This is a genomic window from Bartonella sp. CL100XZDX (assembly GCF_042195375.1).
Classification (GTDB): domain Bacteria; phylum Pseudomonadota; class Alphaproteobacteria; order Rhizobiales; family Rhizobiaceae; genus Bartonella.
Window position 1 is genome coordinate 1 of sequence record NZ_JBHIOH010000026.1, and the last position, 101,422, is coordinate 101,422.

78 protein-coding genes, 6 tRNA genes and 2 pseudogenes are annotated in these 101,422 nt (G+C 36.7%); 46 read left to right on the top strand and 40 right to left on the bottom strand.

The genetic code is table 11. The annotated features are described in order from the left end of the window. Positions 1 to 261: 261 nt before the first annotated feature. Positions 262 to 336, bottom strand: a tRNA-Glu gene (locus ACFILU_RS02255). 1,346 nt (positions 337 to 1,682) lie between these two features. Here ACFILU_RS02255 and ACFILU_RS02260 point away from each other — a divergent pair. Both ACFILU_RS02260 and glpX read left to right on the top strand, forming a co-directional pair. Next, a complete protein-coding gene (locus ACFILU_RS02260; protein WP_375674560.1) occupies positions 1,683 to 2,999 on the top strand; it encodes a homoserine dehydrogenase in 1,317 nt (438 codons plus the stop codon). Between the two features lie 140 nt (positions 3,000 to 3,139). Beyond that, a complete protein-coding gene (glpX, locus tag ACFILU_RS02265) occupies positions 3,140 to 4,126 on the top strand; it encodes a class II fructose-bisphosphatase (protein WP_375664836.1) in 987 nt (328 codons plus the stop codon). 106 nt (positions 4,127 to 4,232) lie between these two features. Here glpX and ACFILU_RS02270 read toward each other — a convergent pair whose 3' ends face one another. Beyond that, the gene (locus ACFILU_RS02270; RefSeq protein ID WP_375674562.1) at positions 4,233 to 5,339 is read right to left on the bottom strand and encodes a branched-chain amino acid aminotransferase; all 1,107 of its coding nucleotides are present in this window, start codon (positions 5,337 to 5,339) and stop codon (positions 4,233 to 4,235) included. 310 nt (positions 5,340 to 5,649) lie between these two features. Here ACFILU_RS02270 and ACFILU_RS02275 point away from each other — a divergent pair, with 310 nt between their 5' ends. Next, positions 5,650 to 5,925: a hypothetical protein gene (locus ACFILU_RS02275; protein WP_375674564.1), complete on the top strand. Its 276-nt coding sequence runs from the start codon at positions 5,650 to 5,652 to the stop codon at positions 5,923 to 5,925. A gap of 176 nt (positions 5,926 to 6,101) precedes the next feature. On the opposite strand, the gene ACFILU_RS02280 is transcribed toward ACFILU_RS02275, so the two are convergent. From ACFILU_RS02280 to ACFILU_RS02290, 3 genes are all read right to left on the bottom strand, one after another. Beyond that, entirely contained in the window at positions 6,102 to 8,618 is a 2,517-nt protein-coding gene (locus tag ACFILU_RS02280; RefSeq protein WP_375674566.1) for an SPOR domain-containing protein, read from the bottom strand. A 151-nt stretch (positions 8,619 to 8,769) separates the two neighbouring features. Continuing rightward, entirely contained in the window at positions 8,770 to 10,527 is a 1,758-nt protein-coding gene (gene argS, locus ACFILU_RS02285; protein ID WP_375674568.1) for an arginine--tRNA ligase, read from the bottom strand. Between the two features lie 30 nt (positions 10,528 to 10,557). Continuing rightward, positions 10,558 to 11,760 carry a deoxyguanosinetriphosphate triphosphohydrolase gene (locus tag ACFILU_RS02290; RefSeq protein ID WP_375674570.1) on the bottom strand — a complete coding sequence of 401 codons (1,203 nt, stop codon included), beginning with the start codon at positions 11,758 to 11,760 and terminating at the stop codon, positions 10,558 to 10,560. 108 nt (positions 11,761 to 11,868) lie between these two features. On the opposite strand from ACFILU_RS02290, the gene ACFILU_RS02295 reads away from it, so the two are divergent. The 5 genes from ACFILU_RS02295 to glmS all read left to right on the top strand — a co-directional run bounded on the left by ACFILU_RS02295 (position 11,869) and on the right by glmS (position 17,413). Beyond that, positions 11,869 to 12,192: an iron-sulfur cluster assembly accessory protein gene (locus ACFILU_RS02295; RefSeq protein WP_273791197.1), complete on the top strand. Its 324-nt coding sequence runs from the start codon at positions 11,869 to 11,871 to the stop codon at positions 12,190 to 12,192. 39 nt (positions 12,193 to 12,231) lie between these two features. Next, a complete protein-coding gene (locus ACFILU_RS02300) occupies positions 12,232 to 13,221 on the top strand; it encodes a carboxypeptidase regulatory-like domain-containing protein (protein ID WP_273791209.1) in 990 nt (329 codons plus the stop codon). 42 nt (positions 13,222 to 13,263) lie between these two features. After that, a complete protein-coding gene (locus tag ACFILU_RS02305) occupies positions 13,264 to 14,052 on the top strand; it encodes a cytochrome c biogenesis CcdA family protein (protein WP_375674632.1) in 789 nt (262 codons plus the stop codon). A gap of 14 nt (positions 14,053 to 14,066) precedes the next feature. Continuing rightward, positions 14,067 to 15,416 (top strand): bifunctional UDP-N-acetylglucosamine diphosphorylase/glucosamine-1-phosphate N-acetyltransferase GlmU, encoded by a 1,350-nt coding sequence (glmU, locus tag ACFILU_RS02310; protein ID WP_375674571.1) that lies wholly within the window; start codon positions 14,067 to 14,069, stop codon positions 15,414 to 15,416. Between the two features lie 173 nt (positions 15,417 to 15,589). Beyond that, positions 15,590 to 17,413 (top strand): glutamine--fructose-6-phosphate transaminase (isomerizing), encoded by a 1,824-nt coding sequence (glmS, locus tag ACFILU_RS02315; protein ID WP_375674572.1) that lies wholly within the window; start codon positions 15,590 to 15,592, stop codon positions 17,411 to 17,413. Positions 17,414 to 17,803: 390 nt separating this feature from the next. On the opposite strand, the gene recG is transcribed toward glmS, so the two are convergent. Beyond that, positions 17,804 to 19,912: an ATP-dependent DNA helicase RecG gene (gene recG, locus ACFILU_RS02320; protein WP_375674574.1), complete on the bottom strand. Its 2,109-nt coding sequence runs from the start codon at positions 19,910 to 19,912 to the stop codon at positions 17,804 to 17,806. Positions 19,913 to 20,288: 376 nt separating this feature from the next. Between recG and dnaE the strand changes: the two genes are divergently transcribed. After that, complete coding sequence (gene dnaE / locus ACFILU_RS02325; RefSeq protein WP_375674634.1) at positions 20,289 to 23,756, top strand: DNA polymerase III subunit alpha; 3,468 nt, start codon at positions 20,289 to 20,291, stop codon at positions 23,754 to 23,756. Between the two features lie 193 nt (positions 23,757 to 23,949). On the opposite strand, the gene ACFILU_RS02330 is transcribed toward dnaE, so the two are convergent. Both ACFILU_RS02330 and ACFILU_RS02335 read right to left on the bottom strand, forming a co-directional pair. Next, positions 23,950 to 25,185, bottom strand: a complete 1,236-nt coding sequence (locus tag ACFILU_RS02330) for an FAD-binding protein (RefSeq protein ID WP_375674575.1) — start codon at positions 25,183 to 25,185, stop codon at positions 23,950 to 23,952. 64 nt (positions 25,186 to 25,249) lie between these two features. Beyond that, positions 25,250 to 25,498 (bottom strand): zinc-finger domain-containing protein, encoded by a 249-nt coding sequence (locus ACFILU_RS02335; RefSeq protein WP_273722745.1) that lies wholly within the window; start codon positions 25,496 to 25,498, stop codon positions 25,250 to 25,252. A gap of 326 nt (positions 25,499 to 25,824) precedes the next feature. Here ACFILU_RS02335 and ACFILU_RS02340 point away from each other — a divergent pair, with 326 nt between their 5' ends. After that, the gene (locus tag ACFILU_RS02340) at positions 25,825 to 28,005 is read left to right on the top strand and encodes an RNA degradosome polyphosphate kinase (protein WP_375674577.1); all 2,181 of its coding nucleotides are present in this window, start codon (positions 25,825 to 25,827) and stop codon (positions 28,003 to 28,005) included. A gap of 6 nt (positions 28,006 to 28,011) precedes the next feature. Further along, a complete protein-coding gene (gene ppx, locus ACFILU_RS02345; protein WP_273791189.1) occupies positions 28,012 to 29,529 on the top strand; it encodes an exopolyphosphatase in 1,518 nt (505 codons plus the stop codon). Between the two features lie 271 nt (positions 29,530 to 29,800). Here ppx and ACFILU_RS02350 read toward each other — a convergent pair whose 3' ends face one another. Beyond that, positions 29,801 to 29,986 (bottom strand): helix-turn-helix transcriptional regulator, encoded by a 186-nt coding sequence (locus ACFILU_RS02350; RefSeq protein ID WP_375643226.1) that lies wholly within the window; start codon positions 29,984 to 29,986, stop codon positions 29,801 to 29,803. 645 nt (positions 29,987 to 30,631) lie between these two features. Then, positions 30,632 to 31,786, bottom strand: coding sequence for a ribonuclease D (gene rnd, locus ACFILU_RS02355; RefSeq protein ID WP_375674579.1), 1,155 nt, complete (start codon positions 31,784 to 31,786; stop codon positions 30,632 to 30,634). 132 nt (positions 31,787 to 31,918) lie between these two features. On the opposite strand from rnd, the gene aspS reads away from it, so the two are divergent. Beyond that, entirely contained in the window at positions 31,919 to 33,712 is a 1,794-nt protein-coding gene (gene aspS / locus ACFILU_RS02360; protein ID WP_375674581.1) for an aspartate--tRNA ligase, read from the top strand. Positions 33,713 to 34,485: 773 nt separating this feature from the next. Further along, complete coding sequence (gene parC / locus ACFILU_RS02365; protein ID WP_375674583.1) at positions 34,486 to 36,735, top strand: DNA topoisomerase IV subunit A; 2,250 nt, start codon at positions 34,486 to 34,488, stop codon at positions 36,733 to 36,735. Between the two features lie 477 nt (positions 36,736 to 37,212). Here the strand turns inward: parC and ACFILU_RS02370 are convergent, their stop codons facing one another. The 10 genes from ACFILU_RS02370 to rpe form a co-directional block, all read right to left on the bottom strand. After that, positions 37,213 to 38,469, bottom strand: coding sequence for a multidrug effflux MFS transporter (locus ACFILU_RS02370; protein ID WP_273791185.1), 1,257 nt, complete (start codon positions 38,467 to 38,469; stop codon positions 37,213 to 37,215). Between the two features lie 71 nt (positions 38,470 to 38,540). Further along, the gene (gene grxD / locus ACFILU_RS02375; protein ID WP_375674585.1) at positions 38,541 to 38,873 is read right to left on the bottom strand and encodes a Grx4 family monothiol glutaredoxin; all 333 of its coding nucleotides are present in this window, start codon (positions 38,871 to 38,873) and stop codon (positions 38,541 to 38,543) included. A 98-nt stretch (positions 38,874 to 38,971) separates the two neighbouring features. Then, the gene (locus tag ACFILU_RS02380) at positions 38,972 to 39,205 is read right to left on the bottom strand and encodes a BolA family transcriptional regulator (RefSeq protein WP_273791183.1); all 234 of its coding nucleotides are present in this window, start codon (positions 39,203 to 39,205) and stop codon (positions 38,972 to 38,974) included. Between the two features lie 59 nt (positions 39,206 to 39,264). Continuing rightward, positions 39,265 to 41,475: a phosphoribosylformylglycinamidine synthase subunit PurL gene (purL, locus tag ACFILU_RS02385; RefSeq protein ID WP_375674587.1), complete on the bottom strand. Its 2,211-nt coding sequence runs from the start codon at positions 41,473 to 41,475 to the stop codon at positions 39,265 to 39,267. 293 nt (positions 41,476 to 41,768) lie between these two features. Beyond that, complete coding sequence (gene purQ / locus ACFILU_RS02390; RefSeq protein WP_375674589.1) at positions 41,769 to 42,440, bottom strand: phosphoribosylformylglycinamidine synthase subunit PurQ; 672 nt, start codon at positions 42,438 to 42,440, stop codon at positions 41,769 to 41,771. An 11-nt stretch (positions 42,441 to 42,451) separates the two neighbouring features. After that, positions 42,452 to 42,691, bottom strand: a complete 240-nt coding sequence (gene purS, locus ACFILU_RS02395) for a phosphoribosylformylglycinamidine synthase subunit PurS (protein ID WP_375674591.1) — start codon at positions 42,689 to 42,691, stop codon at positions 42,452 to 42,454. Between the two features lie 80 nt (positions 42,692 to 42,771). Beyond that, positions 42,772 to 43,536, bottom strand: coding sequence for a phosphoribosylaminoimidazolesuccinocarboxamide synthase (gene purC / locus ACFILU_RS02400; RefSeq protein ID WP_273791179.1), 765 nt, complete (start codon positions 43,534 to 43,536; stop codon positions 42,772 to 42,774). Positions 43,537 to 43,709: 173 nt separating this feature from the next. Further along, the gene (locus tag ACFILU_RS02405; protein WP_273791178.1) at positions 43,710 to 44,258 is read right to left on the bottom strand and encodes an alpha/beta hydrolase; all 549 of its coding nucleotides are present in this window, start codon (positions 44,256 to 44,258) and stop codon (positions 43,710 to 43,712) included. A 68-nt stretch (positions 44,259 to 44,326) separates the two neighbouring features. Beyond that, a complete protein-coding gene (gene purB, locus ACFILU_RS02410; RefSeq protein ID WP_375606722.1) occupies positions 44,327 to 45,634 on the bottom strand; it encodes an adenylosuccinate lyase in 1,308 nt (435 codons plus the stop codon). Beyond that, a complete protein-coding gene (gene rpe / locus ACFILU_RS02415) occupies positions 45,634 to 46,320 on the bottom strand; it encodes a ribulose-phosphate 3-epimerase (protein WP_375674593.1) in 687 nt (228 codons plus the stop codon). Before rpe ends, purB begins: the two co-directional genes overlap by 1 nt. A gap of 145 nt (positions 46,321 to 46,465) precedes the next feature. Here rpe and ACFILU_RS02420 point away from each other — a divergent pair, with 145 nt between their 5' ends. Beyond that, the gene (locus ACFILU_RS02420) at positions 46,466 to 47,005 is read left to right on the top strand and encodes a flavin reductase (RefSeq protein WP_273791175.1); all 540 of its coding nucleotides are present in this window, start codon (positions 46,466 to 46,468) and stop codon (positions 47,003 to 47,005) included. Positions 47,006 to 47,322: 317 nt separating this feature from the next. Next, entirely contained in the window at positions 47,323 to 47,739 is a 417-nt protein-coding gene (gene dksA, locus ACFILU_RS02425) for an RNA polymerase-binding protein DksA (RefSeq protein ID WP_015856486.1), read from the top strand. Positions 47,740 to 47,790: 51 nt separating this feature from the next. Here dksA and ACFILU_RS02430 read toward each other — a convergent pair whose 3' ends face one another. Beyond that, entirely contained in the window at positions 47,791 to 48,267 is a 477-nt protein-coding gene (locus tag ACFILU_RS02430) for a hypothetical protein (RefSeq protein ID WP_375674595.1), read from the bottom strand. A 212-nt stretch (positions 48,268 to 48,479) separates the two neighbouring features. Here ACFILU_RS02430 and ACFILU_RS02435 point away from each other — a divergent pair, with 212 nt between their 5' ends. Next, complete coding sequence (locus ACFILU_RS02435; protein ID WP_375674597.1) at positions 48,480 to 51,014, top strand: response regulator; 2,535 nt, start codon at positions 48,480 to 48,482, stop codon at positions 51,012 to 51,014. A 281-nt stretch (positions 51,015 to 51,295) separates the two neighbouring features. On the opposite strand, the gene purN is transcribed toward ACFILU_RS02435, so the two are convergent. Both purN and purM read right to left on the bottom strand, forming a co-directional pair. Continuing rightward, a complete protein-coding gene (gene purN, locus ACFILU_RS02440; protein ID WP_375674599.1) occupies positions 51,296 to 51,907 on the bottom strand; it encodes a phosphoribosylglycinamide formyltransferase in 612 nt (203 codons plus the stop codon). After that, positions 51,904 to 53,013, bottom strand: coding sequence for a phosphoribosylformylglycinamidine cyclo-ligase (purM, locus tag ACFILU_RS02445; RefSeq protein ID WP_375674601.1), 1,110 nt, complete (start codon positions 53,011 to 53,013; stop codon positions 51,904 to 51,906). Before purM ends, purN begins: the two co-directional genes overlap by 4 nt. Before the next feature lie 158 nt (positions 53,014 to 53,171). On the opposite strand from purM, the gene ACFILU_RS02450 reads away from it, so the two are divergent. The 5 genes from ACFILU_RS02450 (at position 53,172) to ACFILU_RS02470 (ending at position 56,367) form a co-directional block, all read left to right on the top strand. Continuing rightward, positions 53,172 to 54,383 (top strand): AI-2E family transporter, encoded by a 1,212-nt coding sequence (locus ACFILU_RS02450; protein WP_375674603.1) that lies wholly within the window; start codon positions 53,172 to 53,174, stop codon positions 54,381 to 54,383. Continuing rightward, the gene (gene hdaA / locus ACFILU_RS02455; RefSeq protein WP_273791169.1) at positions 54,380 to 55,069 is read left to right on the top strand and encodes a DnaA regulatory inactivator HdaA; all 690 of its coding nucleotides are present in this window, start codon (positions 54,380 to 54,382) and stop codon (positions 55,067 to 55,069) included. Before ACFILU_RS02450 ends, hdaA begins: the two co-directional genes overlap by 4 nt. Before the next feature lie 710 nt (positions 55,070 to 55,779). Beyond that, a tRNA-Pro gene (locus ACFILU_RS02460) sits at positions 55,780 to 55,856 on the top strand. Between the two features lie 89 nt (positions 55,857 to 55,945). Further along, the gene (locus ACFILU_RS02465) at positions 55,946 to 56,251 is read left to right on the top strand and encodes an ETC complex I subunit (RefSeq protein WP_273791168.1); all 306 of its coding nucleotides are present in this window, start codon (positions 55,946 to 55,948) and stop codon (positions 56,249 to 56,251) included. Positions 56,252 to 56,290: 39 nt separating this feature from the next. After that, positions 56,291 to 56,367: transfer RNA gene (locus tag ACFILU_RS02470), tRNA-Arg, on the top strand. A gap of 1,860 nt (positions 56,368 to 58,227) precedes the next feature. On the opposite strand, the gene ACFILU_RS02475 is transcribed toward ACFILU_RS02470, so the two are convergent. From ACFILU_RS02475 to ACFILU_RS02485, 3 genes are all read right to left on the bottom strand, one after another. After that, positions 58,228 to 58,302, bottom strand: a tRNA-Val gene (locus ACFILU_RS02475). Between the two features lie 97 nt (positions 58,303 to 58,399). After that, positions 58,400 to 58,762 (bottom strand): cell cycle two-component system response regulator CpdR, encoded by a 363-nt coding sequence (gene cpdR / locus ACFILU_RS02480; RefSeq protein WP_005773448.1) that lies wholly within the window; start codon positions 58,760 to 58,762, stop codon positions 58,400 to 58,402. Positions 58,763 to 59,609: 847 nt separating this feature from the next. Then, positions 59,610 to 60,527 carry an alpha/beta hydrolase gene (locus tag ACFILU_RS02485; protein ID WP_375674605.1) on the bottom strand — a complete coding sequence of 306 codons (918 nt, stop codon included), beginning with the start codon at positions 60,525 to 60,527 and terminating at the stop codon, positions 59,610 to 59,612. Between the two features lie 258 nt (positions 60,528 to 60,785). Here ACFILU_RS02485 and ACFILU_RS02490 point away from each other — a divergent pair, with 258 nt between their 5' ends. Next, positions 60,786 to 61,253 (top strand): Hsp20 family protein, encoded by a 468-nt coding sequence (locus tag ACFILU_RS02490; RefSeq protein WP_273791398.1) that lies wholly within the window; start codon positions 60,786 to 60,788, stop codon positions 61,251 to 61,253. Between the two features lie 252 nt (positions 61,254 to 61,505). Here ACFILU_RS02490 and ACFILU_RS02495 read toward each other — a convergent pair. After that, positions 61,506 to 61,582: transfer RNA gene (locus ACFILU_RS02495), tRNA-Pro, on the bottom strand. A 604-nt stretch (positions 61,583 to 62,186) separates the two neighbouring features. On the opposite strand from ACFILU_RS02495, the gene ACFILU_RS02500 reads away from it, so the two are divergent. Next, positions 62,187 to 62,552, top strand: coding sequence for an iron-sulfur cluster assembly accessory protein (locus ACFILU_RS02500; protein ID WP_273791397.1), 366 nt, complete (start codon positions 62,187 to 62,189; stop codon positions 62,550 to 62,552). A gap of 70 nt (positions 62,553 to 62,622) precedes the next feature. On the opposite strand, the gene mazG is transcribed toward ACFILU_RS02500, so the two are convergent. The 8 genes from mazG to ACFILU_RS02540 all read right to left on the bottom strand — a co-directional run bounded on the left by mazG (position 62,623) and on the right by ACFILU_RS02540 (position 76,428). Further along, positions 62,623 to 63,438 carry a nucleoside triphosphate pyrophosphohydrolase gene (gene mazG / locus ACFILU_RS02505; RefSeq protein ID WP_375674607.1) on the bottom strand — a complete coding sequence of 272 codons (816 nt, stop codon included), beginning with the start codon at positions 63,436 to 63,438 and terminating at the stop codon, positions 62,623 to 62,625. 33 nt (positions 63,439 to 63,471) lie between these two features. After that, positions 63,472 to 64,401, bottom strand: coding sequence for a lipid A biosynthesis lauroyl acyltransferase (locus ACFILU_RS02510; protein ID WP_273791402.1), 930 nt, complete (start codon positions 64,399 to 64,401; stop codon positions 63,472 to 63,474). A gap of 6 nt (positions 64,402 to 64,407) precedes the next feature. Further along, positions 64,408 to 65,436 (bottom strand): zinc-binding dehydrogenase, encoded by a 1,029-nt coding sequence (locus tag ACFILU_RS02515; RefSeq protein ID WP_375654570.1) that lies wholly within the window; start codon positions 65,434 to 65,436, stop codon positions 64,408 to 64,410. Between the two features lie 58 nt (positions 65,437 to 65,494). Beyond that, entirely contained in the window at positions 65,495 to 66,769 is a 1,275-nt protein-coding gene (locus tag ACFILU_RS02520) for a beta-ketoacyl-ACP synthase (RefSeq protein ID WP_375631263.1), read from the bottom strand. A 15-nt stretch (positions 66,770 to 66,784) separates the two neighbouring features. Beyond that, positions 66,785 to 67,960: a beta-ketoacyl-ACP synthase gene (locus tag ACFILU_RS02525; protein ID WP_375631264.1), complete on the bottom strand. Its 1,176-nt coding sequence runs from the start codon at positions 67,958 to 67,960 to the stop codon at positions 66,785 to 66,787. 10 nt (positions 67,961 to 67,970) lie between these two features. Next, a complete protein-coding gene (locus tag ACFILU_RS02530; RefSeq protein ID WP_375674609.1) occupies positions 67,971 to 68,255 on the bottom strand; it encodes an acyl carrier protein in 285 nt (94 codons plus the stop codon). Between the two features lie 189 nt (positions 68,256 to 68,444). Then, positions 68,445 to 70,763: an NADP-dependent malic enzyme gene (locus tag ACFILU_RS02535; RefSeq protein WP_375674611.1), complete on the bottom strand. Its 2,319-nt coding sequence runs from the start codon at positions 70,761 to 70,763 to the stop codon at positions 68,445 to 68,447. 1,105 nt (positions 70,764 to 71,868) lie between these two features. Then, the gene (locus tag ACFILU_RS02540) at positions 71,869 to 76,428 is read right to left on the bottom strand and encodes a hypothetical protein (protein WP_375674613.1); all 4,560 of its coding nucleotides are present in this window, start codon (positions 76,426 to 76,428) and stop codon (positions 71,869 to 71,871) included. A 654-nt stretch (positions 76,429 to 77,082) separates the two neighbouring features. Here ACFILU_RS02540 and hfq point away from each other — a divergent pair. From hfq to ACFILU_RS02560, 4 genes are all read left to right on the top strand, one after another. Continuing rightward, entirely contained in the window at positions 77,083 to 77,322 is a 240-nt protein-coding gene (gene hfq, locus ACFILU_RS02545) for an RNA chaperone Hfq (RefSeq protein ID WP_005773461.1), read from the top strand. 54 nt (positions 77,323 to 77,376) lie between these two features. Further along, positions 77,377 to 78,720 carry a GTPase HflX gene (hflX, locus tag ACFILU_RS02550; RefSeq protein WP_273791390.1) on the top strand — a complete coding sequence of 448 codons (1,344 nt, stop codon included), beginning with the start codon at positions 77,377 to 77,379 and terminating at the stop codon, positions 78,718 to 78,720. Between the two features lie 144 nt (positions 78,721 to 78,864). Further along, entirely contained in the window at positions 78,865 to 80,691 is a 1,827-nt protein-coding gene (locus tag ACFILU_RS02555; RefSeq protein WP_375657893.1) for a hypothetical protein, read from the top strand. 147 nt (positions 80,692 to 80,838) lie between these two features. Then, positions 80,839 to 81,915, top strand: coding sequence for a COX15/CtaA family protein (locus ACFILU_RS02560; RefSeq protein WP_375674636.1), 1,077 nt, complete (start codon positions 80,839 to 80,841; stop codon positions 81,913 to 81,915). Between the two features lie 20 nt (positions 81,916 to 81,935). Here the strand turns inward: ACFILU_RS02560 and argC are convergent, their stop codons facing one another. After that, positions 81,936 to 82,868 carry an N-acetyl-gamma-glutamyl-phosphate reductase gene (gene argC / locus ACFILU_RS02565; RefSeq protein WP_273791387.1) on the bottom strand — a complete coding sequence of 311 codons (933 nt, stop codon included), beginning with the start codon at positions 82,866 to 82,868 and terminating at the stop codon, positions 81,936 to 81,938. A gap of 323 nt (positions 82,869 to 83,191) precedes the next feature. On the opposite strand from argC, the gene glyA reads away from it, so the two are divergent. The 6 genes from glyA to nusB all read left to right on the top strand — a co-directional run bounded on the left by glyA (position 83,192) and on the right by nusB (position 87,728). Further along, positions 83,192 to 84,505 (top strand): serine hydroxymethyltransferase, encoded by a 1,314-nt coding sequence (glyA, locus tag ACFILU_RS02570; RefSeq protein ID WP_273791386.1) that lies wholly within the window; start codon positions 83,192 to 83,194, stop codon positions 84,503 to 84,505. 11 nt (positions 84,506 to 84,516) lie between these two features. Further along, complete coding sequence (gene nrdR / locus ACFILU_RS02575) at positions 84,517 to 84,999, top strand: transcriptional regulator NrdR (RefSeq protein ID WP_273791385.1); 483 nt, start codon at positions 84,517 to 84,519, stop codon at positions 84,997 to 84,999. After that, entirely contained in the window at positions 84,992 to 86,119 is a 1,128-nt protein-coding gene (gene ribD, locus ACFILU_RS02580) for a bifunctional diaminohydroxyphosphoribosylaminopyrimidine deaminase/5-amino-6-(5-phosphoribosylamino)uracil reductase RibD (RefSeq protein ID WP_375674615.1), read from the top strand. Before nrdR ends, ribD begins: the two co-directional genes overlap by 8 nt. Next, entirely contained in the window at positions 86,101 to 86,718 is a 618-nt protein-coding gene (locus tag ACFILU_RS02585) for a riboflavin synthase (RefSeq protein WP_375674617.1), read from the top strand. Before ribD ends, ACFILU_RS02585 begins: the two co-directional genes overlap by 19 nt. An 81-nt stretch (positions 86,719 to 86,799) precedes the next feature. After that, positions 86,800 to 87,255, top strand: a complete 456-nt coding sequence (locus ACFILU_RS02590; protein ID WP_375674619.1) for a 6,7-dimethyl-8-ribityllumazine synthase — start codon at positions 86,800 to 86,802, stop codon at positions 87,253 to 87,255. A gap of 2 nt (positions 87,256 to 87,257) precedes the next feature. Next, positions 87,258 to 87,728, top strand: coding sequence for a transcription antitermination factor NusB (gene nusB / locus ACFILU_RS02595; RefSeq protein WP_273791381.1), 471 nt, complete (start codon positions 87,258 to 87,260; stop codon positions 87,726 to 87,728). A gap of 75 nt (positions 87,729 to 87,803) precedes the next feature. On the opposite strand, the gene ACFILU_RS02600 is transcribed toward nusB, so the two are convergent. Next, positions 87,804 to 88,283 (bottom strand): outer membrane protein assembly factor BamE, encoded by a 480-nt coding sequence (locus ACFILU_RS02600; protein WP_273791401.1) that lies wholly within the window; start codon positions 88,281 to 88,283, stop codon positions 87,804 to 87,806. Between the two features lie 221 nt (positions 88,284 to 88,504). On the opposite strand from ACFILU_RS02600, the gene ACFILU_RS02605 reads away from it, so the two are divergent. The 5 genes from ACFILU_RS02605 to ACFILU_RS02625 all read left to right on the top strand — a co-directional run bounded on the left by ACFILU_RS02605 (position 88,505) and on the right by ACFILU_RS02625 (position 92,394). Continuing rightward, positions 88,505 to 89,062 carry a DUF177 domain-containing protein gene (locus ACFILU_RS02605; protein WP_375674620.1) on the top strand — a complete coding sequence of 186 codons (558 nt, stop codon included), beginning with the start codon at positions 88,505 to 88,507 and terminating at the stop codon, positions 89,060 to 89,062. A gap of 145 nt (positions 89,063 to 89,207) precedes the next feature. Continuing rightward, positions 89,208 to 90,278: a phosphate acyltransferase PlsX gene (gene plsX / locus ACFILU_RS02610; protein WP_375674622.1), complete on the top strand. Its 1,071-nt coding sequence runs from the start codon at positions 89,208 to 89,210 to the stop codon at positions 90,276 to 90,278. A gap of 49 nt (positions 90,279 to 90,327) precedes the next feature. After that, a complete protein-coding gene (locus ACFILU_RS02615; protein ID WP_375674624.1) occupies positions 90,328 to 91,302 on the top strand; it encodes a beta-ketoacyl-ACP synthase III in 975 nt (324 codons plus the stop codon). A 77-nt stretch (positions 91,303 to 91,379) separates the two neighbouring features. Then, positions 91,380 to 91,694, top strand: coding sequence for an integration host factor subunit alpha (locus ACFILU_RS02620; RefSeq protein ID WP_273791377.1), 315 nt, complete (start codon positions 91,380 to 91,382; stop codon positions 91,692 to 91,694). A gap of 196 nt (positions 91,695 to 91,890) precedes the next feature. Further along, entirely contained in the window at positions 91,891 to 92,394 is a 504-nt protein-coding gene (locus tag ACFILU_RS02625; protein ID WP_273791376.1) for a MerR family transcriptional regulator, read from the top strand. Between the two features lie 1,051 nt (positions 92,395 to 93,445). Here the strand turns inward: ACFILU_RS02625 and thrS are convergent. The 3 genes from thrS to ACFILU_RS02640 form a co-directional block, all read right to left on the bottom strand. Next, positions 93,446 to 95,422 carry a threonine--tRNA ligase gene (gene thrS / locus ACFILU_RS02630; protein WP_375674626.1) on the bottom strand — a complete coding sequence of 659 codons (1,977 nt, stop codon included), beginning with the start codon at positions 95,420 to 95,422 and terminating at the stop codon, positions 93,446 to 93,448. A gap of 111 nt (positions 95,423 to 95,533) precedes the next feature. Beyond that, a complete protein-coding gene (yidD, locus tag ACFILU_RS02635) occupies positions 95,534 to 95,884 on the bottom strand; it encodes a membrane protein insertion efficiency factor YidD (protein WP_273791374.1) in 351 nt (116 codons plus the stop codon). Next, positions 95,885 to 96,313 (bottom strand): iron-sulfur cluster assembly scaffold protein, encoded by a 429-nt coding sequence (locus ACFILU_RS02640; protein ID WP_273791373.1) that lies wholly within the window; start codon positions 96,311 to 96,313, stop codon positions 95,885 to 95,887. A gap of 125 nt (positions 96,314 to 96,438) precedes the next feature. Here ACFILU_RS02640 and folE point away from each other — a divergent pair, with 125 nt between their 5' ends. The 8 genes and pseudogenes from folE to ACFILU_RS02680 all read left to right on the top strand — a co-directional run. Next, positions 96,439 to 97,050 carry a GTP cyclohydrolase I FolE gene (gene folE, locus ACFILU_RS02645; protein ID WP_273791372.1) on the top strand — a complete coding sequence of 204 codons (612 nt, stop codon included), beginning with the start codon at positions 96,439 to 96,441 and terminating at the stop codon, positions 97,048 to 97,050. A gap of 137 nt (positions 97,051 to 97,187) precedes the next feature. Then, positions 97,188 to 97,272, top strand: a tRNA-Leu gene (locus tag ACFILU_RS02650). Between the two features lie 195 nt (positions 97,273 to 97,467). After that, complete coding sequence (locus ACFILU_RS02655) at positions 97,468 to 98,640, top strand: alpha/beta hydrolase (protein WP_375674628.1); 1,173 nt, start codon at positions 97,468 to 97,470, stop codon at positions 98,638 to 98,640. 137 nt (positions 98,641 to 98,777) lie between these two features. Further along, a complete protein-coding gene (locus ACFILU_RS02660; protein ID WP_273791370.1) occupies positions 98,778 to 99,284 on the top strand; it encodes a hypothetical protein in 507 nt (168 codons plus the stop codon). Between the two features lie 658 nt (positions 99,285 to 99,942). Then, positions 99,943 to 100,129: pseudogene (locus ACFILU_RS02665) on the top strand (Arm DNA-binding domain-containing protein); the annotation flags it as partial. After that, a pseudogene (locus ACFILU_RS02670) lies at positions 100,129 to 100,660 on the top strand (hypothetical protein); the annotation flags it as partial. The pseudogenes ACFILU_RS02665 and ACFILU_RS02670, both read left to right, overlap by 1 nt. A 45-nt stretch (positions 100,661 to 100,705) precedes the next feature. After that, positions 100,706 to 101,119, top strand: a complete 414-nt coding sequence (locus tag ACFILU_RS02675; RefSeq protein WP_375674630.1) for a hypothetical protein — start codon at positions 100,706 to 100,708, stop codon at positions 101,117 to 101,119. Between the two features lie 156 nt (positions 101,120 to 101,275). Next, positions 101,276 to 101,422, top strand: a 147-nt coding sequence (locus ACFILU_RS02680; RefSeq protein ID WP_375674638.1) for a phage tail protein, incomplete at its 3' end; no start/stop codon positions are given.

Below are 101,422 nucleotides of genomic sequence, written 5' to 3' on the forward strand. Positions count from 1 at the left end.
ATAGATTTTTCCCGTTTTGTGGACGCCGTAGAGAATAGCTTCTCACATCTTAAAAGATGGTTAACAAAAAGTTAGAACATCGTAGAATTAGAGACCCTTTGGACCTCTGGTTTTGCTAAAAAACCACTCCGAAAAGAACTCTTGATTCGTAATAATTAGAGAGACGTGTTGCAAAATCCTATTCCCTAACTTTTATTTACGCGTCCCTCACTGTAAAAAATATATGGAAAATCAATAGATTGTGTACAGTAAAAAGAAACATGGTACGCCCAAGGGGAATCGAACCCCTGTTTCCGCCGTGAAAGGGCGATGTCCTAACCGCTAGACGATGGGCGCAAACCAATGATGAGGCTTATAGAGAGGATCTTTTTACTTCGCAAGCCCTCTGTGTCATTTTTTTTGAAAAAAGTGTGTTTTATTGAATAATTTTTGAGAAACTCTTGTTTGAATCATCTTATTTTCTAAGATTTTTTGTAGAAAAAATGTAAAGTTATCATCATTGATAGAAAGTTTTGATGTGGGTATCATCTCAGCAAATGATATTTGCATTTATTTTCAGTTTGAAAAGTAGGCAAAAATGATCAAAACAGCATTTTAAATGTATTTATTTTTTACATATTTTATCGTTTGTTATCTTTGTTGTCACATGAGAATATTATTTAACTTGCTTGAAAGAGCCTTTATACGGAAGATTTCTCATTTGAGCTTATCATAAAGCAAAAACTGTATAATTTATAAAGTAGAAATACAATATTTATTACCAAATTAACAAATAATACCAATCATACAAAAGTTTTTTTATGAATAATACATAGATTACTTACAATTTAACAAAATATAAATAGATACCTGTATAATAAAAATGAAAATATTAAATCAATTTTTATAGAATATATTAAAAATATTTTTTTATATTTACTTTTACATGTCTGTAATAAATTTAAGATTAAAAACCCTTCATTTGCTCTTTTATATATTGAGAAGGTTCTTGATTTGAAAATGAATTAGCGTGGATAAAGGGTAGATTGAGTTTTTTCTCATTTCAATTCGCTAGTTTTTTAAAGAGGTGGCAATAAGTTGAGATAAAATATTCGAATTTTGAAAATTTATTCTCTATATTTATAATATTTCAGAATTATGGTGTGCGCATATTAAGTTTTGTTTTTTACTTTAATGTAAGGTTCTATTTTGATATATGAGTGCGTTAAGATTTTGCATTAAAGATTTATATTTAAAGCTATGGAATGGTAGGAAGAAATGTGTTATTATTTACTGATCTACTTTATTTTATCCATTCTCTTAATTTATCATATAAAAGAATGTTTTTTGTTCCATACTTGTTGATTTAGAAGAGATGTTTTATTCTTTCTTACTAAGTCTTCAATATTCTTTAACTTGTTATTGATTATTTTTTAGAACTTTTCTTTATGAAAACTTGCATTTATCAGTTTTACAGATTTTCATTCTGAATTAAATATTTTATAAAGATTCTGAAATCTTTGAAGACAATAAATATTATATTTTTAGGAATGTTGATTGAACAAGCGGGGATAATTCTATTGGAAAAATGAAGTGAATAGAGCGGGGTATTTCTTTTGTTCTTATGGATGTAAATATTCTTTGTGTTGATTGGCACATCATTTAAACGATTTTTCAATGAAGATAGGGATCAGTGGTTAATAATGGCAGAAGCTTTAAAAGTTGGTGTTGCGGGACTTGGTACGGTTGGTACTTCAGTTGTTCGAGCTCTATGTGAAAAAGCGAATAGTTTAGCTTGTCAATGTGGGCGATTCATCAAAGTTGTTGCTGTTAGTGCGCGCGATAAAGGCCGCAATCGTGGACTTGATCTCAGTGATATAAAATGGTTTGATTCACCTGTGGAGTTGGCTGCTTCTGATGAGATTGATGTTTTTGTAGAGTTAATTGGTGGTGAATTGGATGTGGTGTATACCGCTGTTAAGAGAGCGCTTGAGGCGAGACATCATGTTGTAACAGCCAATAAAGCTCTTCTTGCTCGACATGGAGTAGAGCTGGCTATAATTGCAGAAAAAAAAGGTGTTTTTCTTCATTTTGAAGCAGCTGTTGCAGGGGGGATTCCTGTCATCAAAGCGATGAGAGAATCACTTGTTAGTAATCGCATATCGCGAATTTATGGTATTCTCAATGGAACCTGTAATTATATATTAACACGCATGTTTACGGAAGGTCTTTCATTTAAAGATTGTTTAGCAGATGCACAGAGACTTGGGTATGCTGAAGCAGATCCAACTTTTGATATTGAGGGAAATGATACTGCTCATAAATTAGCTTTGTTGACAAGCTTGGCATTTGGAACAGCTATTTCGTTAGATGATGTTTATGTTGAAGGAATTCATAATATTTCGCAAATTGATATTCGAGCAGCTGATGAATTGGGGTATCGGATTAAGCTTTTAGGGGTTGCATTAAAAACGGATTCTGGAATAGAGCAACGCGTTCATCCAACAATGGTACCAGCATCCTCAATGATTGCACAGATAAATGGTGTAACCAATGCTCTTTCTATTCAAAGTGATTTATTAGGTGAATTACTGTTTTCTGGTCCTGGCGCTGGAGGAAAGGCAACAGCATCAGCCGTTATTGGTGATTTGGCTGATATAGCAAAAGCGCGTTCTGGTTTTCAGTATGCACCTGTTTTAAGACGCCCAGCATTAGAACTTGCTCCTCATAAAAAAGCACGTATTTCGCATCATGCAGGTGGTTATTTTATTCGTTTAAATGTTCATGATCGTACTGGTGTTTTTGCCGCGGTCGCAAGGCATATGGCTGATAATCACATCTCATTGGAGTCGATTGTTCAAAGATCTTTTGTAGAAGATCAAATTGAAAAAACAATTATTTTAATTACGCATGAAACAACAGAGGTGAATGTACGACAGGCACTTGCAGAAATTGAAAAAGATGGACATCTTGTTGCAAAATCTCAATTTATTCGTATTGAACCTATGGCAAAGAATTGATAACTTTCTTGATAATAAAAACGCACGCTTGAGTTCTTTTATCTCTTGTGGAAAATTTTCATCTTTGCCAAAAAACTTTATTCTTAGTATTTAATAAGGACTCATATTTTTCTGGTATTCATTCGGTAGGATTTTTTCATATGCCCACAACTCAGAAGATTTTAAATGGACTTGATCGTATTTTGACGCTTGAATTGGTACGTGTTACTGAACGTGCTGCTGTTGCTGCTGCACGCTGGCGCGGACGTGGCGATGAAAAGGCAGCGGATCAGGCTGCTGTAGATGCAATGCGGCAAGAACTTAATCGATTGCCTATTGATGGTACAGTGGTGATTGGTGAAGGTGAGCGGGATGAAGCGCCTATGCTTTATATTGGAGAAAAAGTAGGTCTTCAAAGTGGATTGGCGATCGATATTGCACTTGATCCACTAGAGGGAACAACACTTTGTGCTAAAAATATTGCCAATTCTTTGGCAGTAGTTGCAATTGCTGAAAAGGGTAATCTCCTTTACGCTCCTGATGTTTATATGAACAAAATTGCTATTGGTCCTGGTTATCCAAAGGGAATAGTCGATATAGATGCTTGTCCTACCGATAATATACATGCTCTTGCGAAGGCTAAAGGAGTGGCTGTTAATCAGATTGTTGTTTGTATTATGGATAGACCTCGTCATGAAAAATTGGTTGATGAAGTACGAGCGACAGGGGCGTCGATTCGCTTGATTGGGGATGGAGATGTGGCTGCTGTTATTGATACAACTGATCCAGAAGAAACAGGTATTGATATCTATATGGGGATTGGTGGAGCACCTGAAGGTGTTTTAGCTTCTGCTGCTTTGCGCTGCATTGGAGGACAGATGCAAGGTCGTTTGCTGCTTGATACAGAAGAGAAAATTGCTCGCGCAGCTAAAATGGGGATTAGTGATCCCAATAAGGTTTATACAATGGAAGAAATGGCAAAGGGTGATGTTTTGTTTTCAGCAACAGGGGTGACAGATGGTAATATGCTTTCTGGTGTTAAATTTACACCTCACTACATTCAAACGGAAACTCTCGTAATGCGCTCCCATACGGGTACAGTTCGTAATATTAAAGCACAGCATAGAGATCATTCAAAATTTGATTAATGTTTTCTTTTTTTGTCACTAAAAATAAAAGGAGTTTTTTTAGGAAATACGCTCCCATGAAGCTACTTTCATGGAAGCGTTTATAGATATGGGAATACCCTTAATATTATGAGAGTTGCACAGAATGCACCCAGCCATTTTTATCTTCTATGTTCCCTTTTTGAATGCTAACCAATTGTGTACGAAGCTGCTTTGTGACTTCTCCAACTGTTTCATTTCCAATAATAAATTCTCCTCCTTTATATCTAAAACGACCAATTGATGTGACAACGGCAGCTGTACCACAAGCAAAGGCTTCTTTAAGGTGTCCACTCTTTGCATCTTCTTGAAGCGCTGCAAAAGAATAAGGACGCTCTTCTATTTTTAATCCCATTTGTTTTGCCAACTCTAAGAGTGAATGACGTGTTATTCCTGGAAGGATAGTTCCATTAAGTGGGGGGGTTACAAGTGTATTATTGTCCATAATAAAGCAGACATTCATACCACCAAGTTCTTCAATCCATTTATGTTCAATCATATCAAGAAAGAGTACTTGGCTACAATTGTTTTCAGTTGCACTTTTTTGTGCAAGTAAGCTTGCTGCATAGTTTCCACCACATTTGGCAGCCCCTGTTCCTCTTGGACCGGCACGACTATAATCTGTTTCAATCCAGACGCTGACAGATTTTTCTTCTCCTTTGAAATAGGATTCAACTGGAGAGGCTATGATACAAAAAAGATATTCTTGAGAAGGGCGGACTCCCAAAAAGTTTTCATTGCCAAACATAAATGGACGGATATAGAGGCTAGCGTTGGGCTGATCAGAAACCCATTTTTGATCAATCTTTACTAATTGATGAACGGCATCCAGAAAAATATCTTTTGGCAATTCTGGCATAGCTAAACGCCTCGCTGATTCTATAAAGCGTTGTGCATTGGCATCAGGACGGAAGAGCAAGATGCGCCCATCTTTTGCACGATATGCTTTTAAACCCTCAAAAATTTCCTGTCCGTAATGTAAAACGGTACTTGCAGGGTTAATTTCTAAAGCTTTGTATTGAGAGATGATAGCATTGTGCCAGCCTTTGTCTTCAGTCCATTGAATAGTACACATGTGGTCTGTAAAAAATTGACCAAAACCGGGATTTTTTAAAATTTCTTCATATTTTTTTTCTGACAGAGGAGATGGGTGTTTTTCTATTTTAAAGGGAAGCGATGATATGGGAGATTTCATAAAAAACCTTTTGAGTATGTTTCATTTTTATTAATAAAAATAATGAAATATTTTGATTATAACTCTATTATTAACAAAACCTTTGTGTCAATGTTTTATTATAGAATACAAAGGGGTTTATTATAGAATTCAAAGGCTAGGGTAGGGTAGATATTTTAATTCTATCCTCGCCTCTTTTTCTCAACTTTATGAAGTAAGCTGGAACTTTTGTCTATAATTATCGTTTTCTCATAATAAGTATCTGAATAATTTCATATATGCATATTTTCTAGAAATTTAAAGGTAAGGGAATTGAGAAAAGGAATCCACTATGATTGATAAAAATTATCACACATATGAAGAACGTATGGCCGCAGAAAGAAAAGGTCGTGAACAACGTGTTTCAATCGCTAAGGGTATTTTTGCTATTCTTCTTGCGATGGTTATTATTTGGTTTATTTTTGGTTTTTTAGGATCTTTTTTTGCAAAATCTCCTGAACATAGTTCGCGTTATAATACTCCAGAAACAAGCCAAAGTGTAACAACGCCCAAAAAAGATTTAAATTCGCTTCCTCCTGTACCTTATACCTATAAGGGTAGGGAGTGATTTTTTCATAAATATAATCTTTTAGATAGGGCGAAAATCGACGTAGATTAAGGAATAAAGTCAGCACAAAGACATAAAAAGATTGGAACGACTTTAATTTCTGAAGTTTTTGATAAGTAATTAAATGGTATGAAAATAAATCATGCAACGGTTTTAACAACCGTTGCATGTTTGGTTTAGCGTGTGATGAAGCAGCTTCCACCAGAACTTTTAATGGATTCACAAAGGATTATGGCTTCATTACGGTCTTGCGCTTGAATCCGAACACGGTAATAAGTACCTTTTCCTGGTATAAAAGCGGATTGAATATTTAAAGAACGGGCGCCGATAAGGAATCCAAATTTAGATTTCATATTTTTTAAAGAATTTCTAGCGAGCTCATGCGTTGGTTGAGATGCAAGTTGTACGTAATAACTTTCTGAATTTTGTGCTGCGACTCTGTTTGGTGATGTGGAGCGAGACGCGGCTGGTGTTTCAACTTGTGTATTTCTTTCTGCATGAGAAGGAATAGGGATAAATTTTTCTTCAATATTTGAGCTAGAATTATTTTCTGCAATTATTTTATCAATATTATTTTTAAGATCATGATCTCTTTCTTGGTCGTTTATATCAGAATCATGCGACGAAACAAGGGACGAATCTTGAAGTTCATTAGAAGCTTGATCAATGCTTTCTTCAGATTGAGCAGCAGTTTTGCTGTTTGTTTGATGCGCGGGGGCTAGTGTAACTGTACCATCTTGATTGACAATAACAGTTTGTACTTCTCGCATTGGAATAGTATGGTTTATAGCTTCTGTGACTGCATCTTCAACATCAGATTCATTTAAAGACGATGAGGAAACGTTTGAAGATTCTTCAGGGTTTAATTCTTTTAAATTTTCAGGTTGTTCAGAGTTATCAATAAGAAATTGTTGTGTATTTTCTTGTTTCTCATTTTGTTCAGTTGTTTGTTTATAGATATCTAAATTATGTGCAACATCATTTTTCGTTTCAGTTGTTTCTGGTTTGAATTTAAAAGGCGTATTATCAGCGTGGATAATGACCGTTTCTTCATTTTTTTGTGATGGCATAAAAAAGTGAGAATAACCTGCAAATCCAATTCCTATTAAAATAAGTATAAAAAAACCTTTAATGAAAGTTTTACCAAAAATAAAACTTTTAAAGGGAGGAGGAGTTGATGGATGCGTGGGAACCTCATCTGAGCTTGTGTATGATGAATTCTCGCTAAAAGAGGGAAAATTATATTCCATATTGGCAGAAGAAGAATAGTCGGAATTTTGTTCTTTAGAGTTTATATAAACACCTTCTTTTGAATTTTGCATAGACTGATGAAAAACTTCACTAAAAACTTCATTCTTCTGTTGTTTTTGAGAAAAATTATCTGTTGGAACATTTCCTACATTGAGTACATCAGCAAATTCTTCTTCTAAACCACCATTAGTTGGCACATCATATTCTGGCGCTTCATACGGGACTTCTGGAACCATAATAGGACCAGTTTTTTCTATGATTTCCTCTGAAAATTTATAAGTATCAACATTGGGAGGGGGAGTATCTCTGTGCGTATAGTTATGGGCAAAAAAGCCATCCGTTTGTTTTGTATTTAAAGAGGGTGATGAGGAAAGAAACTCATCTAAATTATTTTCATTATATGAAATTTCTCTATTTGGGTTAGAGGCACCTTCGGCATTATTGATGTATTGGGCTCGAGCCTCATCATATATCGGAACTTTTTCGCTATAAGTTTCTTGTTGTGAGGGGGGGGCTTCAAAAAAATGGGGATAATTGGTTGTATGATCTTCTTGTGAAGCCCCCTTTAAATAAGATTGTCTATCAACTGGTGGAGAATCTAAAGGTGAGGAGAAGGTACTTGTTGTTTGATTTCTTGCAGTGTTTTGTTTTTCTGACACAAGATTAGAAGATGAGAAAAACTCATTTTCCTCTGTAGAAGAGGAGGCATCAGGATAATCTTTTTTAATCCAATTTTCTTGATCAGCTGAAATTTTATAGGGATGGTTTATAGAAGTGTCATAGAGGTTTGGATTGTCATCATAAGTTTTTTGTATATTCGTAGTCTCAGGTTGTTGTGAATTTATTTGTGAAAAACGATTGGTTTGTTCAACATCTTCTGGCATCTCTCTCTTATTTTCACGCCTTTCAGATTTATCAAAAAAGAAATTTTCTGATTCTGATTGTGACATAAGATTACTTTTTTCAAGAAAAGGATCAGCACTGGTTGCTGTTGTTTTCCGTTGATGTGATTGATTCTTTGGGATTGGTAATGGAGAAAGCTCATCTAAAATTTGTTCTTCATCATGACTGCTAGGTGAAGAATATTTCTCTTCAGATAAATTATTTTGTTTTGAATGGTTGAAAGAAGCAGAGTGTGCAATATTTGAGGCTGTTGCGTTGCTGGTTGCATACAAGTCCCATTGTTTTTTTTGATCATCAAACGGTAAGTCATGTGCTAAATTATTTTCAAGTTCCTCTTCTAGAAAGGACAAATCAAAATCATCATCATGGGATGATATTTCGGGGTGAGATGTTGATCGATCTGTTTTTAAAGAAGATTGCTCATTTTGGTTTCCGCTTTGTTTGTGCGGATTAAAAATGCGCGTAAGCCTTTCTAAAGGATCATGGTGTTCATGATCGTGTTTTGTTTCGTGTAGATTTTTGCGATCGTTATCGCTCATAGCTTTTCTCACATGGTGGTTTGCACTTACGTGCAATCAATGGTTGATTTTGATTTGTTATATTAAAATCATAAATTTTCCCCCTCTCATGCAATGATACATGAAAAAGTTTATCAATGGAGTACCTATTGTATGTATTTATAGAACTTTTTCAACGCATTTCTATGGGTGCTTCGACTCCTATGATGGTAAGCCCTGATGATAAAATATTGATAACAGCTTGTATCAATCCTAATCTTGCAAAGGATAACTCTTTATCATCAGGTTGAATAAAGCGTAAATTGAGATTTTCACTCCCTTTATTCCAATGGGTGTGAAAGCTGGAGGCAAGGTCATAAAGATAAAACGCTAATCGATGCGGTTCCTTATGAACTACGGCCTGTTCAATGATACGTGGATATTCAGAAAGTTTGCGTATTAACAATATTTCATGGTCATCTGTTAATCGATGAAGATGGGCAATCAATGTATCATTTGAAAAGCTTTTAATATGAAGCGCTTCTTGTGCTTGACGAAAGACTGAGTGACAACGTGCACTTGCATATTGTACGTAAAAGATGGGGTTATCTTTTGATTGTTCTGTTACTTTTGCAAAATCAAAATCAAGGGGTGCTTCACACTTACGGTATAGCATCATAAAACGCACAGGATCGCGCCCAACCTCTTCGACAACATCCCGTAGAGTGACAAAAGATCCTGCTCTTTTTGACATGCGTACAGGATGACCGTTGCGAAAAAGTTTTACCAATTGACACAAGAAGACACTTAATTTAGCCTTATCCCCAGAAATTGCTTTTGCCATTGCCTCCAGCCGCTTTACATAGCCAGCATGGTCTGCGCCTAGAATATAAATCATTTCATCAAAATGACGATTAAATTTATCCCGAAAATAAGCAACATCAGCAGCAAAATAAGTGTAAGAACCGTCAGATTTGACTAAAACACGGTCTTGATCATCACCGACATTTGTTGAACGGAACAAAGTTTGTTCGCTTGGTTCCCAGTCTTCTGTATTTTGTCCCTTGGGAGGGGGGAGTTTTCCTTTGTAGATATAACCATTTAAAGTGAGGTCGTTGATGGTGTTACGAATGGCGTGTGCATTATCAGCATAAAGCATTCGCTCAGAGAAAAAGATATCATGATAAATATTAAGAGCAGCCAAATCTTCGCGAATCATGGACATCATTGCATGAATTGCACGTTCTTTCACAAGAGATAAGGCTTCATCTTTATCCATCGTGAGGAGTTGGTCACCAAACTCTTGAGCAAGCGATTGACCCAATGGTATCAAGTATTCTCCAGGATAGAGTCCTTCTGGAATTTCATTAATTTTTTGCCCAAGAGCCTCACGATAGCGCAATAGTACAGAATGGGCGAGGACTTCGATTTGTTGACCAGCATCATTGATATAATATTCTTTTGTAATGTTATAGCCCGTAAATTGCAGCAAATTGGAGAGAACATCCCCAACAACCGCTCCGCGGCAGTGTCCTACATGCATTGGTCCTGTCGGATTTGCTGAGACATATTCAACATTGATGCGTTTTCCTTGTCCCATTGGAATACGACCATAAGAAGTGCCTAATTCAAGCATGGATTTTATAGCATCTTGCCAAAATAATTTTGTAAGCTTTATGTTTATAAAACCAGGACCGGCAACATCTATATTTTCGATAGAGGGATCATTTTTAAGAAGTTCTATGATTTTATCTGCAAGTGCACGTGGATTGATTCCAATAGATTTTGCAAGGACCATAGCAGCATTGGTTGATAAATGACCATGGGAGGAATCACGTGGAGGATCAACAGTGATTTTTGATAAATCTAGATCTTCTCCATTTTTTCCTTTTAGATCAGATAATTCAATTGATCTCTTAATTTTTTTTTCGAAGTTTTTAAAGATATTCATATTTAGCTTCCATGATGATGCCAAAAGCCATTAAACGAAATTATCTGTATGGTCAAATAAACGGTGATATTCACGTAGAGCGTAGTGATCTGTCATGCCTGAAAGAAAGTCAGCAATCAAACGTGCTAACTCTTGATTTTTTAAGTGCACTGTTTTGCTCTGCCAACTTTCAGGCATTGTATTTGGATTTTTATAATAACAATTGAATAATTTTTGTACAATGCATTTTGCTGCATTGCGACGACTAAGAACTTGTTCATGATAGTAAAGATTTTTAAATAAAAAGTTTTTTAGTTCTTTTTCATAAACGGTCATTGTTGGTGAAAAGGTGACAATAGTTTGTTTTGCTTGGTGAATATCGTTTATGCTTGTTGGTTTGATGCGTGCTAAATTTTTTTGTGACTGTTTGATAACATCTTCAACCATGGTTGTTATTTGTCTTCGTACAAGTGTGTAACCGCGACGCGTTTGGTCGAGATGGGGATGCTCATCTGTTATATCTTTTAATATTGCTGCTGTTAGTGAAACATGTTCAAATTGATCGAGTGTTAAAAATTGCGAACGTAGACCATCATCAATATCATGCGCATTGTATGCGATATCATCTGCAATAGCAGCACATTGCGCTTCTAGTCCTGCAAAACAATCGAGTGCAAGGTCTTGCTTTGCATTGTATTGTAAAATATCGATAGGAACCTCCTTATTCTTCGCGTGGGGACCTAAAAGGGGACCATTGTGCTTTACAAGTCCTTCGAGGGTTTCCCATGTAAGGTTAAGTCCATCAAAATTTGCATAGCGCTGTTCTAGTTTTGTTACAATGCGTAATGCTTGTGCATTATGATCAAAGCCGCCATAATGTACCATGGCTTCATTAAGAGCATCTTCTCCAGCATGGCCAAAGGGTGTGTGTCCAAAGTCGTGAACAAGGGCAATGGCTTCGGCAAGGTCTTCATCAAGATACAGGGCACGGGCTAATGTTCTTGCAATTTGAGAAACCTCTATGGAATGGGTTAGGCGAGTACGGTAATGATCGCTTTCATCAGCAATAAACACTTGCGTTTTATGTTTAAGACGTCGAAATGCATTAGAATGGATAATACGATCTCTATCTCGTTGAAAAGGTGAGCGTGTGGTGCTCATCGTTTCATGGTATAACCGACCACGGCTTGTTTGTGGATGAGCACTGTACACTGCTCGAGATTGGTAATTGAAGTTGATATTGCCTATATCCATTGCAAGCTGCCCATTATCATCTTAAAATTGAGAGTGGTTTATGACAAATAAACTGATCTTTGAGTGTGGGATACTCTTTCTTGATGGTTTAATGCAAGGATATATAAAATGAATGTGAAAATTTCAGATGTTGCTGCTAAAAAAATTGCACAGATACTTTTGCGTGAACCCGATAAAATAGCATTACGTATTTCTGTTGAAGGTGGTGGGTGTTCTGGTTTTTCTTATAAATATGACTTGGTTTCTGAAATGTGTGAAGATGACCTCGTTCTCAAAAAAGACGGGGCAGTTGTGTTTATTGATTTACTATCACTTCCTTTCATGGAAGGAGCTGAGATTGATTTTGTTGATGATCTTATGGGGCAGTCTTTTCAAATCCACAATCCCAATGCTGTTTCATCATGTGGTTGTGGTGTAAGTTTCTCAATTTAAAATGATGGCTGTGTGATATTGTTTCTTGAAAAAAAGATCATGTTGGTCAACAATGCAAAAATGGGTATTCTTATAAAAATAGTGCACCGATGTATATGGTTGTGCGTGGTGCTTGCTTTATTGACTTGGAGCCACTGTGCTTTTTCTGAAGCAGGAGAAGGGCAAGATCAGCAGCAGGGACAATCAAGGAGTTTTATTGTAAAGACTCAAGAGCAGGAAAACGAAAATTTAGCATCTCAAACACAACTCATTTTGAATGCTCGATTAACAAATAGTCATCCGGATATTGAAAAAGGGCTTGTCTGGCGGGTTTATGCCCCTATTCTAGGGATTGATAATAAATTACCATTAGTGGCAACCTATAAGGGGGGAAGTGCACGTTTTGATCTCGAACCAGGAAGTTATCTTGTTCATGTCTCATTTGGTCATATGAGTGCTGTGCGCCATATTCGTTTAGAAAATGGGCAGAGTCTTGTAAAAAACTTTAATCTTGAGGCTGGTGGTGTCATTTTAAATGCAACACTGCTCAATGGCGTAATGAATGAAAAGGAACTCCGTTTTACCATTTATGAGGATGAAAAAGAAAATGATGATACGGGAGTGATTATATCAAATGTTAAACCCCAATCAGTTGTGCGTTTAAAAGCTGGCCGCTACCATGTTGCTTCCCATTATGGTTCCATTAATGCGACGGCTCGTTCGGATATTCAAGTGGATGCTGGTAAAATAACAGAAGTTACTCTTGAACATCAGGCCGCTCAGATTGTCTTAAAACTGGTACGACAAGAAGGAGGGGAAGCGCTTGCAGATACAAGTTGGTCTCTTGCCAATGATTCTGGTGATATCGTTTATGAAACAGTTGGTGCGTATGTTTCACTCGTGTTAGCGGAGGGAGAGTATATTGCAATTGCTAAAAATAAAGATAAAATCTATCAAAAAGTTTTTTCAGTCGTTTCTGGTCATGATGAAGATATAAGTGTGGTGGCGAATGAACAAAATATGCAACGAATTGATGAAGATGTGGATTGATCGTTGTTCATGGGGTAAACTATGATGAAAGACGGGGTATGAATTTTGATTGAAATTTCAACAGTTGGTGTGTTTTTTGCTGGGGCACTCTCTTTTTTGTCACCATGCGTTTTGCCATTAGTTCCTCCTTATTTGTGCTATATGGCAGGGGTTGGTATTGATGATTTTCGTTCAGAAAAGCCTGATGAGAAAGTCTTTATACGGTGGGCTTTACTGTCTTCTGTTATTGCTTTTGTTCTTGGGTTTACGACTGTTTTTGTTGCTTTAGGTGCCAGTGCTAGCACAATTGGGAAATTCATCGGTTATTATCGTGATTGGTTTGCTCTTGCTGCTGGAATTGTCATTATTATTTTTGGTTTAAATTTTTTGGGGATTTTCAAAATCGCTTTTTTATTTCGTGAAGCGCGTTTTCAGACCAAAAAAACACCTGCTGGTCCTTTAGGCGCTTATATTATCGGTTTAGCTTTTGCTTTTGGTTGGACACCGTGTATTGGCCCTATTTTAGGTCCTATTATAACGCTTGCTGGAACAAAAGAAACTGTGGGAGAGGGAGCTGTTCTCTTAGCGGTTTATGCATTAGGTCTTGCTATTCCTTTTATATTAGCAGCTTTATTTTCGAGCAGTTTTATGCGATTTTTAGGAGCTTTTCGTATTCATTTAGGAAAAGTTGAAAAAATTATTGGTGTTTTTCTTATTCTTACAGGGATTTTGTTTTTAACAGGTTCTATACAGGATCTTTCATTTTGGCTTTTAGAACATTATCCTTCGTTGAGTTATATTGAAGATATTCGTTGGCACAATATTATGAATTTTTTTGGATTTTCTCGTTAGTCTTATGTGTTTTTATGGTTAGAAGTTGTCTTTCTATTGTTCTTGCCGCAGGTGAGGGGACGCGCATGAAATCGTCTCTGCCTAAGGTACTTCATAAAATTGCTGGATTGCCTCTTATATGCCATGTTCTAAAACAAATAGAATTGGCAGGCTCTTCACAATTAGCAGTTGTTGTGGGATTTGGTGCTAAGGAGGTTACGCACGTTGTTCAGTCATTTGTAAAAGATGTAATGATTTTTGAACAAAAAGAGCGTTTAGGAACAGCTCATGCTGTTTTGTCTGCTCGTTCAGCTTTGCAAAAGGAAGTGGATGATGTTCTCATTGTTTTTGGGGATACTCCTCTCATTCAGCAAGATTCATTGCACCAAATGCGTGCACAGCTTGCTGATGGAGCAGATGTTGTTTTTGCAGGTTTTCATACCAAAAATCCAACAGGTTATGGGCGTCTTCTCGAGAAAAATGGTCAATTGATTGCAATTGTAGAAGAAAAAGACGCTAGCGATGAAGAAAAAAAGATTTCTTTTTGTAACGGTGGAATACTCGCTATGCGTGGAAAACATGCACTTTCTCTTTTAGAGAAAGTTGGTAATAACAATGTGAAAAAAGAATATTACTTAACAAATATTGCTTCTCTTGCAACACGCAAAGGATTAGATGTGCGTGTTGTTGAAGTTCCTTTTGAAGATATTGTAGGAATTAACAATGGTCTTGAGCTTTCTGAGGCTGATTCTTTGTGGCAAAAACGTAAAGCGCGCGATTTAATGTTATCGGGTGTTACACTCTTAAAGCCAGAAACACTCTATTTTTCTTATGATACAGAAATTGAACCAGGAGTGGTGATAGAACCAAATGTTTATTTTGGGTTAAGCGTAAAAGTACAATCTGGTGCGGTTATTCATGCATTTAGTTATCTCGAAGGTGCTGTGGTTGGTAGAGATGCACAGATTGGTCCCTATGCACGTTTGCGTCCTGGAACAGAGTTGGCGAAGTCCGTAAAGATTGGAAATTTTTGTGAAGTCAAACAAGCTAAGGTAGGAGAATCTTCTAAAATCAATCATTTAAGTTATATTGGTGATGCTGAAATTGGTGCACATACCAATATTGGAGCCGGTACAATTACTTGCAATTATGATGGATTTAACAAATATAAAACCGTGATTGGTGATCATGCTTTTGTTGGGTCTAATACGGCACTTGTTTCCCCATTGATAATAGGGGATGGCTCTTATGTTGCTTCAGGAAGTGTTATTACTGAAAATATTCCTATGAACAGTATGGCTTTTGGGCGTGCACGACAGGTTATAAAAGAGGGCTATGCGACAAAATTTCGAGAGCGCTTGTTAGAAAATAAACAGAAAAAATGATTATTTTCAGCTTATTCTTTTGTTTCGTGTTAATCTAACGATGGATGGGAGGTTTATTCTTAAAGATTGCCGTACTCCATGTTTGAATTATTTTTATTATTTATAGTTTTAAATAAAGGCTGTTGGATTGTTTTATAAGATTTAAATCTTAAGATGTGGGTTGGAGCTTTTTAATGTGTGGAATTATTGGAATTCTTGGAAAGAGGTGTGTTTCGTCCTCTTTGGTTGAGGGGTTAAAACGTCTTGAATATAGAGGGTATGATTCATCTGGGGTGGCAACGGTCCATAATGGGCATCTTTATCGTGTACGTGCTGAGGGGAAGCTTGTTCATTTAGAAGAAAAATTAAAAAAAACACCTCTGGAGGGAAATTTAGGGATTGGTCATACCCGTTGGGCTACGCATGGAATTGCTGTTGAACGCAATGCGCATCCCCATGTGACTGAAAAGCTTGCGATTGTCCATAATGGTATTATTGAAAATTTTGTAGAACTGCAAAAGGAACTCATAGAAGATGGTTGTATCTTTGAAACAGAGACGGATACGGAAGTTATTGCACATTTAATAACGCGTGCATTAAAAGATGGTCTTTCTCCGCAAGAAGCCATACGTACCAGTTGGAAAAGGCTGCAGGGGGCTTTTGCTATTGCTCTTATTTTCGAAGGTGAAGATAACCTTATGATTGCGGCTTGTTCTGGTCCACCTCTGGCAATTGGTTATGGAAAAGATGAATTTTTTGTGGGGTCAGATGCGATTGCTTTGGCACCATTCGTTGATTATATTAGCTATATGGAAGATGGGGATTGGGCTGTTCTCACACGGGAGGGTGTTACAATTTATGATGCTAATAATCAACCGGTAAAACGTCCTGTGACGACATTACTTGAAGGGGCTTTATTGATTTCTAAGGGTAATCATCGTCATTTTATGCACAAGGAAATGTTTGAACAACCTGAAGTGATTTCTCATAATTTGGCACATTATCTTGATCTTGGAAATTATGTCGTTCGACCCCTTGAGAATTTGATTGATTGGAAAAATATTCATCGTCTCCTTTTTGCGAGTTGTGGAACGGCGTATTATTCAACCTTAGTTGCGCGCTATTGGTTTGAGAAATTTGCCGCTTTAAGTGTTGATAATGATGTTGCTTCGGAGTTTCGTTATCGTGAACCTCCTATAACGTCTGATGTGTTATCGCTGTTTGTTTCTCAATCTGGTGAGACAGCTGATACATTGGCTTCTTTGCGTTATTGTCGTGAGCGGGGTGTAAAAACAGCAACAATTGTGAATGTAGAGCAATCAACAATGGCAAGGGAGGCTGATTTTATTCTCCCAACACTTGCCGGACCGGAAATAGGTGTTGCTTCAACAAAAGCTTTTACCTGTCAATTGGCAACGCTTGCTTCACTAGCACTTAGTGCTGCTAAACAACGTGGCTATCTTTCGGCTCAAAGGGAAAAGAAACTGGTTCAACAGTTGGCAGAAGTTCCACGTATTTTAAATGAGGTCTTAAAACTAGAGAGAAAAATTGAATGTATTTGTCGTGATTTGGTAAATGCAAAAAGTGTTCTTTATCTAGGACGTGGAACTTCTTATCCGATTGCTTTGGAGGGAGCCCTTAAACTGAAAGAGCTTTCTTATATTCATGCTGAAGGTTATGCGGCAGGTGAATTAAAGCATGGACCAATTGCTCTGGTGGATGAGACAATACCCGTTATTGTTGTTGCACCGTATGATCGGTGGTTTGAAAAAACTTTTTCTAATATGCAAGAAGTGGTAGCGCGTAATGGTCGTATTATTTTAATAACCGATAAAAAAGGAGCAGAAGTAGCTTGTCTTAAGACTTTATCAACGATCACTTTGCCAGATGTTCCAGAATTTATTTCTCCTATTATTTATGCACTCCCTGTTCAGTTAATCGCTTATCATACGGCTGTTTTATTGGGAACAGATGTTGATCAACCCCGTAATTTAGCAAAATCAGTCACGGTTGAATAAAAGTATATTTCTGAATCTTTTGGAGAATAATCAAGTGTAAGAAATTGATTTATAATGAAACTTATTTTTTCATTTTTCTCTGTTGAACGAGAATACTGAAGAAAAGTTTTTTCTTTCTAAATCCTTTACGATAAAACGAAAAATATTTTCTTACCTGTCAAAAAATAGATCAGTTATGTGAATATAATGGTAAAAAAGACGCAATATTGCTTCTACTGTTTCAATGCAAGAATGATTCAGATTGAGAGAGAAGATAGTGCTGTTGATTTGTTATTCGTTCATGAAGCATAAAGATGCTAAGAGACTGCGTAGATCATTTATGGGTAATTCTAAGAGAGAAAACCATATTTGAACAGAGAGGTATTTAAGTTTTTTATTAGAGGGTCTTTGTTATCCTGCTCGTAAGAGGCGTGCAGCATCGTTGTGTCCGAAAAGATAAAGGAGCAACCGTAAAGCTTGTCCTTGCTCAGAAGAAAGATGAGGATCGCGTTGTAAAAATAAACGAGCATCTTTTCTTGCCATTGACAAAAGATCGCTATGAACTGCAAGGTTTGCTATATGAAATTCAGGGACTCCGGATTGTTTTGTACCTAAAAGTTCTCCTTCGCCTCGTAGGCGCCAATCTTCTTCAGCAATTTCAAAACCATCTTCTGTATTGCGGATAATATTAAGGCGTGTTGCTGCTGTTTTAGTCAGTGGATCTTTATAGAGCAAAATGCAGGAAGATTTTTTATCGCCTCGTCCTACACGTCCACGTAATTGGTGCAATTGTGAAAGGCCAAAATGTTCCGCATGTTCGATGATAATGATCGAAGCATCTGGAATATCTACTCCCACTTCAATGACGGTGGTTGCAACTAAAATACGTGTATTTCCACATTTAAAAGATGCCATAGCGGCTTCTTTTTCTGCTGTAGACATTTTTCCATGGATCATACCAACGTGTGCTCCAAAGCGCTCATGGAGAAATGCAAAGCGGTTTTCAATTGAAGTGAGATCAAGAGCTGTCGATTCTTCTACTAAAGGACAAATCCAATAGAGCTTTTCTCCTTTTTCTAATGCAATTGCGATTCTCTCTATAAGCTCATGAAGACGTTTCAAAGAAAGCGTTGCTGTTGTAATGGGTTGTCGTCCCATTGGTTTTTCGGTAATTTTAGAGACATCCATATCACCAAAAGCTGTTAAGACGAGTGTGCGCGGAATGGGTGTGGCGGTCATAACCAGCATATCAGCTTTATTGCCTTTTTCTGTAAGAGCGATACGTTGATGGACACCAAAACGGTGTTGTTCATCGATAATGGTTAAAGCGAGATTATTATAAGTAACGCTGTTTTGTATGAGAGCATGGGTTCCGATGACAATAGAAACTTGACCTGACAGAATATCATTCACGATATTTGTCCTCAACTTCCCTTTTTCTCGTCCTGTTAAAAGGGTTGTTTGTAATCCGACCTTTTCGGCAAGAGGAGCGATGGTGGCAAAATGTTGCCTGGCAAGCACTTCGGTTGGTGCCATTAAAGCTGATTGTCCTGAATTTTCAGCAATTTGTGCCATTGCCATCAATGCAACAACAGTTTTTCCTGCGCCTACATCACCTTGAAGTAGTCTTAGCATCGGTTCTGGTGAAGCAAGATCATTTGCGATATCTTCTACTGCTTTTTTTTGTCCGGTTGTGAGTTGAAAGGGGAGGAGATTGAGCAATTTTTTAGTATAAATTCCTGTTGATGGTCGAGAAGTGCCAACAAGAGATTTAGTTTTCAAACGCACGAGTCCTAGTGCCAATTGACAAGCGAGCAATTCATCATAGGCAAGACGTTTGCGTGCTGTACTTTCTAAGGATAGATCGTCGGGGTTAATGGGCGCATGGATACGGCGTAAAGCAACAGAAAAAGAAGGAAAATTTTGCTGCTTTTTCACATTTTCATCTATCCATTCTGGGAGGAGTGGAATAAAATCAAGAGCGTTTTGTATGGCGCGTCTTAGTGTCTTTGCAGTTAGTCCTGCAGTAGAGGGATAGACAGGTTCGATGAGAGGTATCTGATTTGATTGTTCGCTTGGGGCAATATAGTCTGGATGCGCCATTGAAAGCTGTCCATTAAACCATTCAACTTTTCCTGATATAATGACTTTTTTTCCTTCGGGGAGTTGTTTTTTTAGCCAAAGAGGTTGAGCATGAAAAAAGACTAAATTTATTTTTCCTGTGTGATCATGGGCAATAACTCGATAGGGAATTCGGTTGTGACCACGGGGTGGTGATTGATGTTGATCGATGATAATTTCGAGCGTAACAGTATCTCCTTCTGTTGCACAAGCAATGCTGGGACGCATTCTGCGGTCTATAACGGAATGGGGCATTAATTGAAGAAGGTCAATAAGGGTTGCTTCGCGTTGTGTAGGATTAACATCTAAGAGTTTGGTCAATAAACCATAGACTTTAGGTGTAATACCAGAAAGAGTTCGAATAGAATTAAAAAGAGGGGTAAGAAGACTTGGAGGCATGAGCAAACTTAACCTGCCCTTTTTGTTTTTTCTAGACCTTTAGAAGAGCTTTTTGGGGATAACGTCATAAAGAGGAGGTTGCTTTATTTACACATTGAACTTTAGGAAGAAAAATACAATTAAAGGGTCAAAAATTAAAGTGCTTAGATGAGGTATATTGTTTTTCTTTTTATTTTAGGTGTTTATTTACTGTGAATAGAAGCATTTTCTTGATAGAACTCTCTTATAAATATTAATAAAATTGGGATATTTCTCCTATGTATGATGATGAATTTATAGCTTTAAAGTTATGATAAACAGAAGTTTTTTCTTTTACAAGGGGTGCTGTTTAGCATTGATTTTGTAGTGGGAAATTGTGAGAGTGGTAAAAAATAAAATGCAAGAGAACAAAAATTCTCTTCCTCGCTTTATTCATTTGAGAGTGCATTCAGCTTATTCCTTGCTCGAGGGGGCTTTAAAAATCCCCCAAATTATTCAACAGGCGATTTCAGATCATGCACCAGCGGTTGCTATTACCGATACCAATAATTTATTTGGTGCTTTGGAATTTTCACAGCATTGTCTTTCTCATGGGGTCCAACCTATTATTGGTTGTCAGCTTACTGTTGACTTTCGTGATGAAAATGATCATTCACGTTTGGCTAAATGGCGTAATTCTTCTGATTTCTGCTCTATTGTTCTTTTGGCTGCTAGCAAAACCGGTTATGCTCATTTGGTTCGTCTTGTTAGCCGTGCTTATCTTGATAAATGTGATACTGATCCTCCTCATATTAAAGCTGATTGGTTGTCAGAACACAGTGAAGGAATAATCGCTTTAACGGGAGGAAAGGGAGGACCTATTAATCTTTCTTTGGCAGAAGAGAAAAAAGAACATGCTGTTGAGCGCTTAATTTATTTGAAAAAATCTTTTGCTGATCGTCTTTATGTGGAGTTACAACGGCATGGCTCTTATGATCAGAGAGTAGAAGCTGATCTTATTGAATTGGCTTATGCGCATGAAATTCCTCTTGTTGCAACAAATGAAGCTTTTTTTCTGAAAAGAGAAGGATATGAAGCCCATGATGCGCTGATGGCTGTTTCAGAAGGACAAATCGTCTCTAATCCAGATCGCAAACGTGTGACGCCAGATCATTATTTGAAGTCACAAGATGAAATGGTTACACTGTTTTCTGATCTTCCAGAAGCTTTGGAAAATAGTGTTGAAATTGCATTGCGTTGTCATATTGCCACGCCTCTTCGAAAACCGATATTGCCTCGTTTTATAGAACAATCTGCTAATTCAGAAACTACTTTAGAAATAGAAGATAGTGAGTTGTTAAATCAAGCTAAAGCTGGTTTGAAGATGCGGCTTGAAACAATAGGGTTGGCTGAAGGGTATACGATTGCAGATTATGAACAGCGGCTTGATTATGAAATTTCAGTTATTACGCGTATGCAATTTTCTGGATATTTTCTTATCGTTTCAGATTTCATAAAATGGGCAAAGGTTCATGATATTCCCGTTGGACCAGGACGGGGTTCTGGTGCTGGTTCACTTGTTGCTTATGCATTGACGATTACTGATGTTGATCCCTTACGGTTTTCTCTTCTCTTTGAACGTTTTCTCAACCCAGATCGTGTTTCGATGCCAGATTTTGATATCGACTTTTGTCAAGAGCGGCGCGAAGAAGTTATTCAATATGTTCAAAAAAAATATGGACGTGATCAAGTTGCTCAAATTATTACCTTTGGTAAGTTACAGGCGCGTGCAGTTTTGCGTGATGTGGGGCGTGTTTTAGAAGTTCCTTATCGTCAGGTGGATTATCTTACAAAATTAATTCCTGCCACGCCAGGAAGTCAGGTAGAATTGGCTGATGCTATTAAGGATGAACCTAAATTTGAAGAGGAAAAGAAAAAAGATCCCGTTGTTGGCCGCGCATTAGATATAGCACTTCAGTTGGAGGGACTTTATCGTCATGCTTCAACTCATGCTGCTGGGATTGTTATCGGAGATCGTCCACTTTGGGAGCTTGTCCCGATGTATCGTGATCCTCGTTCTGATATGCCTGTTACACAATTTAACATGAAATATGTGGAACAGGCGGGGCTGGTAAAATTTGATTTTCTTGGATTAAAAACGCTTACTGTTTTGAAAATGGCAGTCGATTTTGTTGCCAGAAAGGGGATTAAAATAGATTTATCAAATATTCCTCTGAATGATGAAGCAACCTACGCTATGATGGCACGTGGTGAAACGGTTGGTGTGTTTCAGGTGGAAAGTTCTGGTATGCGCAAGGCGTTGATTGGAATGAAGCCAGACCGTATTGAAGATATTATTGCGCTGGTCGCACTTTATCGTCCAGGTCCAATGGAGAATATTCCAACCTATAATGCACGCAAACATGGGGAAGAGGAAATTGCTTCTATTCATCCTAAAATAGATCATCTGATCAAAGAAACACAAGGTGTGATTGTTTATCAAGAACAGGTGATGCAGATTGCTCAGGTTCTTGCTGGTTATTCGCTTGGAGAAGCTGATTTATTACGTCGTGCTATGGGGAAAAAAATTCATGCTGAAATGCAAAAACAGCGTACGCGTTTTGTCAATGGAGCTGTTGCAGGTGGCGTGGATAAAGATCAAGCTGATATTATCTTTGATCTTTTAGCAAAATTTGCCGATTATGGTTTTAATAAATCGCATGCTGCTGCTTATGCAATTGTTTCTTACCAAACGGCTTATATGAAAGCAAACTATCCCGTTGAGTTTTTAGCTGCTTCAATGACATATGATATGACGAATACAGATAAGCTCAATGATTTTCGGCGTGAAGCATTAAGGTTGGGTATTGAAGTTATTGCACCTTCTATACAAACATCTCATCGTGTTTTTGAGGTTGGTGATAACTGTATTTATTATTCTCTTGCTGCCATTAAAGGTGTGGGAGAAACTGTTGTAGATCATATTGTTTCTTGTCGTGGGAATAAGATTTTTAAGGATTTGGAAGATTTTTGTGCGCGTGTTGATCCTCGTATTGTTAATAAGCGTGCGATGGAAAGTTTAGTTTGTGCTGGTGCTTTTGATTGTTTTAACATTGCACGTGAGGTTTTATTAGCCAATCTTGGAACCCTTCATGCGCGTGCACTTCGTATTCTCGATGACAATTCTAGCGGGCAGGTTGATATATTTGGAATGGCAGGCGGATTAAAAGAACCATTGATTTTATCGCAAATAACCCCTTGGTTGCCGGCTGAGAAACTTTATCGAGAATTTCAAGCTATAGGTTTTTACTTTTCTGCGCATCCTTTGGAGGAGTATCAAGCTATTCTGAACAAAAAACGCATTCAGACTTGGGGTAATTTTGCCAATGCCGTTAAAGGGGGAGCAACGGCTGCACGGCTTGCTGGAACTGTTGTGGCAAAAAACGTGCGCAAAACAAAATCTGGTAAAAAAATGGGAATTATTCATTTTTCTGATACAAGTGGACAATATGAAGCAGTTCTCTTTTCTGAGGCACTCTCGGATTATGAAGAGATGCTAGAACCCGGAAAATCTTTTATTATTACGGTGAGCGCAGAAAATCGTTCTGAAGGAGTTAGTTTGCGAATTGAAACAATTCAGTCTTTGGAAAATGAATCATTACAACAGCATAAAATGATGCGTCTCTTTATAAAAACAGTTGATATGCTTCCACAAATTGAACAAAACTTAAATCTTGGGGGGAATGGAGAGGTGGGGCTTATTTTAATTCAAGAGGATGGATTGCGAGAAGTCGAAATTGCGCTTCCTAAGCGATATAAGGTAAATTCACATGTCGCAAATGCTATGAAATTAATTCAGGGTGTTGTTGATGTAGAATTGAGTTAAAGAAAGATTAAAGATGGGAGCTGATTTTGAGTGGTGTTTTTGCTTTTAGGAGAGCTAAAAATGGAGCTTTTAAAATCGGATTGTAGGTTTCAAAAAATATTGCTTTTATTTGAGTAAATTATGATATTTTTTTAGTGTCATAAAATTAAAAAAAATCTCGTTCTTTCGTAATATTCAAAGTGTCGGAAGGATTTTATAAGTTTTTATCATTATTTTTTATAGAATTCATCGCATCATACATGTAAAGCCAATTGAGATCTGACATAATGCTCTCTGGTGTACGAATTTTCATCATGAGATTGCGTGCAATTGCTATGGGACCGGTTGCATGATAGGCTAATCTATTGAAATCTCCGCGTTTTTTTACTGCTGCAATACGGGGTGTGCGTGTTGTTTCGTAAAGCGAAAGTGCTTTCGTTAATGAAAAATCTTTCAATGAAAGTGCTTTTGCTAATGTGGCAGCATCTTCGATTGCCATAGCGGCACCCTGTGCTGCAAAAGGTAAGGTAGCATGTGCGCAATCGCCAACAAATACTTGTCTCTCTAAACCGATAAAACGATTTTGTTTCATTTGAAAGAGTGGCCAATAACTCCATTCATCAATATGATCGAAAATTTGTAAGATTTTTGAATTCCAATCTTTAAAAAGAGATTTGAGTTTTTCTTTATTTCCTTTATGGGCCCATCCTTCTTTTAAATTTTCTCCATGCGTAATGGCGACAAAATTAAAAATTTTTTCTGATGATTGAATGGGGTAGACAACAAGATGATTTTTTGGTCCCATCCAAGCCGTAATTGTCTTCATATTTTGCAATGAAGAACGAAAGTTTTGAGGAAGGTTATCAAATGTTGTTGTTGCACGCCAAGCAATAAAGCCACTAAAATTTGCTTTTTCATGAAAAGGAGATTGTTGCCGTAATGTTGACCAAACGCCATCACATCCGATCAGGAGGGGCGTTGAATGAAGCTGTTCTGTTGCCGTATCTGTTTTTATTGTCGTGATTTTAATGTTGGTTGCAGATTGGGTAGAATATACAATCGTTTCGCCTGCTTTGTATTTGATCAAAGGATTTTCAATCACTGCATTATATAAAATTTTTTGTAAAGCCGCGCGGTGAATCGTCATATAAGGGGCTTTCCAATATTTTTCTGTTAGATTAATAAGATGAGCCCGTAGATGTATTTTTAAAGATAATCCATCTTTTAACTCAAAAAAATGTGGGATTGTCGCGACTTCAGAGAGTTTGTTAAGAAGTTCCCAGCGAGCAAGAATAGATGTTGCATTTGGTGTCAGTTGAATACCAGCGCCTATCGTTTCAAGTTGCTTACACTTTTCGATAATGGTGCTTGCAATTCCTTTATGAGCGAGTGCTAAAGCGGTGCTTAAACCAGCAATTCCTCCCCCAACGATGATGGGTGATTGTTCCATAAATGATTTCATATTAAACAAGCAGAATTAAAAGAGTGGTTATTAAGAAAGCCAAAAAACGCAATTATAATAGCTTTTCTGGATGATATAAGCATCCTGTTGGGTTTGTTTGATCGTATGATAGCGAGGGAACATAACGATAAAGGGTTGAGCAGTAAGGGCAAATTTTCTCATCTGCTGTTCCCATGTCGATAAAGATATGAGGATGATCGAATGGTTGTGTAGCGCCTACACACATAAATTCTTTCACACCAATTTCGATTGTTTTATATCCAAGGTCATTTTGGAAATGAGGAATATTGTGATCAGCCATGGCATACAAACTCCAGAATAAATTTTCTCATCAGCTATGATTGGGCTCTTCTATTTTATAGGCGTGAGTTTGTAATAAAGCGTATAATAATGCAAGATGCTTTTTAAGACAAATTTCTCTTCTTTTATGCTATATTAGAATAGTTGTCTTAGCTTTTAGTGCTTTGCGTATAGCAATAATTCCAAGTATTTTTAACTATTAAATGGAAAAATGATGAGGGAAGTTAAGCATTGATATATTATTATGATGATAACATATTATCAAATGTTATGTGAGATATTTCGTCAAGGATTTTAAAAAATATAAAAGAAAATTATTTAGGATATATGGAACAGAGGGTGGTAAATAAAATTTCTATATCGAATATAACAATGAAAAATCCGGTACGGTTTATTAATCGAGAGTTTTCATGGCTACAATTTAATAATCGTGTTTTGATGGAAGCGGCTAATTCGAAACATCCTTTATTAGAACGTCTACAATTTCTTTCTATTTCAGCTGCAAATCTTGATGAGTTTTTTATGGTTCGTGTTGCAGGACTAGCAGCTCAAATTCGTGCTCGCGTTACAGCGTGCAGTGCAGATGGGCACACTCCACAGGAACAACTTGATATTGTATTAGCTGAGATTTTAAAGCTGCAGGCTCACCAACTACGAGAATTGAATGTTTTACGTGATGAATTAAAAAAGAATGATATTGAAATTATTTGTTCTGATGATCTTTCAGAAATTGAAAAATTATGGCTTGAAAAATATTTTCTTGAGACAATTTTTCCTGTTTTAAAACCTTTGCCTGTTGATTCTACTCATCCTTTTCCATTTATTCCTAATCTAGGGCTTTCTATTGCGCTTCAATTGTCTGGAGAAACTGATCAGAACTCACACACAGTGTTGTTGTCTATTTCAATGCTTTTAAGGCGTTTTATTCTTCTTCCTCAAGAAGGCAATCATTTTCGTTTTATTGCATCTGAAGATGTTATTTGCTTTTTTATTAAACATGTATTTCCTAACTATGAGGTTAAAGGAATTGGTACATTTAGAGTAATCCGAGATAGCGATATTGAAGTAGAAGAAGAAGCTGAGGATCTTGTTCACTTTTTTGAAATTGCTCTTAAAAGGCGGCGCCGTGGGCAGGTTATTCGAGTTGAGTTTGACGCAAAAATGCCAGAGAGTTTACGTCAATTTATAGCGAATAGTCTCGCTGTTCCTGATAACTGTATTAATGTTCTTGATGGATTTTTAGCGCTTAATACGGTATCAGAAATTGTTTCTATTCCTCGTGATGATCTCAAATTTATTCCTTATATTTCTCGTGTTCCAGAATGTATTCGTAAACATAAAGGGGATTGTTTTGCGGCTATTCGTGAAAATGATATTGTGATTCATCACCCCTATGAGACATTTGATGTTGTTGTCCAATTTTTACATCAAGCTGCTTGCGATCCTGATGTTGTGGAAATCAAACAAACACTTTATCGTACATCAAATGATAGTCCAATTGTTGGCGCTTTGATTGAAGCAGCTGAACAGGGAAAGTCTGTGACTGCTTTGGTAGAACTTAAAGCACGTTTTGATGAGGAAGCAAATATTCGTTGGGCTCGAGATCTTGAATGTGCTGGGGTTCAAGTTATTTTTGGTTTTATTGCATTAAAAACGCATGCTAAGATGTCATTGGTTGTGAGACGTGAGGGAAAACGTCTTTGCTCTTATGTTCATCTTGGAACAGGAAATTATCATCCCATTAACGCTAAAACTTATACCGATCTTTCTTTTTTTTCCACAGATGATGATATCGCTCATGATGTTGCGTTATTGTTCAATTATATTGCGCAATATGAGCGTCCAAATGAAACAATGAAGATTGCTTTTTCACCCTTAACATTGCGTGGTCGTGTCTTAGAGCATATTGAGGAAGAAATTGTTTACGCACAACAGGGAAGGTTTGCTGCTATTTGGATGAAAGTTAATGCATTGGTAGATCCTGAAATTATTGATGCTTTATATCGTGCTAGTCAAGCAGGGGTGCAAATTGATTTGGTTGTGCGGGGGATATGTTGTTTACGTCCTGGTATTCTAGGAATTTCGGATAATATTCGTGTAAAATCAATTGTCGGGCGTTTTCTTGAACATAGTCGCATTTTTTGTTTTGGGAATGGTCAAGATTTGCCTAATGAAAATGCAATCGTTTACTTAGGCTCTGCTGATATGATGCCTCGTAATCTGGACTATCGTATTGAAATATTGGTTCCAGTTTTTAATAAAATAGTCCGTCAAAAAATTCTTTTACAGATTATGTTAGCTAATATCATTGATAATCAACAAAGCTTTGATATACTTAAGGATGGAACATCAAAACGTATTACACCGCAGATAGGTGAAAGTCTATTTAATGCGCAGGAGTATTTTATGGCCAATACAAGTTTTGCGGGGGAAAATGAGTCTTTTGAGTCTTCTGTTTCGCGCTTGGTTGCGTTGCATCGGCAACAAGCCGAAATACATAAAGACTGAAATCCAATGACATATAGAGATGCTCAAGGTCGGTTAAAAGGGTGCAAGCCTGTTGCTGTTATTGACATTGGCTCAAATTCTGTTCGGTTGGTTATTTATGAGGGGCTTGTTCGATCACCAACAGTTTTGTTTAATGAAAAGATTCTTTGTGGTCTCGGTCATGGTGTGGCAAAAACGGGATTTTTAGAAGAAAAATCGATGAAAATGGCGTTGCAAACACTGAAACGGTTTCGTACGCTTTGTCGACAGATTGGGGCAGATGAGGTCTATACTTTAGCAACAGCAGCAGCACGAGATGCACAGAATGGCGTAGCATTTATTCAGCATGCTGAAGATATTTTGCAAAATAAAATATATCTTCTTTCAGGAAGTGAAGAAGCTATGTATTCAGCATATGGAGTTGTGTCTACTTTTTATCAACCAAAAGGTATTTCTGGGGATCTTGGTGGTGGAAGTCTTGAGCTGATTGATATTGATCATTCTGATGTTGGTGAAGGGATAACTCTTCCATTGGGTGGTTTAAGGCTACAGTATATGTCAAATAATGATAGTGCTGTAGCTACAAAAATTGTACATGAGCAATTTTATAAATCGTCTGTTGTTCGTACTCGTAAAGGTATAGCACGTTATTTTTATGCAGTAGGGGGGACATGGCGTAATTTGGCAAAACTCCATATGGCAATGAAACACTATCGGCTCCCTGTTATGCATGGCTATGAAGTTGATGCCGTTGAAATGGAGAACTTTTTACGTCTTGTAGCACGTGGCAATATTGATAATATGAGAGGGATTGCAGCGGTTTCTCAGAATCGTCGAAAACTTTTATCTTATGGGGCAATAGTTCTTATTGAACTCATTCAGTGTATGGAGTTTGAAAAGATAATCTTTTCTGGTGCTGGCGTTCGTGAAGGTTTTCTTTATTCACGTTTGCCGCAGGCGATTCGGCTTTCAGATCCTCTCATTGCAGCATGCACAGAAATGGCTATTTTACGGGCACGTTCACCAAAACAAGCAGAAGAACTCATTGATTTTACGACGAATGCTTTTGAAGTTTTTGGAATTTCAGAAACTGAAAATGAATGCCGTTATCGTCAAGCCGCTTGTCTTCTTGCAGATATTGGTTGGCGTATACATCCAGATTATCGAGGCAATGAAGCAGCAAATCAAATAGCTTTAGGATCTTATCCAGGAATTTCTCATGAAGGGCGCCTTTATGCAGCGCTTGCTGTTTTTTTTCGCAATACGAGTTTATTGGTTGATAAAGAATCTCTTCCCATTTTTCAATTAGCAACTCAAAATATAATTGAAAAAGCACGTATTCTTGGCGAAACTATGCGTATTGCTCATCTTTTTAGTGCTTCTGTTGCAGGAATTTTACCTCATTTATTGTGGCATAAAAAAGCAGATCATATTATCCTGCAGATCCCAAAGAATTACGCTGGGTTATTAGGAGAACGTCCTCTTGGACGATTACAGAAGTTATCAAAAATAATAAAACAACCTCTCGCTTTTGAAATTTTTTGATTTTTTTCTAATTTATTCGTGTTTTATGTCTTATAATAGGGCCATTGACAAGGGATAAACTAGGCAATCTATCATCACGAGCTGGACAATAGGACTTGTTCCATAACGCCCAAGCCAGACTCCATGCAAGGCATTTGTAATGCCCTGAGCATTCATAAAAGAAAACATAATTTTTTATTCTGTTATTTGCGTCACAGGATGGATTTTTCACTTCATAAGCTTCATGTGAAAATGAAAAGCCTTGTCCATTTTTACGTGAAAAGATTTTCTTTTATGCTGCGTCGTTATAACGTTTCTGTTTAGCTTGCTCGATTATCTTGATAAGATTCGATTGTAACCAACGCGATAAAAAACAAAACTTTAAAGGTTTTGGAAGAGATCCATTGGTTACATGACGGCGGAATGTTGAAATACTCATATGAAACAGTTTTGCACTTTCACGGTCTGGCAAAAGAATATCATTTCAGTCATTATAAAATCCTTCCACTATAAAAAATAAAAATAAATCATACTATTTATTAACCATGATTTTTGAATCCTTTGAAATGTGTTTAATCTATAAAAAACAGCGATTTATAATATAATTTCTTATGTAAAACTTTATGAGTCTTATTGAGATGGAGTGAGAGAAACTTACGATATTCGGGGGCTAATTTAATATAAATAACGCTAGATTATCTTTATAAATAAATATATTGCCTTTGTTAGGTATTTTAGTTGTTATGCTGGATCGTTTTTGATTGTTAGATTGCAATCTCGGTAGTTTTTTTTTAATACGATATGGTGACGTGAGGCATTATATCTTTGTTTGTTCTGATTGCTAGGCTACTATTTTTGTAATGAATACGCTTTTATTATCAGAGCTTTTTCTTTTTAAAACTTTTAAATGAGGAGCTGTCTGTTTTTTTAGATTTTCTTAATAAGATTGCTATTTGATTGATCTAATAAAGATTTATCTGTCATTTTTAATAAGAGTTTACTATTCAAGTTTTTAACTTTGTCAGAAGTAGGTTTTATTTATCCTATTTGCGTTGGCCTATAGGGCATACCAATTGATGTAGATTATAAGTATCATAATGGATTTTTAAAATAAAAATGCAAATTAAAGCTGTTTTGTGCTTACTTTTCCATCGTTAAAGTAAAATCCTATCTGGCCCTTTAGCAGTTGTTCGGCTTTTTGACCAAATATTTCATAGCGCCAGCCATTCATAGCGGGAATATTTTTCTTTATTCCTCCATTGGCAATTTTTTCTAAATCATTAGATGTTGCAATAATTTTAGGGGCAATGCTGTTTTCATTTGCAACAATTTTTAATAACACTTTGAGTAGATCGATAACAGCGGCCGTCGTATCATTGAGTGGATTATGTTTAGGAATGGGGGGTAAAGTAGAAAGATCCACCTCTAATCCTTCGTGGACAGCTTTGATTAATGATTGAGAAATTGAGAGTTTATCCCAGTTCTTATTAAGACTGCGCAACCGCTTTAATGCAGATTCATCTTTTGGTTGTTGGGTTGCTATTTCTATAAGACATTCATCTTTTATGATATGACGACGTGGCATATTGTATTTTCGTGCTTCACGTTCCCGCCAAGCTGCTATCTTTTGTAATACAGCAAGTTCACGTGGCTTTTTAATTTTTCCTTTCACTTTTTTCCATGCTTCATCTTCTGGCATATCATAGGTTTTAGGATTTAAAAGGATTGTTATTTCATCGTCCATCCAGTGAGCACGTTGATTTTTTTCTAATCTTTTTTTCAATAACAGGTAAACATCTCTTAAGTAAGTTACATCGGCAAGTGCATAGAGCAGTTGTTTTTCAGACAAAGGGCGGTAACTCCAGTCTGTAAAGCGGGAGGATTTATCAAGATGATGCCCCGTGCAGCGTTGTACAATTTGATCATAGGAGATAGAATCACCAAATCCACAAATTGATCCTGCTATTTGCGTATCAAAGAGAGGGGAGGGAATAACACCTCCAAGATGATAAATTGTTTCAATATCTTGGCGCGCAGCATGAAAAACTTTTACAACTTTTTTATCGATCATAAGGTCAAAAAAAGGTTGTAAATCAATATCTGGTGCTATGGGATCAATCAAAACTGTGACATCTGGTGATGCGAGCTGGATTAAACACAGTTGAGGCCAAAAAGTTGTTTCGCGGATAAACTCAGTATCGACTGTTACAAAATCAGAGGTACGTAGAGCGTTAAGTGCAATTTTAAGATCTGTTGTTTGTGTAATAAGATTCATCATTTTATTATAATTCGATAAATTAAATTTGTGCTTTATTGACTTTATTTTTGAGTTTTTATTCTCATATCTTGACAAATGGTTATTAAAAAGCGTTTGTAGCGCATGTGAATATTATAATCAAAGGCAAAAAACATGCACCGTTATCGCAGTCATCATTGTGCGGCTCTTCGTAGATGTGATGTAGGAACACAAGTTCGTCTTTCGGGGTGGGTTCATCGTGTTCGTGATCATGGAGGGATTCTTTTTGTGGATTTACGTGATCATTTTGGAATCACACAAATTGTTGCTGATCCTGCTTCACCAGCTTTTAAAGTTATTGAAAAAGTGCGTTCTGAATGGGTTATTCGTGTGGATGGGGAGGTGTGTGCACGTTCTGATGAGGTTATTAATGCAACGCTTCCAACAGGTGAGATTGAAATTTTTACACAAGAGGTAGAAATTCTTTCGAAATCTGATGAGCTTCCTTTACCGGTTTTTGGTGAGCCTGATTATCCAGAAGATATTCGATTAAAATATCGTTTTCTTGATTTGCGTCGGGAGACTATGCACAAAAATATCATGCGTCGGACTGAAATTATTGCGGCTATGAGACGGGCTATGCAAAATAATGGTTTTACGGAATTTACGACGCCACTTTTGACAGCTTCATCGCCGGAAGGAGCGCGTGATTTTTTGGTTCCAAGTCGTGTTCATCAGGGAAAATTTTATGCGTTACCGCAAGCGCCACAGCAATATAAACAATTGTTGATGATGTCAGGTTTTGATCGTTATTTTCAGATTGCTCCATGTTTTAGAGATGAAGATCCAAGGGCCGACCGTCTTCCTGGTGAATTTTATCAATTAGATGTTGAAATGAGTTTTGTTGAGCAAGAAGATGTTTTAGCAACTATGGAACCTATTATGCGTTCTATTTTTGAAGAATTTGCAGATGGAAAGACTGTGACACAAAGCTTTCCTCGCATTTCCTATGATGAAGCAATGCAAAAATATGGTTCTGATAAGCCTGATCTACGTAATCCGATCATTATGGAAGATGTTTCTCAGCATTTTTATAATTCTGGTTTCAAAGTCTTTGCTCAAATTTTAGCGAATGATGAGAATGCTCAAGTGTGGGCTATTCCAGCTAAAACGGGTGGAAGTCGTGCTTTTTGTGATCGTATGAATGTATGGGCACAAGGTGAGGGGCAACCAGGGCTCGGTTATATTTTTTGGCGTGAAGAAGAAGGAAAATTTGAAGGAGCAGGGCCTATCGCCAAAAATATTGGTGAACAGAGGACTGAAGCAATCCGTATACAGCTTGGGCTTGAAAGTGGGGATGCCTGTTTTTTTGTAGCTGGCGATCCAAAAAAGTTTTCATCTTTTGCCGGAGCCGCACGCACAAGGGTAGGAGAAGAATTAGATCTTCTTGATAGAGATAGTTTCTCTTTGGCGTGGATTGTTGATTTTCCATTTTTTGAATGGAATGAAGATGAAAAAAAGATTGATTTTGGACATAATCCTTTTTCTATGCCTCAAGGGGGAGAAAATGCCCTTGCCTGTCAAGATCCTCTTACTATTAAAGCTTTTCAATATGATCTTGTTTGCAATGGTTATGAAATTGCATCAGGTGGAATTCGTAATCACTTACCAGAAATGATGCTTAAAGTTTTTGAACTTGTAGGACTTTCTAAGGAAGTTGTGAAAGATCGTTTCGGTGGTCTTTATCGTGCATTCCATTATGGGGCTCCACCACATGGTGGTATGGCTGCAGGAATTGACCGCATCATTATGCTGTTGCAAGGTGTTAAAAATTTACGTGAAGTTGCTTTATTTCCTATGAATCAACAGGCGCTTGATCTTTTGATGAGTGCTCCGTCTGATGTTTCTCCTACACAATTACGTGATTTAGGAATCCGCATGGCTCCTACTCACAAAAATAGCTCATAAAGTTGATAATGGATTGTTTTCATCTTTTCTACGTAGAGTGAAGTTTTGATGCCTTTCAAGAGCCATCGGTGTGTGTGGCTGTTTGTGAAATTTAGATAGGTAAAAACGCTATTGTGTTGATTCTTTACGAGGCATTTTTATTCCTTGTTTCTATAGTGGCTTTTCCACTTGTGATAGGTGAGGAAATGATTATGATTGCTTGATCATGAATAAATTAGAAATGAAAGAACTCTATAATATTCGGGAGTCTCATTTTAGTTGAAAAAAATGAATTATCTTTATGTGTTAATATATTATTTATTTTTTATTGAAGTTTTTACAACGTTGTAGCAGAGAATTGTGTCTCTTCGTTTTTATGAAAATAATGTGATTTTCCATTCTATGGACTTACTCTAAAAAGTTTAAATTTCATAAGTTTTGAATATTTTTTAGTTTTTCATAGAAAAACTGAAGGGGATTGTTATACAATTTATCTTTATAATAAAAGATGATGTTTGAAAGGTGCTTTTGTCATTCCAGAAAGGATGAAATAACTCTTTGTGGGCAGTTAAATTATCGTCGGATTTGACAAAGCTTTCAATAAATTACTTAGGACAAGGGGGAAAGACATGTATAAATTTTTCAAATTGATATAATTTTCTGTTCATGTTCTAATTGCAGCGTTTGTTTTTATGTAATTGACTTTTAATAAAAAAGTCGACTCATAGAAGATTTCACTAAATAAATCCTATAAGATAATTTCTTATTATTGTGGGAATTGTTGTTTTAATACTATGTCTGATAAAATAAATTTACCTTTTGATAAAGAACATATTGAACCAATAGAATTACGTTCTGCTTTACAGGAACGTTATTTGGCTTATGCACTTTCTACGATTACACACCGTGCATTGCCTGATGTACGTGATGGATTGAAGCCGGTCCACCGGCGGATTGTTCATGCGATGCGTCTTCTCAAACTAAATCCTGGACAGTCTTATGCGAAATGTGCGCGGATTGTTGGTGATGTCATGGGAAAATTTCATCCTCATGGGGATGCGTCTATTTATGATGCCTTGGTGCGCTTGGCTCAAAGTTTTGCTGTTCGTTATCCGTTGGTTGATGGGCAAGGCAATTTTGGTAATATTGATGGTGATAATGCTGCTGCCATGCGTTATACGGAAGCACGTATGACTGAAGTGGCTGCATTGTTACTTGAAGGAATTAATGAGAATGCTATTGATTTTCGTTTAACCTATAATGAGGAAGATGAAGAGCCGGTTGTTTTACCAGGAGCTTTCCCTAATCTTTTAGCAAATGGTTCTTCTGGTATTGCTGTTGGTATGGCAACATCTATTCCACCCCATAATGTTGCTGAGCTTTGTGATGCAGCACTCCATTTGATTGCGCATCCCGATGTAAATGATGAGGCATTAAATCAATTCGTTCTTGGTCCTGATTTTCCGACGGGGGGAATTTTAGTTGAACCTAAAAAAAGTATTGAGGAATCCTATCGTGTTGGGCGTGGATTCTTTCGCTTGCGTTCACGTTGGCATCAGGAACCTGGTAGCCGTGGTTCTTATGTGATTGTTGTGACTGAAATTCCCTATCAGATTCAAAAGTCACGTCTTATTGAAAAAACAGCAGAGTTATTGCTTGCACGCCGATTGCCAATGCTTGAGGATATCCAAGATGAATCAGCAGAAGATATCAGAATCGTGCTGGTTCCTAAAAATCGGTCGGTTGATCCTGAGCTCCTTATGGAGTCTCTTTTTAAATTGACTGACTTTGAAGTAAGATTTCCCCTCAATCTGAATGTTTTGTCTTTGGGAAAAATACCCAATGTTCTTTCTTTACGAGAAAGTTTGCAGCAATGGCTTGAACATCGTCAAGAAGTGCTTATTCGTCGCTCTCATTATCGGCTTGATCAAATTGATAGCCGATTGGAAATTCTTCATGGATATCTTATTGCCTATTTAAATCTCGATGAGGTCATTCAGATTATTCGTGAAGAGGATGAACCGAAAAAGAAGCTGATTAATCGGTTTGAATTAACAGAAAATCAAGCTGAAGCTATTCTTAATATGCGCTTGCGTTCTTTGCGTAAACTTGAGGAATTTGAAATTCGTAAAGAATTTGAAAGTTTGAAAGCTGAAAAAGAAAAACTACAGAATTTGTTAGCTTCTCCTATAAAACAGTGGAAAATAATTTCAGAAGAAATCAAAAAAGTTCGAAACACTTTTGGTCCTGAAACACTCTTGGGGAAAAGACGTACGACGTTTGAAGAGGCACCAAGACATGATCTTGATGATATTCAACAAGCAATGATCGAAAAAGAACCGATTACTATTGTTATTTCTGAAAAGGGGTGGATGCGCGCTTTGAAGGGACATTTGACCGATTATAAAGCGCTTTCTTTTAAAGAAGGAGACAGTTTAAAGTTAGCATTTCCGGCATTTACAACCGACAAGATTGTGCTGATCAGTACGGGTGGAAAGTTTTTTGCTATTGGTGCAAATAGTTTACCTGGAGGGCGGGGACATGGTGAACCTATTCGTCTTTTAGTTGATATGGATGATGAGCACGATGTTCTCACAGCTTTTGTGCATCGCGCCGAGGAAAAATTGCTCTTGGTTTCATCTCACGGTAATGGTTTTATTGTTTCTTCTGCAGAAGTGATCGCCAATACACGAAAAGGAAAGCAAGTGATGAATGTGAAAGCTCCTGATAAGGTAAAGCTTTGTGTTCCGGTAAATGGTGATCATGTGGCTGTAGTTGGTGAAAACCGTAAAATGCTTATTTTTTCTATTGAACAAATACCAGAAATGAATCGCGGTAAAGGTGTTCGTTTACAGCGTTATAAAGAAGGTGGTGTTGTTGATGCCAAGACTTTTAATTTATCAGAAGGCTTAAGTTGGCAAGATACAGCTGAACGAATCTTTAACCGTCAGGCGGACGATCTCTTTGAATGGATGGGAACGCGTGCGGGAGTTGGGCGTTTGGTTCCAAAAGGATTTCCAAAATCAGGAAAATTTATTAATTAAATGTATTTTATAAATGGGGAAAATTCCCTATAGTTTTATGATTGTTTAAGATATTAATTTATAAGGATAATTTATTATTTTTTATATTGAAAGAAAGACCTAAAGCGTAAGTTTTTCTCTTATTTCGATCTTGTTCAGGTTAAATCAATCAAAACTGTTTGTTTGCCTATCATGAGATGAGAGACCAGCCCGTCTTCATAAAAACTATTGAAGAAAAGAATAAAAATATTTTTTAATAAACCGTTTCACATACAAGAGTTGTGGCAACAATAGGTATGTTTGTTTTGTTACATTATACCATTTATGGGTGCTGTCGTGAAATGATTTGATATTTCGAGAGCTGTACCTTTAAACAAACAATGTGAATGTTAACACAAGAGTGCTCTATTTGGAGATGTTTTATTTTGTCTGATAGGTTTATCTTCTTATTGTTTCTTATTGTTCAAGAGAGATGTTATTAATCTTTCATAGTAATATTTATTCGTTAGGATTACTATGATATTGTCTAAAAAGATGACCACGTTCAGCCCATAAGACGAGAAGTATGGCAGTGAGACTCAGAAAGAAAAATCCTGCTGAGTTTGGGATGGTTGTTTCATCAAATTGTTGGGCAATAAAAAAGCTAAGTCCTGCACCGATAGATGTTTGAAGAAAGCCGGATACAGAAGAAGCTGTTCCAGCTATTTCTCCTACAGGTTCAAGAGCGAGTGTATTGAAATTGGCCATAATACCACCGCAGGTAAACATTAATATACAATATAACGTCATATAAAAAGGAAAAGGGATAACACCACCTGCTAAGATGGACCCAATAAACCAAATGCATGAAGCGGCACAAAAGAGCAAAAGCATAGTATGAGCAATACGCCGCATTCCAAGGCGTCCAACGAGTTGAGAGTTAAAGAATGATGATAGAGCTTGAAATGCAGCACCAACTGCAAAAGCAATAGGGAACCAAAGTCCTAGATTATAGATCCCTTCGTATGTTTGTTGTGATGTATTAACGGCGGTAAAGATACAGCCTAAAATAATGGAAGTTGCAAGTGTATAGCAAAGTGTTGTGCGATTGGTTATTACAATCCATAAGTTGTGTTTAACTGAAAAAAAGGAAAGAGAGCGTTGCGTATAAAGAGTTTCAGGCAAGCGCAGTTGAATCCAAATCATCAGTCCTAAACCAATCATTGCCATGAAAATAAAAATATATTGCCAATGTCCGAGCAGTAAAATGATCTGTCCTGTTGCGGGACCAACCATTGGTGCAACAAGAAAAACCATCATAACAATAGACATAACTTCTGCCATTTTTCGACCACTGTAAAGATCACGTACGACGGAAACTGTAAGAACCCGCATAGCAGCCCCTCCAATACCTTGCAAGATACGTAAAATAAGCAAGAGAGAAAAATCAGTTACAAAGGCACAGCCAATCGCCGTAAATGAATAAAAAGCAAGCCCGAGAAGAATAAGTTTACGTCGTCCATACCTATCGCTTATTGGACCGAAAAATATTTGAGCAATGCCATAGCTAATAAGATAACTCGAAATGATATAATGTTGATCATTTTCATTGAGAACATTTAAGCCGTCTAAAATATTGGGCATAGCTGGCAGCATAATATCAACAGCTATAGCGTTAATAGCCATAAGCGAAGCAATAAGAATAACAAATTCTTTATAGCCAATTTTGTTTCTAATCGCATCTCTATGCGTTTGTTCATCGACTGAATATGACATATGGCATCCTTGAAATAAAAATTTCGTCTGAAAACAGCTCTTTTTAAGAGTCTGAATAAAATGAAAGATACCTATGATTGATTACAGGGAATATTTTTTTCGTTCAAAAGTTCCTGTAACTCATTGTTTTGAAACATCTCTTTAACAATATCACAGCCTCCGATAAATTCACCTTTGATATAAAGCTGTGGAATTGTTGGCCAATTTGAGTAATCTTTAATCCCTTGACGCAATTCGTTAGAAGTTAAGATATTAATCACTTTATAATTCAATCCTAAATAATCAAGGATCTGAACCACTTGTCCTGAAAACCCGCATTGCGGAGCGTCAGGTGTTCCTTTCATGAATAAAATGACGTCGTTTGTTTTAATTTCGTTGTCAATAAAATCATGAACAGTGGTCATTTTTATCCCTCGATATTTCAGATTTTTATCAGTGTGTAATTTATATCCATACTGCTTTTAATCGTATTAAATGTGTGAATGCAAGAAAAAATTTTAGATTATTTTGGGACATTTGTTTGCAACATTAAGGCGTGAAGGTCATTTCCCATATTGCCTTTAAGGGCATCATAGACCATTTTATGTTGTTGAACACGGGTTTTACCACGAAAACTTTCAGAAATAACTTCTGCAGCATAATGTTCCCCATCTCCAGCAAGATCACGAATTGTTACAGTAGCATCAGGAATGCCTTCACGAATAAGCGTTTCAATTGCATGGGCACTCATTGCCATCATTATTCTCCTATGTTGTTCATTTTTTTATAAAGGCTGTTTAAGAGAAAAAACAATTTTTATTCTTCACCCATAAATTGTGGAAACCAGTTTTCATAGGCTTTTGTGAGTTTGTCTACTGAAAGTGTTAATATCCCATCTATATTAAGGGAAGTACCCTCGACTTGACCTAGCTCTGTTAAAGAAACTGTATTGATTTGTGCACGCTCTTTAAGACTATTAAGAGAGTGAGGTTTGACGGCTAAAAGATAACGTCCTTGGTCTTCTCCAAAAAGTTCTGCATGATGGGGTGATTTATTGCTTAATTTTACTTTGATTCCTTTACCTGCTTTAATCACCATTTCAGCAAGTGCTATCGCTAATCCTCCGTCAGAAAGGTCATGGGCGGCGTGAATAAAACCACGATGTATGACATCTCGAACAAATTGACCATGCTTTTTTTCAAGTTGTAAATCTACAGGGGGGGGGGCGCCTGCATCAATATTTAAAATGTTACGTGCATAGATTGATTGTCCTAAATGGGAGCCGCAATTTCCTACTAAAACAAGAATATCTCCATTTTGCATACCACTTATTGTTACCATTTTAGACCAATCATTAAGAAGACCTACCCCAGCAATTGTGGGGGTTGGAAGAATGGCTTCCCCATTTGTTTCATTGTAAAGAGAAACATTGCCTGAAACGATAGGAAAATCGAGGATTCTACAAGCTTCTCCTATACCTTTAATAGCAAAAACCAGCTGTCCCATAATTTCAGGTTTTTCAGGGTTACCAAAATTGAGATTATCTGTAGCAGCCAGTGGTGTTGCACCTGTCGTACTAATGTTTCGCCAGCATTCTGCGACAGCTTGTTTCCCCCCTTCATAAGGGTCTGCTTCACAATAGCGAGGTGTTACATCAGAAGAAAAAGCAAGAGCACGTTTGCTGTTGTTTCCTACACGGATAACGCCTGCATCACCTCCTGGACAAACAAGGCTATTTCCTTGGATAAGGGTATCATATTGTTCATAAACCCATCGCCGTGAACTTTGATTAGCGGAATTCAATAAGGTCAGAAGCGCATCAACAAGATTTTCAACTTTTTTGACATCTTCTGCTTTCAAGGGTGTTTTTTTTGCCGGCTCACTCCAAGGACGATCATAAACAGGCGCTTCATCACCAAGCTCTTTGATGGGAAGATTGACAACTTCTTCCCCTTGATGAAATACACGAAAACGTAAATCATCGGTTGTTTTCCCAATGATAGAAAAATGTAGCCCCCACTTATGAAAAATTGCTTCTGCTTGCTTTTCTAGTTCTGGTTTAAGGACCATGAGCATACGCTCTTGACTTTCAGAAAGCATCATTTCATAGGCTGTCATGTTTTCTTCCCGAACAGGAACTGTATCGAGATTAAGCTGTATCCCTAAATTTCCTTTTGCACCCATTTCAACGGCAGAAGAAGTGAGTCCTGCTGCCCCCATATCTTGAATAGCAACCACGGCTCTCAGTTCCATGAGCTCTAAACATGCTTCAAGGAGACATTTTTCTGTAAAAGGATCACCTACTTGAACAGTTGGGCGTTTTTCACTGATTAAATCATCAAATTCAGCAGAAGCCATTGTTGCTCCACCGACACCATCACGTCCTGTTTTTGCACCAAGATAAACAACAGGGAGTCCAATACCTTGCGCTTTAGAATAAAAAAGGGCGTTTGTCTTTGCAATACCGGCGACAAAAGCGTTAACAAGGATATTGCCATTATAACGCTCATCAAAATTTACTTCTCCACCAACCGTTGGAACGCCAAAAGAATTGCTGTAACCACCTATTCCAGAAACAACACCAGAAACAAGATGGCGTGTTCGTGGGTGATCAGGAGCACCAAATCGCAATGCATTCATAGCAGCAACAGGACGGGCTCCCATTGTAAATACATCACGTAAAATACCACCAACACCTGTCGCTGCACCTTGATAAGGTTCAATATAAGAAGGGTGGTTATGGCTTTCCATTTTGAAAACAACACATTGTCCTTCGCCAATATCGACAACACCAGCATTTTCACCAGGTCCTTGGATGACACATTTTCCTTCTGTCGGAAGAGTTTTTAGCCATTTTTTAGATGATTTATAGGAACAATGTTCGTTCCACATTGCAGAAAAAATTCCTAGTTCAGTAAATGTTGGTTCTCTACCAATTAACGTTAGGATACGTTGATATTCATCTTCTTTTAGCCCGTGTTGTGCAATGAGTTCTGGTGTAATAGTGATGTTATTGCAAGGCTTCATGAGTATTTATCCGTCAAGTTAATCGAAATTTAGCATTTTTATTTTTTCAACCTAGCAGCTTATATTATAAACAATAATGTTGTTTAATAATAAAAATATTTATAGACAGTAAGCTGAAGATTTTGTCCGTTTGTTTGGTGGGATTTAAGACTAAAAATGGTCTTAAATAATTATGTGTTTAGAAAATAATATCCATTGTTGTTTGTGAAGAGCTTTGTTTATAGATTTACGATGCGAGAAATGGTATAAATTCTTGTTTTTTTAAATTATGGAGCGCGAGTATTTTTGCAGCATTATCCATTTACTAACTCTAAAGCACTTTGAAAAAGTAAACGACCGTCAGTACCTCCATGGGCGGGTTCAATAAAGTTTTCAGGATGGGGCATCATACCAAGAATATTACCAGCTTTATTAACAATACCAGCAATATCTTTCATTGAGCCGTTCGGGTTTGTATTTTCTGCATAGCGAAAAACAATTTGTTTATTGTCTTCCATTTGTTTCAATGTTTCACTATCAACAAAATAATTTCCGTCATGATGGGCAACAGGACAACGAATAATTTGTCCTTTAGAATAATATCGAGAAAATTTTGTCTTGGCGTTGACGACTTCAAGTTTGATTTCACGACAAACAAACTTTAAAGAAGCGTTACGCATTAAAGTACCGGGTAATAATCCTGCTTCCAACAAAATTTGAAAACCATTACAGATACCTATAATTGTCGTACCTTCTTGTGCTTTTTCACGAATGGCTTTTAAGATGGGAGTTCGCGCTCCAATCGCACCACATCTTAAGTAGTCGCCATAGGAAAAACCACCAGGAATAATAATAACATCTACATCTGGAATTGTTGTTTCTGTTTGCCAAATTTTTAGTGGCTCAACTCCCGTTATATGATGTAATGCTGCAACCATATCTCGATCACGATTTAATCCAGGAAGTTGAATGATGGCAGTTTTCATGAGCGTTTCACTTAAAAAAGTTTTATTGTATAATTTTCAATGACAGTATTTGCGAGTAACTCTTCACACATTTGTTCAAGTTTTTTCTTTGCGGTTTCAGAAGGTAGTTCATCAAGAACAATATCAAAAACCTTTCCTTGACGAATGGATTGAATGCCTTCGAAAGCTAAACTTTTTAAAGCACCGACAATTGCTTCTCCTTGTGGATCAAGAACGCTTTCTCTTAAAGTAACTGTAATGCGTGCTTTCATTTTTTGCTTCCTGCTTTTTTAAAGAACCTCTCCTTTGAAAGAGGGGTATTTATATAAGGTGATGTTTTTTTACCTTGTTTTTACTTTACGAGAACGGGACCACTTGGTCGTGTTGGTTCATTTTCATTCATAATACCAAGACGTTTGGCAACTTCTTGATAGGCATTAATAAGCCCACCCATATCACGACGAAAACGGTCTTTATCCATTTTTTCTTGTGTGTGCATATCCCATAGTCGTGCAGAATCAGGAGAGATTTCATCAGCAAGAACAATGCGCATCGTTTCATCTTCCCACAGGCGACCAAATTCCATTTTAAAATCAATTAATTGTATGTTAACACCGGCAAAAAGCCCAGAAAGAAAATCATTAATACGAATTGAAAGTTGCATGATATCTTCTATCTCTTGTGGGACAGCCCACCCAAAAGCTGTGATATGTTCTTCCGTTACCATAGGATCATCGAGAGAATCATTTTTATAGTAGAATTCAATGATGGATTGCGGAAGCGGGGTTCCTTCTTCCAGTCCCAAACGCTTAGCAAGAGAGCCAGCAGCAACATTGCGCACAACAACTTCCAACGGAATGATTTCCACCGCTTTAATAAGCTGTTCGCGCATGTTTATACGTTTGATAAAATGTGTTGGGATGCCCAAACGTCCAAGATGGCTAAAAATATGTTCCGAAATTCGGTTGTTTAAAACCCCCTTTCCGTCGATAATTTCATGTTTTTTTGCATTAAAGGCAGTTGCATCATCTTTAAAAAATTGAATATAAGTCCCTGGTTCAGGTCCTTCATATAAAATTTTAGCCTTGCCTTCATAAATACGGTGGCGACGATTCATCATGATTCTCTATTTATCTTGAGAGGTTTTTAATAACATTGATAAATGATACTATCCTAATTGATAGAATTTCTCAATGATATTGCTATGATACTTTTATAATTTTTATCATTACACGTTTACCCAAAGGTGAAGATACATAAGCGATGAGAAAGAAGATCACCTCTTTTGGATCAAATTTTTGCAAGAAAGTGAGAGAGGACCATAAGCCCTTCAGGCCAAGGTCCGTGTCCGGATTCTGCGTTAATATGGCCAGAATACCCAGCATCAACAAAGAGTGATCCCCAATCATTGGCAATTTTTTCTGCTACTGAAAATTGACAAAACTCATCGTTGCGACTGGCTATGACAATAGAAGGAAAAGGAAGCTTTTGGCGATGATAGGGGCCAAATGTCATTAAATGTTTGGGACGTATTTTTTCATTGGCGACATCTGGAGGTGCAACAAAGAATGCGCCACAAATTTTTTCTGTATTTTGTACAGTTGCATGAATAACACTGGGAACTCCTAATGAATGAGCAATAAGCATAACAGGCCTTTGAGCTTTCGCGATGGCGGTTTTAACTTTGTTAACCCACTCTTCACAAACAGGCTTTGACCAATGGAGTTGTTCAATGCGGCGGGCTGTCGACAATTTTTTTTCCCAGCGTGTTTGCCAATGATCTGGACCAGATCCTTTGTAGCCAGGAACAATAAGAATATCGAGTTGATTTGCTTTCATGAATTGTTTTCTTTGTTACAACAGATTTTTGATCATAGGTGGAATGGATTTTGGTTTTCTATGTCGCTTTATTGTTCTTCAAAAACACGTTTAAAAATCGTATTGATATGTTTGGTGTGGTAAGAAAGATCAAATTTTTCGCGAAGTTCTTCTTCACTTAAAGCTTTAGTAACATCTTTGTCGTTGAGGAGTTCTTCTAAAAAATCTTTTCCTTGTTCCCAAACTTTCATCGCATTTCGTTGTACAATTCGATAAGAATCTTCACGACTAATCCCTGCTTGTGTGAGGGCTAAAAGAACCCGTTGTGAGTGAACAAGACCGCGGAATTTATTGAGATTTTTTTGCATATTTTCTGGATAGACAATGAGATTTTCAATGACAGATGTGAGGCGAGAAAGAGCAAAATCAAGTGTAATAGTCGCATCTGGAGCAATATAACGCTCAACAGATGAATGGGAAATATCACGTTCATGCCAAAGAGCTACATTTTCCATGGCTGGGAGTGCAAATGCACGTACCATACGGGCTAATCCAGTTAAATTTTCTGTTAAAACTGGATTACGTTTATGAGGCATTGCCGATGAACCTTTTTGCCCAGGTGAGAAATGTTCTTCTGCTTCAAGAACTTCTGTTCGTTGTAAATGGCGTATTTCTATCGCTAGCCTTTCAATAGAGGAAGCAATAACACCAAGTGTTGCAAAAAACATAGCATGACGATCTCTTGGTATTACTTGGGTGGAAACTGGTTCAGCACGCATCCTCAAGGCTTTTGCTACATGTTCTTCAACGCGTGGATCGATATTTGCAAAAGTTCCTACGGCTCCTGAAATCGCGCAAGTAGAAATTTCTTCTCGTGCTGCAAGAAGACGTTTGCGACAACGGGAAAATTCAGCGTATGCAAGAGCAAACTTGATTCCAAATGTTGTCGGTTCAGCATGAATGCCATGACTCCGCCCAATGGTGATTGTCTCTTTATGCTCAAAAGCACGTCTTTTTAATGCTTCAAGAAGTTGATCTATATCCTCTAGCAAAATATCACTCGCACGCATCAATTGAATGTTCAGCGTTGTATCGAGAACATCAGATGATGTCATGCCTTGGTGGATAAAACGTGCCTCTGGTCCAATGAATTCAGCTAGGTGGGTTAGAAATGCGATAACATCATGTTTGGTAATTGCTTCAATTTCATCAATGCGATTGACATCAAATTTAGCTGCTGCCCCTTTTTCCCAAATGACTTTGGCGGCTTCTTTCGGAATAATCCCTAAGTGAGCAAGGGCATCACAGGCATGGGCTTCAATTTCAAACCAAATACGATATTTTGTTTCGGGAGACCAAATTGTTACCATTGCAGGGCGGGAATAACGTGCGATCATCATTTTTTTCCTTGTTGTGAGAGGATTGCGGCTTGGCGCAATGCATTAATACGTGTTCTGTAAAGCTCTTTATTTCCATCTTTATAAATTGCAGAGCCTGCGACAAATACATTTGCACCAGCTTTTGCTGCTATCCCAATTGTATCAACGGTGATACCACCATCAACTTCAAGATCAATAGGGCGGTTTGCAATCATGCTTTTAACGCGCTTAATTTTATCTTTTATTTCTGGAATAAAACTTTGTCCACCAAAACCGGGATTGACTGTCATGATGAGAATGAGATCTAATTGATCAAGCAAATATTCAAGTACATGTTCAGGGGTGCTTGGATTGAGTGCGATTCCTGCTTTTTTTCCCATTTTTTTGATTATTTGTAATGAACGATGAAGATGTGGACTTGCTTCAGCATGAATGGTTATAATATCTGAACCCGCTTTTGCAAAAGCTTCCAAATAAGGGTCTACTGGTGCGATCATCAGGTGGACATCAAATATTGCTTTTGTTAATGGGCGTAGAGCCTTGACTATTTCAGGACCAAAGGTGATGTTAGGAACAAAGTGCCCATCCATAATATCAAGATGAAGCCAATCTGCACCAGCATCAACAACATCTAACATTTCTTGTCCAAGTTTAGAAAAATCAGAAGCCAAGAGAGAAGGCGAAATGAGATGAGAATGGGGCATTAAAATCTCCTTGATTGGCAGTTTTTATCATATCGCTGTGTATACACAAATATCTTTTGTGTTATGACGGAAAAGAAAAAATATGTATTATAGATCTTTTTATGGAAAGATCGCTTGAAATTTTAAAGCTTTATAAGTGAAAGATATGTCGAATCATAAAACATATTTGATGCCTGAACTTCAACATAAACATACTATCGCGGTTTCTTCCCAAGAATATCGAGATGCCATGAGTCTTTTTGCAGGAGCTGTGCATATTGTGACAACAAATGGTATTAAGGGAAGACGCGGGGTGACTGTTTCGGCGTGTTGTTCTTTATCTGATGATCCTCCAACCCTTCTTGTTTGTCTCATGCGCCATAATTTAAAGAATCAGGTGTTTATGGAGAATGGAAATTTTTGTGTTAATAGCTTGGCAGGAAAGCATCGTTCATTAGCGGATGTTTTTTCGAGGCGTTGCAATTCTACACAAAATGAGCGTTTTGATGTTGCTCAATGGGGAGCTTTGCAAACGGGGGCGCCTAGTCTTTCAGACGCTCTAGCATCGTTTGATTGTCGTTTGATTTGTTGGCATGAGCACGCAACCCATTGTGTTTTGATTGGTGAGGTTGTTGCAATTAACTGTAATCAAGAAAAAGATGCTTTGATGTATTTGAAACGTGAATATCACACTTTGCCTTTATAAAGATTTTATTTTTTTGCATTGATGAAATGATTTATTGTTGCTTCATTTAGACTTTAAACAATGAATGAGGGAGTAGGGGAGGGATGGCTCTGATATCTGATATTAGATTTCCTTCTTTTTAAAGTTTTTCAATAAGCGAGAAAAATGATTCTGGATGAGATTTGATCAAGAATCCAATCTACATAAAAAGCGATTAAACCTAAACAGTGCATTTAGACATATTCGTCAATTGTTATGAAAAGACATTTTACTCTTGTGTTGATGGGTATTGCACAATATATAGACCGCACATAGCATATGTGGAGGTTTTTTATTGCATGAGCGAAGAGATTGATGGTCAATATCGCCCTAGTGAAGATGAGCCTTTTATGAATGAGCGGCAAAAGGCGTATTTTCGTGCTAAACTGGTTTCTTGGAAGAATGATATATTAAAAGAAGCTCGTGAGACTTTGGAAAATTTGCAGGAAGAGAATGTTGGTCAACCCGATTTGACTGATCGGGCTTCTTGTGAAACTGATCGTACAATCGAATTACGTGCTCGTGATCGTCAGAGGAAACTTATTTCAAAAATAGATGCTGCTTTAGAGCGCATTGATAATGGGACATACGGTTTTTGTGAAGAAACCGGCGAGCCCATTAGTATAAAGCGTCTTGAGGCTCGGCCGATAGCCGTTTTGTCATTGGAAGCGCAAGAACGTCACGAACGACGTGAAAGAGTTTATCGCGATGATTAAGGTCATTGAAATGATAAAAAACGAAATTCGTGGTGATAAAATTGTGTATTTTTATTTTTGAGGAGTAGGAATGAATAAAGATGGTTCTTGCCGCCCCTCAATTTCGGCGGTGATTGCTGAATCTTTTACCGCTTGATTCGTAAAAGGAGAGGGATTTTTATCCGATATGTTGTTTCTTTCTGTAGGGGCGGAATTTAGATGTGTGTGTTTTTCTCTCTTTTGTATTTTAGATGTACCTGTAATATCGGATTCTACAACCACATCTGTTAATCCGCCAATAAGGAGCAAATGTTCTTTATTATCGCAACGGACTAAAACAAGGCGGCGTGCTCGATCTATAGAAATTACTTCACATAATGCTAATCGTGATAGACTTTTTTTTCTATTAATGCTGAATCTTCTCGTACTTAAACGACGTAAAAACAAGATAATTATGGTAATAGCTGTGATTGTTATTATAAAAAACAAAGAGCTTATCGTTATTTTCGCAGCAGATACACCTATTTGCTCTGATAACCAGATATACATAGATTTTCTCCCATTTTTGTGTGAAAATATCGTTTTTTATCGAGATAAATTTATAAATATACCCTTAAAAGGCTCACTTAAATACAAGAAATAAAATTTTTAACATTAAGTGAGCTTTCTTAGAAAGATAATATCATAGTATATACTTTATAACAATGAATATAAAGGAAGTTTTGTGATATAAGAAACAGCTAAATCTAAGGCAATGAGAGATGGATAAAGGTTTTGATAATAATAAAAGATCAGTGTCTTCTGTTCATCGAAGAGTTGTGATTTTTGGTGTTGTTTTTATATTAGTTTTTCTTTTCATTGTGGGTATTTTAGGTTTTTTTTATCCACAAAGCTATTTGCAAAAGGCGATATCAATATCTTTTTTGATTCTAGCAATTATCGGTGTTGCAACACTCGTTTTGTGTGGAATGGGCATTTTAAGATATCATGTGTGGTCGCATGAAGATTTTGATTTTAGCATTTTTAATAGGAGCGATGATGCAATTGTAATCTCTGATCTTTCTGGTTTTGTTTATTATTCTAATCAAAACTATCAAAAAATTCTGACCTATAAGCCTGAAGTGTCTTGTTATATGGTTATTGCTGATCTTCCAGGAGCAGGTGCACTCTCGTATCGCTTAAAGGTTGCTGCCTGTAATAATCTTGCAGCGCAAGAGGAATTGAGAGTAGAACAACCAATTTTTACTGATTCTACACCAAAAAAATCTGTTTGGTATAACATTTCCGTGCAGCCTATCACAAAACAGAAAAAAAAGCTTTTATTTTGGCGTATTACTGATATTTCGCATTTACAACAAACGCGAGAAGTTTTTTTCTCGAACCTTCAAGAGGCTATCAATCACTTGGATCAAGCCCCTATTGGTTTTGTATCAGTTAATAGACATGGAACTATTCTTTATGCCAATGCGATTTTTGCCGAATGGTTTTCAATTGATTTAGCGAATTTCTCAATTGGTCAATATAATTTTGATTCGTTATTTGATAGCGTTGGCGCTAAGAGCTCATGGAGTGATATCTGTTGGCAAACCAACAGATATCAAAGTTCAGGTTACTCTTTACCTTATAGGTTTTCGTTATGTTTAAATTCACACACGACTTGTGAGAAAATATTCCATTGTCTTATATCTGTTTCTTCTCTCTTAGAAGAGGAGGCCATTTATCGTATTGTGATCATTCCACAACAAATACAAAAAGAAGAGGACGATCAATTAAAATTACCCAGTATATTAGGAGAATATTTTGATGCGAGTCCTTTTGCAATAGCCGTGGTGGATCATGCAGGGCAATTGATTCATATGAATAAAGCTTTTTCATCACTCACGGGATGTATGGACAAAGCTGTCAATTTTTATGATGTTATTTCTCGTCGTGATTGTGTGCAGTTAGAGCGTTCTTTTCAGAGAATTGCGACAAATAAAAATTATTTTGTTTCTCTAGAAACTGTTTTAGAAAAAAATGAAGAATGCCATTTACGACTCCATATTATGTCTGTACCGCCTTATCATGGTGATGCATTGCAAGATTTGCTTATTATCTCTGTCATTGAAACAACCGAACAAAAAACACTTGAAGACAAAATGATGCAAAGTCAGAAGATGCAAGCTGTAGGACAATTGGCTGGCGGCATTGCTCATGATTTTAATAATGTTTTAACAGCAATTTTAATGTCGTGTGATCTTCTTTTAAATACGCATCGTAGTTCTGATCCTGCTCATGCTGATCTGATCAATATTAAAAATAATGCTAATCGAGCAGCTGCTCTTGTACAGCAATTATTAGCTTTTTCTAGAAAGCAAACACTTCGACCTGAAGAAGTTGATTTTACTGAATTTTTATCAGATATCCGCAATCTTATTTTACCACTTTTGGGGAATAATATTCAGTTAAAAATTATCCATGGAAGAGATTTGTGGAGCGTTGAAGTTGATCAAGCATCTTTCCAGCGTGTTATTATGAATTTGGTTATTAATGCGCGTGATGCCATGTTAGATGGAGGTATTGTTACGATTGCGACAAACAATATTACAAAGCAACAAAGTGCTGAATTTAATCATCTTGGTTTAGCAATTGGCGAGTATGTGCAATTGACTATTTCAGATACAGGGGCTGGTATATCTGCTGCTATACAAGAAAAAATGTTTGAGCCATTTTTTACAACAAAAGAAGTTGGAAAAGGAACAGGACTTGGTTTATCAATGGTTTATGGAATTATCAAGCAGAGCGGTGGGTACATTTATTGTGAAAGTAAAGAAGGTGAAGGAGCAACATTTCATATTTTTCTTCCCCGTTATATCCCCAATATAAAAGGAGAAATTTCTCAAAAGATTGAAAAAGATGAAGAGAAAGATAAAAATATAGACTTAACAGGATCTGCGACTGTTTTATTGGTTGAAGATGAAGATGCGGTCAGAATGGGGGGGGTAAGAGCTCTTCAAATGAGAGGATATATGGTTTTAGAGGCAGCAAGTGGGGTGGAAGCACTCTCTATTCTTGAGGAACAAAAAGGAGAAGTTGATATTATTGTTTCCGATGTGGTGATGCCAGAAATGGATGGGCCCACTTTATTGAAGGAAGTCCGTAAAAACTATCCTGATATCAAATTTCTTTTCGTTTCTGGATATGCAAAAGATGCCTTTGCTAAAAATCTTCCACAAGATGCTGTTTTTGGTTTTTTATCTAAGCCTTTTACACTCAAACAGTTAGCTGTAACAGTTAAAGAAACACTTTCGTCATAAACAAAAATTTATGCAATAGAAAATTGCGTATTTTAAGATTTTTTAGGCGAAATACGAGAGTATTTTGATAAATAGAGCTTATGATAATGTCATAGAATTGAATAAAGAAGAAAAATTTTAAAAATGAACTAAAATTCAAAAAATTACATATTTTGTGCAAAAATTTATGAAGAGATGGACTCTATTATGTCAATATTTCATAGAGATTTTCAATTGTAGATACTGAGCAAAAACTATGTGTAAAGCATTGAAATATGCTGATTAATAGATTGTTGATACACTCAAAAAGATAAAAGCTGTTGTTGCGTATCGACCATTTTGCTCTTCCCTTCAATAAATGCTTTTAAGGCTTCGGGATAGAGTCTATGCTCTGCTTTAAGAACTCTTTGTGCTAAGCACTCAGCAGTATCATGGGGATAGACTGGAACGGCTGCTTGGGCAAGGATTTTTCCTGCATCCATGTCTTCTGTAACAAGGTGAACAGTGCAACCCGTGATTTTTACACCTGCTTGTAAAGCTTTTTCATGTGTGTTTAAGCCTTTAAATGAAGGCAAAAGAGAAGGATGAATGTTTAAAATTCGTCCTTCATAAAGTTTTACAAAACGTGGTGAGATAAGGCGCATATACCCTGCAAAGCAGAGAAAATCCGGTTTATATTGATTTAAAATTGTAAAAATATTTTCTTCATGCTCTTCTTTTGTTTTGTAAATTTTACGATCAACAATATGAATAGGTAAGTTATGGTTTTGCGCTTTTTCAATACCGTTGGCACGCGGATTATCGCAAATAACCGCAACGATTTCAGCAGGATATGCCGTTTGTTGACTAGCTTGAGCAAGGGCGACCATATTGGATCCATTACCAGAAATGAAAACGACGATTTGTTTTTTCATAAATGCAGTACCCCTTTATAAAGTATTCCTTTATTTTGATCTTGGCATTTTGTTAAAATGCCAAGGGGAGTTACAGTCTCTCCTTTTCTTTCAAGAGCTTGTGTAATTGTTTCAGCTGCATGCTGTGCTACGATAATGATCATGCCAATACCACAATTAAATGTTCTTAACATTTCTGTTTCTTCTATTTTACCTTGTTTGGCAATCCATGAAAATACTGCTGGAACATTGATGTTAGAAAGATTAACTTCAGCGCAGAGAGAGGATGGAAGGACACGTGGAATATTTTCAGGAAAACCTCCACCCGTAATATGAGCAAGAGCTTTAATCCCTTCATATTTTCTCATGATGGGAAGAAGCGATTTTACATAAATGCGTGTTGGTGTAAGAAGTGCTATACCAAGGCTGCTTTCGGGGGAAAAAGGGGCAGGGTCATTCCATTTGAGATAATTTTGCTGGATGATTCGTCGAACAAGCGAAAAGCCATTGGAATGAATTCCAGAGGCGCTTAGACCTAATATAATATCACCTTCTGTCAAATCTTTTGAAGGGAGTAGCTTGCTACGTTCGCATGCTCCAACAGCAAAACCAGCTAGATCATAATCTCCCTCTGCATACATTCCTGGCATTTCTGCAGTTTCTCCTCCAATAAGAGCAGCACCGGCTTGTTTACATCCTTCTGCAATACCGGAAACAATCGCAGCTCCTTGTTCAGGGTCAAGCTTTCCAGTTGCAAAATAATCCAGAAAAAAGAGAGGTTCAGCCCCTTGTACGAGTAAATCATTGACACACATAGCTACAAGATCAATACCTACAGTGTTATGGTGACCTACTTCAATGGCAATTTTTAATTTTGTTCCCACACCATCATTGGCTGCTACTAGGATAGGATCCGTAAAGCCTGCTGCTTTTAAATCAAAAAGTCCACCAAAACCGCCAATTTCTGCATCTGTTCCGGCTCGTTTTGTTGCGCGTATAAAGGGTTTAATTTTTTCTATCATGGCATTACCCATATCGATGTTTACACCGGCTTTTGCGTAGGTAAGACCAGCTTTGGATTTATCCCCAGCCTTGGATTTATTATTTGTAAGATCTTGATTGCTCATTGGAGCCTTCCTTTAATGGAAAATCAGGTTTTGATATTATGCAATGCCATGATAGAGTTCTCTCTGCAAGAGATATTGATAAGAAAATAAGCAACTTTTCTTGTACCTTATTTTGAAGTTGTTTATAATTTTTTGTGAAGAATTTTTTAGGATATTTTATGAGCAAGATATCAGATAATCACGGACAGTCCTCTTGGCAGCTTATGAGAAAGAAAGTGAGTGAGAATACATCTCGTGATCGTTATAAGACTTATGTGCCAGCGTATACTCAATTACCTTTGCCGAATAATATGAAAAGACAAATCTTTTTTTGGCTTGGTACGCTGATTTTTTTCATTCTTTTTATGTTTGTTTTTGGATCAATTTTGCTTCCTTTTGTGGCAGGGATTGTGTTGGCTTATTTTCTCAATCCCATTGTTCAATTACTTGAAAAATTTGGTATTCGTCGTGTGTTTGGGACTGTCCTTATCACCCTATTTATTGTTATTACCTTTGTTGCTGCTTTAATTATTTTGATTCCTGTTATTAGTTGGCAAATACAGCAATTTATGAGTGATGGTTTACCTGTTTACATTAATCGTATTCAAACCTTTTTTGTTGAGCATGATTTTGATTGGTTAAGGCGCTATTTTGGAAGTGATCCAAATGAATTACGGAATAATATTAAAGGATTTTTGGGAGAAGGTTCGGATTTTATTACGTCTCTTTTGAATTCACTTTTAAAGTCAGGAAAATCAATCGTTAATATCGTTAGCCTATTTGTTGTGGCACCTGTGGTGGCATTTTATATGTTATTAGATTGGCCACGTATGGTAACAGCAATCGATTCGTTAATACCGCGTGATCATCTTGAAACTGTTCGTAGTATTTTTCATGAAATGGATAGAGCTATTGCAGGCTTTGTTCGTGGACAAGGAACAGTTTGTCTCATATTGGGAGGCTATTATGCTATTGGTTTAACGATTGCAGGACTCAATTTTAGTCTTTTGATTGGTATGTTTATTGGTCTTATTAGCTTTGTTCCTTATATCGGCACAATGAGTGGCTTGGTCCTTTCTGTTGGTATTGCATGGGTCCAGTTTTATCCCAATAATTGGGGGGGAATCATCGTTGTGATGGCACTTTTTTTAATTGGTCAGTTTATTGAAGGTTATATCCTTCAACCCAAGCTTGTAGGTTCATCAGTGGGATTACATCCCGTATGGTTGATGTTTTCACTTTTTGCTTTTTCTTCACTCTTTGGTTTTACTGGTATGCTTGTTGCTATTCCTGCGGCAGCGGCTGTTGGCGTTTTAGTTCGTTTTGCTCTTCATACTTATCTGAGTTCTCAGATGTATTCGAGAAGCGGAAATTCGGAGCCGCTAGAATGAATGGGCGTGAAACGCAATTATCTTTAAATTTTCCCTATGATCCGATTTTTCAATTTGAGGATTTAGTGGTAACGGAAAGCAATCGTATGGCTTTTCAGCTTATTGATCACTGGCCCAATTGGAGCTTACCTATTGCAGTTTTGGTTGGTAAAGAAGGCTCTGGAAAAACGCACTTTTCTAATATATGGCTCCAAAAAGCAGATGCTTTCAGGATTCAGCACAATGAAATTGATCAGGCTATTACTATGGCTTCTTTAGGCAGATCATTTTTAATAGAGGATATTGATGCAGGTGAAATCAATGAGACAGAACTTTTTCATTTAATTAACAGTATTAAGCAAGCAAATCTTGATGCACGACAAGCTACTTTATTGATGACGGCACGAACACTTCCTTCCGCTTGGAATTTAATGTTAAATGATCTAAAAAGTCGTCTTAATTCGGTAATGTTCGTTGAAATTAATCAGCCTGATGATGCATTGTTAACAGCTGTTGCATTTAAGCTTTTTTCAGATAGGCAACTTATTGTACATCCAGATACGGTTTATTATCTTGTAAGTCGTTGTGAACGTTCTTTATTTTCATTGAAGCGTGTTATTGATTCTGTTGATCAGTTGGCATTACAAAGAAAAAGAAAAATAACACGTTCTGTTATTGCTGAAGTTTTGAATAGAAGAAATCCGTAAATACTCCTTATCATGGCTTACTTATTCTGTCCTTCTACTATCGTTTCAATACGTGGAAAGACAAGTCATTTAAATTTTCTCCTTTTTGGATATCTATATAAAAGTAAAAAATAATATTTTTTACTTTTATCATGTGTTTATTTTAAATAGCTTTGAGATTTTATTGTATGATGTTGAATTCTTTCCATCTTCGCATTTGAAAATTTTTCTAAAAAGAGCGCTTTATTTTATTTATAATAAAATCTTTGTGCTTTGAAAAAATGTTTGTTGTTTATGGATTTGGATTGTAGAAGATTCTAGAATTTTTAATAAAAGCGTCTTTGGGAAGATAGAAAAAGAGAGGAAAAAGCTTAATACAGCTTAATTTTTTGGCTTATGTGCTCTTTGGGAAAGTTTTTCTATGATATTTAAGTCGTTTTTTTCTAAAATTGTATCTGTGGAATGCGTTTTGATACAGTGAGAGCTTGCTTAAAACAGGACAAGAATTATGAAGTCCTTATAGAGAAATTCATTCTTTTTTAATATAGATTGGATTTTCTACGGAGGTTATTTTCTACTACTTGTTAATAAATCTGTTATTGAATAGGGAAAAAGATTTAAAAATGTGCTTTTTTGTAAAGAAATGCAACAAAATTAAAAAAAAGTGTGTTTTTCTCTTGCACTTCTGTTGTGAAAATTTTAGGAAATGTGCATCAAGTAAATGTAAATGGCGGAGCGTAGCGCAGCCTGGTAGCGCACCTGATTTGGGATCAGGGGGTCGTAGGTTCGAATCCTATCGCTCCGACCATATTTGATTGAGTGTGTGAGAATGACCCAATTGGGTACGTGTGGTGAGAGACTATCATTCAAGCGTTGTGTAATCTGAAGGAAAAAGGCATGATCGCACGTATTTATAGTCCTGCTAAGACAGCTATGCAGTCAGGTAAGGGGAATACAGGTTTTTGGATTCTAGAGTATGAGCCGGTGAAAGCGAAAATGCTTGAACCTCTTATGGGGTACACGGCAACGTCTGATATGAATAATCAGGTAAGAATCCGATTTAATAGGAAGGAAGAAGCGATTGCTTTTGCGCGTAAGAATGCTATCTCTTACCGTGTAGAAAAGAAACATACGTCGATTCGACGTGCTATTTCTTATTCTGATAATTTTCGCAGTGATCGGCAGCATTCTTGGACACATTGAATTAAAGATGCTATTTTGAATTGAGAAAATAATCAGTTGGGTCCCGTAGCTCAGCTGGATAGAGCAACGGCCTTCTAAGCCGTGGGTCACAGGTTCGAATCCTGTCGGGATCACCATGTTTAAATGATATTAATAGGCTATAAAAAGTTAGAGAGTTTTCCTTTTATTCTATTAGCTTATTTTTCTGTAAACTCCCGAACCTTTTTGATGTTTTTTGGTTGATTTTGTTGCTAAACGTTTTCTGTTGACTGTTTTAGTATAAAATGATGCTGTTTTCTCTTTTTTCAGTCAAAATTGCTTTTGATTGCTGAAACTTTAGCATTGCATATTCTTGCCGCGTGTTGCTACTATATCACATGCTTTAGGAAACAGATTGCAAAAACTCTTTTTTACGAGCTTCTTTTCATCTTTCTGAAAATGAATATTTTATTTCTTAGATTAGATTTAAGCATTGCGGCTAATGCTGGTGAAATTGCCAAAAAACATCTATTGTGATTTTTTTTTATTTTTTATGAATAATATTATTACGTTTTTCAGCATGATCTTTGGTAAGATCGATTTTGATTAGATACAAGGCATGATGGATTCGATTTAGAACTGTTTATGATGAGAATTTACAGACGGCACAAGAGGTGGGGAATATCTTCTTGTCTTGGAAGCTGTGATTCATAACGAATTACTTCTTTATGGTTTTTTCGTATAAAAAGTTGTTATATGTGCCGTCCAGATAAGATATTGTTTTTTTCAATGAGAGACACTTGCGGACAATTTGATTTAACATGATTGTCACTGTTTCTCAGGTAGGGTTATAGGTTTCATCAATGTTTAGGTTTTCTTAGTCTTATAGGTTTAAGAATGTATACTGTGTATTTATATGAATGAAGATAGATTATATCTTAGAGTTAAATTTTTAGATTTCATATTTACATTTTCAAATGTTTCTTCTTATTTCTTTATAGTTTGTACATCATGTTAGAAGTATTTTAATATTGGATAACAATCACATTAAAATGTTATACAGATGAGATCTGAAGATCTAAACTCACACGGTTCAAGGTGATCATTATTTCAATAAGAATATAGTGTGAGGAGAATGCCATTTTACAGGCTTTGTTTTAAGAGATATCTCTTAAAGCTCACTTTACGCTGGCGCTCGTGAATGGTACAATGGTAAATCCATTGAGCTCCATCATCTTTACACTTATGAAGAAATAAGCTGACGCTATCATATACTTTGCCTATTTGTCAGCCTCCGATGTTGCAATAGATCTTAGCACTTAAGGCATTTATCGGCATTTTTGTGCTTTTTTATACAATTTTTACTTAATACTAATTCCTCTTATGACGTGTAAGAGAGACGGTTTTGTTTGATTCAATATAAATTAGGTTTGAAATGAGAAAACATTACGATATTCGGATTTCTCATTCAACATGGCAAACAATAAAACATGATTATAAATCAATGTATTTTTAGAATGAAAAAATTTGCTTTTATCGTGTTTTTTTACTATTTTTAATATTTTATTATAATCTGTAATTGGTAAACTCAAAATACAGCTCTAAGGTTAAGTGTTTTATATCTATCGAAGTGACTGTGGTTATATCTAACTGTTTGGACAACAAGTGTATACCAATAGACATGAAAGAATTAAGAAAAACAGGGGATAGATCAGGAAATAAACAATATTTTTTAGAACAGAAGCCTATGCTTGTCGCAAAAGTTTTACAATCAAGACTTCTGATCCGTTGAGGCGTGAAGCTGTTGGCATGTTTTTTAGAACGTTAGAGGATTTTTCACAAGAGGATTTAGAAGCATTCAAAACATTATTAGAGATGATTAGCGAAGCGCAAAGAAAAGAAAATGCTACTGTTGTAGAGAAATGTTAGAAAATCCTATTCCCTTAACTTTATTAAGGTATCCCTCATAGCAAAAAACACTTGGAAAACCAATAAGTTATTGTTGATATAAAATGCAATGGTGGGCGTGACAGGGATTGAACCTGTGACCCCTACGATGTCAACGTAGTGCTCTCCCGCTGAGCTACACGCCCATTCATTGATGTTGCATACACCATATAGAATGCCAAACGTCAATGCCTAATTTCATTTTCTCTCTCAACAGATGCAAATAACTTTAAAAAATACTTTTTAAGCAGCGATAAGGATCTTTTCAACTTCATTGACGAGTTCACGTAAGTGAAATGGCTTAGAGAGAACCTTTGCATCAGGAGGGGCATCACTATTTGAATTGAGTGCTACTGCTGCAAAACCTGTAATGAACATTACTCGTAAATCAGGGTCAATCTCAGTAGCACGTCGTGCAAGTTCGATTCCGTCCATCTCTGGCATCACAATATCAGTCAGGAGAAGGGAAAATGGCTCTTCTTGTAAACGTTCATATGCGCTAATACCATTATCGAAATCGGCGACTTCGTAGCCTGCACGTTCTAAGGCTTTTACGAGAAAGCGACGCATATCGTTATCATCTTCTGCGAGCAGGATTCGTTTCATGATTATGTTCCAATGGCTCCATTTGTCAGAGTTTTGCCGCATCAATTATACAATATAGAGTATTTAGAAAAAAGATGGTAAAATGCTCATAATTGAAATGAATGGCAAAATGGTTAATTCTTACATTCTTATTCAGAATACAGCATATTCGTTGTGAGTTGGTTAAATTCGAAATATATGTGATTTTGAAAAAAGCAGGGGGGCTCTAAAACTTCTAAGATGATTCATTGCTATCTTTTCTTTTAAATTTGCTGATTATTATCAGAATTCCATTAAAAAACTTATGAAAACCATTATTGTAGGGACTTTCTATATCGAGAAATTAAAAGAATATTATGTTAATTTATTGTTTTTAAAAAGTTCTCCTAAGAAATAGAAATTTTATAGTTATTTGTTTTTATAGAGATTTGTAATAAATATTATAAATGCGCTTTATTTCCAGTTTTTTTTCCTTAAATAGATGAAAAATATTATTTTTCTAGATATAATATTAAATGAGCATTTTATAACAAATCAAAAATAGTATTTTGATGCTTTATTTATAAATATGTATCATGTTATATTAAGATAGATTTATTATTTTTTATTTATATAAATAGTTTTTTATTAAGTTATTTTTTTTATGATATAAAATAATATTTTTTAATGTAATGATATACTTTGTATATTAGTTTTTTTATTAGAATGCATGGTGAATATTTAGGTCATGGCTTGTCTGTAGAGGCTAGAAAACGAATCATATGAGTGGTTGGAAAGTAAAACCCATTATATTAAAAAGTGTCTGTAGATCCGATGCTCGTAGAAAAATTCTTTTTTGATGGGGCAGAGCGGAAATTAAGGTTTAGTGTTATTTTACAGATATATTATCGGGAATAAATGCATCAAATGCAGCCCAAAATTGCTTTTTATAATCTTCGTTAGCCATAATTGTATCCAGTTCAGCGCCTGTAATAGTAATACTTTCTGTCAGACGTGTGTGTTGGCATAATTGCTGCACTTCAATGTTGTTTGCAATATTATTTTGATTGGCAAGAATAAAGAGTGTTGGGATTCGTAAATCTCCATGAAGTACATTTCTCTTCACAGAATCAATCGCATTAAATACTGATGCTATCCATTGGGATGTTGGGGGCTTAATGGAAGAGAGCGGCACTTTATGTATGTGTCCCAATTGTATATGTTTTTGTTTTGTTTTGTTTAATTTTATACCATCTTTCGCTGGTATAAAGCCAAGACCTATATCAGAAAGAAATTGTGTTAATTTATGTTGAAAACCATTTGTTTTATTGCCGAATGGAGCAAAAAGGGGAGAAACACAGAGCAATCTATTAAACTGATGATTAATGAGATCTAATCCGCTAAGTGCTATCAATCCACCTATGCCGTAGGCAAGCATAGAGTAAGGTGGCAGACAATTAGGATAAACAATATTTTTAAGAAATTTATATAAGTCATTAATATCGTTATTTATATCAAAATAATGATGTCTGTTTTGTTTTCTTATCTTGAGGGATGTTTTTTCTTGATCAAACCAGTCAAATATTGCTGTATGAAAACCGCGTTTAGAAATTTCATTTATTAATAAAAAATATTTTTCTAAAGCATTTGCGTAGCTTTTGAGAATAACAATTGTTCCCTTAGATTTTTCCACCTCAGGATATGTTATAGCAAAACGAATTTCATGATCTATTGCTATTTTAAGAGTACCATGATGGACATTAAGAGGAGTGGCCCCCCAGTCTATGGGATAAAGAGGTGTTTCCAATTGAAATCCTTTACAGTGTATTTGCTGCTTAGTGCTTTGACACTTATGTAATGAAGAAAAAGGATTTTAAAAGGGGTATATTGCTTTTTAGATAGTTTTTATCAATTTAGGTCCCAAAGAGTTGAAATAAAGAAAAACGATTACTAGATAATATAGTGCGGTTGCCATGATGGGGCCGCAGGTTCACAAGTAAGTTTGCCATGTGGGAACTTTGTGAATTAGTTATAAATTATAGTCGCTCTAGAGGAGGGCAATATTATGCGTCAAGTGGATTTTTCACCATTTTATCGTTCCACAGTAGGTTTTGATCATCTTTTTAACTGGTTTGATTCTAGAACACAACCAGACGAAGTTTCTTCTTATCCCCCTTATAATATCGAGCGTTTAACTGAAGATTCTTATAGAATTTCTATGGCTGTTGCTGGTTTTTCTCAAGATGAAATTGATATTGAAACGCATTGTAACCAGCTGATCGTTAAGGGAGACAGAAAGTCTAAAAATGATGATGAAGAGCGAGAATTCCTTTATCGAGGTATTGCTTCGCGTGCTTTTGAACGGCGTTTTCATTTAGCTGATCATGTTAAGGTTATTGGGGCAGAACTTGGAGATGGACTTCTTCATATTCAGCTTAAAAGGGAAATGCCAGCTGAATTAAAACCCAAAAAGATAACTGTACAGATGTCACCATCCATTACAAAAAATGATAACAGCGACATTATCGTGTAAAGAAAATTTAGAAAATATGAGATCGAATAATTATAAATTTTTCTGAAGAATAAAAAACGCGAGACAAAAGGTCTCGCGTTTCGTATGTGTTTTCCCAAGAACGAATCTTATTTTAATAAAACAGCTTATCTCGAATTTATGATAAAATATCATTGCACATTATTCGATGTTGAAGAAAAAGTTCATGTGTGTGCAATTGAAATGCATAATAATTCACTTTTTAAGTAAGCTTATTTTATAGCATTTTAAAAATGGTCGGAGCGGCGGGATTTGAACCCACGACCCCTTGACCCCCAGTCAAGTGCGCTACCAAGCTGCGCTACGCTCCGAGTTTGTGTAAAACGATTAAATGACTGTTTCTTTAAAGGCAAGAGAAAAAATAAACAGAATAATCTAAAATGCTCTTGCACTTAGAGCTTTTGAAAGTAAAAATTTTGGACATCAATATTTTGTTGTTAATTCAAGATAAATAACGAATTTGTAAAATTCTTTGTGATCATTAAATTTTTAGCACTATAGTTAATAGATGTATACATTTAATTACTTTTGAGATTGTGAGGGGGTAAGATTGGTGACTTTAGGGGTATGAATTGGAGCAAATGAGTGCGGAAGGTATTTTTTTTTCTTACCTAATCGTTACTTTTCTAAAAAGATAAAGATTTTCAAAAGAAGAGGAGTGAATGTATGGTTTTGAAAAGTTTTCGTTTTTTTAGAGTTTTTATAGATGAGGTATTTTGCATTTTATGTGGACAAAAAATTGTAAGTTCTGGATTATATAATCACAAATCTCATTTTACGGGTATGTATTTTTATCCAAATAAACAAGGTCAGAATGCTTTAATTTATGTTTTGTTTTTTTTTCTGAAATATCAGATAAAATATTATAGAGGAATAACTTTCAAAGTGTCTATTGAACTAAGAAAAGAGTAAACTATGAGCCGTTTTTCGGTAATAAATTTGACGCAAGCAGCAGTGGATCGTGTTAAAGCGATTATGGATGCAAAAGATGCACAGGGTATTCTTGTTGGTATCAAAAAAGGCGGTTGTGCAGGGATGGAGTATACAATTACTCTTGTCAAAGAAAAGGGGATAGATGCGGATGTTGTTGAAGTGAATGGTGCCCGTGTTTTTGTAGCACATGATGCGGTATTATTTTTATTAGGGACGCAGATGGATTATGAAGTGACAACGCTGCGGTCTGGTTTTATCTTTAAAAATCCTAATCAAGTTTCAGCATGCGGGTGTGGAGAATCGGTGGAACTTCGTCCTGCTACGCAGGATCAATATAAAACAAATTGAGCTGAGCTAAATTATAATTTAGTAATTTTAGAGGGGCTTGTTCTTTTAGGTAGAAGAAATCTACTATTTTTTATTGTTCATTTTTAGCTTGCTTCCAAAGTGCTTCCATTTCATTCAAGGATGCGTCAGTGAGTGTTTTAGATTGAGTGGATAGCTTTTCTTCAATATAGGCGAAACGATTTCGAAATTTTATATTCGTTTTTTTTAATGCTTTTTGTGAATCAATCGCTAAGTGGCGTGCGAGGTTAAGGAGTATAAAGTAGAGATCTCCAAACTCTGCTTCTATCTCTGAGTTTTGTTTATTTTTGATGGCTTCTTTGAGCTCTTCGAGTTCTTCTTCTATTTTTTCAAAAACTTTATCACTTTTTTGCCAATCAAAACCTACTTTAGCTGCTGCTTCTTGTAAAGCAAGTGCCTCTTGGTTTGCTGGCTGGATTTGTTTTACTTTTGCGAGTATGCTTGTGGAGGAATTGTTGTTTTTTTCTTCGCACATTCTTTTTTGTTCAACCTGTTCTCTTTTTTTTATATATTCCCACTCCTCTTTTATAAATCCTCGTTTTTTTTGCTCGGCATTTCCAAAAACATGAGGATGGCGTCGAATCATTTTTTCCGTGATTGCATAAACAACATCTTCAAAAGTAAAGCTGCCTTCTTCTTGTGCTATGGTAGCATTATAGACAACTTGTAAAAGAAGATCTCCAAGTTCTTCACAGAGATCCTTTCGATTCTTTCGTTCAATGGCATCGATGACTTCGTAAACTTCTTCGAGCATATAGGGTATGAGGGATTCAAAAGTTTGTTTTTTATGCCAGATACAACCATTATCAGAGTTTCGTAATGCAGTGATAATTGCTGTGAGATCTTTGATATCTTTTGAGGCTAACATTTTGCACTTCCTTTGTAAGCAATAGAGCTTATGTTAGATGTCCCAACGCCTATGTAACCACATCCATTGTCCAGGATATTCACGGACCCAAGATTCAACAATATCATTTAATTTTTGCGTAGAAGCAGCTATATCGATATCATTTTTTTCATCACGTGGAAGTTCTACATGTTCATATAACTCTAAACGATGACGTCCACTAGGCAAACGAATACAACGTGCTGGATAAATATCACAGTCATATTGTCGAGCAAGTTTTATAATTAAGGGGTTTGTTTTAAGAGGTCTGTTAAAAAATGTTCCCATGATACCGCGGCGAAATTTTTGATCAACGAGCATACCAACATTTTCACCTTCTTCTAATTTGGCTGCTAATGCCCATGCTGCTCCGGCCTTGGAGGGAACAAGGTGTCCCATAGAAGTTTGTCGTGCTTTAAGGATTCGTTTGGCAACATAGGGATTATTGGGTGGTCTAAATAATACCGTAACATTAAGATCAAAACTTTGTGCACAAATAGGCAGAAGTTCAAAATTTCCAGTATGTGCGGTGAAAAAAATATGTGGTTTTTTTTCATTTTTTAATCGCTCAAATATTTCAATACCTTTAACCTCAATGAAACCTGGCTCGTCTGCATGAGGATCAAAATCAAAAATTTTATCAAGAAAAATATATTCGGCTAGGAAACGTCCTATATTTTCCCACATTTCTATTGCAATCGCACGGAGTTCTTGCTCTGTTTTTTCTGGATATGCACTCCTAAGGTTTGCAAGTGTGATTTGATGACGATGTACAAGGGGACCAATTTTTTTTGCTAACCAAGCAAAAAAAGAAATTCCCATTTTGGCTGGAAAACATTTTAGAATAAATAAAGAACCAAAGAGCAGATATGCCCATAACAAGTAGGATATTTTTTTAGCTATAATTTTAATACGATATATGAGATTTTTAAGAGAAAGCTTCATCATGATTTAATCGATTTTAAGGATAATTTTACCAAAAACATCACGGCTCTCCATTCGTTTTAAAGCTGTATCAATTTCATCCAGCCCAACAATTGTATCAATGACAGGGTGTACGGCTTTTTGTGCCATTTTTTGCATGGCATTTTTCATATTTTCCATACGGCAGCCAAATGAACCGAATATCTTAAGCTGTTGCTGGAATAATTGCATGAGATTTATTGGTGCTGAAACACCAGAGGTAGAACCGCAAGTCACTAAACGTGCTCCTTTTTTCATACATAACAGAGAACCGTTCCATGTATCTACACCAACATGCTCAAAAACAACGTCAACACCTTTTTTTTGGGTTAATTTACGCACTACACCTTCAAAACGATCTTTACGATAATTAATCACATGATCTGCCCCAAGAGCGTGCGCTTTTGCAATTTTTTCATCTGAACCTACAGTTGTGATAACTGTACAGCCCATGTGTTTTGCAAGTTGAATGGCTGCAGAACCAATACCTGAACCACCAGCCTGTATCAGGATTGTTTCTCCTGCTTGTAGTTTTGCGTTATCGAAAAGCATATGTTCTACGGTACCAAAAGTAATTGGAGCAACTGCTGCCTGCAATTCATCACATTGGGGTGGTGATGGAACTAATAAACGTGCTGGCAAATTGACAAGCTCACACGCAAATCCATCAAGGTGAAAACCGTAGACTCCCTTTACCTGACTGCAAAGATTATCCCGTCCTTCATGACAAGCTTGGCATACTCCGCAGGTTTGTGCACCATAAATTGAGACAATCTGTCCAAGTTGGAGATGTTCAACGCCATCTCCTATTTGTATAACCTCACCAGAGGCTTCTGCACCAATGATGAGTGGCATTTTTCTTTTCGCAAAAGCCATGCCACGCCATCCCCATACATCAATATGATTAAGAGCAACGGCTTTTATCCGCACAGTTACTTCACCTATACTAGGTGAAGATGGCGGGGAAATATTGGTGATTTCAAGCCGACGATCATCGAAGAGTTGCAGTGCACGCATTATCATCCCCCTTAAATATATTATTAGGTTAGCGTTATAAAATTTTATTATTAAAGGATTATCCTTTATATGCAGTGATAACAAGACTCATATTTTGACCACCAAATCCAAATGAGTTTGACAAAACCGCATTGACACAGGCCTTACGGCTATGATGAGGAACAACATCTAAAGGGATCGCAGGGTCAGGATTATCATAATTTATTGTCGGTGGAAGTATCCCCGATTGAATGGTTAAAAGCGAAAAAACCGCTTCTATTGCACCAGCAGCAGTTAATGTATGCCCAATCATTGATTTATTAGAAGAGACTGGAATATGCTTTAAAAGATCACCGAATACTGTTGATAATGCAAGATATTCCATTTTCTCATTTTCAGGTGTTGAAGTTCCGTGGGCATTAATATAGTCAATTTCATTGATGGTTATTTTTGCATCGTCTAAAGCTTTGCGAACGGATTCAATTGCTGGTGATGCATCGGGTTTTGAACGTGTACGGTGAAAGTCATCGGCGGTTTCTCCACAGCCAGCTAAAATTCCTAAAACTGTAGCATTACGGTTTAATGCGCTTTGAAGAGATTCAAGAACAAGAGCGCCTGAGCCTTCTGCCATAACAAAACCATCTCGATCACGGCTAAAGGGTTTTGCTGCTTTTTCTGGAGGCTCATTCTGAGTTGAAAGAGCAGATAGTAACGAAAAACGGATGAGAGATTCTGCTGAAACTGATCCATCTGTCGCAATTATGAGAGCTCGATTTGTTTCTCCCCGTCTAATAGACTCAACACCTAATTGAATTGCTGTTGCACCAGATGCACAGGCAGTGGAAAGTGTAACAGGAAGTCCTTTTGTGCCAAATGTTTTTTGAAGTTTTTCTGCAATTGCACCAAATTGTGTGGCTTCAAAAAGCGTCTCATGGAGTTTATCCTTACAGACTTTAAGAAGATGTGCATAAGAAGGCTCATTATTGAATTCTTCCTCTTGATCAAGACTAAAACGTGCTTTCCATTCAAGTTCAACAGGAGGAGCAGCTAGAAAGAGTGGTCCATTAAATTTTTTTTTATCAATAGCAGCTTGTTCTAAAGCTTCTTCAGCAGAAAGATGTGCAAGCTTCTCAGAGAGAGCTGAAGCACCAAGTGTACTTTCTTTAAGAAAATCAATTGTTCCAGCAATATATGTATTTAATCCCTCAACGGGAAAACGTGTTATTTTGTGGATACCACTTACACCACTTGTTAATTTTTGCCAATTTTCATGTTTCCCTTGTCCCAGTGATGTGACAATGCCTGCACCAGTTATTGCTACAAGTGGACGCCCAAAATGATCATGATATTTCACTATAGAAATTCCCCTTCAAACAGCTGTAAGACGCACAATACCTTCAGCTCTTTTTATACCAATAGTTGTAACAAATATTTCACGTACTTCTTTAGAAAAAGGTTTTTCATGAGGACTTAACGCTGGAAAACAATGTTTTTTTTCAATTGAAAGTGCTGCAAGAGCTAGAGCTAGAGGAAATTGTGCTTCCCTCATATAACCAAATAATGTTGTAATGCCACGATAAGATAGATCAGCATTATCAAGAGCATTTTGTTCTGCTTTTGTTGCTTCGTGAGCTCCTGAGGCTGCTGAAATGGCTAAGGCAGATTTAGCGCCAGCAGTTTTCAACATTGTTGCAATTGACTCTCTAAGTGGAATTTTGGTTCTATCTGTTTGGTCTGTAATAATTTGGTTAATTTCAGCATAAGCACGTGCGTTGCGTTTTTTGGCATGTTCTCCACTTTCAATAACTAGGAAGATACCACCAGAACCGGCTATGATACCGCCGCCGGGGTGGATTTCACGATCCCACACTGGGCTCCATCCATTATGGGTTAAAAGACCACCAAGCTCATGCGCCAACAACATATCATAACTTTGTGCATTATAGGAACTTCCTACAAGAGCATGGGTGCTTTGACCTGATTTAATACGAGCTACAGCAATTTGAAGTGCAGAAAGACCACTGCCTTCTTCTCCCATAAATGTACGAGATGATCCAGTGACTTTATGAACAATTGAAATGTTTCCTGCCAAAAGGTTTGAAAGTTGTGCCAAAAATAATGTTGGGCGAAGTTCAGTTGAAAGAGCAACATTTAACATAGAGGCATGATCGGCAACTGCGCGCGCTTTAGAAAGAATCTGTGTATCAACAGTAATATCACGTTCTCCCCCACTTGCAGCTACGATCATATCCATTGTTGAAGTGAGTTGTTCATTATTTTTCATGCCGGCATCATCAAGAGCAAGACCAGCCGCATAGGTACCAAGACGCTGCCATGTTCCCATTTGCCGTTGATCACTTTTTTTAGGAATTTGTAAACTCCAATCAATTTCGGGCAATTTATGAACCGTGTAGGGTGAAAAAGTTGTATAATCTAGGTTTGGTGTACGGATTGGATCATTTAAGAGATTCCAATGTTGATCAGTTCCTTCCCCCAGAGAGCTTATGAGACCTATACCAGTGATGAATACAGATTGATCATGCATGGCGAAAAAACTACTCCGCCTGTTTTAAGGCAACGAGATCATCAATTTTTGCACAAAGGTTTTTAAGAACAAAGTATTCTTCTGTTGCAACGGTACCTTCGTTGACTTCTTGTGTCCATTGTTCTAGAGGAATTTTTATTCCGAAAGCTTTATCAATAGCGAAAACAATATCAAGAAAATCAAGACTGTCGATTCCTAGATCGTCAATTGTATGACTTTCAGGTGTAATTGTATTGCGATCAATTTCACTGATTTCTGCAATGATATCAGCAACTTTATCAAACGTGGAAGGCAATGTACGGATTCCTTATTATAGAGTTAGTAAATTCAAAATACATTTAATATTGTTCTTCTAGCCTTTTTTCTCTTTTAAAAAAAGACTTAATCCAGAATATAGCTGTCTTTATCTATAGAGAAAAGAGGTTTACAGTACATGAAATACTATATCTCAATATTTAAAAAACTTTGAAATTTTATTACGCATTTATTTTACGAGACTATTTTTTCTATTGGCAGCAAGGACAGCAAGGGCTGTTATATTAACAACTCCCCGGGAAGTTACTGAAGGTGTTAAGATATGGGCGGGACGTGCTGCCCCGATTAGAATAGGACCAACATGGAGTGCATTTGTGAGGCTTTTAACAGTGTTGAGCGTGATATTGGCTGAATCAAGTGTTGGAAAGACAAGCAAATTAGCTTCACTTTTAAGACGAGAATTAGGAAAAACACGATCACGAAAAACTTTGGAAAGGGCAGCATCAGCATGCATTTCACCATCTGCTTCTAAATCAGGGTGTAATTTGGCAAGAATTTCTGTTGCACGTCGCATTTTACGCGCACTTTCTGTGTTTTTAGAACCAAAGTTTGAGTGTGATAATAAGGCTGCTTTTGGTGTTATTCCAAATGCTTCAACTTCTTGAGCTGCCAACACAGTCATTTCAGCGATTTCTTCTGCAGAAGGATTTTCATTGACGTAAGTATCTGTAAGGAAAAGAGTACGTTGTTGAGAGATAAGCAAACTCATAGCAGAAAAACGGTGAACATTAGGATCAAGACCGATAATTTGTTCAATCAATTCAAGTTGGCGTTCAAAGCGTCCTTCTAAGCCGCAAATCATTGCATCTGCTTCTTCACGCATAACGGCAAGGGCAGCAATAGCCGTTGTTGATGTTCTCACTACTGTTTTTGCCATTTCAGGCGTAACACCACGTCTTCCTGTATAATGAAAAAATAAATTAACATAATCACGAAAACGTGGATCATCTTCAGGGTTTGTTAATTCAAAATCTATACCGGGACGAATTCTTAAACCAAAGCGTTTTAATCTTGCTTCTACGACATGTGGACGGCCGATAAGGAGGGGCGTTGCTGTTTGTTCTTCAATGACAACTTGTGCTGCACGAAGGACGCGTTCATCTTCACCATTGGCATAGATGACGCGTTTACGTTTTGCTGTTTTTGCTGCAGCAAAAACAGGTTTCATTGTTAAACCAGAAAGAAAGACAAATCGATTGAGGATATCATAGTAGGCCTCCATATCTTCAATGGGACGAATGGCGACACCAGTTGTCATTGCTGCTTTAGCAACAGCGGGGGCAATACGCAGTATTAAACGCGGATCAAAAGGAGAGGGGATCAGATAGTCTGGTCCAAAATTGGGTGGTTCTTTTGAGTATGCACGTGCTACAACATCTGAAGTTTCTTCACGTGCAAGGGCAGCAATCGCATGAACAGCGGCCATTTTCATTTCTTCATTAATTGCACTAGCACCTACGTCTAATGCACCACGGAAGATATAGGGAAAACAAAGGACATTATTAACTTGATTGGGATAATCAGAGCGTCCTGTGCAGATCATTGCATCTGGTCGTATAGAGCGTGCTTCTTCAGGCATAATTTCTGGTACTGGATTAGCTAGCGCTAAAATGAGTGGATTTTGAGCCATTCTTTTAAGATATTCAGGCTTTAAAACACCACCCGCAGATAGGCCTAGAAAAATATCCGCATCATCAATAATATCAGATAAAATTCGTGCGTCCGTTTTTTGTGCGTAATTGATTTTCCAACGATCCATAAGGGTCTTGCGACCTTCATAAACAACCCCCTCTAAGTCACTAAGCCAAATATTTTCAACTTTCGCCCCAAGACGAACCAAAAGATTAAGGCAAGCGAGGGCAGCAGCACCTGCACCTGAGGTAACTATTTTTGCATTTTCAATTTTTTTTCCTGAAAGATTTAAGGCATTTAATACAGCAGCAGAAACAATAATGGCAGTTCCATGTTGGTCATCATGAAAAACTGGAATATTCATTTTAGCACGAAGCTTTTCTTCGATTTCAAAACATTCAGGAGCTTTAATGTCTTCAAGATTAATACCACCAAATGTAGGCTCTAAGGTCGATATTGTTTGTACCATTTGTTCTATATCGGATGCATCAATTTCAATATCAAAAACATCAATATTCGCAAATTTTTTAAATAAAACGGCCTTGCCTTCCATAACTGGCTTGGAAGCGAGTGGACCAATGTTTCCTAAACCAAGAACAGCAGTTCCATTGGATATAACAGCGACTAAATTAGCACGGGAGGTATATTGAGCAGCAAGATTGGGATCTTCATGAATCGCAAGACATGGTGCTGCAACGCCTGGAGAATAAGCAAGAGCTAAATCACGTTGATTATCAAGAGGTTTTGTTGCTTGTATTTCCAATTTTCCAGGTTTTGGGTGTTGGTGATAAAAAAGTGCGGCACTGTCAAGTTCAGCTTTTGGTGAACTGAAATCACTATTTCGTTCTCTAGACATTTTTATGATATCCAAGTTAGCGTATGTGTATATGAGATGTTCCATCTACGATAAGGTTTTGTCCACTAATAGATCCTCATTTCTCTGAATATCAAAATGCATGAGTATGAGAAAACTCTTCTGGATCGTAAAACCAGTTTGATGATTCTTTTTGTTTGTGCACAATGAATAATTTCATTGATAGCAGCACGATTAGTTTTTTCTTTCCTTAATAAAACGCGTAAAAATTGATTAGTCTACAAACAAATAAAATATTACTAATGATTACATTACCAAGCCATTATTTTTTTTGCAATGCTTACAAATTAAGGAAAAAAAAGAAGAGTGTTTTCTATTAACTTCATCTTCTTTATTTAAATTTCTATAGGGAGATAGAAGAAATTTTAAATAACAATTTGCAATTTATAAATTGTTTTTGCAGCTCTTTAAAAGAAAACTGGAACTTTTTGTTTATTATTCAATTGAACTCTTAATAATGCGAGCTGTATATTTTTAATATACTGACAAATCTGTGTTTTAATAAACGAAAAGTATATCCGAAACAGCTGTAATTGCATGTTTTATACCTAAAGTTCATATATTCCGTATAATGCGTTACTTTATAATTTATAATGAATCATCTCGTATGTTGAATAGGAAATTTGAATACAATAAGCTTCTTTTATTTCAAATTCACCTAATATAATAAAAAAACATTTACTTACATAATTCAAACGAGAGTAATATGTGGATAAAAACATTAAAAAAATAAATAGAAGTGTTTCTATAAGCTATTTTAATACAAAAGCATGAATTTTTTTCACAATTAATAAAAATAATTATTACCGATTTTGTACCTTTATGAAACTATGAAAAATAAAGAAGTTAAGAAAAAGATAAGGAAATAGAAAACATGCTTTATCATTCTTAGAATGATATGTTGTTTGATAAGCCATTACGCTTCTTTAGGGTTATTGCTTAGGATATCAAAGAAAACTCGCATGCCAATTATCCCAACCTTTGAAGTACAAAGCTACAGTTGAAAGAAAAGTACTCTATGATAAGCCATTAAAACAACTGGAGAGAGAGAAAGTGGAAAAAATATTTTTTCCACTTTTCTTATTTGTTATTGGATTCGACCACTTGCATGAGCAAGCATAGTGTAAACTTTTCCGGTATCTGATATCAAGTACTTGCGAACTGAGTTGGAAGAGCCAGAACTGCGCGATATATCACGTAAGAGCTTTTCGAAATCTGTAACATATTGATTCACTGAACGTTTAAACCCAAAATCGCTCATATATTTTTTCTTAATCATTTCAAATATTTTTTGTCCATTTAAGGTATAAAGGCGTTCTGTTACGATGTTTTTTTGTCCACGTTGATAATGATCCCATAGCTCAACAATGGCATTGTGATTAATAGCTTGCACTATACCAGAAGCTAATGAATTAAGAGAGCAGTTTGCAGGAGATGGTTTTGTTTGCACTGATGTTAAAACATCATCACTAGGGGGAGCATCATAAAATGTTTCTTCACGTGAAGCTCTTTCTAAGAGATTTGATACCCATTTATTTGGTCTTTTTTTGCTTTGATCTTGTTGCAAGATAGGCTTAGGTGGCACAATCTTTTTAACAGACTCAGTGGAACTGTCACTTTTTTGATTAAATATTGATGATGTAGGAAATGCTGATATTAGCTGTTTTTGTACGCTCTTTTGATCATTTTGTATAACACTGACTAAATCTTGTAACGCTGTAATCTGTTCATTCAAAGCTGTGCGAATTGTTTGCGTTGTTTCTTTTGTTTTTTCTGGAAGTTTTTTTACATTTTCATTGATATCATTATTAATCTTTGAAAGCTCTAAACGAACTTCATCAGCGGAGCGACGTATATCTTCTGCTGCTTCTGAAAAACGCGTTGATGCTTCACTAACAAGCTTATTAAGTGATTGTTGGAATGAATTTGTGGAGTTACGCGCATTCTTATCAGAGCGTTCAAGTGCTAAGTTGAAGATTTTTTCATAATGCCCAATCATTTGATTAATTTCATGAGACTTTGAAACAAGAGCATCGCTTAATACAGAAAGCGCATTATGTTTTTCTTCAAGTGTTGCACTAAGTGAATTTTCAGACTGTTCAAGAACATGAATAGTTTGGGAAAGTGTCTTTGCATGTTCACCAAAACTGCTCGTTATATGATTAATTTGTTCAAAGGTACTCTTTGAAAGTCCTTGCAGAATTTCAACATTAGTATTGAGCGCTTGATTTGAGGCTGACAAACGCTCTGCTACTTGGTCCGTGTTGCGGAAAAAATTATTCGTACTCTCATTAAACTGCCCATCAATATTTTGAACAGCCGATAATAAAACATTACTATTTTCGTGAAAATTGTGAATTGATTGATTCAACTGTGTTAAGATGGATGAGACATTATTAACAAGCTCTTCCTTCATAATCGTTATTGTTTGAAGTGTTTCAGAGTTAGCTTTGGTTAAGCTATTCACTAAAGATTCATTATGTGCATAAATTCTTTGTTCAGCATCTTGTGTGGAAAGAGAGAGTTGTTCACCGATATGCTGTGTTAAAGAATCAATTGATTCTGTCGTATTTTGCGCTGCTTGATTTAAGTGATTTGTAAGCTCTGTTATTTTTCCAACATGTTGTGAAATTTGTGTTGTTGTTTGATTTCCAGCATCTTCCAGACGGCTCGTGACATCAGAGAGCTGATATCCTAAATTATTTTTAAGATTTTGCATAGAGTGATGAAGAACATCACAGCGTTCATTAAGGACTTGCTCTATTGCTGTTGTTGATGTGTGAATAGTTTCATTCAATAATGCTTGTGCATTATGACTGGCTGTTGCGAAAGCTTCAACAGTATGCGCTGTTTGTTCAGACAGAACGGACAGAACTTTTTCACTGGTATCATAAACAGTTTTTTTGACATTTGATACAATGCGATTGCCTGATTCTGAGAGAATATTTTCTGCTTGTGCAGTAACATTTGTAACAGATGAAAGAATTTGTTCACTCGTAGAAGAAAGAATATCAGAAGCTTTTATAATCTTATTATGCAGGTTATCTGTAACTGTATTAACAGAGTCTTCTAAGGTTACACGCATATTGTCAACACTGCTTTCCAGCGCTTGTTGAATTATCTGACTTTGCTCATTATTAAGAATGAGAGACGTTTTTAACGTGTCAGAACGTTCCTCAATAACAGATGTTTGCATATCAATGGCTTCACAGATTTGGCTGAATTTTTCAGATAATGTTTCCTCTAGCGTTGTTGTTCTTTCAAAAATTTTGTGTGCACGATCTTCTAGATCTGTATCAAATGATTCCATACGTGTTTCAAGGGTTTCAAAGAAAACACCACTCGATTGAGAAAGAGTATTCTTTAAAATTTCGGCATGGTTTTCAAGGTTTCTGATATGATCTTGAACCGTTTCAGTAATGTTTTTATTATTGGCGACAATTGCACTCTCAACTAAATCTATTTGTTGTTTCAATGCAACATCGACACGTATATCACTTTTTGCAATGAGGTTATGGATTGTTTCCATGCGTTGCTCAAGTGTGCGTGCTTGATCGGCAAGAACTTCATTGAGAGAAAAACTATTAATTGCTAAAGAGTCGCGCAGAGCATCGGCACGGATATCAATATTTCTCGCCTGTGCTTCTAAAGCATCTTGGGTTGTATTGCAGCTTTGTACAATGACATCTTGTAGCTTTTCAGTGCATTGAATGATGTTTGTAATATGATTTTCAGCTTGTTTATCAACGACTTGAACATTATCAGCCAAAACTTTTTCAATATGAGAAGTATTTTGGGACAAAACATCAATTTGATTTCTTAAAGTATCCGCAATTTTATTTTTCTCGTTATCAAGCATGTCTGCCATAAGAGCTCGTTGATCAGAAAGTTGTACTTTAAAATCTTGTGAACGTTCTTGTATGATATCAACAATGGCATTGTCGACATATTGAATTTCTTCTCTCAGACTTTCTTTACTTTTATCAATTGCAGAAAGAATGGCTTCACGTCCATTTGTAAATGCATGGGTAATGTCTGCTGTTTTTTCTTGGAGGTTCTCATTTATTTTCAAGACATGAGCTTCCAAGAAGTTACCAAGCTTTTCAGCATTATCCTCTAAAGCCTGACTGCGTTCTATAAAGGAATCAATGATGGAATCACTATGTTCTTTAAGAGAAAGATCAACAGTTGCTAAACGTTGTTCAAAGGCTCCAATTGCTTGCGAGGTTACGTTATCAAATTTAGAAGAGAGTTTATGTGCTTGGTCGTCGAGCTTTAAGATCTTCTCATCAAAATTCTGTAGAGATTGATTATTACGATCAATAAGAGCTTTATCCAAGGCTTTAAACTTTTCATCGACAGCGTGCAAAGTTTGATCTGTTACTGCTTGTATATGTGTTGCAATTTTAGCAACATGTACTTCCGCTTTTTCAGCTGTTTCATTAAAGGTTTTTTCTATTTGTTTTTCATTATGATCAAATCGTTTTGCAAAACCATCAAAGTTTTTTCCTAATTCATGAAAAAATTCCGTGTTTTTCTGCTGAATTTGTGTTGTTGTTTTGTTAAATTTTTCAACAAGTTGATTTGTTACGCCATCACCGGCATAGGAAAGTTTTTCAACAAGGTCTTCACCTTGTTTTTGTAAAGTTTGAGAAAGGGTTTGTGCAAGCTTTTCAACATTGGTCACAATGTTAGAGGTAACCAAACCAAATTCATCACTCAGTTGTTCTTGGGTTCCTTTAATTGTTGATTGTACGCGATCTGCGTGATTCAAAATGGCTATGCGTTCATTACTCAATTCTTTGATTAATGTGTGAATGCGTGATTCATTCTCAGCATAGGCTTGTTCTAGATTGTGAACTTCACCTTGTATGATTGCTTCAAGTTCAACAGCACGTCCGAGGGTACGTTCAATACCTTCGTTCATTGCCGCTACTTCTTCACGAATGGTTTGCCCTATAGCAATAGCTTGTTTTTCAGATAGATGTTGTGGTTCACTAAGGCGCTGTGCAGCATTGGTCATAAGAAGCGCAATATTATGCAAGTCGTTTGAACGTTTTGTTAATTGAGCAACGCCCCAAGATATAAGGATAGGAATTGCTGTTCCGGCTGCTACAGCAAGTCCTGTTGGGGATGTAACAAAAGTGCTGATATTGGATAAGGAGCTGAGTCCGGTAGGTGCGAGCTTATGCGCAATAAAAGCTCCTCCCGTTGCCCATAAAGCACTAAGCGCTGTTGTATACCAGTAGACTCGAGAGGAAGAACGCTGCTTGAATGGTCCAAAATTTACAGGGGTTGTTATATCATCATTTGCAGGAAGAAGTTTTGTAGGCAATAATGTATTATGAACAGTTCCACCTGAAAGATCAGGTGAAGGTTTTGGAGCAAAAAGCTGTTCAACAACGGATTTATCAATAACAGCTTCATCATGAATATTAGAAACAAAAGTTGACGTACCGTTTTCAGCAAAAAATTCTTCTTCTGCCATTGCAATTTTTTGAATCAGATCATCGACATTAACAACATTTTCAGAATTATTGGATGATATCGTTTCAAATCCTGTGTCATCGAAATCAAAGTTCATAGCTTTTGTGAGGGCTTCTTCAACTTCAACTTCAAATGTTTGCAATTTGGTTCTGCGTGCCATACTCGCCTCGTACTCTTACAGCCGGAAAAGGGATACGTCCTCTTCCACATAATTTCTATATACTAGCTGTTAATTATTTAGAAAGGAATATGCTTAGGGAAAAATTTTAAAAACTTATCAAGATAAAGTTAACGCAGTTTCTTATACCCTGTTTAAAAATGTTATAAAATATAGTAAAAACAATTTATTATTTAAATCTAACAAAAACAAAAACACTGTTTACAACTTGTGTTTATAAAAAGCTTTATAAGCCGGCAGTCTTTGAAATAAGGACAATTTAATAGCAGTTATATATACAGTAAGGTGCGAACGCCTCTCTTTAATACCGATAATCGTTAATAAATGTTGTTGTCCGCTTACTTTTATTGATTCTAAACGAAGAAGTTTCATCATCACATATAGTCTGTAATAGCTTAGGACGTATAAAAGTATGCCTTTGAATTGTAAGCTCATAAAAAAGTAAACGTGGAAAAATTTTTAATTTAATATAGCTTTTCGTAAGCTGTACTTTATTATTGCCTTAAAGAGCCGTTTTTTCTCTAATTTCAGTTGTTTGTTGCTGAATTTTGAAGCTTCTACGTTGACAATTGGATATTTTTCAGTCGATATGCATGCACGAATATTTTATGCAATCTAGATAAAGGTGTAAGAATAATGGCAGAGCGATCACAACACCTACAAGATGTGTTTTTAAATACGGTGCGTAAGCAAAAAATTTCCCTTACAATTTTTCTTGTCAATGGCGTTAAACTCACGGGTATTGTAACTTCATTTGATAATTTTTGTGTTCTTTTACGCCGAGATGGACACGCGCAATTGGTTTATAAGCATGCTATTTCTACGATTATGCCTGGGCAGCCTGTACAGATGTTTGAGGGTGAAAGTCCTGAGTAAACATATCATTTTAAGATAGACCTCTTATCCCATTTTTAAAGTACTTAGATTGCTATGATAAATGAAAATGAGAGATTAGGAGGGGTATTTGCGCAGAACACAGGACAGGTGCGCGCACTTGTTTTGATACCGTTTTTTCAAGAAAATAGAAGTGAAAGCTCTTTGAGAGAGTGTTCTGTATCTTCTCGTGTTAAAGAGTCATTAGGGTTAGCGCGTGCTATAGGGTTAGAAGTTGTTAATTATGAAACGATTAATATTGCAACGCCTCGCTCTGCGACTCTCTTTGGAAAAGGTAAAGTAGATGCGTTAACCTGTTATATAGATGAATATTCTATTGAGCTTGCGATTGTAGATCACTTTTTAACGCCAGTACAGCAGCGTAATTTAGAAAAATTATGGAATTGCAAAGTTATCGATAGAACGGCTTTGATTCTTGAAATTTTTGGGGATCGTGCACGAACAAAAGAAGGAGTTTTGCAAGTAGAGTTAGCGCGTTTGTCCTATCAAAAAGGGAGGCTTGTGCGTAGTTGGACACACTTGGAAAGGCAACGGGGGGGGCGTGGCTTCCTAGGTGGACCTGGTGAGACGCAAATTGAAGCAGATAGGCGTCTTTTACAAGAGAAAATTATTCGTATTCGCCGCGAATTAGAAACGGTTATTAAAACACGTGCACTTCATAGAGCAAAAAGGAAAAAAACATCTTATCCTGTTGTGGCACTGGTAGGATATACGAATACAGGAAAGTCAACTCTCTTTAACCGTTTAAGCGGTGCAGATGTTTTAGCAAAGAATATGTTATTTGCAACGCTTGATCCGACTTTGCGCAAAGTTGTTCTTCCCCATGGAAAAACTATTCTTTTGTCTGATACTGTAGGGTTTATTTCTAATTTGCCAACAAATTTGATTGCAGCTTTTAGAGCAACCCTTGAAGAAGTGGTTGAAGCGGATCTCATTCTTCATGTAAGAGATATGTCAGATCTTGATCATCGAGCACATGCCCAAGATGTTTTAGAAGTGCTTTCAAGTCTTGATATCGATATTGATGATATGGAGCATATCATAGAAGTTTGGAACAAGATTGATATGTTGGATGGGCAAGCATTGAGTGTTTTACAAACAAGCGCAAAAACACGATTAAATCCTGCTCTCATGGTATCAGCACTTAAAGGGGATGGACTTGATCAATTATTAAGAGCTATTGAAATGCGAATTTTTGGAGAGGTGCAAAGCATTGAATATCTTTTACAGCCTCATGAAATGTCGCTTATCGATTGGTTTTATGAAAACTCTGCGGAAATAGTGCAAGAAGGACATGATGATGGGTCTATTACTATTAGAGCCGTTATTACTTCTGAAGCAAAAAAGCAATTAGAGAATATCAAAAAAAATATGAATTAAGTTCTTTAAAGCTATTGTTGAACATTTATGCTTAAATTTTATGTTTTTCTTATCTCAAAATAATATGACAGCAAATTAAGAGGATAGTTACTACTTTCTCTTAATAAAACAATATGAAGAAGTATTTTGCTGGTTAAAATAAAGATGAGTCTTAAGTGTAATAAAAGACTATTCGTACGTACCGTATGGCGAAGCATTTTGATTGTTTTGCTATTACAAATGCTATGTGTATCTTTGATTTGGTTGTATTATTTTGTCCAGCCCCGTGGTTACCAAGCAACTTTAGTATTTTCATTATCTGATTCTGTAGGAAAACCATTACCAATTAAAAAGCAAGACGATGTTATCGCTTTTTTGTTTTCACAGCCTATGTTCTTCAATGATTCGAATTTTTCTTTAAGTGCTTCTTATAAGAAAAAAAATCATGAAAATATCCATTTATCGCGTCATGGTGATTTTATCGATCTTACTTTTGAAGCCGAGACACTTGAAGCAGCTCAACGTGGGTTGGAAATTTGGTTTTCCGCATTTTCACAAGCAATCATAAAACAGAAACAATTTTTGTTAAATGATAAATTAGAAGACAAACAATATGATAATACTGCAATCGTTAATATCGTGCAGGAATTTCGTAAATCTGTTGATTCTTTTATTCAGCATGGTGTAAAACAAACAGAGCTTCATGATCTTTCGATGCAATTAACGCAAGCAACTTTAAAGCGTATTCATTTAACAAGTTTGAATTCAACAATTAATATGATGCGTGAAAATGGGCAGTCTTTACTGTCTTTATCGTTTATTGCAGGCAATTCAGCAATTGTTTCTCTGGAATCTAAACGTGACCTCTTGGAAACACAAAGAGCACATATGGCTGCGCAACTGGGGTGGACACATCCTCAAATTAAAGCGATGACTGCAGAATTAGAGACAGTTTCTCATCAATTAAAAAATAAAATTTTACAAATCGTTTATCAAGTTCATTCAGATGAGGTTATTGCAACGGAATTAGAAAAACAGCTCAAAAAAAGAATGAACTTTTTTGTAAAAGATCAATCCCAATCTTTGAATGAAATATTTAACGAGTTTGAAAATAAAATAAAAGCAGCAGTCGATGCACAAAATGAAGCGATGAGCAAGTCTGCTCAACGAAGAGAAAAAATTATTGATTCATATCGGAGATTGAGTGATGATCCTCTTCTCTTACAAAATACAAATATCCACGTGGTTATGCCAACAACGTTAGCACCAATTTCTTTTATGGCTCTTTATGGAAAAAATATTCTTGTGAGTGCATTGGCCAGCTTCCTTACTCTTTTGCTAGGAATATTGTTATTTTATCCGTGCTTTAAAAGCAAAAAAGACCAACTCTCAGAAGAGGATTTGAGATCAAAAGAAAATGCTCTTAAGAAGAATGAGAGTATTTTAGTCTCTCAAGAAATGAAAAATTTTGAAGCTTTTATTACGATAGAGGGATTATCTGATGTTTTGAAATGGCGTGCTTCAACCATTGTTTCAATCATTGGACCAGAGGCTGCACGGACAGCGGCAAAGCTTTCACTTCATCTCACAAAAGAGAATAAAACAATTTTGTTGGTCGATATTTCTGGTCAACAAATAGAGAAAGTCATTGGCCCACATCGCGGACTGAGTGATATTTTAACAGGCAATGCCAAGTTGCATGATGTTATTTACCGTGATTATGATACGGGGGTTGATATTCTTCCTCAGGGGTTAACAAGTGCTATTTCTGCACAAGATTTTTCAAATGATATTTCTCATATATTACAAGAATTTAAAAAAGAATATGATTTTATCATCCTAGAGATGGCAAGTGAACCAAAATATGGATTTGAGCAATTTGCAGAGCTAACAGACTATTATATTTGTAATACTGTTCTTAATGAACAAGAATGGATGATGCGGATGGTAGACAGCTTTCCAAAGACTGTTTATCGCATTGTTGCATCATAAGCTTCGTAAAAAAAGAAATATGTATCGCATGTTATAGTGGTACGCTTGTTTTTTGCTAAAGTTGTAGTACATACTAAAATAGACAAAGAGTTAATGTTTAAATTTTAAAATGCATTTTAGTTGGAGAGAAGCGTGGGGCAATCAGAGATGGCAGTAAAGAGATTAAACAATAGCATTTTAACACCTGTGCAAAAGAAAAATAGAAAACAAATACAGGTGTGGCTTTACTCTATTTTATTGCTTTGTTTGGCAATTGTCTTAGTGGGTGGCGCTACTCGTTTGACGGGATCAGGATTATCTATAACGGAATGGAAGCCAATACATGGCGTTATTCCACCGATTGGTGTGGATCAATGGCAAGAGGAATTTTTAAAATATCAACAGATAGCACAGTATAAGCTGCTTAATCCTGATATGACTTTAAGTGCTTTTAAGGTCATTTTTTGGTGGGAATGGGCGCATCGTGTTCTTGGGCGTCTTGTTGGTCTTGTTGCTTTATTGGGGCTCATTTGGTTTTGGGCGACTAAGCGTGTTGAAAAAAATATCTTACTTCCGCTTATTGTCGTGCCTATTCTTATCGCCTTTCAAGGCTTTATTGGTTGGTGGATGGTTGCTTCAGGGATTGGGCAAAGTAATTTAACAAGTGTGAGCCAATATCGTTTGGCATTTCATCTTATAACGGCATGTTTTGTTATTGTTTTTGTTACTTATTTATCTCGAGGACTTGCAGAATACTCAGAAAAGCCAGCAAATCAAAAGGTGCAATATTTTGCGGCTTGGCTTGTTATTCTCGTCTTGATAGAAATTTATTTCGGAGCTTTGGTTGCAGGGCTTCATGCTGGAAAAGTCTATAATACATGGCCGCTTATGGATGGGCAGATTATTCCTGATGGATTGTTGCAGCATCGTCCTGTTTGGCTCAATTTATTCGAAAATTCCTTAATGGTTCAATTTATTCATCGGTTTTTTTCTTATTTTTTATTTATTGTCTCAGTTGTTCATGCTTTCTATGTACAAAAAAATGTTCCACATTCAACCCATTCTCGTCGTGCATTTCTTATCTGTGTTATGATTATTATCCAAGCACTCTTGGGTATCTTAACACTGTTACATGAGGTTCCGATAAGTTTAGGGCTCATTCATCAAAGTATGGCACTAGCAGTGTTATGTTTTGCGGTTGCGCACTGGCGAGCAACAAAAGGGGCATATCGCGTTGTTGAATAAAAGTTTGTGTTTAAGGAGGTTTAGTCGCTTGAAAGCATTAAATCGAGGTTTTGTATAGCCGCAGCTGATGCGCCTTTTCCTAAATTATCGAATATGGCGCTGAGATTAAAAATACCTTCACGATCATTTCCAAATACGAACAGTTTCATATCATCTTTATTGGCTAAACACTCTGGATTAAGTCTTTGAAGTGAAGCAGTTTCTTCTTGTGATGCAACTAAAATGGTATTTTGTCCATCGTAATGGTTTGCGAGAATTTCGCGCAAATCAGAACAGTTTGCTGATTTTGTGAATAAATGGCGGTGCAGAGGAAGATTCACAATCATTCCCTGAGAAAAACGACCCACACTTGGTATAAAAAGTGGGGTTTGATTGATTTGTCCATAGATTTTGATTTCTGGCACATGTTTGTGTTCAAGATTAAGACCATAGATAAAATAATTGTCCTGAATATTTTGTTGAGATTGATTTTCCATTTGTAAAATCAACTGTTTCCCACCACCAGTATAGCCGGAGATTGCATTAATCGAGATGGGATAATAGGCGTCTAGTAGTCCTGCTTCACGGAGGGGGCGAATCAAACTAATGGCCCCGGTAGGGTAGCATCCGGGATTGGTTACATAATGTGCAGCTTGGATGCGCTTTCTTTGTCCTGCTGTCATTTCAGGAAAACCGTAAACCCAGTCTGGTGCAACACGGTGGGCTGTCGAGCTATCAATAATCCTAATGTTTTTATTTTTTTTAAGCCAATGAACTGTTTCGCGTGCAGCATCATCTGGAAGACACAAAATAGCAATATCGGCTTGATTAAGATAGTCTTGTCGCAGATGAACATTATGGCGATCTTTATGAGCTAGAGAGAGTAGTTTTAAATCTGTACGCCTTTCTAAGCGTTTTTGTATTTGTAGTCCGGTTGTGCCATGTTCACCATCAATAAAAACTTTGGTTAGCATTCTTATTTGCCTTCGTATTAACTTTGCCTATTATATTCAGCTTTTCACATTATAAATTATTTCTAATCATTAAATTATTGAATTTCTTTAGATTATAGATATTTTTTGTAAAAGGTGTAAACAAATTAAGAGTGTAAAAAAAGAAATGTAATCTCATTTTTTACCATTCTTGAGAGGGAAGTTTTTCGCTGTTTTTATAACAAAGAATAAGATAAATATTTGCTTTATTATTTTTGAGTGTAAGTGGTTTAAAATGTTTGGTTTGCATGGTTTGCTGTGTTATCGTTTCTTGACTTTATTTTTTTATGTTAGGAATGTGTTTTATGACTCAGCAAGAAAATGACGCACAAAAGCGCTTTTTTAATGATAGTTTACAAACTGTTGATGGTGCAATTTTTGATGCAATTAGAGGGGAGTTTGAGCGTCAACAACATGAAATTGAACTGATTGCTTCAGAGAACATTGTTTCAAGAGCGGTTCTTGAAGCGCAGGGGTCTGTTTTAACTAATAAGTATGCAGAAGGTTATCCAAGAAACCGCTACTATGGTGGATGTCAATTTGTTGATGTCGTTGAAGATTTAGCCATTGAAAGGGCAAAACAGCTTTTCGGTGCTGCTTTTGCAAATGTACAGCCTAATTCTGGTAGCCAAATGAATCAAGCTGTCTTTTTAGCTTTACTGAAGCCTAATGACACATTTATGGGATTAGATTTAAATGCTGGTGGTCACCTTACGCATGGTTCATCTGTTAATATGTCAGGAAAATGGTTTGATGTTGTTTCCTATGGTGTACGTAGAGAAGATCAGATTATTGATATGGATGAAGTTGAGCAGCTGGCAAAAGAGCGTAAGCCCAAACTTATTATAGCGGGTGGTTCATCTTATCCACGGCTATGGGACTGGAAGCGATTCCGTGAAATTGCAGATGAGATTGGTGCTCATCTACTCGTTGATATGTCTCATATTGCTGGTCTTGTTGCTGGTGGCGTGCATCCTTCACCTGTTCCACATGCGCATATTGTAACAACAACAACACATAAGTCGCTTCGAGGTCCTCGTGGTGGTTTAATATTGACAAATGATGAGGCTTTATCCAAAAAAATTAATTCTGCAATTTTTCCTGGTCTTCAGGGTGGTCCTTTAATGCATGTGATTGCCGCAAAGGCTGTTGCGTTTGAGGAGGCTTTGCGTCCCTCTTTCAAGAGTTACAGTGCCAATGTTGTCGCTAATGCGAAAACTTTAGCAAAAACATTACAGAGTAATGGTTTTAATATTGTTTCTGGTGGTACAGATAATCATTTGTTGTTGGTTGATTTACGTTCCAAAAATCTAACAGGTAAACGTGCTGAATTGGCTTTGGGACGCGCTCATATTACCTGCAATAAAAATGGTATTCCTTTTGATTCTGAAACGCCATCTATAACATCGGGAATTCGTTTGGGATCACCTGCTACCACAACGCGTGGTTTTTTAGAAAAAGAGTTTATTCAAGTTGGTCATTTGATTTCAGAAGTTCTTGATGGTCTTCGGAGCGCAAAAAGTGATGAAGATAATCATGCCGTTGAAATGGCTGTTGAGAAAAAGGTAAAAGATATAACGAATCAATTTCCTCTTTACTCTTATCTTAGCACTTGTTAAGGATACAAAGGATGCGCTGTCCTTACTGCCAATATGAGGATACACAGGTTAAAGACTCACGTCCAGCAGAAGAGGGGGCAGTGATTCGTCGCCGCCGTGTGTGTTCCGTTTGTGGTGGTCGTTTTACAACTTTTGAACGTGTTCAGTTGCGTGAGCTCTTGGTTGCTAAAAAAAGTGGACGATGTGAACCCTTCGATCGTGATAAGTTAATGCGATCAGTTGATGTGGCTGTACGTAAGCGCAATATTGATCCTGATCATATTGAACGAGCAATTTCTGGCATTGTACGTCAGCTGGAAAGTTTGGGAGAACCAGAGATTTCTTCAGAAAAAATTGGACGTCTTGTGATGGAAGCATTGAAAAGAATTGATGATATTGCTTATATTCGTTTTGCTTCTGTGTATCGAGATTTTCGTAATGCAAGCGATTTTCACGATGTTATAGATGAATTGTCAAAGGGTATCGCGGATACAGAATCTCGTTTTGATGAATAAAAAAGTGCAAGATGAACGGTTTATGGCTGCAGCTATTCGTTTAGCAGAACGTCATGTCGGTCTTACAGGTGGGAATCCTTCTGTTGGTACGTTAATTGTGCAAAACGATAATGGTGCGGGAGCTTTTATTGTTGGCTATGGCGTAACAGCTATTCATGGGAGTCCTCATGCGGAAGTGCAAGCTTTACACATGGCAGGTTCTTTGGCTCAAGGAGCGACTGCTTACGTTACTTTAGAACCTTGTGCGCATTATGGAAAAACTTCGCCATGTGTGAATGCACTTATTGATTCAGGTGTTTCTCGAGTTGTTGTTGCGCTGACTGATTGTGACAAGCGTGTTGATGGTCATGGTATTGCTCTTTTACGAGCGGCGGGTATTGAAGTGGTTGAGGGCATTTTAGCTGAAGAGGCTTTTGAATCCTTATGGACGCATTGGTGCATAAGGAAGATACAACGCTGTGCGGTTACTTTTAAAATGGCAATTTCTGCCGATAATGGTGTTGGAAAAAGAGAGAAGGGCAGCGTAAAAATTAGTGGAACACTTTCTCATGCCCATACGCATATTCTACGTGCTCAAAATAATGCTATCCTCGTTGGTATTGGTACTATATTAGCAGATGATCCACAACTCAATTGCCGCTTGCCAGGGATGGAGATGCGCTCACCAATTCGTATTATTTTGGATGCAGATTTATCTATCCCCCTTGATGCAAAAGTTGTCCAAACAGCCATAAAAATTCCTACATGGGTTATTTGTGATGTGGATCTTTCAAAGAAAAGCAAAAAAAATGCATTGGAGCAATATGGTGTGTCTGTTTATTCGGTAAAGATGAACAATGGTTGTGTAGAACCCTTTGCTCTTTTACAGATGCTTTATAAACATGGGATTAATAGTGTTTTATTGGAAGGGGGCGTCAAGACAGGGGAAAAATTTTTGAATGCTGGTTGTGTTGATCATTTGATATGTTTTCATACCCCCATTGTTTTAGGCAAAAATCGTATTGAAGCCCCTCATTTTGGAAATTATCTCTCGCAGTTTCATGAGATTGAGACAAGAATGTTTGGAAATGACCGTTTTTATAAATGGAGACGTAAGACATTATGTTCACAGGAATTATAACGGATATTGGTTGTGTTGAAGATGTTCAACCTTTAAAGCAGGGGATGCGTTTAAAGATTTCTACCCGCTATGCTATAGAAAGCTTAGTAATTGGCGCGTCAATTGCTTGTTCAGGAATTTGTCTGACAATTGTAGAACGAGGATTAAAACAAGAAGATTCCAATTGGTTTGTTGTCGAGGCGTGGGAAGAAACATTACGTTTAACGAATCTTGCACAATGGACAAAAGGAACTTTTGTTAATTTGGAACGTTCGCTTCGATTGGGTGATGAAATGGGAGGTCATTTGGTTTCTGGTCATATTGATGGTTTGGCTGAAATCATTGAACAAAAAAATGAAGGGGATGCAATTCGTTTTTATTTAAAAGTTTCAAGACAATTTATGCCGTTCATTGTTAATAAGGGATCTATTGCTCTTAATGGGACATCTTTAACTGTTAATTGTGTTGAGGACTGTGTTTTTGATGTTCTTATTATTCGCCATACACTCGAAATGACAACGTGGGGACAAGCTAAAATTGGAGATCGGGTCAATTTGGAAATTGATCAACTTGCTCGTTATGCTGCAAAAATTTTAGCTTTAAAAAGAGAAGATGAATAAGCCAAAACTTTCTTGATCGTTTTCAGAATTTTATGCTTTATAACCCTGATTTTTTTGATTCGTTTTTTGTGGAATTCCATTATGATGAAAGAGATACGTAAAAAGCCTCACGTATTGATTGTTGAAGCACGTTTTTATGAGGGGATTTCTGATGCGCTTTTGAGAGGTGCAGTGAATACTTTGCAAAAAGCTGAAGCAAGTTATGATGTTGTAACGGTTCCTGGAGTATTAGAAATACCAAGTGCAATAGCTTTTGCTGAAAAAAATAAGATATCGTATGATGGTTATGTTGCTCTTGGTTGTGTTATTCGGGGTGAAACATATCACTTTGAAATTGTTGCTAATGATTCTTGTCGTGCATTGATGGATTTAACTGTTCATCAGCACTTGGCTATTGGAAATGGTATTTTGACTGTTGAAAATGAAGAACAAGCATGGGTGCGTGCAAAATTAGATGATAAAAATAAAGGTGGTTTTGCGGCTGAAGCTGCTTTATGTATGATCGCTCTAAAAAAGAGATTTGGAGATAATCGTTAAATATGGCTGATATAAAAAGCAGACATTTTCCGCGTTCAGCCAATAAACGTGGAGCAGCAAGACTCGCTGCAGTTCAAGCACTCTATCAAATGGATATCGTGGGTTCGGGGGTGTTGGAAACGGCAGCTGAGTATGAGGCTTATCGCTTGGGAAAAGATATTGATGGAGAGCAGTATCTTGAAGCTGATTTTCAATGGTTTTTGGCGATTATAACGGGTGTTGTAAAAGATCAAAAGCAGCTTGATCCTCTGCTTCATCAACAGCTTTCAGCAGAGTGGTCACTTTCACGTCTTGATTCTATATTGCGAGCAATTTTACGAGCAGGTTTATGGGAGTTGATCAACCGTAAAGATGTCCCCGTTGCGGTTGTCATGAATGAATATGTTGACATAGCAAAGGCGTTTTTTGAAGGTGATGAACCGAAACTTGTTAATGCAGTTCTCGACAGTATGGCAAAAAAAGTTCGCCTCTAAGAGCTACAAATTCCCCTATTATAGGTCTGATAGTATCAGACCTATAATATTGAAACGGTATGTAGACTATATGATTTAGTTATGGCGTGGCAAATTCGCAGGGCCTTTTATAATTTGAATTAAGAAAGGATGTTCTTTTGTTACAGTTGGCGTTGTTTGTGTAATAAAATCAAACACTTGACCGTCTTGTAATCCGTAATTTGCAACTTTTGCAACCTGATTATTTTTATTGAAGTAAATGGCTAAAACTTTGCGATCAATAATCTTTGTTTTCATAAACTGCATCCCACGATAACGTGTCTGTGAGATGTAATAAAAAACTTCATTATCATATTTTGTTTTTAATGAAGGGGTCCCTAAAGTTAAAAGAACTTGCTCTTGACTTGAGCCAATAGAGATAGAACTTAAAGCATTTTTATCAAGAACATAGCCCTCTCTATAAATTTGGCTCGAACCTGAAGAATCAAGAAGACTACACCCAGCAAGCATTCCTATGCTTGCTATTGATAGACCAATTAATAATTTACGTTTGATTAAGGCTATTATGTGAGGCATTTGAAACAATGATATCTCCTTTTTATACTGAGATGTAGGACAAGAAGGCAACCTCAAGTTTTTTCTAATTTTAACTTAATCTACCGTAGCTTACACTGAGTTTCCTTGTTATAAAGCAAATTATGCCATATAGAATTTCTTTAGAAAAGAAAAAAATGCATAAATACTTGAGATAAATAAAAACACAGTGCTTTATGCGTTTTTATGTTTGGGAGTTGTCAATGAATGTTCAAAATGTTCCTCAAATGACATTTGCTTTGGCTTATCCAATATCCGTACGTTCTCTACCTGCTAAAGGTATAAGGGTTCATCTTTGTGCAAATAAAAAAGAATGTACACATTTAGCCCAGAACCATAATTTAATTGAAGTAAAATCTTGTGAGGGAAAATTCCATATTTTCCCGTGGAAAAAACGCGGAGTGCGTATAAAAGGTCTATTGCAAGCGCGTATACTGCAGTTATGTGTTGTTACATTAGAACCATTAGAAAATATCCTTTGTGAAAATATTGAGGTTGTTTTTGTTCCTGAAGATTCAAATTTGATGAAGCCTAAAATATCAGAGGATACAGGAGAATTGTTTTTAGATGTGGAGGGGCTTGATACTCCTGAAGTGTTTTATGATGATAAAATTGATATTGGTGCAATCATGGAAGAGTTTTTTGAGTTGTCTATTAATCATTATCCACGTAAAGAGGGGATACAGATGAATTTGGTTGAAAATTTAGAAGAAGCAGAGCAAAAATTCTCTCCATTTTCTGTTTTGAAAAATTGGAAGTGATTGTAAAAACATACAAAAAATATCTATTTGTATGCTAAACGGCATTTCTGCGGAGCGATATTTTCGCAAGATGTGCTGTGTGAGTGTTCAGGAGCCAAAAATCATAATATGTATTTAAAAATGAAAAGATGTGGGATATGCAAGCGTGATTAGAATTTCTGTGGATGTCATGGGCGGTGATTACGGTCCAGAAGCAGCTATTGCAGGAGCAGCAATTGTACAAAAATATTTATCAAATATTTATTTTCTGTTTTATGGAGTAGAGGAGGCTGTTCGTCCGGTTTTAAAAAAATATCCCTGTTTGGATTCTGTATCGCGCTTTTTCCCTACAGAAAGTTATACACGCATGGATGAAAAGCCAAGCCAAGCACTTCGTAATGGACGTGGTAAATCATCAATGTGGTACGCCATTGAAGCGGTAAAAAATGGTGAAGCTGATGCTTGCATTTCTGCTGGTAATACGGGTGCACTTATGGCCATGTCGTATTTTTGTTTGAAAATGCTTGCAGAGGCTGAGCGTCCTGGTATTGCGGGTATCTGGCCAACACTGCGCAGTGAGAGTATCGTTTTAGATATTGGAGCAACAATAGGTGCCTCGGCTAGTCAGTTGGTTGATTTGGCGGTTATGGGAGCGGGTATGTTTCGCGCTTTATATCACACTGAAAGACCAAGTGTTGGGCTTTTAAATGTGGGGGTGGAAGAGGTTAAAGGACTTTATGAAATAAAAAAAGCAGGAATGATATTGCGTGAAGTGCAATTAGAAGGATTGGAATATAAAGGATTTGTTGAGGGCAATGACATTGGAAAAGGAACGGTCGATGTTGTTGTGACAGAGGGTTTTTCTGGTAATATTGCTTTAAAAACCGCAGAAGGAACTGCGCGACAGATAGGGGAGATTTTAAACTCTGCACTGCGCAGTTCTTTTTTAACATCTCTTGGTTATTTTTTATCGCGAGGTGCTTTTCGTATACTGAAACATAAAATGGATCCCGATAGGGTGAATGGAGGAGTGCTTTTAGGTTTGAATGGTGTTGTTATAAAAAGTCATGGCAGTGCCAATGCTAATGGTTTTGCTTCTGCTATCCGCGTTGGTTATGAAATGGTTAATAATGGACTTTTAAAAAAAATAACGGCTGATTTACGGCGGTTTCATGAGAATAAAGAAACACTTCTTGACCAAGAAGATGAAGCGGTGATGAATGGAGAGTCCTTATGATAAGCTCTTATAATAGAAATGAAAAATTTGAAGAAAAGGTAAGAGCTGAATGATTCGCTCAATTATACGTGGTGTAGGAAGTGCTTTGCCAAAAAGAAGTTTATCAAATGATGAGATTGCAAAGTTTGTTGAAACGTCAGATTCATGGATTGTTCAGCGTACAGGAATACGCCAACGTTATATTGCCAGTGAAAATGAAACAACTGTTTCTTTAGGAGTTAAGGCTGCGCAAGCCGCCCTTATAAATGCTGGTCTTACAATAAAAGACATTGATTGTATTATTTTAGCAACGTCCACCCCGAATCGTACTTTTCCTGCTTCTGCTGTTGAAATTCAGCATGCTTTGGGAATGAGCCATGGATTTGCTTTTGATATTCAAGCTGTTTGTTCTGGTTTTATTTTTGCTTTAACAACAGGAGATTCTTATTTACGATGTGGAGCGGCTAAAAGAATTTTAGTTATTGGATCCGATACATTTTCTCGAATTTTAGATTGGGAAGATCGTACGACATGTGTTTTGTTTGGTGATGGTGCGGGTGCCGCTATTTTGGAAGCTCAAGAAATTGAGGGGACTATTGCTTTTGAGCGTGGTATATTGTCTGCAAAACTGCGCTCTAATGGTGCTTATATAGATAAGCTATATGTTGATGGTGGACCTTCAACAACACAAACGACAGGCTATTTGCGTATGGAAGGACGAGAAGTTTTTAAATATGCTGTTGGTATGATAACGGATGTGGTTGATGATTGTTTTGCAGCTGCAGGTATGGATTCTTCACAACTAGATTGGTTTGTACCTCATCAGGCTAATAAGCGCATTATTGAAGCATCTGCTAAAAAGTTGGGAATTTCACTAGATAAAGTTGTGATTACCGTTGATCAACATGGTAATACGTCTGCCGCATCAGTTCCGTTGGCTTTAACAACAGCTGTTTGCGATGGAAAAATAAAAGAAGGAGATCTTATCATGTTAGAAGCCATGGGAGGTGGATTTACATGGGGAGCAATTCTTATTCGTTGGTAAATTATGGCTACTTGACCATATTTCAAGAAAACGTATAAGTCATTTTGTAATTTTAAATATTTTAATAGGTGGTTATAATGACAAGTAAGACAGTAACGCGTGCAGATTTAGCGAGCGTAGTTTGTAAAAGAGTGGGCTTGTCACATACTGAATCAGCAGCTTTAGTCGAATTGGTTTTGGATGAGATTTGCAACTCACTTGTAAGAGGTGAAGCGGTTAAATTATCTTCTTTTGCAACTTTTCAGGTTCGCAGTAAAAATGAACGTGTTGGACGCAATCCAAAAACAGGTGTTGAAGCACCTATTCCGCCGCGACGTGTTGTGACGTTTAAGGCTGCCAATGTCCTTAAACAGAGAATTTTAGATTCGCATCGTGCAAAACAGAAAAAATGATATCTCATAAATAAATGCCATGGTATGTTTGGTATTTGTTAAAAAAATGTATAAAATAAGGGTCTTTGTTTTTTAGAAAAAGACTGTTGAGTAAGTTGTCAATGATGGTCTTATTTTTGACTAATCTTGTTGAGAAATTGAGACAGAATGAGTCATTGTGAAGTAATTTATTTTGTTTTAAATAAGGTGTTGCAAAATGGATAAAAGCTCTGATGCTTTTCGCACAATTAGCGAAGTAGCGGAGTTATTGGAGCTTCCGCAGCATGTCTTAAGATTCTGGGAAACACGTTTTAGGCAGATTAAACCAATGAAACGTGGGGGAGGAAGGCGCTATTATCGTCCTGTCGATGTTGATTTGCTCAATGGTATTAAGCAGTTACTATATGATCAGGGTTATACGATAAAAGGTGTGCAACGCCTTTTGAAAGAAAATGGTGTTGCTTTTGTGACTGCATTTGGTAATGGTGATCTTGATGCTATGAATGTGGTCATAGAAAAGAAACATGCAGGACAAACTTCTGAAAATGCTAGTAATAAGCCTAAGAAATCTTCTTTTGGGCTTTTGAGTTTCATGAGGAATGAAGGAGAAACATCTGTCGGTTCTGTGAATCTTTACAAAGATAAAACTGATAAAGCATTGTTACAAGAGATTCTGTTTGAACTCATTGAATGTAAGCGTGTTCTTGATAGAGCACGATAATAATAATATTTTTTTATTTTATATGTGTTTCGTAGATATTTAGACGTTTTATGGATATGCTCAGAGTTTAATACGTTCAACGAGAGCTCATGTATCGTATGTGTATATTTAACGAGTTTTTTTATAAGAGTTTTTAATTTGATAAAATATGAAGAGGAGAAAGAATAAACGCTGAGTTTTGCCATTTTTCTTTGATTTAGCTTTATAAAAATTAAGGCAATATCTCATCAGTGTAGATTGCGGGATGTATAATGCCATTGGCTTACCAATTCATGTGCTTGTTTTAAAGAGATGTTTCTTAAGGCTTCTTAATCTTATTTTACTATAATGCCTTGTGAATGATTAATGGTAAACTCGTTGAGTACTGCTATTTTTACATTTATAAAGAAGCAAGTCAGCATCATCATTATAGTTATAGCCGGTCCTCAATGATTGCAACAATCCTTAGCACTTTAGGCGGTTCATTGTGGGCATTTTAAAAGTCCTTTCTCAATAATTTTTATCCACACACTCATTCTGCTTGTTTCGTGCAAGCAAATGATTTTGATAGATTCAACATAAACATATTTAAAACGAGAGAAGCCTATGATATTCGAAACCTTATTTAATATGAATAACGATATATTACCATTATAAATCAATATCTTGTCTTTTTATAAGAGCTTATCTTACGAATAAGACATATCATTGTTCAGCTAATTTTACATATTTTTTATTAATAAATATAATCTTGTTTTCAGCCTTCTTGCTTGATGTTGCTATAATTATCGTAATGATCTATCCATGATAGTAGCAGCATTTTTTCATTATAAAAGTAAAAGATTAATGTTATTATTAATATTCAATTGTCTATGTTGTTTGCATTTAAACAGCTCATAGCTTACATTCAACTTTTTCACCAAACCACCTTGTAGAGAGAGCACGTGATTCTTTCTGGTGATAGGTAGTTGTGCATGAAACAAAAACACACTACAATATCAAATCATTTCATTTTGTACAAAAATTGAAGATTTATAGTAAAAAAATTAACGTATTACCATCTTCTATGATATTATGCATTTATTACACGTTGCAAATCTGGAGGTGTTGCCTCATTTGAGAGTTGTTTAATTGCATCTTCTACAGATAAAAGGGTTTGATTTGTACTTCCTAAGCGGCGCATATTTACGCTGTTTGTTTCAGCTTCACGTTTGCCACATACCAAAATTACGGGGACTTTTTGTAAAGAATGTTCTCGTATTTTATAGTTAATTTTTTCATTGCGGAGATCTATTGTTGCGGAAAGCCCAATAGCTTTAAGTTTTGCTGTTATTTTTTTGGCATATTCATTTGCTTCGGATGTAATTGTTGCAACAACAATTTGTTCAGGAAAAAGCCAAAGTGGCATATGTCCAGCAAAATTTTCGATTAATATACCAAGAAAACGCTCCATTGATCCAAAAATAGCACGGTGGATCATAACAGGTTGACGTTTTTCTGAATCTTTATCAATATAGAATGCACCAAAACGTTCAGGAAGATTAAAGTCTATTTGTGTTGTTCCACATTGCCATTCACGACCGATAGCATCCTTTAATGTATATTCAAATTTTGGACCATAAAATGCTCCTTCACCCGGAAGGATGCTTGTTTTGATTTGTCCTGCAAATTTTGTTTCAATCGTTTTAAGGACAGATTCCATGATACTTTCTGCATGATCCCATAATGCATCAGATCCAACTCGTTTTTCTGGACGTGTTGAAAGCTTAAGACTAATTTCTTTAAAACCAAAATCAGCATAAGTTGATAAAATAAGATCATTAATACTGAGACATTCATCGGCTAATTGTTCATCAGTACAAAAAATATGCGCATCATCTTGTGTAAAACCACGCACACGCATAAGACCATGTAAAGAGCCTGAAGGCTCATAACGATGAACAAGTCCAAATTCAGCAAGTCTAATAGGCAAATCACGATAAGATTTTAAACCATGTTTAAAAATTTGAACATGACCAGGGCAATTCATTGGTTTAAGGGCATAAACATTCCCATGATCTGAATCTTCTGCTGCTGGAATTACTTTGAACATATTCTCCTTATACCAGCCCCAATGACCAGATATTTCCCAGAGTGACCTATCGAGAACTTGTGGTGCATTAACTTCAGCATATTGATGATCATCAAGGCGTCTACGCATATAGCTGATTAAATTTTGGAACATTTTCCAGCCTTTTTTATGCCAAAAAATCATTCCTGGCCCTTCTTCTTGAAAGTGAAATAAGTCCATCTCACGTCCCAAGCGGCGATGATCACGTTTTTCAGCTTCTTCTAGCATATGGAGGTAGGCTTTTAAGTCATTTTCATTTGTAAATGCTGTTCCATAAATTCTCGTGAGCATTGGATTATTGGCATCGCCACGCCAATAAGCTCCTGCAACTTTCATTAATTTGAAAGCATTCCCAATTTGCCCTGTAGATTGCATGTGCGGTCCGCGACAAAGATCAAACCACTCCCCTTGATAATAAACTTTTAAATCTTGATTTTCAGGAATGCTATCAATAAGTTCAACTTTATAAAATTCCTTTTTCTCAGAAAAAATTTTTCTCGCTTTTTCACGAGACCAAATTTCTTTTCTAAAAGGTTTATTGCGCTGGATAATTTCACGCATTTTCTTTTCAATAACAGTGAGATCATCTAATGTAAAAGGTTGTTGGCGTGCAAAATCATAATAGAATCCATTCTCAATAACAGGACCTATTGTTACTTGCGTTTCAGGAAAGAGTTCTTGTACTGCTTCAGCAAGGACATGGGCGCAATCATGCCTTATGAGCTCAAGAGCGCGTGAATCTTCTCGGGTAATAATCTCTACTTGACCAGATTGTCCCAATGGATCCGATAAGTCTCGCGTGATACCATCAAGACTATAGGCGACTGCTTTTTTTGCAAGTGATTTAGAAATAGATTCTGCTAATTCCAAGCCTGTCATTTCGGCGGGGTAATTACGTTTTGAACCATCGGGAAAAAAAAGAGAAATAGAGCAAGACATAAAAACACCCTTTTAATCCAATTCCGCTAACGATTGCGGATGGTTTCGTGAAAATTGAGTAAAAAGCTTATAGACTGATTTTTTATCAATACATATGAAAAAAGAAAAGGATTATTTGTTGTGTTTGTCAGAAATTTTCCAGTAACGCCAAGGTTTATAAAAACAGCAAGAATTTCCAAGCGAAATAGGTACTGGATCAAAGCCATCTGTTCCAAAGGGCCCACAACGCATGATACGAAAGAGTCCCATCCATGCACCAGCCCAAAGCCCATGGCGTGCAATCGCTTCATATATATATTCTGAACAAGTCGGGGCATGGCGACACTGATTGCCTATAAGGCTCGAAAGTGTTATTTGATAGAAACGTATTAAGAAAATTCCCAATAATCGTCCGGGTGTTTTTTGCCAAGTGCCTGTGTAATTTCGAGTCAATTTTTTTTGTTGAGATTGTGATTTGAACATTTATTTTTCTTCAATTTGTTGAATGCAGTCTATCGTTGCATCAAAGGGTAGTAGTGTTGCTGTATGGCGCACTTTATAGTCTTTAATGGGCTGTAAGCAAGAAAAATCCTCAAATGGAGCTTGAGGAGAAGGACCATTTTGCGTTAGCATTTTGTAGATAACTTCACGCAATATTTTAAGATCTTGTGTTGTTTGTCCGATGATATGAGATGCTAAAAGTGAAGCCGAAGCTTGCCCTAGCACACATGCATGTATTTCGTGAGCAAAATCCGTAATAATACCATTTTCCACTTTTAAATCTACAGTGATTGTCGAGCCACAAAGATGTGCATGTTTTCTTGATGTTGCATCAGGATTATTAAGACGCCCAATTTTGCCTATATGTGCAGCATATTTAAGTATTTTATCATTATAGATATTATCAATCATGCACTATTGCCTGAAATTTTGAGAGTCGTGATTGTTTAAACTTTTAATTCGCTTATATAGAGATTATACAAAATGAAATAGGTATGGAGCAAATGCTTTGTATAGAGTAAGCGTGGAGTTTTTGAATGCGTAATGTTGTTAAAGAAGACGCAAATTTATCTGAAGAAAAGCGTCCGAGTATTGAAGAGGTGGAAGAAGCGATTCGTACATTACTCTTATGGATAGGGGAAAATCCAAATAGAGAAGGGCTTTTAGATACTCCAAAACGTATAGCCAAGGCATATCGCGAGCTTTTTAATGGTTATAGTCAATCTGTTAAAGAAACCTTAGGTACAGTTTTTGAAGAGGTTTCAGGATATAATGAATCCGTAATCGTAAAGAATATACCTTTTTATTCACACTGTGAGCATCATATGATCCCAATTATTGGGAAAGCACATATAGCATATCTTCCTAATGAGAAAATTGTTGGTCTTTCAAAAATTGTACGTGTTGTAGATATTTTTTCTCGTCGTTTACAAACTCAAGAAGCTATGACAGCGCAAGTGGCTCACGCGTTAAAAACGTATCTGAAGCCTCATGGTTTAGCAGTATTGATTGAGGCTGAGCACATGTGTATGGCTATGAGAGGAATCCAAAAACAGGGCTCTACAACAATTACAAAAAACTTTCATGGTTATTATGAAAAAGATCAAGCGGCACAAACACATTTTATGATGATGGTTCAAAGGTCATAGTAGAGCCCATATTTCTCGTAATCTCTATTAAGTTATAAGTCGTCTGAATAAAATAAATTATGAGAAAAAGAAAATTGGCTTGTACCTTTCTTTATGATTTGTTAAAGGCTAAAAACCAAGGTTTTTTCTTTCCACGTGCGGTCGTGGCGGAATTGGTAGACGCGCAGCGTTGAGGTCGCTGTGGGGCAACCCGTGGAAGTTCGAGTCTTCTCGACCGCACCAGTTAGCAGTGAGTCTCTCTTTATAATGAGATGAAGTTATGTTAGAGAGAGGGGATTTATACGTATTATAGAAAAATCTTTTTTGTATGTTATTTGTTGGTGTGTTTCTAAGAATGTTTCGTTTTTTATTACTTTATCTATGCATTTGAAATGTTATATTTTTATAAGGTGGGGTGAAATTGCAGTGAGAAGTATAATGATTCTGAGATATTTAACACTTCTTATTTGTATTTCTTTATTGCCAGCATGTAGTGATTCACGTGCTGTACTTTGGCATGGGGTGCATGCAACACCTTCTATGACTGCCGTAGAAAGGGAAGTTGGAGGGAAACCAGTTTCTCCAAAAGCTATCGTTTCAGTGTATGTTGCAACAAGTCGTATGATGCAAAATAATTACGCTCAACCTTATGGTGCAGAGCGATCAAATAAAGTTCATTATAATCGCGTTGACGTAGGAATTCCTCAGCAACATGTAAAGGGAGTTGTTGAAATAAATGCGTATAAACCTACACATGATAAGTATTTTGCAGCAGTAGCATTGCAAAAATACGATAATAAAGAACAGTTTAAACAGCAATTAAATGCTGCTTTAGCAAAAAAGCCAAAAGGAAAAAGAGAAATTTTTCTTTTTATCCATGGGTATAATAATAATTTTGCAGATGGTACATTTCGTACAGCACAGTTTACACACGATTATTCTTTAAATGTTGTCGCTGTGCATTATTCTTGGCCTTCTGCCGGATCTGTTCCTCTTTATATTTATGATCGTGACAGTGCTAATTTTGCCCGTGACGGATTGATAGAGCTTTTAACGCTTATTAGTGAAACCAATGCTGATCAAATTTCGGTTATTGCACATTCTATGGGCAATTTTGTTATAATGGAAGCATTTAGAACATTAGCTTTACAGGGAAAATATAGGCCTATTCGTCGTATTACAAGTTTATTAATGGCTGCACCCGATATTGATGTTGATGTATTTGAGCGCCAACTTAATGATATAAAAAAACTTCCGCAGCCAACAGCTATTTTAGTATCCAGAACGGATAAAGCTCTCGCGGTTTCAGGACGTCTTACGGGTGGACATCATCGTGTGGGCGATGGCTCAGATATTGAAATGTTGCGTAAAAATGGAATAGCTGTTCTTGATTTCTCTCATGTGGATGGGGGAGCACACAATGTCTTTGCATCTTCACCAACGTTGATGGCTCTTTCTCGAGAAGGTTCTTTGGCTTCCACAATTATGCAAGGTACAGAATTGTCACCTAGTCAAGCCCTTCTTGCTGATGGTAGTAGTGTGTTGGAGAAAACAACACATCTTATCCTTTATACACCTGTACGTTTTCTCTCTCCACGGATTCCACGTTGATAGTGAAAAGAGAGAAGGAGCTCCATCAAATAATGTATTGGAGGTAATGTTTTTTAGCACTTTCTTTAGAATGGTTTTGTAAAATGAAAAATAAATAGCGGGATGAATGTAAAAAACAGTCATTAGGTGAGTTTGTGATGATCACACGGAAACGCTATGTTAATACGCCTACAGTTGTTGATTATTTATCTCATTCCGCAATTAAGTTGTTAGACATTCATGCTATGCTTGTGAAGGTGAGAAAAGGTGATATGGGGGAAAAACCAAATTTATTGCGTCAAATTGATTCTACAAAAAAACAGTTAGATGAGATAAGCCATGCTCTTATTTTAGAATATCGTAAACGCCAAGAAAATGAGCGTTTTTTAAAACAAATTCTGCTATCCATTTCTGATCAACTTTTTGCACTTAATAATGGTTTTAAGGAAACAGGGCGTCTTTTTTTTCAAGAAGTTAGAATACTTCAATCTCAGATGCAATGTTTATATGAGGGAAAGGAGAGGCTGCATTTGTTGAATAGCCAAGAATCTTTTTGTTCTCCGTCAAAGATTGATGAGGTCATTAAACAGTTACAAAAAGCACGAGAAAAGCTTATTCTTGAAAGCCCACATCTCTTTGAAAAAAGCACAAAAGCTAAACAATAAAAGTTCTTTAGTTGAGCAGATAGATAATTTGAATTTTACAGCAAACAACGCTGTTAGATAGAAGGCGATAACCTTTTTAAAGAAAAGAATTTGCTTTAAAAAATGAAACACATGTATTTTATAATCACACTCTTTATCGCATTAAAGCTTTAGAAGACTTTGGTTATATCTTTGCTAAAGTTAAGGCTGATGAATCAGGTGGCTTTATTGAAGAAAATGTTTGTGAAAAGAATTTACAAAAAACTTTCTGATTCTTTTAATAATAGCCCGCCGGATAATTTTGCCAATGTTATGAAGTTGTTAGTATATTCATTAGAAACTTAAATTTTAATATTTTCCTTGGTATAAATTAGCTGAATTTAAAGCATAAAAAAAGAAGTTTGATAAAAATAACATGTTTTGTAAATTCACGTTCATCTCTACCTTCTCTTGGATTTCAAAACACTCGGAAAATGAATAAGCTACACGTAATTAAAAAATATATGGTACCCCCAGAGGGTGGAGCGGGCTTTTGCAACAAGATTCAAGTTATGTAAATATGTGCAAGAGCTATTGATGCAGATAATTTTTTATGTTCCAATAAAAAATTAAGTATTAAAGAAAAAATCTCAAATCAGAAATTAAAGGTGATCTAAGAGGTGGACGAGAGGGGCGTTAAGTGAGGGCTATTCATTGGTTATCAGCATCATTCGTCAAGTCATCTTCACAGGGTAAATTATTGAGATGGGGCAGGGCTATGGTTGAATGTTCTAAAAGACAATACACGCTCTTGGTTTTTTCGCTATACGCACCACAATAAGCGCCGTGAAATGGGACTTGGTCCTGTTACGAAACTCTATTTAAAAAATTAGATGCCATACCAGCCGATCAAGAAGCGGCTGCTTTAATACGCTTACAGATTGAAAATTGTTGTGCGCCTGACATTGCAGTGTTGCGTTTTGCTTGTGTGGATGATTTAAAAAATCAATCGGATTATCAACGAAGTCAAGCTGCTTTTAATTGGTGTGAGGGGCGCTTAAAACCTCTTCATATTGGGCTTGACCGACGGCGCCAACATGTTTTTGGTGTTGATCTTGCCAGATCGGGCGATGCGACGTCGATTGTGGTGATGAAAGTGGGACAAGATTTGGTGCGCCGTGTTCGGTTTATGGTGGAATTGCGCAATACGCCGTTTGACCAACAAAGAGAAATTTTATTTTATGTGGTGAATAGTTTGCCGCGTTTGTTGGGGGGCGCTTTGGATGCACGGGGCAATGGGGCTTATTTAGCCGAAAAGACGGCGCAGCGTTATGGGGGGGCTTGTGAAGGAAGTACAATTGTCGCAAAGTTGGTATGGCAAAGAAATGCCGGCTTATTTAGAAGCTTTTGGGGATGGGCTAAACAAAGCCTTTCCAATTTTTGGCAATAGTTGAAGAGTTTTTTTGCCCGCGAAAAGCATCTCTGAGGGTGCCAAGGCTGGTATGGAACAAGCTGGGGAAGATTTAGCAAGTTGGATTGTCGATGGTTTTATGGGCACCATCTCACAATTGATGGATTTTTGTAAATCTTTGCCCTATCGCATTAAGGGGTGGATTGGGTCCATTAATTTAAGAGAGTTTTTGCCAAGTTTTTTGGGAGGCAAAACAACCATTCAACCGATTGCACAATTTGCGGGGGTGGGGCGTGCAAATTCCCCTTTCACAGAAGCAAAAGGCAAAGAGTGCTCCCCTATCACACACAATCAAAATGTCACGGTGCATGTCAATGGCGCCCGTGATCCTGTTGTCACTGGTCGTGCGGTTGCCCATGCCATTCAACGGGCACGCGCTAACGCTCTGCATGGCGGGACAGAATGATACGGGTTACAGAATAAGGGAAAAGACGGCGTGCTGGAAAGAACACAATGAGGGGAGGGATGAAGTGCTAGGAGGGCGCAATGGTAGGAGAGATGCAATGATACGTTTCGAAAGAGATGACGTGCTGGAAGGGATACAATCAATGGGAGGGAGCCTATGAGAGATCCTTTGATGATGTTAGGACCGCATCAATTTTATGTGGATTGGCTGAATTTCCAATCTTTTGAAGAAGAGTTTTCTGCCTCATGGGTTTGTATGGAGCGTTTTGGCAAGGCACCCAGTTTGCAATTTACCGGTTATGGC

What these genes read in the sequence shown, in the direction of transcription:
- ACFILU_RS02260 (WP_375674560.1), top strand. Translation starts at nt 1,683, where the DNA reads ATGGCAGAAGCTTTAAAAGTTGGTGTTGCGGGACTTGGTACGGTTGGT.
- glpX (WP_375664836.1), top strand. Translation starts at nt 3,140, where the DNA reads ATGCCCACAACTCAGAAGATTTTAAATGGACTTGATCGTATTTTGACG.
- ACFILU_RS02270 (WP_375674562.1), bottom strand. Translation starts at nt 5,339, where the DNA reads ATGAAATCTCCCATATCATCGCTTCCCTTTAAAATAGAAAAACACCCA.
- ACFILU_RS02275 (WP_375674564.1), top strand. Translation starts at nt 5,650, where the DNA reads ATGATTGATAAAAATTATCACACATATGAAGAACGTATGGCCGCAGAA.
- ACFILU_RS02280 (WP_375674566.1), bottom strand. Translation starts at nt 8,618, where the DNA reads ATGAGCGATAACGATCGCAAAAATCTACACGAAACAAAACACGATCAT.
- argS (WP_375674568.1), bottom strand. Translation starts at nt 10,527, where the DNA reads ATGAATATCTTTAAAAACTTCGAAAAAAAAATTAAGAGATCAATTGAA.
- ACFILU_RS02290 (WP_375674570.1), bottom strand. Translation starts at nt 11,760, where the DNA reads ATGGATATAGGCAATATCAACTTCAATTACCAATCTCGAGCAGTGTAC.
- ACFILU_RS02295 (WP_273791197.1), top strand. Translation starts at nt 11,869, where the DNA reads ATGAATGTGAAAATTTCAGATGTTGCTGCTAAAAAAATTGCACAGATA.
- ACFILU_RS02300 (WP_273791209.1), top strand. Translation starts at nt 12,232, where the DNA reads ATGTTGGTCAACAATGCAAAAATGGGTATTCTTATAAAAATAGTGCAC.
- glmU (WP_375674571.1), top strand. Translation starts at nt 14,067, where the DNA reads ATGGTTAGAAGTTGTCTTTCTATTGTTCTTGCCGCAGGTGAGGGGACG.
- glmS (WP_375674572.1), top strand. Translation starts at nt 15,590, where the DNA reads ATGTGTGGAATTATTGGAATTCTTGGAAAGAGGTGTGTTTCGTCCTCT.
- recG (WP_375674574.1), bottom strand. Translation starts at nt 19,912, where the DNA reads ATGCCTCCAAGTCTTCTTACCCCTCTTTTTAATTCTATTCGAACTCTT.
- dnaE (WP_375674634.1), top strand. Translation starts at nt 20,289, where the DNA reads ATGCAAGAGAACAAAAATTCTCTTCCTCGCTTTATTCATTTGAGAGTG.
- ACFILU_RS02330 (WP_375674575.1), bottom strand. Translation starts at nt 25,185, where the DNA reads ATGGAACAATCACCCATCATCGTTGGGGGAGGAATTGCTGGTTTAAGC.
- ACFILU_RS02335 (WP_273722745.1), bottom strand. Translation starts at nt 25,498, where the DNA reads ATGGCTGATCACAATATTCCTCATTTCCAAAATGACCTTGGATATAAA.
- ACFILU_RS02340 (WP_375674577.1), top strand. Translation starts at nt 25,825, where the DNA reads ATGGAACAGAGGGTGGTAAATAAAATTTCTATATCGAATATAACAATG.
- ppx (WP_273791189.1), top strand. Translation starts at nt 28,012, where the DNA reads ATGACATATAGAGATGCTCAAGGTCGGTTAAAAGGGTGCAAGCCTGTT.
- rnd (WP_375674579.1), bottom strand. Translation starts at nt 31,786, where the DNA reads ATGATGAATCTTATTACACAAACAACAGATCTTAAAATTGCACTTAAC.
- aspS (WP_375674581.1), top strand. Translation starts at nt 31,919, where the DNA reads ATGCACCGTTATCGCAGTCATCATTGTGCGGCTCTTCGTAGATGTGAT.
- parC (WP_375674583.1), top strand. Translation starts at nt 34,486, where the DNA reads ATGTCTGATAAAATAAATTTACCTTTTGATAAAGAACATATTGAACCA.
- ACFILU_RS02370 (WP_273791185.1), bottom strand. Translation starts at nt 38,469, where the DNA reads ATGTCATATTCAGTCGATGAACAAACGCATAGAGATGCGATTAGAAAC.
- grxD (WP_375674585.1), bottom strand. Translation starts at nt 38,873, where the DNA reads ATGACCACTGTTCATGATTTTATTGACAACGAAATTAAAACAAACGAC.
- ACFILU_RS02380 (WP_273791183.1), bottom strand. Translation starts at nt 39,205, where the DNA reads ATGGCAATGAGTGCCCATGCAATTGAAACGCTTATTCGTGAAGGCATT.
- purL (WP_375674587.1), bottom strand. Translation starts at nt 41,475, where the DNA reads ATGAAGCCTTGCAATAACATCACTATTACACCAGAACTCATTGCACAA.
- purQ (WP_375674589.1), bottom strand. Translation starts at nt 42,440, where the DNA reads ATGAAAACTGCCATCATTCAACTTCCTGGATTAAATCGTGATCGAGAT.
- purS (WP_375674591.1), bottom strand. Translation starts at nt 42,691, where the DNA reads ATGAAAGCACGCATTACAGTTACTTTAAGAGAAAGCGTTCTTGATCCA.
- purC (WP_273791179.1), bottom strand. Translation starts at nt 43,536, where the DNA reads ATGAATCGTCGCCACCGTATTTATGAAGGCAAGGCTAAAATTTTATAT.
- ACFILU_RS02405 (WP_273791178.1), bottom strand. Translation starts at nt 44,258, where the DNA reads ATGAAAGCAAATCAACTCGATATTCTTATTGTTCCTGGCTACAAAGGA.
- purB (WP_375606722.1), bottom strand. Translation starts at nt 45,634, where the DNA reads ATGATCGCACGTTATTCCCGCCCTGCAATGGTAACAATTTGGTCTCCC.
- rpe (WP_375674593.1), bottom strand. Translation starts at nt 46,320, where the DNA reads ATGCCCCATTCTCATCTCATTTCGCCTTCTCTCTTGGCTTCTGATTTT.
- ACFILU_RS02420 (WP_273791175.1), top strand. Translation starts at nt 46,466, where the DNA reads ATGTCGAATCATAAAACATATTTGATGCCTGAACTTCAACATAAACAT.
- dksA (WP_015856486.1), top strand. Translation starts at nt 47,323, where the DNA reads ATGAGCGAAGAGATTGATGGTCAATATCGCCCTAGTGAAGATGAGCCT.
- ACFILU_RS02430 (WP_375674595.1), bottom strand. Translation starts at nt 48,267, where the DNA reads ATGTATATCTGGTTATCAGAGCAAATAGGTGTATCTGCTGCGAAAATA.
- ACFILU_RS02435 (WP_375674597.1), top strand. Translation starts at nt 48,480, where the DNA reads ATGGATAAAGGTTTTGATAATAATAAAAGATCAGTGTCTTCTGTTCAT.
- purN (WP_375674599.1), bottom strand. Translation starts at nt 51,907, where the DNA reads ATGAAAAAACAAATCGTCGTTTTCATTTCTGGTAATGGATCCAATATG.
- purM (WP_375674601.1), bottom strand. Translation starts at nt 53,013, where the DNA reads ATGAGCAATCAAGATCTTACAAATAATAAATCCAAGGCTGGGGATAAA.
- ACFILU_RS02450 (WP_375674603.1), top strand. Translation starts at nt 53,172, where the DNA reads ATGAGCAAGATATCAGATAATCACGGACAGTCCTCTTGGCAGCTTATG.
- hdaA (WP_273791169.1), top strand. Translation starts at nt 54,380, where the DNA reads ATGAATGGGCGTGAAACGCAATTATCTTTAAATTTTCCCTATGATCCG.
- ACFILU_RS02465 (WP_273791168.1), top strand. Translation starts at nt 55,946, where the DNA reads ATGATCGCACGTATTTATAGTCCTGCTAAGACAGCTATGCAGTCAGGT.
- cpdR (WP_005773448.1), bottom strand. Translation starts at nt 58,762, where the DNA reads ATGAAACGAATCCTGCTCGCAGAAGATGATAACGATATGCGTCGCTTT.
- ACFILU_RS02490 (WP_273791398.1), top strand. Translation starts at nt 60,786, where the DNA reads ATGCGTCAAGTGGATTTTTCACCATTTTATCGTTCCACAGTAGGTTTT.
- ACFILU_RS02500 (WP_273791397.1), top strand. Translation starts at nt 62,187, where the DNA reads ATGAGCCGTTTTTCGGTAATAAATTTGACGCAAGCAGCAGTGGATCGT.
- mazG (WP_375674607.1), bottom strand. Translation starts at nt 63,438, where the DNA reads ATGTTAGCCTCAAAAGATATCAAAGATCTCACAGCAATTATCACTGCA.
- ACFILU_RS02510 (WP_273791402.1), bottom strand. Translation starts at nt 64,401, where the DNA reads ATGAAGCTTTCTCTTAAAAATCTCATATATCGTATTAAAATTATAGCT.
- ACFILU_RS02515 (WP_375654570.1), bottom strand. Translation starts at nt 65,436, where the DNA reads ATGCGTGCACTGCAACTCTTCGATGATCGTCGGCTTGAAATCACCAAT.
- ACFILU_RS02525 (WP_375631264.1), bottom strand. Translation starts at nt 67,960, where the DNA reads ATGCATGATCAATCTGTATTCATCACTGGTATAGGTCTCATAAGCTCT.
- ACFILU_RS02535 (WP_375674611.1), bottom strand. Translation starts at nt 70,763, where the DNA reads ATGTCTAGAGAACGAAATAGTGATTTCAGTTCACCAAAAGCTGAACTT.
- ACFILU_RS02540 (WP_375674613.1), bottom strand. Translation starts at nt 76,428, where the DNA reads ATGGCACGCAGAACCAAATTGCAAACATTTGAAGTTGAAGTTGAAGAA.
- hfq (WP_005773461.1), top strand. Translation starts at nt 77,083, where the DNA reads ATGGCAGAGCGATCACAACACCTACAAGATGTGTTTTTAAATACGGTG.
- hflX (WP_273791390.1), top strand. Translation starts at nt 77,377, where the DNA reads ATGATAAATGAAAATGAGAGATTAGGAGGGGTATTTGCGCAGAACACA.
- ACFILU_RS02555 (WP_375657893.1), top strand. Translation starts at nt 78,865, where the DNA reads ATGAGTCTTAAGTGTAATAAAAGACTATTCGTACGTACCGTATGGCGA.
- ACFILU_RS02560 (WP_375674636.1), top strand. Translation starts at nt 80,839, where the DNA reads ATGGCAGTAAAGAGATTAAACAATAGCATTTTAACACCTGTGCAAAAG.
- argC (WP_273791387.1), bottom strand. Translation starts at nt 82,868, where the DNA reads ATGCTAACCAAAGTTTTTATTGATGGTGAACATGGCACAACCGGACTA.
- glyA (WP_273791386.1), top strand. Translation starts at nt 83,192, where the DNA reads ATGACTCAGCAAGAAAATGACGCACAAAAGCGCTTTTTTAATGATAGT.
- nrdR (WP_273791385.1), top strand. Translation starts at nt 84,517, where the DNA reads ATGCGCTGTCCTTACTGCCAATATGAGGATACACAGGTTAAAGACTCA.
- ribD (WP_375674615.1), top strand. Translation starts at nt 84,992, where the DNA reads ATGAATAAAAAAGTGCAAGATGAACGGTTTATGGCTGCAGCTATTCGT.
- ACFILU_RS02585 (WP_375674617.1), top strand. Translation starts at nt 86,101, where the DNA reads ATGTTCACAGGAATTATAACGGATATTGGTTGTGTTGAAGATGTTCAA.
- ACFILU_RS02590 (WP_375674619.1), top strand. Translation starts at nt 86,800, where the DNA reads ATGATGAAAGAGATACGTAAAAAGCCTCACGTATTGATTGTTGAAGCA.
- nusB (WP_273791381.1), top strand. Translation starts at nt 87,258, where the DNA reads ATGGCTGATATAAAAAGCAGACATTTTCCGCGTTCAGCCAATAAACGT.
- ACFILU_RS02600 (WP_273791401.1), bottom strand. Translation starts at nt 88,283, where the DNA reads ATGCCTCACATAATAGCCTTAATCAAACGTAAATTATTAATTGGTCTA.
- ACFILU_RS02605 (WP_375674620.1), top strand. Translation starts at nt 88,505, where the DNA reads ATGAATGTTCAAAATGTTCCTCAAATGACATTTGCTTTGGCTTATCCA.
- ACFILU_RS02615 (WP_375674624.1), top strand. Translation starts at nt 90,328, where the DNA reads ATGATTCGCTCAATTATACGTGGTGTAGGAAGTGCTTTGCCAAAAAGA.
- ACFILU_RS02620 (WP_273791377.1), top strand. Translation starts at nt 91,380, where the DNA reads ATGACAAGTAAGACAGTAACGCGTGCAGATTTAGCGAGCGTAGTTTGT.
- ACFILU_RS02625 (WP_273791376.1), top strand. Translation starts at nt 91,891, where the DNA reads ATGGATAAAAGCTCTGATGCTTTTCGCACAATTAGCGAAGTAGCGGAG.
- thrS (WP_375674626.1), bottom strand. Translation starts at nt 95,422, where the DNA reads ATGTCTTGCTCTATTTCTCTTTTTTTTCCCGATGGTTCAAAACGTAAT.
- yidD (WP_273791374.1), bottom strand. Translation starts at nt 95,884, where the DNA reads ATGTTCAAATCACAATCTCAACAAAAAAAATTGACTCGAAATTACACA.
- ACFILU_RS02640 (WP_273791373.1), bottom strand. Translation starts at nt 96,313, where the DNA reads ATGATTGATAATATCTATAATGATAAAATACTTAAATATGCTGCACAT.
- folE (WP_273791372.1), top strand. Translation starts at nt 96,439, where the DNA reads ATGCGTAATGTTGTTAAAGAAGACGCAAATTTATCTGAAGAAAAGCGT.
- ACFILU_RS02655 (WP_375674628.1), top strand. Translation starts at nt 97,468, where the DNA reads ATGATTCTGAGATATTTAACACTTCTTATTTGTATTTCTTTATTGCCA.
- ACFILU_RS02660 (WP_273791370.1), top strand. Translation starts at nt 98,778, where the DNA reads ATGATCACACGGAAACGCTATGTTAATACGCCTACAGTTGTTGATTAT.